We start from the raw sequence: 114754 nt of genomic DNA, 5'->3' as shown, positions 1-114754 counted from the left end.
ATCAGGATGCTTTTTTTTGTAGTCATAATATTCTATTTTAGTTATCTTCGTAAGATAATCAAAATCAACAATGGTGCTACCGAAGGTTTAGTTCAACCGCCGTTTGGCAATATGGCGGGTTTAGGCTTAATTTGAAGTTGGTTTTGTACTTGGAAAATTAGTCATTAACCGAAAGTTTAGGCTTCCTTAATCCGCCACATCGCCAAGCGGCCAAACGTTACCTGCAACCATAAATAACGACATTGCAAAAATTAAACAATATGAAACTAACAATAAAATGGGACAACTTTTTAAATCAACTTGATACTTTTGTAAGTGAGGGAAAGGTTTTATTGGAATTTGAAAATTCAATCCAAACAGAGCAAGAATTTGAAAAGACAAAAACTGAAATTAAAACTTGGAAAGAAAGCTGTTTTGAATTTCTGAAATCATCATTTGACAAAAATGAATTTGCAATTTCTTTTCATAATGCTAGACAAGAACGATTTCATATAGGAAACCAGAAAAAAGATTATCGTCAAATTAAAACAGAAACATTTCAAGACTTAAAAGAAAAAATCAATATGTTGGTTTACTTCAAACGAATTTTATCTATTTCGGACGCAATAATAAAACCAGAAATTGTTGAACTTATAGACAGAAATTTATATACCACAGAACAAACTTTAGAACTAATTCTTGATAAACTTTATGACCTTTATGACAACAGTTATCATTCTATTTCAACCATACTAGAAGGCAACGGAGTAACTCAAAAAAGACACGGAGAAGACAGAGAGTTATTAAAAATGCTTGAAGATAATGGTTATGTTTCTGCTATGCATATGCGAGACTCGGCAGGACAACTAACTTTAAGAGGTAAGTTATATGTTGAAGAGAAGAGAAAAGCTCACAAAGAGAATTACAACGACATTAACAAAAGTCAAGAAGAAATTAATGAAAGAGTTGATGAAATAATTGAGAAACTAACAAAACTTGGTTATGGTCAAGAAATAATATTTGACGAAATCCAAGAACTAAAAGAACTATATACAACTTTGAACAAGAAGAATTGGGGACAACTAGTTAAAGGAAAAGTTGTTGACCTCGCATTGTCAAAACTTGTAGAAAATGATACTTTAAGTTATATTTATGAAAAGTTGACAGACCATACTTTACGATTACCTTAACAACGAAATATCTAAATAGTAATGAAATCAAAACAAGTAGTAATAACAATTAACGGACAAGCAAACGCATTTTTTGTAGGTGCTGTTCCTGGACATAATCGAACAACAAACGAATCAGGTTTTTTGGCACATTGGTTCCCTGCTAAAGATGGAACGCCATCGGATATGAGTCAAGGCAAATCACTTGCAGACATTTTATTTGCCACAGAAGACAATGCAATTACAGAAGGAGAGAGAATTCTGAAAGCAAAAATTAAAGCCGACTTTGCAAGGGTGAAACAACAGAAAGCTGCAGAACAAAAGGCAAACAAAAGAAAAAAGTAAATGGCAGCAGGTAAAAGCCGTTTGGCAAGATTGCGAATTTTGTGGTAAATTCAATTTTACGTTCCGCAAGAAATTTTATCTTAGCCGAAAGAACTCGGTTACGAAGTTCGCAACCTCGCCAAGCGAAGGAACGTCAGGCTGTGAAAAAACCTCTTCAAATTTAGAAAGTATTCGGAGGGCTACCAAAGAAAAATCTCAAATATGCGATTCTCAAGAGGTTGATTTTAGTTTTTTCACAGACTGACGTTAGTGGCAATGCTAGTGACGACCCGATTAAAAACTTAATTGCAACAAACGAATGGACAAATGACAGGTGAAAAAGTAAAATATATTTGGTATGCAAGCTATGGTTCAAACATTCTTGAAGAACGATTTCTCTGTTATATTAAAGGTGGACAACCAAAAGGTTCAGCAAAAAATTATGGCGGTTGCTCAGATAAATCGTTGCCAATTGATAAAGTAGAAATTTATATAAATAGTGAACTGTATTTCGCAAAGAAGACGAAGTCTTGGAACAAGGGTGGTGTTGGTTTCATCAAGACTAGTTTCGACCCAAAACATCAGACACTTGCAAAAATGTATTTAATTACAAAAGAACAATTTATTGACATTGTTAAACAAGAAACTGACAATAATGGAGAACTAACAATCAACTTTGACAAGGCTATAATTGACGGTTCATTGGTTTTTAATGAAGGTTCCTGGTATGGCAATCTAATTTGTATTGAGACTCAATATGACTATCCAATATTTACTTTTACGAACCAAGAAAACTTAACAACAGTAACAAGACCAAATGAAAATTATTTAAAGACAATTATTAAAGGTATCCAGGAAACATACGACCATTTAAATAAAGAAGAGATTACTGAATATTTAATAACAAAACAAGGAATTGAAAATAATTACAGCCGAGAAAATTTGATTAAACTTTTTGACCTTTAAAATAACTTTAACTGAAGAATGACAGTTCAAATAAATACTGACAATTCTAGACCTGACAGAGGAACAGCAACTAACAGGCGTTTGGCAAAAAAGCGGGTTCAGTGCTTAAATGAAGTTTTGTGCTTCGTATCAAGTTCAGTGCTAGCCGACAGTTTAATGCTTTGAAATCCGCTTCTTCGCCGAGCACCAAACCGTTAGAAATTTGTCGAGACTTCTAAATTAAATTACACAAATGAGTGATAAAAAAAAAATCAATAGCTATTGTGCTAATTGCGACAATGAAAACAAACATTCTGTTTTATCAGAGAAGGATATAAATAGAAATAGCGACGATTATCATTACTTGATCAAATATATGATTCTCGAATGTGATGGTTGCGGAAGAATATCATTTAGAGATGAATTTGTAGATTTTGAAAACGCTTATCCGAATGACATTGGAGATTGGGAACCAGACATAACAATAACAACGTATCCGAAAAAAGAACGGGTAAAAAACTCATTAGAATATTCATTTGTTCTGCCAGAAAAGATAAGAACTGTTTATAATGAAGCAATAAACGCATTTAATGCAAATTGTTTACTTTTAACAGGAGTAGCTTTTAGAGCAGTAATAGAGGCCGTGTGCATAGAAAACAATATTACTGGTAAAGACTTAGCAAAGAAAATTGACAACTTGGTCAGACAGAAATTTATTACTGAAAAAGAAGCACAAAGAATGCACTCGATTAGATTTTTAGGGAATGATTCTGTTCATGAAATGAGCGTTCCGAGCGAAGAAAAACTATTACTTGTATTGTCAATTGTGGAACATCTGTTGAACAATTTATACATAATTGATTATAAATTACAAAATAAGCTAGAAACAATAATAGGTCAATTTGATGAGTTTGAAGTATTACTGAATTCTAAAATAAAAAAACTTGAAAAAGGAAACGAACTTCCACTTGCTAAATTTTTGGAGAAAAGCATAAGACGCTTAAATGGAAACATTTCCGATTTTGAAGAAAAACTAAAAGAAGAAATTGGCAATGGAAATTACAAAAAGTTGTCTATTGGCAAAATAGATACATTTGGAAATTCACCTATTAAAGTTCAACATTTTAAAATAATATAAACTGCTACCAACGGCTACTGCAACGGATTTGGGCAATTGGCTTAATAGAAAGTTGGTTTTGTATTTGAGATGATTTGGCTAAAGCGAAAAATAATGCTACTTTAGTACTAAAGCTCTTATAACAAGAAAACGTTCGCGACAATATTAAAAAAAAAGATGCATAAAACAACCTTTTTTGATAAATATGAAATAATAAGTTCTACAGAAAACTTCAAAGGAAAGTTTAATATTGCAATTGATAAGATTTGTAAATTCTGTCGAAAAACTTCAAAAGAAAATACTTTTAAAAATATACCTCACGTTATTCCAGAGCTTTTAGGCAAAAACAATTATACAAGCAACGATGAATGTGATAATTGCAATAAATTATTCGGTGAATACGAGACAGATTTGGCAAATTATATTAGTCCATATCAAACATTAATTGGACAAAAAACTAAAAACAAAATCCCTAATTTTCAAAGTCGAAAAGATATAAATGAAAAATCTACAACAATTAAATACATTAATGGAAATCCAAATATAAATTTTCATGACAATCTTTCGGATCTCCATCATGATTTCCTGAACAAACAAATAAGTATTAACTTAAAAAAGAAAAAGTTTATACCAATAAATGTTTATAAAAGTTTAGTGAAAATTGGTCTTTCATTATGTCCAACTAATGAATTAAAAGAATATACAAAAACTATAGAGTGGTTAGCTCAAAAAGATAATTACGAGGAGATTATCTATGACATTCCATTAAATTTGTTTAGGACAAGATTTACAAATAAACACTATGAAAAACCATTTGCAACTTTATATAAAAGAAAATTAGAAATAACTAATAATATTTATGAACCAAAACTTTGTTTGGTAGTTTGTTCAGGAGTTTTAGTTTTTCAATTATTTATACCATTTTGTTATGAAACAGAAAACATGAATCCAGAAAAATATAATTTAGTAAATGAAATTTACCCAGCTTTTTTACATAATTTAGATTTCAAAGGCAAAGAAAAAATTAATATTAAACCATCTGAATTACCAATCATAAAATATGATATGAAATATTATAAACAAGTTGAGGAAGATGAATTGATAAAATTTAGTTACGAAAAAATTGAGTAAACATAAAAACACTGTCGCTAACACACGTCTCTATCCATTTGCAAATTTAGTGGAATTACCGTTTTAATTCGTATTTTAGTTTAACCCCGACCTCGCAGATATCCCCAATGGTTAGCGCAGTTTTCTAAACTGTGCCCATCACAGTGAGGATTTTTTACCCTACAATCTGCAATAGATTTTTAATTTAATGATCAAAATCTAGTAAAATAGTACTGTCATAAAGTATTGTTTATGTTTTCTAACAGTGAGATTTAACGCTTTTTACGGTTCAATTTCTTTTAATAGGCAACAAATCACTTTTTCTCAAAAGAATTTCAATTGTAGTTCAAATCGCATATATTTACGTCTAAAATAAAGTTAGTTTGAAGGTTTTTAGACGAACTGAATTTAGAGGTAAAAACAAAAAAACTTATGGATACGATAATAAGATTAGGATTAGTAAGTGCATTAATCGGAATAATCGGCTTCTTTTTTCATGTTGAATGGAAAAGTAAAGCTTAGATAAAACTAGTTTTTACAATAATTTTCGTGATTTTATCTGCTTGGATAGTTTATCAAAATTCTAAAATTAATAAAATCGAAAGAGTTTCAAAATCAGCTCATTTATTAATTGAACAAAAATCAATGGAATTTACATCTGAAGGTTTCACTTTAGCAGCATTAAGCTTTTTAGAACAGAATAAGAATGATTTTCCTGATTCTTATGAAAGAGCTAATAAAATATTTGAAACTTATGACAAAAGCGAGGAGCGAAATTCGAATAGTGTATCTACTGCGTCAGAAATGGAAGGTCTTATTAAAGGTATTGGAATCCTTTCAACTGTTGATGATAAATAGTTACTACCGTTAATAGCTAGGGTTTTGTTGCGTGCTTAGCACGAACAATGAAAGCGTCTTGAACAAAACTAGGGGTAGTTTTAGAAGTGCTGTTTTTAAGCTTCGGGCTTTGAGGACCAGAACAGTAATACTTAGGAAAAAATACTGATGAGGTGACTTTTTTTGTTTTGCATATCATATCAAATATCACTAAAAGTGGGTATTGCTATATCAACTTAAAAAACTTTTATTTGCGAGCAAGATAAATAGCGCAATCGAGTTGGGATTTTATAAAGGATCATAATAATTTTGTTAGTTAGCAATGAATTAACTAGACAAAAAAAGAATGGCTATTTAAAAAATAAAATATTTTCACTGACAAAGTAATTGAAGCAACTCTAATTAATCCTATTTCCTTTAATTTAAATATTCGAATGAATAACAATTTGATTAACTGTCTGGGTTCTATGTGTCCCGAATAATGTTTTTAATTATTTTTTTGTTTTTACTGTGTTTAATTTTAATTTTTTATAATAATCTAAAATTATACACTAAAAAACTCTATAAATTTCGTTAATTTGTTCGGTATACATTTTTTATACAAAATAGAAATATCCAATCAATAGAGAATAAATATGTCGTTAGACTTAAATCATTTAGAGAATGAAATAATTGATCAATTTTTGTTTGATGATTCTAAAAGACCTTGGATTATAGGATTCAGTGGCGGAAAAGATAGTACAATGTTGTTACAAGTTGTCTGGCGATCACTTTTAAAAATAGATCCTATCTTAAGACAGACGAGAAGGATTTATGTAGTGTGTAATGATACGTTAGTAGAAAATCCCAGAATAGTAAAATTCATAAATGCCACTTTAGATAAAATACAAGAAGCTGCAATACAATATGAGCTACCAATAACGGTCCATCAGACTACTCCGCAATTAGAGGAAAGTTTTTGGGTTAAACTTATTGGCTTAGGTTATCCAGCGCCAAATAAATTTTATAGATGGTGTACCGAACGGTTGAAAATTAATCCAACTACTAAATTTATAACTGAAAAAATCAATGAAAATGGGGAAGCTATAATTCTTTTAGGAACTAGAAGTGCTGAAAGTGCCAATAGAGCCGCATCAATAAAAAAACACGAGATAAAAGGGCAACGTTTAAGAAAACATCAATTGCCTAATTCGTATGTATTTGCTCCAATAAAAGACGTAACAACGAATGAACTTTGGCAATACTTGAATCAAGTCTCACCGCCGTGGGGAGGTACGAATAAAGAGTTAATTACTCTTTACAGAAATGCTAATGCTGGCGATTGCCCTTTAGTAATAGATGAAACAACACCTAGCTGTGGGAACAGCCGATTTGGCTGCTGGACATGCACTGTTGTTAGTAAAGATAAGAGTATGGAAGGGTTAATTGAGAATGGTGAAGAGTGGATGACTCCATTGATGGACATAAGGAATTTTTTAGTAGTTACAAGGGATAATCCAGAAAAATACAGACAAAAAGAGAGAAGAAACAAAACTATAACAGAAAATTTATGGGGACCTTATACTTTTGATACTAGAGTGAAAATTTTAACTCGAATTTTAAGAGCGCAAAGAGACATTCAACGTGAAGAAGGTATAGAATTAATAACGCATCAAGAGTTAGTTATGATTCAATATTATTGGTTTAGAGATTGTTATTTTAAAACAAAAGTTTCGGATATTTATAACTCCATATATAAAACTAAAATCGATATGAGTAAGCAAGAAGAAAAATTCAAGCAAGAATCTGACTTGTTAAAGCAGTCTTGTAAAGACAATACTAATGATGTCGAATTAATCCATGATCTTTTGGCTCTTCAAAAAACAAAAACCTTAATGATTAGGAAAAGAGGATTACAAGCTGATATTGAAAATCGTCTTGACCAATATATTGATGCAGCTAAAAAAAGCAAATAATTACAGATGACAATTAAAGAAATAGAATTATATAATTTTAGAATTTACAAAAATTCTAATTACATTGATTTTTCAAACCAGGAAGATAAAAATATTTTTGTTGTTAGTGGTAGAAATGGTTTTGGGAAAACAACATTTTTAATGTCTCTTGTTTGGTGTTTGTATGGAAGACAAATGCAAGATGTAGATGATATTTACAAAAAAGAAATTGACGATCAAGGTGGTTATAGTAAATATATTGCAAACTCATTAAATAGACTATCAAAATCCGAAGGAGATTATAACTTTCATGTATCTATTACATTTCATAATCTTAATATTCCAGAAGTACCTTGCAAAGAAATAGTTATTAAAAGAAGTTATAATGCGAAAACAAGTACATCTGAGGAAGTAGAAGTTTTAATTGATGGACATCCAAGTGAATTAGCGAAAGAAGTTGGACAAGAAATATTCATTCGTGAATTTATTATGCCGATCGAAATTGCTAAATTTTTCTTCTTTGATGCCGAAAAAATAGTGAGCCTTGCAGAGGTAAATACTCCTGAACAAAAAAGAAGATTAAGCAAAGCTTATTCAGAAGTTTTAGGGATAAAAAAATATGAAGATATAAAAGGTGAACTCGAAGGTTTACAATTAAAAATAAGACAGGATTCTGCTAGCGCTTCTGAAAAAAGTCAGCTAAGACTATTAGAGGCTGAATTTGACAATTGTGATGATAAGATTAAAGACAATGAATCATTAATTCAAGATTTAAGAGAAAAGAGAAGTGAAAAAAACAAAGGGTCTAGAGATATTCAGGAAAAACTTATTAAATCAGGTAGTTTAATAACTGTTGAAGAACTTCAAATAATAAGAACACAAGAAGAAGATTTAACGAAAAAACTGTCAGATCTTCAAAATGAGTTGAAAGATTCTTATGATATTATTCCATTTGCTATTGCAGGTGAGAAATTTTTAGAAGTTAGCAATCAACTTGAAAATGAAGCTAATTTTAAAGCTGCAAAATTTAAAGACGAAAATGTAAAAGGTGTAACCAATAAAATATTAACGGATTTAATTAAAGAGCCAAAACCTTCAGATTTGGTAATTGACTATCAGATTGAAAAGCATTTTGCTGAAACATTTGAAAAATTAATTCGGAAACATTTCTTTTCAGATGCCCCAGAATTACCAGAAGATTTTAAGATGCTTCAAGAATTTTCTGATTCTGAGCAAAATGAACTTCTAGCTTTGTTTAATAACATTAGATACTCATTTAAAGAATCGTTTAAGCGAATTACTTCTGAATATAATTTAGCAAGAAATGAACTCAACTCTATAAGAAAGAAAATTAGAGATGCTGAGACCAATCAAGAAAGTCCAATGATTGCTGAGTTTAGAAAACAAAAAGAAGATTTAGATAAAGAAATTATTAGAATTGATGAAACAATAGATTCTTTAAATCGAGAAATTGGAGAGTTTATAAATGAAAAAACTCAAAAAGGGAAGCGTATAGAAGAACTTTCTAAAAAGCTTCATGTTTCTGAAAAAAATAAAGTTAAAGACGAAATTATAACTAGAAACATTGGGAATCTTAGGGACTTTATTGAAAAATTTAAGATTAAAAAGAAAGAGTCTTTAGAAGAACAAATCCTTGAAGGATTGGAAACATTGCTTCATAAAAAAGGTTTTGTGAAGAAAGTAGAAGTCGAAATTATAGGAGAAACTATTGATATAATTTTGAAAAATGTTCGCGGGGAAGAAATCAAAAAAGAATCATTAAGTAAAGGAGAACAGCAGATGTATGCTACTGCCTTACTTCGTGCTTTGGTAGAAGGAAGCGATATTCAATTTCCAGTGTTTATTGATTCGCCAATGCAAAAGTTTGACGAACAACATGCTGAAAATATTGTCAAATATTTCTATCCAAATATTTCAGATCAAGTTGTAATTTTTCCTTTAATTAATAAAGAGTTAACAGAAAGAGAATATAATATTTTGTCAAATAACATTGCTAAAACATTCTTGATTAACAATATTCACGAGGATAAAAGCGAATTCTTGCCACTAGAACCAAAAGATTTTATTTCAACATACAACAAAATGTATAACAATGCTGATTAATATTAGAACATCGGAGGCAAACAAACCTATTGTCCAAGAATTAACAAGACGTTTAAATTTAGGAGCCGAAAATGTCGTTTCAAGAATTGCATTTTCATTCTCATTATCAAAAAATATTAAACTTGACTTAGAAAAAGATTTGCTTGATAGTAAAGGTAAAGAGTATAAAGATGATATTTTATTTGGAAAATATCGTGATTATTATATTGCACTGATTTGCCAGCATTATGGTCTTTACAAAACAGATAAAGACATAGGTAAATATATAAAAATGCACATAGACCATGGTTTAACCATAATGAATAAAATATTTGAGGAAAATAAGAATTATTCTGGTCTTGACTTTCTTCTAGAAAATATTGAAACTGGTATTGAGAAACTTGAAGAAAATGAAGTTTCTAATGATCCAATAATCTATGATGAACATACAAGAAAAAATAGAATAGTTAATAAAAACTACTTTGCTGAAAGCATCAAATTATTGGTAGGTAAATCATTTGAAAATGAAGATATTTATTTTAAACTTAATGATACTTCAATTCACAATAATGCACATATTGCTGTTGCTGGGAATTCAGGAACCGGAAAAACTTTCTTTGCTAATAGTATCTTAAAACAAGTTGTTAAGGAAAGTAAAGGTCAAGTAAATTTTATCTTTTTAGATTTTAAAGGGATTACTGAAGAAGATGAAAAGAAAAATAGTGAGTTTTTTAATGCTACAAGTTGTGAATTAATCAAAGCCCCTTATAAGCCATTTCCTGTAAATCCACTTTCTTTTATTGATAATATCAATGAGAAAAACAAAATTATGGGTATCAATAAGTTTGTAGATATCATTACCAGTTATAGTAATATTGGTAAAAATCAACAACAAACTTTAAAAGACGCTACTAAAGATGTTTTTGCTGGAATGAAAGGCGGACAATATCCTTCGTTCAAGCAGATTTATGAAAAAGTATTAGAGTACGAAGGAGATAAAGCTAGCACTTTAAGAGAGATTTTAGAAAGCTTAAGTGAACTGGATTTATTTGAAACGACTGTTGATCTTAAAAATAATTTTTTGAATAGTAATTACTATTTAAGTCTGTCAGGGGATTTACCTAAGAGCGTTCGCTTTACATCGGTATTTTTAATAATTAACTATATTTATAATACATTTATGAATATGGATAATGCACCAATTGAAGGTGATTATCAAGGAATGCGTTATGTATTATTAATTGATGAAGCTCATACAATATTCAAAGAAAAAAAATCACAAGATTTATTAGAGAAAATACTTCGAGAAATTCGTTCTAAGGGTGTTTCAGTAATATTATTGTCTCAGGGAATAGAAGAATTTAATCAACCCTCTTTTGATTTTAGCAGTATGTGCGAAACGGCATTTTTGTTTGATATTAAAGATAAAACAAACTTAAAAATGATGCAAAAGTTCATGGGTATTGGTGAAAAAGAAGCAACAAAGCTGAAAACCAGTATGGAAAAAATTCAAAAATATCAATTAGTTTCTAATCTTAAAGAATTTAAGGTTGGTGAATTGTTTAAGGCTTAATTTGAAAAAATGAGAAATACAGGTTATAAAATTACGGAATGGGTTTTCTTTTTTGAAGAAAAGAACAAAGAAGATTTAAAAAAAATCTTACACGACAATAAAAACAAAGATCTTTTAAACGAGTTCGTTACTTGGAAATTAATCACGGTCTTTCTTCCATTAGTAACTTTTTTACTTGTTTTAGTATTAAATATAATTACGAACTTATATGAGACAGAAAAATATTTTTCATTCTTAAACAATGGTTCATTACCTATTATCTCTTTCGGTGTTTTAACATCAGGAATGCCATATCTGTTAGAGCAACTTGAAAGTTTTCCTGAATATCATGTTGTTAGAAGAAGGGTAATGTCTGTTGCTTTGTTTTTTCTTTTCTTAAGCGCCTCATTGTATATCTTACAAACATTATCTGTAATTTCAAATAATTTATCATGCTTAATGAATTTCATTTTATTGATACTTTCAATTTATGTGTTTTTCTTTTCAAGTTCTATTGGATACAAAATGTTTATTCTTCAAACCAAGAATATTAAAGACTTTGGGGTAAACATGGTAGACAAAGTTGAAGGATTACAGAACGCATTATCTGATCTATAGTAGAAATGGAGAATATAATTAAAACCAGAAAAGTTACTCAAAATAACCAAGAATTCCTTCTTGGAGTTTTTAAGATAAGCCAAGTTTTAAATTTTACAAAATATACAGAACGATTAATAGTTGGTTTTAAGGAAACTACTAGTAATGATGAAACATTTGAAGGGCAATCTCAAATAATGCCAGAATATAATCCACAAATCCAAAGAAAAACAAATAATGCTAAAGTAGAGAGAATTGCTGACTTTTTAATTTATGATCGAGCTTCGATGTTTCCAACTAATATTGTAGTCGCAATTCCTCAGGAAGTCATAGATCTTAAAGAATTAGATACAGAAGGAAATGAAAGTATAACTTTAAACAAGATTGTTAAAGAAGAACTTCAAAAAGATAATGGAGATGTATATCTCACAATAATAGATGGGCAACATAGAATTAAAGGCATAGAGCGAGCATTAGAAAGAACCTTTGATTCAATTGAGGACCCTAAGGAATTAGAAAATATAGAAATTCATAAAAAAACACTTGAAAGATTACTCAATCTTGAACTTGTAGTAACTTTTTTTATTGATCCAATTTTAGAGTATCAAGCCATGATTTTTTCTACAATTAATAAAACTCAAACTAAAGTACCTGAAAATCTTGTTTTTAGCTTATTTGGTTTAACTAATGATGACACACCTCAGAAAACATCACTAGAAGTTGTTTTAGCGCTTAATGGCCTGGAAAAATCACCTTTTTTTAATAGAATAAAACTTGTTGGAGGCAATTACAAAAGAGGAGAAAACATACCGCTTTCTCAAGCAACTATGGTTAAGTCAATTTTATTCAATATATGTAGGAATCAAAGAGAATCTGAAATTGAAAGAACTAAAGAAAGAAAAGAACTTACTTTAAATCCTTATAATTTAATTTTTAGAAATTATTATTCATCGAATAATGACAAAATGATTGTTAGGATTATGTACACGTTTTTTTCAGCAGTAAAGGAAATTTTTTTAAATACAGAAGGAGTGTCATACTGGAATTTAGAGAGTACTACTGAAACGAATGTATTGCAAACGAATGTAGGATATCAAGCATTAATGAAACTATTAGCCGATATTCTAAAAAATATTCCTGAAGAATTGAGAGATAAAAAAGACACCTATATAACTTACCTAGAAAAAGCGAAGGATATAAATTGGGAGGATAATGATACAGAAAAGAGATATCCGTTTACAAGCAAATCAATCAATGTTCTTTATCAAGACCTAAAAGAAAAGATACAGTTGTAGTGTAATATTATGAAGAAACGTACCATCCATGAAGCCGTCATTGAAACTCTAAAAAGAGTTGGGAAATCATTATCCGTTAGAGATATATATGATTACATAATTCTCAACGACCTATATAGATTTAATGCTGAGAGGCCTCAGGATATTGTAAAAGCGATTATAAGAAAGCATTGTATAGGTATAGATTTCCCAACAGCAAGAAAAGAAAAATATTTTCAAGCTTTAAAAGATGGAACTTACTGGATTAAAGATGTATCCATACCAGGTCAATCACAAATTGATTTGAAAGCTGAAATTATAGTCCGTAAAGACACTGAAAACTTAAAATCAAAAGTCAAAGAATTAAAAGATATACATTCAAAACATACTGAGGCTTTTAAACAACAAATTTTAAATCAATTGAAACAAATTGAACCAGTTTCTTTTGAAGTATTTGCAAAACATTTATTAGACATTTATGGGTTTAAAAAAATGACTGTAACTAATTATGTTAAAGATGGTGGTATTGATGGATTTGGACAATTAAAAGTAGGCATCACGCATCTTAATGTTGCTTTTCAATGTAAAAGATGGAAGAACAATTCAGTAAGTAGAGTTGAAATTGACAAATTTAGAGGAGCGATTCAAGGAGAGTTTGAACAAGGGATAATCTTCACGACATCAAAATTTACTAAAGAAGCTTTAGGGGCAACAAGAAAACCTGGCGCTGTTCCGATTATTCTTATCGATGGTAATTCCTTAGTTGATATAATGATCGAAAAGAAATTTGGTGTCGAGACAGAAAACATTCCAGTTTACATAAACGCTTTAGATAATGTTTTAAATGAAATGGAATAATTATGGATTATATTAAATCAAATCCTGAAATTTCATTTGAAGATTTTTTCAGACAATCAAAATTATTACTAAAATTTAAAAGTTTAAGAGGTCATGAATATGAAATAAAAAAGTGGAATGAAACTCAAATGATTTTCGAAAGACTAACTACTAATAAAATTTGGAAAATGGATTTGAAAGATGTTCACAGAGCTTTTTTAGAATTAAATACCTTTAAAACGTCACATTTTAACCTTATCTTAACCGAACTTAATCCCCTGTTTTGGGATTATTAATTACTTTAAAATTATTATCAAAAGAATGAACCGTCACTTAAATTTATTCCATTTTTACAACGAAAGTCCCTCTCTAGAATTTTTAGAAAACAATTTAAGTCGTGCTTTTTCATTAACATTGTTGAATTCATCTATATTTTTTAACGAGTTTGTAAAGTCAATAATTTCTGAGGATGATTATAATTATCTTTTCTCGACGTATTCAAAAGATAGCTCTTTTTTCGATATTGACCTTCAGATTGATACAGCTCAAATAGGAAATGAAAGTTATAAAAAAGTCTATGCAGTCGCACTAACTTCTAATAAAAGAATAGACTTATCTGATTTTTTCGAACAGAAATTATATTCAGGCAAAAACATAACAGATATCATTATTACAATAAAAGATATCGTTTTGATTATTGAAGTGAAAAAGAACGGTGAAGATTGTAAAAGACAGCTGTTTAATCAAGTTCACCCTTTTATTAAAAGAAAAAGTGAAGGTATTGATGTTGAACCTATCTGCATAACCTGGCATAAAATAGTAACTTTGATGGAGAAAGTTCACAATTTAGAGAAAGTTACTTCATTTGGCTCTTCATTTTTGCGAGACTTTTTAAAATTGGCCGAAATAAAACGACCAAATTGGTTTCAGCCAAAACCATTTAATTCACTAAGGTTTTCCACAAAATGGGGAAGTCCTGAGCATCATCACTTAATGCAAAGAATGAAACAAGCCCTGTCTAATTGTAAAGAATATTCATTATTAGATTATTCAGACAGATTAGGTCTTGCAGTTCCTTTTAATTGGGCAAGTGAAATCATCCCTTATTTTCATCATTATGAAAGAGAAGAGATTAAAGATTATATAGGATTTTACATTTGGCCTGGAAATACTAAAACTCAAGGATATCACATTTATAATAAGCCAATGGATTGGATGAATGAATCAACAATAAGCATTGATGAAAAGATATATGAGTTAGATATTTTATACAACATAAAAATATGTCATTTCAACAAATATTTGACTGGATTAAATTATGGTTTGACAGATTTAAATATAAATACTCATACAAAAGACAATTTTTATAATAAATCGGGAAAATGGAACATTAACTCTTGGCAAGATTTTGAGTTTTTTATGGATGAACATTTTAAACCTGAATATAACTGGAGAGAAAAATGCAGATGGAATGATTTTATAATAAATACTGACAGGACTTATTTCACTATGTCATTGGGTTTTGAAGTGTGTGCACTAATTCCCTACAAAGAATTTTGTGATATTGATAGAAAAGAAGATGATGTTATAAAAGTTGCAGATAAAATTGATCATATAGTGGCGGCCTTTAAAAAAATGATAATTTAATTTTAAAATACCATTGCTTTTAGATTTGCTACTACATCATTTATATTTTTAACAACAATGTCTAACTCGTCTTTAGTATTGTATTTTCCTAAGGAAATACGAATACTATTGAATGCTTTGTTTTCATCTAGTCCCATAGCAATTAAGACATGAGAAGGGTTAATACTAGCAGATGTACACGCGCTTCCATTGCTGACGGCAATTAACGGTAAGTTGTTTTCGTAATTGCTTAGTCCCATGATTACAGCTTCACTATCAGCTCCTACAAAACAAATATTAGTAACATTGTATAAACGCTTTGATGTATTCCCATTTACAAAAGTATCAGGTATAGCAAGTAATTGTAACTCTATATAATCTCTTAATGTTTTTATGTGATCAGAATTTTGCTTCATTTCTTTTAATGATAATTCGCATGCTTTTCCTAGAGCTACAATGCCGGGTACATTTAATGTCCCACTTCTTAGCCCTCTCTCATGTCCACCACCATGAAATAATGCAGGTATTTTTATTCTATTTTGGCGTTGTCTTACATAAAGTGCTCCAACTCCTTTTGGAGCATAAATTTTGTGACCACTAAAACAAAGTAAATCAATTTCTAAATCATCAACATTTACTCCAATTTTACCAACAGCTTGAGTGGCATCAGTCATAAAAAAAGCATCTACAGAATGAGATAAATTTGATATTTCTTTTATTGGTTGAATAACTCCTGTTTCATTATTTACAAACATTACAGAAACTAGAATTGTATCTTCTCTTAAAGCATCTTTTAGTTCGTTTAAATCAATTAAGCCATCAGATTTAACGTTTAGATAAGTTACCTCATAACCTTTTGTTTCAAGATGTTTGCAAGTGTCTAAAACTGCGCTATGTTCTGTAACTACAGTAATTATATGCTTCCCTTTATCTGAATAGTTTTCAGCAACTCCTTTTATAGCCAAATTTATGGCTTCGGTTGCGCCACTTGTAAAAATAATTTCATTAGTTTCAGCCCCAATTAATTCAGCTACTTGTTTTCGCGCCTCTTTGACTGCATTGTAAGCCCCAACTCCAAATTGATGAGTACTGTTTGCATTTGCAAAATTGGTGGTGAAAAATGGCATCATTGTATCTAGAACTCTTTGGTCAACCAGTGTAGTTGAATTGTTATCTAGGTAGATTAATCTTTTTTCAGTTTTCATATTGTATTTGAAGATTTTATAGAGAACACAAATTTAATCTATTTAGGGAGAAACTTATACTGTTTAAAAGTAATCAAAAATAAAATATTAAATAATTAAGCCTAATACTAAGGAGAGCCTTATTTTGGGCTACCTAATTATTCTTCGAGCTTATCTTAGGATTAGGATTTAAAAAGATTAAAAAGCGATAGCTTTGCTATTTACGGCAGCCAAACAAAGACAGTAAGTTTTTAATCACGCAAAGAAATTGTCTATTCAAGGAGTTTAAATAAAATTAAATTCTATAATCTTAGTTGTGGATCAACAGTTTGAAATTGTAGATTAGTTTTTCAACTATATTATAAAACTTCAAAAGGATATTTTTCCAGAATTGCCCGAAAATGAAAATGTAACTATGAAAAACCCGTTGTATAATATGTTCAGGACTAAGGCTTATATAAAAGGATTAATTTAATAACTTGTATCGTTATTTTAGGATGGTTCATATAGTTAAAAGTGGATTTTAAATCCCATTTTTTTTTTAGGTAAGAATATGTAAATAGGACAGTGTGTAATTCGCGAATTACACACTGTCCTATTTGCTTTTAAAAAAAAGATAAAGGATAGAGGGATCTTTGGATTTAAACTGGTTTAAGAGTGAATTTGGAGTATTCAATTCGCGAATTAAACACTGTCCTCGTTGCTTTTTACAAAAAAAGATAAGTGAAGTGAGAACTAGTGACGCACAGTGGTATAATACTGATTTTAAGTATTCAATTCCAGAATTGCACACTGTATTAGAGGAATTATAGTTTATTGTTTTCTAATAAAAGAAAAAGAGAATACTTAAAAAAATAATTGAGTTCCTGTTCAGAAAACCACTAATCAATTACAAAATCTGAAATATACAATAACCGTTTATGCACTAGTGCAAACTTTGCTTTTAACACGAACAATTTCTATTGATTTTTAGCTGAACTACAACCATTTTTGGATTAAATGCCCTAAAAAACTAAATGGAATTTTTACCCGATAGTGATCTTGTAATCCACGAATGAATAGCACTATGCTTTGAAGATATTTCACATTCTAATTTTACATTTTAGTTAAGTAACAATATAGAGCAGGGTGTGCAATTCGCGAATTGTACACCTTGCTATTTGCTTTTTAGAAAAAAAGATAAATGATTGTGAGAGCTTGGGATACGGATTGGTGCGCTGCTGATTTTTAAGTATTCAATTCCAGAATTGCACACTATACTCTTTGTTGCTGAGGCCTGCTACTAATAATTATCCATCTGATGATTTGTAAGAATAAAACAATATATTTGATTTTATGTAAAGTATGATTGTGGTCTGACCTATCGACCCAAAAATAGAGTGAAAGGTCTGATTTTGTCTAACTTATTTTCAAGTTGTATACATTGCTATTGAAGACTGTCCAAAATAAATTTTTTATACTAATCAAAAATGAAAACCAACTTTTCTTCCAACTTATATCTTTGGTTATTAGTAATAACTTTACCACTAACTGTATTTTCGCAATCGACTGATTTTACTATTCAAGATGTAAAGTTTAAAAGCCAGGGAATCATTCTTGCAGGCTCAATTTTAATGCCTAAAAATCCAATTGCTGCTGCTGTAATTGTTCATGGGTCAGATCCTGTAAAAAGAGAAATGGAGTTCGCTAAACGTCTAGCCAAGGAAGGTATTGCTGTTTTAACTTATGACAAACGTGGAGTTGGAGAATCTGCTGGTGTGTACATAGGGCCATCAGTTGGTACGAATAATATTGACACTGGTAATCTTAATTTATTATCAGATGATGCAAGCGCAGCAGTAAATACATTTCGAACCTATTTAACAGATAAAAAAACACCAATTGGATTAGTTGGCTTCAGTCAAGCAGGATGGATAATTCCAATTGCTGCAAGCAAAAATCCGCAAATAGAATTTATGGTTTTATTTAGTTGCCCTACCATTACTACCTTAGAACAGCTTCGATTTCAATTTTATACTAATGGGAATACTACTTTTTGGGAAAATCATTCAGAATCAGATGCTCGTGAGCATATAAAAAATGACCCGGATAGGTATCAATTTACAGCTACTGACCCTAAAATTTCCTTGAATACTCTTTTGATTCCTGGACTTTGGCTTTTTGGTGAGAAAGACATCCAAATTCCGGTTAAGTTGTGCATCGAGCAATTAAATACATTGAAAGCGCTAGGCAATCCTTTCGAATATACATTGTTTTCTAAATTAGGACACAATACATCTTCTGACAATGATAGAGAACCTGTGGACATTTCATTACAATGGATAAAACAGAAAGCTTTGAGCATTAAGAACTCTAAAAAATAAAAATAAAGCATTGCTTACAAAATGAGTTTTAGGGCAGGCGGGTTGAAGCGCTAAATTTAATGGCAGATTTTCAATTAAACTTTATTAGTGATATCAACTTTCTTGGTGCTTATGGTATCGAGGGGCTGATTAATTTGTTTGTTGAATCGGAGCGTTTGTAACGCATCTAATTACAAAAAATGGCCTTTTATAATTGGGCAGTTAGTGGTGTAAGGTACTTGTCTAACTGTAATCGGAAGCATTCGAAAGAGTTTGAATTATAGTTCAAAGTACATACCTTTACTATCTAGTTATTAAAATAAAGTTCGTTCAAGGCTTTTATCCTGATGATTGAAGTGAAATTAAGCTAGAGGTAGAATGCCCTTCAAACAAAAATATAAAATGGAAAAATACATACGTCAATTAATTACAATACAATTTGAAGACAAAAAAGAAAATTTTAGTGGTTTTCTTATTGATTGGACGGAAGATTGGATTTTACTGAAAAATAATCCGGTCGATTTTATAATTGATGGCTACACGATCTTGAAAAATAAAAATGTGAAGGCCATTATTCAGGACAAAGATCATGAATTCACAGAAAGGGTAATTAAATTGAAAGGGTTAAAAACAAGTGCCGAAGAAATAATTCCGCTACAGGATTTGTCCTCCATCATCCACTTTTTAGCCAGTAAGTATACTATTTTTCAAATTGCGACTAAGTCTGACAAAGCGGTTTATTTAGGTAAACTCATAGAGCTAAATGAAGAAGAACTTGTCATCGATTTTTTAGGAACAGAAGGACAGTTTGACGGTGAAATGAGTTTCAAGCCCAAGAAAATTAGAGTGATTGAATTTGATACGGATTACATCAATTCGTTGAAACTAATTGTTGACGAAGACAAGTAAAAGTGAGTACTTGTGACTTACGTATTACTTTCATTGAACTTTAGGCAAAAAAATAGTTCAGGGGAGTTATGCAGCTGCGAAGTAAATAGGGGAGGCCAGCTTTTTTTGATAATAGCAGAGACCCGAAGAACGTACATTATTTATCTAATTCTATTTTGTAGTCTCGAAAAATCTATAGTACCTCAGCAATTAAATCTGACGAGTAGGATATAGCAAAAAAAGGAGGCCTTTTAAAGGGCCTCCGATTGTAGATTTTGATTCACCATTTATCAAATCATGCCGTTAAGTATGAAATAACTATTTGAATAAGCTTCTCTTCTCAGATGGTTTTACTCAAGTGATCAATCAAAACCACACTCAAAGATATAACTAATAAAACAACAATAAATTGATAATAAGTATTTTAACTTTTATTTAGACTATTGTTTTTGATGGGTAGAGACTTTAAATTTTTGACTTTACCTTTTGGATTTATTATGGGTTTCCTATTCGAAAATTATCAATACCGGGCTAATAGGTCCCTATCGTCAGCGTATATTATGATTAAACTTTGCCCTTAGCGTTGAGAAAAATAGTGATTGATTTTTTTAGCCTACAAGCTGCAATCGATTTTTACCTTGGTGGATGAAAATCTAGTAAAACAGTATGTGGAGAAGTTTGGCTTGTCATTTGGTAGCTCTAAAAGCGGTTTTTAACGCATTTCAGTAATTGCCTTTTTTTTAAGAGCCATTAACCAATTTTTTACAAAGAATTTTAATTGTAAGTTTAAATCCCATATATTTACTCGTTGCTTAACGGTAAATGGGAAGTTTGAACGCTTTTATACCAACACTGTGGGAGCAACAAATAGCAAATTTTAAAAACAAGAAGTAAAAAAATAGCCTATCCAATTAGGGTTGCTACCTTATACAAAATGAAGATTTATCCTTTGCAATTCCGACGAATAGGTTAGAAAAGAATACTGTCTGTTAAAAACAAAATACTTTAGTTTTCAATAAAAGAATCTGTCTTTTACAAACAAACGATAAAAACGGAGTACTAACCTAGTAAGAGATTAAAGTAAAAAAATAAAATAATTTCAATAATAGGGTGACTTAAAACATCACTTACGCATTAAAAAATTAAAAAATGATGAGAATACTACAAACAGCCTTGTTCTTTCTGACCTTTTCCTGCTACAGTCAGTTTGTTGAAGACAATGAAATTAAAATGATTTCAGCTTATGATCATGCAGCATTTGGTTCAAAAGAATTTGTAATGGAGACTTTTCAAGGAATTGAAAAATTAAATATTAGTTTTTCAAATGCTACACAATTAAGGGATAAAAACTTCAAGATTATAATACGCAAGTATAAGAACGGGAAAATTGAAAAAGATAAAGTTGTGATTGATACTAGAGTGGAAGGACTTCCCAAAATTGGAAAAGAATTTAAATTTTCTATTATTACACAGCACATTTTGAATAAGGAGAAAATTGCCTTTTTCTTTTCAAATTTTTTTAACAAGCAGATTTTTGAAATAAACAAAAGTTTTGATGACGGTACATTTTTACTTCGTGAAGTAACTGGCGGTGACGGAAAAATTGATTTTCAGATTGGTAAAGAGACGCAGATTGGGTTAATAACACCACCAAATAATGATCCTGGAAAAGGTGATTTAGGATATTGCGAAGTTTCAAAAGGTACTATTGATGTGAAAGAATGGTATAAGACCTATAAAATTTCTGAATTTTTTTTAGTGTATCTATTAGTTGAAAATAAATAAGCTTTATGAATACGCGATTAGTTGCTTTTAAAGCTTGAAAATCAACAATAGTTTCCAGCATTACTGTTGTGGCTAGTAATTTTGATAAAGTAAAGAGATGATAGCAATGCTTAACGGAATCAAAGGCAACGTTTGTCAAGGTTTTTTAGTTGTAATAAGACCACCTCTCAGTTAACCCAACACGTACAATTGGAGATTTCCATCTTTTAAATAAATATGGAACGAAAGTTCAAATAGTTAAACATAATACACTTTCGTTATCAAAGATAAAAGACCAAAAAATACCATGAAATACTTATTTATCTGTTACTTATTATTGGGAATGATTAGTTTTACTAGCAAGGCTCAAACTATTAACCCTGATATTTCCGCTAGAGTTGATACTTCGAAAGTTGCTGTGAAAGCCGTATACCAACTGTACAAAAATTATTTGAATTCAAGGCCCGACAGTATTTACAAAAATCCAAATTGGAAAGAAGAGGAAACGGAACATTATTTAAAAAGTAAGATTTTAAGAGTTGATAGAGCAGCTAATCTAATGTTCAACTATTACAAGTCAAATCAATACTTGGGATATTACATTCCTAAAATACTGCAGATAGACAGTATTGCAGTAAACAGATACCAGATAAAAACAATTTTTGCAGTAGCCAATCCAGATCAGGAATATAAAAAATTTACACCGGATTGCATTACAAAATTGTATGCAGTCAGAAACTCACAAGGTGAATTTAAATTAGAAAATGTAATTTCGTATGACACTCGAAACTGGAAAAAATACCGTCATAAATTTATAAATTACATTGTGCATCCAGACTGTAATTTTAATAAAAAAGAAGCGGAAAAAGCCATTGCTTTCTGTGAAAAAATTGCAAAACAATTTAAGATTAAAATACAGCCATTTACTTATTATTTAGTACCAAATTCTGACGAGATGGGTAGACTTTATAATTTTGAGTATTGGATGTCATACATGGGAGGGCAGACCATGACGCCTTTAAATGAAATTTTCACCTCTTACGGTTCTGAAAATTTTCCGCATGAATTTGTACACATGTTGTTCCCGTATCAAAAAGATCCGCGCCTTTATTGTCCTATGATTATAAATGAGGGGCTGGCTACCTGGCTTGCCGGTCCTAGTGCAAATGAAACTTTTGAGGAAGCTTTACAAAGTGTATCTAAATCATTTCAAAAGAAAGAAAGAATTACTTTTGAAGATATAATGACGTTTCAATTTAAAAATGAGTTTGATAATAGTATCTTATATGTTACTGGAGGGGTAATTTGTAAATTTGTGTTTGAAAAACACGGTCAAAAAGGAATATGGGAACTATACAATTGCAACAAAGATAATTTTCAATCAGTCGTAGAAAGAGTCTTTGGAATGAGTTACAACGAGGTGGAGAGATTAATTATAGCTTACATCAAAAATTATTCCCGAGTGTAACTTTTAAATTGTCATAGAAAGCATATCAATTGAATCTTTTCACTTTTGCATAATTGAATTGTAAAGGATTTGGTCGGTTTTCTAAAAAGTCAGTTGAAAATTAAATAACGCTATCTTTTAAAACGATTATTCATTACGGTACGGTATTTAATATTGCAACGATAATCAAAGCTACTTTTATAATTACTTGAAATAGTTGAAAAGTAATGGAACAGTGTTTGGGAATTTTGCTCCAAATCATACTTTCACTATCGGCCTAAAAAAGCCCGCTAGAAAAATCCAGAGGGCTAATAATTAAATAAAAGTTTATTTTTTTGATTCTTCTATAGAAACCTTTCTAAACTCTTTTAATAGTTTTTCCAGCTCCAAAGTCGATTTACGAGCTCTCGCTCCAGCTGCTTTCACACCTTTTTCAGTCAGTGATTCAGATTCTGTTTTGAACGTTTCGAATTCAGCATTGATTTTTGCAACTAAATCTTTCATAATAGTATCGTATTAAATTAGGGCGTAAAAATAAAATTTTGGTTTTTATACCGGCATGTTTTCATGTTAAACTTACTACTTTACAATCTAAATTTTTCGCTAAGGGGCAAAAAACACATTTTATACTTGATGCTTAATAAATTACGTATTACCTTTCTTTAGCTGTTCAATAAAAAAGGACGTAGGCATACCTGTTTTTGTCAAGAAAGCATTTGCAAATCTTTGGGTACTGCTAAATCCTGCTTCTTCAGCCAGAGCTTTATTGGTATAGTTTCGTATTCTTTTGTCCTCTTGTAACAAATTTATCAAATAATCAATTTTAAGGGCATTAATATACTCCACAAATCCTTTTTCCTTATAATGTGCGATAATTTTGGACAGGTATTTATTGTTAGAATTAAAGGCAGCTGCTAATTTTACGAGTGTTATGTCTTTTTCTAAGAACTTCTTTTCGCGTTCGAATTTATCCAATTGTTTTAAAACATTGTTCACTGTATCCGCATTGATATCTAGTATTTCAGATTTGTCATTTTTAAGTTTTGTTTTGTTTCTGTTTTCATCCTTAATTTGAACCATTAGCTCATTAAATTTTTGCTTGTATACCGCACGATTCTTAAAATGCCGGTACGTCATGAATAGTAACCCTGCAAAAAATACTACAATGATGCTGATAAAAATAGTGTCGTTATACTTTTGACTGAGTAGCTCTGCCTTCATTTTGTCTTTTTCTGTCACTATAACTTTCGTGTCATATTCCTTATGAACTTTGCCTATCAAATACTTGTTGGTTTCTTTTAAGGTTTTAACCGCTGCGAGTAATTGGTCAATGTAAAACAATTGCGCTTTCAGATTATCCTTTGTTTTGTAATAGGCAATCAATAATTGATATACTTCCAGTAGGTCTGGTCTAATATATCCTTTATCCTGGAAAGTTCTGTCTACCTTTTTGAAATACGATACTGCTTTATCTGATTTTTCTAGTTGCCAAAAGCTCTTTCCAATGTAAAAATTTCCTACTGCCACATTCGCATAATCTTTCTTTTGGTTTATTTCTATCAGCGACGATTCAATCTTTTTGATGGCTACATCATAATTTTTCATGAAATATTCATTGATGCCATCCGAATGAATGAAATAGGGAGTCATTTCGAGTGTTTTTAATCTTTTGCTTTCAGAAATACCAATTTTATTGGTTTCTGTGCATAAGCCATAATTTCCTATTTTATTGTAACAAAGACCTAAAGAATGTAGTGAATTTAAGTAAGGTCTTGGGTTTTCATTTTTATAATACGCGACACATTCTGTTAACAAAGAAATTGCTTCATCATAAAATCCTAAGTAATATTTGACTTGACCCATATTGTACTTCACTTTGTGAATCAGGTAGGCATCATTAGTTTTAGCGATATAATTGTTGGCAATAATGTAATTATCTAGTGCATTACTTAGTTTTTTCTGGCTGTAAAATACAATACCTTTTGAAAGGTAAGCTGATCCAATAAGGGCTGCATCTTTCCTTTTTTTTGCAGCATAAATCATACTATCTGCATATTGTAACCTAATATTATTAGGAGATTGATGCAGTGCATTCTGGTATCCATTTACCAATTCTTTCCAGTTTTCCTCGTTCTTCGCTTTCTTTATGTAAATATTTATATAAAAAAAAGCTTTAGCAGTATCTTTTGTTAGCGAGTAGCTCCTGTCTTCCAAGTAAACATAGCTTTTGTTTTCAAGCGAATCTGGTATTTTGAATACCTTTTTTTGACTAGTAACGCAATGTGCTGTAAGTAGCAATGTCAGTAATACATAATTTTGTTTCATAGTACGTAGTAGGTTAGGGATAAATTACTGTGTTCTATAATGAATATAATAGGTGTGATGATAAATAGTACAAATCAGTACTTATTATCGGGTGTTTCAAAAATAAGATAAACAATTGTTAAATAGGTGTTTATTTGATAAAAATATGGTGTGGATTTCCATGAAATCAATACGCTAATTCGTGGAAACCCATAGGGATTGTGTTGCAGGGAAGTTGATGAGCGAATAGATTTGCTTCGAATTCAAAAGCAAAAAGTTTAGCAAAGTGCTAAATAAAAGTTCTGCTTACCCGGGTGAAATGAACTGAGAAGAAATTCTCGGTCCCATTTTAAAAACATTAATCATGAAAAATTATCTATTATGCGCTATTTTATCAATCGCTACTATTTCCTGTTCCACTGAAGCTGAAGTTGATCCTTCTGTAACTTCCGATTCTAATCCAAGTATATTACACACTAATTCACAGGTGCCGCACAATAATGCGAATCCTTTTGAGGGAAGAGGTAAGGAGTATTTTGATTTGCTTACTACTTATTTGGACACTAACAAAGTTCCAAATTCAGCTACTGAAATGACAGCGCAAATACAGTTTATGATACAAAATTACAATACTAAACGGTATGCGAGTCGAAGTACAGCATCATTGACCTCTAAACACGTTACGATGGTGCTTAGTGAACCCGAAAAACAATTGATAGCTATTCTTGAAAGTTGCTCTTCAAGTTCGGAGGTCAAAGAGGAGTTGATCCATTTTGTACAAGCTTTACTAGCACAACAAGATAGTGAATACGTGGAGCAGTACAACTATATTGTTTCCTATGAAACTAAGATTTTAGAAAATACAACTTTGAGTGCGGATGAAAAAGAAACTATTCTTTCTGTAGCATCGGTTTCTAGGTATGCTCTTTATGCCAATTCTAAACATAGAGATAGAGATTGGGAGATTTCTGTAGCCAATCGTAAAGCGCAGCCAGCTTTCAATTCGTATCAAGCTACTCTTATCTCTGTTATCCTATTATCAAAATAGCTTTTACAAAACTGTAATTCGATTGCAAACAATCCATTTACGAGAATGAAATTAAAAATCATTTTTTACTACACATTGGTTCTTTTAAACCTTGTTAGCCTCTATTTCATCATCGTTCTTTTTAGCTATGATGAAATGGTTGGTTATCTTATAGGTGGCGTTAAACAAGTTGATAGTCCAAGGAAATTTGCCTATATATTTTTTATAACATCACTGTCCAATCTCTATTTTGTGGTTTTAGGTTTACTGGAATATTTTTTCAATAATCAAAAATAATGCACCTCGACTATACCTATCGAACATGTAAACTGTCACCAGCATGATAAATGAATTAATAAATAGTGAATTAAATGAAAGTCCTTACCATGGACTGCAACTCTGCATCATCAAAAAGTATGTGATAAAAACGGCTTCCCATGAGTCTTTTATTGTCAATAATTTTTGCATTTTACTAATAAAATCTGGTGCTTTTAAAATTCAGTTAAAAGATACCGTTCATGGTTTATCAGCCCAAGATCTAATTGTGATTCCAAAAAATACGTTTTTAACTTTATTGGATGCAGAAGACAAACTGAAGTTATATCTAGTAGCATTTACCGATGACTTTGCCACTCAGAATTGTTTCAAGAAAGAGTTAGTTGATGCGTTTTATTTTTTTATCGCAAGGCCTTCCCTGAAAATTACATTGGATCAAAAAGATTTTTTAGTTCTTTCACTCATATACAAACTTATTTATTTTGTAAGGAAGGAGAGTAAACTTAACAGCATAGAAGCGGAATTGCAACGCATTAGTTTTAATTTACTGTTGTACGAATTGCGATCAATTCACGCTAAATATACTTCACAAGCCGCCTTGAATTTCAACAGAAAAGAAAGGATATTGATACAATTTTTTACCATCTTATCCATTCACTGTAAAAAACAGCATAGCGTTAAATTTTATGCCGGATCGTTGTTTATTACTGCTGGATATTTGAGTAAAATTGTAAAACAGATCACCGGAAAACCGGTTAAAATTTTAATAGCAGAATCTATTATTGCAGAGGCGAAAAATTTACTGGAAGATTCCCAGTTATCAGTAGCCGATATAGCTGAAGAGCTATCTTTCAGTAATTCTTCCACTTTTTGTGTTTTTTTTAAAAGACATACATCCATTGCACCATCGAGATATCGCACAAATGCTATCGAAAGGTTGAAGAACCAGTAGTTTTCGTTGCATTTAAATGTAAATTAAAACAATAGCATAATGATAAAAACCCACCCATTAGAATGGTTAGATTCTTTGATTTTGCAAACCTTTGACCCAAAGAATACAACTAGCAGTTCAATATCAGAAAGTACTTTGTCGTTAACGTCCGAAAATATTGCCAAAGAATCTCAAAAGATTCAGATCCAACTCAAGAATGAAGTGTTTTCCTTAAGGAAGAAAAGGCAAATTCGACTTTTAATTCGAAAATATCATTCTACACTTATCTTTTTGCTGGATAATGTTATTGAAAATCGAAAAAATATAATTTTTAATGCACCAAATTTATCAACTAGCATCGACACTATAATCAGTGCTTTAGAGGAACTACTATCTTATATAGAAATCCGTTTTGCTACTTATCTGAGTTTGGACGAACGCGTACCGATCACTTATCTTATTGTTTCCAGAAATGAATTGCATTTAAAACTGGAGAAGCTTCAAAGAAAAAAATGGCAGAATGAAATTCATCAAAATATCATGGAGTCTGTCATCTCCGTTCTTTACCAACTAATCCAATCTAACAGAGGTTATAAAATTACATACAGACAGATTCTCTATCAAAAAGAACTCTTTAAAAGTATCGATGATTTCGATGAATCTGAAAAAAGTGTAGACATTTATACCTCTTTGGATGAATTGCTTATTCGTTTGAATTTTAATGCTCAAGTTTACATCACTTGTTTGATTAATAGAATTGTCAGCAATTTAGATATGCAAACTACTTTAACTGATAGGATGAGTAAGCTACTTTTTATTTTTAAGGAATTTCGTCAGTTATATTCTAACGAGAGCATTATGTTTGAGCCCAGCCAGCAAAATATTAAAAGTGTTTTACATAATTGGTTCAAGCATGAAGTAGCCTATTTAGAGAGAGAAATCGAATTAAACGCAAGTTCGAGAATTGGTGTGCAAACCAAGCACATTGATGCAACGGTAGCTTTAGATAATAAAATTGAGTGCATATTATCGACCGATCAAATGGGATTAATTCTGAGAGCTACCGATGAATCCCGGATTTTGAAAGCCAGATCGATGAGCCAAATATTTAAAACCATCGTACCATATCTTTCTACCCCTTTTAAAAAGGATTTATCCTATCAATCCGTTAGAAGCAAGTCTTATAATGCAGAAGAAAGAGACAAAGAGATTGCTATTCAGACTTTAGAAAAAATCATAAAAAAGATAAAGTCGTATTAGCAATACTACTACTAAATCCTAGACCACACAAGACTTAATATTATTGCTAACTACTTTAATTAAAGGGTACAGAAGGGTACAGATTAAAGTTGTACTTGTAGTATCGACTTTCAAATTGTTCCTTTGAAATATAAAATAAATCATTGCCTAGGGTTAATGTTTTTATTACTATCAAGGAAGTTAAACATTTAATAAAGAACGTATGTTAACAAACATTTCATGGGTCAATTATTTACTTGTAATTGTCCTGCTTACAGCAAGCTGGTACTTATTTGTAGGCTTTCGATTTTATTTTACAGAACTGAAAGATCTAATAACGGGGAAAAAAAAGTTTTCAATTCGAAGTTTTCCTCAAGTTCAATCAAAGGTAGGTTATCTGGAATCTCCGAATGGTATTCCTTCAGCAATCAATGAAACTCAGACCGACCAAACATTTCAAGATGTAGAGGATTTGGTAGAAAAATTGAAAAATCTTGTTGCAGATGCATTGCAAAGAAAACTCCCCAAAAAGGAATTTATGTATTATCTGAGTTTGGTTCTCCATGAATTTCCGACTGTAAAGAACTCGCCCTTTCGATCTTCAATCTGCGAATTAGTAGCGTCTGAATGTGATAAACTCGAGATGATTCATGTAACGCAACAGGAAGTGCATGTGTTATGGGATGCATAAATTAAAATTCTATTGCGGAGGAATTATCCCTGTTTGCTCTTATGCGGTATGGCTTAATGTGACAGGAAAAAGAGTGTAGTAACAGCGGTATTCCTCTGCTTTTTAGTACTTAAAACAAAACTTTAAAAATGATGTATTATGAAAAATCGCGGGAGGGAATTACAGAAGTTTACAGTAACAAAAATTCGATTTGTTTTAGCTGTGCTGCTATTATTTGTTGGCTATGTCACGGCTCATGCGCAAGACGGGGTTGCTGGAATTAACGAAGCCAATCAAAAGGTAAGAAGCTATTTTGATGCAGGTACAGAGCTTATGTATGCCGTAGGTGCAATACTGGGTTTGATTGGAGCTGTAAAGGTTTATCAAAAATGGAATGCTGGTGATCCTGATACCGGAAAAGTAGCGGCGGCTTGGTTTGGCAGTTGCGTTTTTTTAGTGGTGGTCGCTACGGTGATCAAATCTTTCTTTGGGGTTTAAATGTGTTACAGGTCACAGTTTTTAATATTTAAAGTAACAATAGTATCCATGGCAAATAGTGTATATCAAATCAATAATGGTATTAATCAGAGTATTGAATTTAAAGGTCTTAAAGCACAATATATCTGGTATTTAGGTGGTGGCGTTATAGTTCTTCTATTCCTGTTTTCAGCACTGTATATCATTGGTTTGCCATCACTGGTTTGCGTTGGAGTGGTCGGTGGATCAGGAACTATTTTAGTTGTAAAAGTATATAAGATGAGTCGTAAATATGGGGAACATGGCATGATGAAAGCTTTAGCGAAAAGACAAGTTCCTGAAGCCATAAGAATTCACAGCCGTCAGATTTTCAAAATGGAAAAATAGCAATCTCCAAAAATTATAAACAGGTAAAAGCGATGAAGATGGAAAAGATGATAGATGATATTTTACCGATTATGGATGTGGAGCATGATTGTATTCTCTCGAAACAAGGTGATGTGACTGTAGTATTCAAGGCAGAATTGCCGGAAATATTTACGTTGTCAGACCAAGAGTATGAAGCATTCCACCAAGCCTGGCTCAAGGCTATAAAATTACTACCAAAGTTTAGCGTGTTTCACAAACAAGATTGGTTTATTGACAGCAAGTTTGAAGCGGATTTCAGAAATGAGGATACCAGTTTCCTAACGCGCAGCAGTGAACGGTTTTTTAACGAGCGTCCTTTTTTGGATCATTCCTGCTACATTTTATTAACCAAAAAACCAGGCGGCAGGAAAAAATCAAGTTCCTTGTTTTCCAATTTACTTCGAAGTTCAATAGTTCCAGAAGAAACATTACAAGCACAACTGCGTCAGGAATTTATAGACAGTACGGGTCAGTTCAGACGAATTTTGGAAGATAGCGGTTTTGTAAAATTAACGCGCTTAACAAATGATGAACTGAGAAGTCAAAGCCGAAAGATAGGAATTATAGAGCGTTACTGTTCCCTTTCTGAAAAGGAAGAATCTATTGTGTATCAAGATATTGGATTCAGTGATGGATTGCAGGTGGGCGATAAACACTGTCAAATTTACACGCTGGGCGATGCAGCGGATCTTCCCGCTCTTTGCGGTTCCAGAATAAATTTTGATCGATACTCCACTGATAAGACCAAATTCAGCATCGGATTCGCCTCTACGTTAGGACAACTCCTTTCTTGCAATCACATTTACAACCAATATATTTTCATTGAAGATCCCCAAAAAACACTGCAAAAGCTGGAGAGTAAAAGATTGCGCTTGCAGTCCTTATCGGCGTACAGCAGGGAGAATTTAATTGCCCGTGATGCTACCAATGATTTTCTAAATGAAGCAATTGGTCAGCAACGCTTACCCGTTAAGGCTCACTTTAATGTTTTGGCATGGGCAACGGATAAAGAAGAGCTGAAGACTATAAAAAATAAGGTTTCATCAGCGTTGGCGCAAATGGACGCAGCCGCAAAGCAGGAAACCGTTGGAGCCGCTCAAATATATTGGGCAGGAATTCCCGGTAATGCAGCTGATTTCCCCATGAATGACACTTTTGATACGTTTGCGGAACAGGCGGTGTGCTTCCTGAATATGGAAACCGGATACCGTTCCTCTCTTAGCCCTACTGGAATACGTTTGGGCGATCGTTTGACTGGGAAGCCAGTGCATGTTGACATCAGTGATGAACCCATACAAATGGGAATCTGCACCAATCGGAACAAATTTATATTAGGACCTTCGGGAAGTGGAAAATCATTTTTCACCAACCATATGGTGAGAAGCTATTACGAACAAGGAACGCATATTGTGATAGTGGATGTCGGGCACAGTTATAAAGGGTTGTGTGACATGGTGGGTGGGTATTATTTTACTTATGATGAAAAGAATCCAATCCGCTTTAATCCTTTTTACATCAGTGAAGGAGATACATTGGATACAGAGAAAAAGGAAAGTATTAAAACCTTATTGCTGGCCTTGTGGAAAAAAGACAACGAAACCTTCAATCGAAGTGAGTACGTAGCATTATCCAATGCGTTACAATTATACTATGAAAAATTGGAGGCAAATAAATCGTTGTTTCCTTGTTTTGATAGTTTTTACGAATTCTTAAAAACTGATTTTGTCCAGGTGCTTGAAGGAGATAAGGTAAAGGAAAAGGATTTTGATGTAACTAATTTTCTCTACGTGTTGCGCCCGTATTACGAAGGCGGAGAATTTGACTATTTGCTCAATGCAACTGAAAATTTGGAGCTCATGAAAGAGCGTTTTATTGTGTTCGAATTAGATAACATTAAGGATCATCCGATACTTTTTCCAGTGGTTACCATAATTATCATGGAGGTATTTATTAGTAAAATGCGCAAGCTTAAGGGTATTCGAAAAATGATATTAATTGAAGAAGCTTGGAAAGCTATTGCTAAGGAAGGTATGGCTGAATATATCAAGTATTTATTTAAGACTGTTCGAAAATTTTACGGAGAAGCTATAGTGGTTACACAGGAAGTAGAGGACATTATATCATCGCCAGTTGTCAAGCAGGCAATCATCAATAATAGCGATTGTAAAATATTGCTGGACCAAAGTAAATACCAGAATAAATTCGACCAAATTCAGGAATTGCTAGGTCTAACGGAAAAGGAAAAAGCATTGGTGCTATCGGTTAATAAATCAAATGATCCAGATAAAAAATACAAAGAAGTTTTTATTTCATTGGGAGGCATGCTCTCTAAAGTCTATCGCACAGAAGTATCCCTTGAAGAGTATTTAGCGTATACAACTGAAGAAACAGAAAAAATGAAAGTAGAGGCTTACGCCAAGAAATTCGATGGTGATATTAAAAAAGGGATTGCGGCACTTGCGAATGATTTGCGTCAAAAATAATGACAGTAAAAAAGAAGTTGCAGTTTTAAATACTTGATAAACAAAAAATTACTACTTATGAAAGCAAAGAAAAACATGATGGTGGGTCTACTTTGTCTATTACTGCTCAGTATCCCTGCCAGACCAGCAACAACAGTGGCAGCTGTTCCTCTAATTGGGTTAATAAAAGATGCCGTTGCTGCGGTCATAAAAGCAATTGATCTTCGCATCCAGCGCTTGCAAAATAAAACGATTTGGTTGCAGAATGCCCAAAAGAAATTGGAAAATGTCTTGTCCAAAGTGAAACTAGATGAGATATCCAACTGGACGCAAAAACAAAAAGAGTTGTATAAAGGATACTATGATGAACTCGCAAAGGTCAAATCCATTATAACTTATTATCAGCGAATAAGGGATATCACCCAAAAGCAAGTTCGGCTTGTTGCTGAATATGAAAGAGCTTGGAAACTGTTTCAGCGGGACGACCATTTTAAGGCCGATGAATTGGCATACATGCAAAAAGTGTATTCAGGGATATTAAATGAAAGTATGAATAATATTGATCAGATATTTTCAGTCGTAGAATCCTTTACCATGCAAATGAGTGATGCTAAACGGCTTGAAATTATCAATACTGCAGCCGATCAAATTGATGCTACTTATGATGATCTTTCTCAGTTTAACAGGCAAAACATACAATTGAGCCTTCAAAGAGCAAAATCAAATAACGATGTGAATGCCATAAAGAAATTCTACGGTATTCCCAATTAAAAAACTAAAGTCATGAAAAAGATAGCAGTTTTGATACTCCTTATAGGACTTTTCAATGTAAACATGCGCGCACAGGCAAAACAAAGAGAAGAACTCTTAAAGCAAATTGCAGCTTTTCAAGTGTATATCGGATATGCTCAAAAAGGATATTCCTTCGCAAAGAAAGGGCTTAGCGTGATAGGTGATTTTAAACGAGGGGAATTGGATCTTCATCTTGATTATTTCAACTCTCTGATCAATATTAATCCAAAGATAAAAAACTATTCCAGAGTTGCTCAGATCATTGCACTTCAAGTAAAGATTCTGAAGAGTTATAGTCGCACCATGCGCTATGTGAAGCAAAACGATTTATTTCATGGTGACGAAGTGGCTTATGTTAAAAGGGTTTTGGATCGACTGCTTAAAGATTGTGATGGAACAGTAGATGAACTTACTGCAGTACTGACAAAAGGGAAGTTGGAGCTCAAAGATGATGAACGATTAGAAAAAATTGATGCACTCTATCAAAATATGCTGGAGAGTGAAAGTTTTTGTGAGGATTTTAGCAATCAAACCAGAATGATGGGTTTCTCCAGGAGCGCTGAATCCAAAGATGTACAAACCAGCCATGCGTTGCAGGGCTTAAAAGACCGTATACCATGAAACGACTACTGATTGTACTTATCATGCTGGTGGGACTATTGTTTCCTAGTCAAGCTGCTGCTCAATCTCAAGAAATGCAGCAGCTAATTCTGAATATCGAAAAGCTAGCTCAATTCAAACAGATTCTGACTGATATGAAAAAAGGCTATCAAATTCTCAACGGAGGCTACAATGTTGTTAAAGATCTGTCCAAAGGAAATTTTAGTCTGCATGAAACATTTCTTGATGCGCTGATGCAGGTCAGTCCAACTGTTAGAAAGTATAAGCGAGTGGGTGAAATCATCCACTATCAAGTACTTTTAGTAAAAGAATACAAAGCTGCATTTAATCGATTCAGGAACAGTGGCAATTTCAATCCAGAGGAAATTGCTTATCTCGAAAAGGTCTATTCTAAGCTATTTAAAGAGAGCATAAGAAATCTGGATGAGTTGACCTCGGTCATTTCTGCCAATACCCTGCGAATGTCAGATGATGAAAGACTTGCCGCCATTGACAAGGTATACGCTGACATGCAGGACAAGCTCTCTTTTCTTCGGAATTTTAACAACAATACTTCCGTATTAGGCATTCAACGAACTAAAGAACGCAATGACATCAATGCAATGCGTAGCATCTACCAAGTAAATAATTAAATACAAATTGCTATGATGAAAAGGAGTAAGGCTATAGTATCTATTGCCGCAGGGATGTTGTTGCCTGTAACTAGCCATGCCCAAGGAATGGCGAATGACATGAATAGCTTACATAGCGTACTGGACCAATTGTATGACGAAATGATGCCTCTGTGCAGCAACCTTATCGGAGTTGGGCAGGGAATCGCGGGATTTGGAGCCATCTGGTACATCGCCTCTCGGGTTTGGAGGCATATTGCAAGTGCTGAACCCATCGATTTTTATCCGCTGTTCCGTCCATTTGTAATCGGATTCTGCATTATGATTTTTCCTTCGGTGCTGGATTTAATTAATGGAGTGATGAAACCCACGGTTACAGCAACCGCATCAATGGTGGAAGGCTCTAATAAGGCTATTGGACTGCTGCTTAGAAAAAAAGAAGAGGCGATCAAAGAAACGGATTCCTGGAAGATGTATGTGGGAGCAGATGGCAGTGGCGATCGAGACAAATGGTATAAATACACCCATGATGATGCCAATCCATCTGAAGAAGGAATTATGGAAGGAATCGGAAATGATGTGAAATTTGCAATGTCTAAGGCCTCATTCAATTTTCGTAATTCAGTAAAAGAATGGATGAGTGAAGTATTGATGGTACTATTTGAAGCTGCTTCACTTTGCATTGATACCCTTAGGACCTTTCAGCTTGTCGTACTCTCTATTTTGGGACCGCTAGTTTTTGGTATATCCGTTTTTGATGGTTTTCAGCACACACTGACGGTCTGGCTCGCGCGGTATATAAATATCTATTTGTGGCTTCCCGTAGCGAATATTTTTGGCAGTATCATAGGAAAAATTCAAGAAAAGATGCTTCAACTGGACATCGCACAAGCGAGCGAATACGGAGATACCTTTTTTAGTAAAACAGATATGGCCTATTTGGTGTTTATGATTATTGGCATCATCGGGTATTTCACCGTTCCCTCCGTCGCTAATTATATAGTTCATGCAGGTGGTGCAGGGGCGTTGGGTCAAAAAGTGACCAGTATGTTCAACAACTCGGCAAATTCTGCGGTCAACAGCGCATCTTCAGGTGCGGGAATGGTGGTGGATGCTATGGGCAATGCTGCTGGACGAATGTCTCAAAGTCTATCTGGATCTAGTGGCTCCTCGCCGTATTTCAAAGATAAAGACAGTTATATGGGCGATAAATTAAAAGGCAATTCCTAACCTCTAAAAAACGGATTATGTTTAGCAAAATGAAAAATATTGATACCGCCTTTCGGCATGTTCGAAGCTTTACAACTGTGGTTGTTGTCGGAAGTATTATACTGAGCTGTTTTGCTATGTACAAAAGTTTTGCTTTGGTAGCGCAGATGCAGGATAAAGTTTACATACTGGCTAATGGTAAAGCATTAGAAGCGTATGCTTCAGACAGAAAAGACAATATCCCGGTAGAGGCAAGAGACCATGTTATGACTTTTCATAAATTATTTTTCACTCTCGATCCCGATGATAAGGTTATAAAAACCAATATTACGAAGGCATTATACCTCGCAGATGACAGTGCAAAACGTATTTACGATGACTTAAAAGAGAATGGGTATTATTCCGGTATTATTTCCGGTAATATCAGTCAGACGCTAGAAGTGGATAGTGTAGCTATTGATATCAATAAATATCCATATCATTTCCGGTGCTATGCCACTCAGAATATCATCAGAACGACCAGCATTGCGCACCGGAGCCTCATAACAGAAGGGAATCTTCGTAATGTTTCCAGAAGTGATAATAACCCGCATGGCTTTTTAGTCGAGCGATGGAATACAGTAGAGAATCGAGATTTGAGTACTGAGAACCGTAAATAAAAACACTACTGCTATGCGCTACAAATTTAAAAATGGCATCACGCAAGACTCTGCAGGAAAAGATCGCATTAAAAGCAAACTATTGCAACAGTTTGAAGAAGCTAACCTTCGGTTGCAATACAAATGTGCACATTGGCTGGAACGCAAGACGGCACATTGGTCCCGTGGAAGTTGGACATTAATTTTAATCGTTTTTACGCTTGGGACTAGCGCCTATAGCATTTATGTGATGGTAAATAGCTTTTCTGAACCTGGAGTCAGTTCCATACCGATTACACCAATTGTAAAGACAACGAATGCTATTCAAATCTCTAAAGCAATGAATCATTTAAAAGTAGCAGTCAGTAAAGGGGAATATGAAAAAACGGTCCGATTTCGCAGGTATATTGACAGTTTAGGGCGCAGTCCGACGGGAAAAAAAATAAAGGACAGTATTAATCAAAACCGCTCAAGATTACTGGACAGCCTGACAATAGTGGAAAAGTATTACCATTCACAATTTAAAAAATAATATCATGGAAGCAAAATCGAAATCACCAAAAATGTTAAGACAGCGCAAAATACTTTTAGTCATGCCGTTACTAGTACTGCCTTTTCTCACTATTATATTTTGGGTTTTGGGAGGCGGCAAAATGGATGCTGCGAACTCCTCACTCACCGAGAAAAAAGGGTTTAATAGCACGCTTCCGGATGCAAATTTGAAAGAAGGGCTGGATTTAGATAAAATGCATTATTACGATCAGGCAGCACTTGATTCCTCAAAGCTAGAAGAGCTTATTAGCAAAGATCCCAATTACCTCAGTAGAAATTTTCTTGAAGATTCCACAAAAACCGGTCGCACATCTCATTATCAAATACCTTCCGGAAATAGCTCACGAGCACTAAATGCTTTAAAGTACCGAGACCCAAACGAAGCAAAAGTGCATGAAAAGTTGGAGGCACTTCAAAGAGTTATTAATACGCCAGTTGCTCCAACATCAAGGCGAAACGATCTCCATTATGCAGAAAGTAGCGAAAGCGCGCTGCATTCCGAAGACGTTAACAAGTTGGAAGAAATGATGCAGTCGATGAATACTCAAAATAATGAACCGGACCCTGAATTGAAACAACTTAGTAGCATGCTGGAAAGTATACTGGATATACAACATCCTGACAGAGTTCAGCAAAAATTAAGGAAGGTTTCTGAATCCCAAAGAGGACAAGTATTTTCAATTGCCAGCTCGGAAGGGGACACTAGTATTTCTTCGCTGCAAGTTACCCCACCTGGCAGTACCACATTTAATGGGAGGAATAAAGAGAACGCATTTTATTCTTTGGATGAACCAGTAGTTGTGGAGACCCTTCAAAATGCAGTAGCAGCGGTAATTCATGAAACACAAACTATAGTAAATGGTTCCACAATAAAGTTAAGGCTGAGTACTGCTGTCTTTGTTAATGGAGTAGAAATTCCAAAGAATAATTTCCTGTTCGGAATAGCCTCTTTACAAGGAGAAAGGCTTATCATAAAAATTAATAGTATTCGGTATAAGAATGCTTTGTTTCCAGTTGAACTTACTGTCTACGATTTGGATGGACTTCACGGCATTTACATGCCTGGTGCAATCAATAGAGAAGTAGCTAAAGCATCAGCAGACCGCTCTGTTCAGACTCTTGGTGTTCCATCTCTTGACGATTCATGGGGAGCACAAGCAGCTGGTGTTGGTATTGAGGCGGCGAAAACCCTATTCAGTAAAAAAGCCAAGCTTGTCAAAGTAGTAGTGAAGGCAGGCTATCAGGTTTTATTACGAGACGAAAAGCAAAAACAAAACGAATCCAATTAAAAACTAAAAATCAGTAATTATGAAAAAGATCAATGTAATGCTAATGGTGTGTGCAGTACTCATTACCATCGGTGCTTTTGCCCAGCAAAGCAGTAAAAACAGTCTATCGGAGATTACGCCCGATTCTTTGTCCATTGGGTATTCCAAAACGACCAATATTGTATTCCCTTACGCCATTAAAAGTGTCGATCGTGGTAGCGCGGATATCTTGGTTCAAAAAGCCAAAGGCCTTGAAAATATAATACAGATTAAGGCTGCTAAGATGGACTTTATCCCAACCAATCTAACGGTAGTGACAGCTGATGGGAAATTGTATTCTTTCCTTCTACGATATGATGAACAAAATGCCAATTTAAATCTCTCTATGAATACGACTGAACCGTTCGAACAGAACGTTTTATTTTCTGTAGGGATTGGCAACGAACAGGAATTACAGCTTTATTCCAAGCTGGCCTTGTATGACAAAAGTAAGATTGAAGGTGGTAAAGAGAGCAGATATGGTTTGAAATTACACCTCAATGGAATTTTTATCCAAAATGATATAATGTATTACAGGATAGTAGTGGCGAACCACTCCAAAATAAAGTATGATGTTGACCAGTTTCGATTTTTTATTCGAGATAGTAAAAAAGTAAAACGAACCTCCTCTCAGGAAATCGAAATTTCACCACTTTATATTCTTAACAACTATGAAACAATTGACGAAGAATCTGAAAATACATTTGTATTTGCGGTGACAAAATTCACTATTCCGGAGAAGAAATATTTAGTGCTACAGCTGATGGAAAAGAATGGTGGCAGACATTTGGTAATTCAGGTAAAAAACAAAAAATTGGTACAGGTTTCTGTACTGCCTAAACTGTAACTAATTATTAATCATTTAAATTAAAAAGTCATGAACGATAAAAATTTTGAATACCTACGCGATCAGTTAAAGTACACCGGTTTCGGTGAAGGATTAGAAAGTGAGTTAAAGGAAAAAATGCAACAGCAAAAACCAAGCTTTACTTTGACACACAATTCTCAATATGGCAACGATAGTGCGACAGCAACATTGAATTTTAAGAAGTCGGATCAGAGTGATATGTATTTCTTTAACTCCTATAAAGTGGATTTGCAAAAAGAAAATTCTAAAGAAGCATTAGAACAGACTTTTTATATCAATAAGGGCAGCAATATTACCATGAAGGAAGCCTACAACCTCATGGAAGGAAGAGCAGTGAATAAAGATTTAACCAGTAAAGAAGGTCAGGTCTATAACACATGGGTACAAATGGATTTTAAGGAATCTGACAGTGCGGGCAATTTCAAACTGAATCAATATCATCAAAATTATGGGTATGATTTAGAGGCAGCGCTGTCCAAACATCCAATCAAGGAACTGGATACTGCTAAGTTTAAAGAAGATTTAATGGATTCCCTGAAAAAAGGAAACTTACAATCGGCCACTTTCTTGAAAGACGGTAAAGAAGTCAAGCATTATATTGAAGCTAATCCACAGTTTAAAACTATCAATGCCTACGATGGAAATCTTAAACGCATTGACAACCGCCAGACGAAAGAGGAAAAGCAATCAGAAGGACAAAATACCTCACAGAAGCAGGATAATAAAAAACAGAGTCAAAATACTAATGACGATGGACCTGCTGCTCCCCAGGAAGCCAAAAAGAGAAAAAGAAAACAGTCTAATTCAATGTAGATTTTGATGGAAGTACTAAAGCCCTTATCCGATTTCTTTAAAGCAATAGAGAATGATTACCGTATTAGCATTACGCATATTGGTATTTATGTCGCACTCTTGCAGTTTAGAGCGGGTAAGGGTTTTGGTAATCCAATACAAGCGTACCGATATGAAATTATGGATTTAGCGAAGATTGCTTCACCAAAAACATATTATAAATGCATGCGGGAACTCAACGAGTATGGTTATATTATTTACAAATCCACCCGCAAGCGAAATCAAGGGAGTACTATCTTTTTCGTCGATCAGTAACTTATATATCGTATTCCTTTATACTCTAAATAGTAGTATTATGAAACAGTTTACTTTTGATGACTTGCCAAATATTATTGGAAAATTGTTTGTCAAGCTTGACAAGATAGAAAAGCTTCTCAAAGAAAGGAAAATACATGATTCAGATAAAAATGAAGAGCTGTTAACAATTGAAGGTGCTGCTGAACTGTTGAAGTTATCAGTAGCCACTATCTATACTAAGGTTTGCAAAAATGAAATCCCCGTCAATAAGCAAGGTAAAAGACTTTATTTTTATAGAGGAGAACTATTGGATTGGATTAAATCAGGAAGAATTAAAACTACCGTAGAAATTCAACAAGAAGTGGAATTGAAATTCAATTCCACTAAATATAAGTAACATCCTTTTTTCTAAACGCTAAGTCTTTTTAAACTTATCTTAGCAGTTGTTTCCCTCTTTTTTGAATCAATAACTTTCGCGTAAATTTGGGTTGTTTTAACATTTTTATGTCCTAGCATTTTTGAAATAGTATAAATATCTGTTCCGAATGATAACTGAAGGGTAGCATAAGTATGTCTAAAGCAATGAAAAGTTATGTGCTTCGTTATACCAGACCTTGCAATCCAAACTGGTAATATCCTGTCTACATCCCATTTCTTCAGACCTGCAAAAACTTTATCATTTTCATTTACTTTAGGTCTCAAAAGTTCAAAAGCTTCATGAGGTATTGGAAGTGTTTCCATTCCTCCAGTTTTCTTTTGCTTAAATCGGATGTAATAACCATCATTTTCGATGTATTCTATTTCTGACCACAAAAGTTTTGCAATATCAGAATATCGAACACCTGTTAAAATTGAAAACATGGAAATTTGATATACTAAGTCATTAGAGCAAGGAGTATCAAATAGTTTTTTTGCCTCTTCAAGAGTAAGGAAGTTGCGGTGAGCTTCTTGTTCTTTAATAGAATCTATACCAGCATTAATATCAGTTTTGAGTTTGCCTTCTTTGTATGCTTTTTTCAATGTGGTTCTGAGTTTGTTTTGATATGATAAGCCTGTGTTACTGGATAACTTTTTCCCTGTATCTCTTAAACTCTTTGCATTTAGCAAGTATTCTTTGTAATCTTCCATTAAAGAAATAGAAATATCCTTAAAACAAATATCTTTTCCTTCCAAGAAAGACTCAAAATGTGTAATTGCAGATTTCCAAATACTTCGATTATTGCCGATTTTCTTCTGTGCCAGTTTATTAAAATATTCGAGAAATGACTCGCGACCAGTAGCCTGAATATGTAATTGGTCTTTTTCAAATGAAGTATATATGTTTTTTTTACTTATCTCATTTTGTCGTTTCATCTGAATTAATTCTGCTATATGACGGTTTTCAATATTTGAATTTTTTTGAAGTTGATTTTTTGGCTTTTTGAAAAGATATATTTTCAAAAACTCGCGTCTAGTATACCTGTTATTGTTATTCAAGATTGGGGGATAAAAATCCAAATAAAGGGATATTCTTTCGTTTGAAATATCTTTTTGCCTCAACGTTACATTACTCTTTTCCATGGCTTTTTGTATTAAATATTATATCTATATCATTCTTGGCTACATAATTATATTTGCCTACTGCATACTTTACTATACCTTGTCTTTGAATAAGCATGTACAATGCAGCAGCAGAAATTCCATACTTTTGCTGTATTTGCGTTATTGTATAGCAATTCTCCAAACCAGGAAATTCTTGAGTTGGGCGAAGAACAGATTGATCCAGCGGAAGGGAAAAAAATGAATCAACATCGCACCTTCTAATGACTGTTCTGGTACCAAATTTTGCTACATCAAGTTCTCCTCTAGAAATAATTCTGTAGAATGTTCTTCGACTAATTCCAAATAAAATGCTCGCTTGGCTTATGCTAAGGAAATCTTTAACTCGTATTTTCTCAAGTTCAGGATTTTTGGCAATCTCTGTCTGCTTATTACTTTGGTTGATTTTCGACTGCCTTATGATCGATTTGTAACCTTTGCTATTGCAGCCTAATGAGCAGTAGCGCGTTCTTGTTGTGCGTGCCGTAAATTCATTTTTGCAGAATTCACAGATGCGCGTAATCTTAATGTTAGTTCTCATAGAAATGTGACTTTAGGTGTCCCACTGTGACTATGTGTGTCTCTGTGTGCCATAAATTGGCCAAAAAAAAAATTTTTTTGTACCTCAGATTTTGAGGTACAAATAAGGTACAAATCTAATCAAAATAAAACATAATATATAAAAGATAATATAAATAAAAACGAGTTAAAATATTGTTTATCAATACTTTAACTCGTTTATTTGTTGTTGTTTTGTGATTCTTTGTTCTGTTACTTTCCGATACAGAAAATAACTTTCCTTACTTTAATAGGGTTTTAAACTTAGATGGTACAATTATGGTACAATTTAAAGCAAACTATCGCAAAACAAAACAAAGTATCCTTAATCAAGATAACATAACTCATGGGAGTTGTTTATGCAAAAATAGTTATAAACTTTGAATGTTGATTATATCACTAACATAAAAAAGTTAAGTCTTGTATGATGGGAATACTTCGAGATTAGGGGTAAAAAGTAAGGAGGTCAAAAATCTAGTATTAACCCTAGATTTTTGACCTCTTTTCAATATCATTTTTGATTTCTAAATAAGTTTTTACACGACCGGACTTAATCCATTTCATTAACTCATGTCTATAAAAATAAATGCGTTTACCTTGTTTATTGACGGGGATTTCCCTTTTACATACTTTACTATAGATTGTTGATACCGATAGATTTAAAAGTTTTGATGCTTCTTGAATGTTTAGAATTTCGTTCTCATTTTCCTCTACAATAGAGATTCTTAGAATAAGTTTTTCCAAATGCTCCAATTTATCATGAATTTTGTTCATCATTACAGGTATTTGGTCAAAAGTAAATGGCTTCATGGTGATCGGTTATTTAAATCTCATGTAAAAGTATTTATTACCGACTTTGGAGATGAAAGATGTCCTTAAAAGGGAGAGTTTGGCTTTTAATTTCTAATTATTGTCGTTTATAAGACATAAGAATCCATTGAGGATAAATGTTGGTTAGAACTGTCGGTCTAGTAACCCTGTCCGAACAGAAAATCCCAAGAGAAAAATATCAAAGGGCTAGAAGGGATTGATTGTCAATCCCTAGATGTGATGAAACGGGTGCAAGATACGAAGACTTAAATATTTTAGGTGTGCTAGTAATTTTCTAATTGGATAATTGGTAGTAAGGAAGAGTGTAAAAAATCAAAGGGCATGACAAAATGTTCCTTGTTGAAAAACCTAAACTCGTTCTCTTCGAAGAAAAGACACTGATTACTAATACAGGAAAACCTGTCTTAGTAATGTTATAAGGCGTCAGGTGCTTATCTCACGCTATTTTAAAAATGTACGATTCCATAAAGATGATGAAGCCAAACTAACTTCTCCTTTGACGGGTGACACAAGACAATTGCGAATACAATCGGCATTCAATCTTAGAGGTGAATTTGCTAATAAACCGATTTTAGAAAATAAATGGGAGCAGGAAACGGCTATTTTGATTTTTCTTTTATCCTTTTACACTTAAGAATTGGGTTTTTATACAAAGTTGGGAAGGTTTTAGTAATGGTTTGCTTTATTTTTTCGTACTATATTTTCATGCACAGCTCAATCGCGTTTTTCTGCTTCCAATTTTATAAAAAAAAATATCAACCGGTTTTATATATAATTTTAGCTGTTGGGTTAATAGCATTGTTTATGGTCTTTTTTATATGAAATTTCAACCGAGTTTATTTATAAAAATTGCTTTTTATACATATCATTCCATCAAGAAATGTATCAGTTTCAGTTTGCTACCTTGTCTGGAAGGTTTGTTTGTAAATTGGGAACCATACAGATTTTAGAACACTACCGAGCACAAAAAAAAGAAGCCAACAAAGTATTGTTGATCAATCAGGTTCACATACTAGGACAAATCAGATTTTTGCTGATTTGTCCCTATTTTTTACTATATAAATCCTTGTATAGCATTACCGTCTTAAAGATAAAATTTCAATTAGTATATAATTAACGATTAATTTCGTACACATACTTAATATAAATATGCCCTTAATCGGCAGATTAATACATTTCGTCTAAAAAAATGTAATTACCAGAAAATCAGGTGTTTGTGATTAAAAAAAACCAAAAAAAAAACTAATTTTGAATCATAAAACAATTAAGTATTAACCTATATTTTATAACACTTAATTGTTGCATCAATACCTCCAAATCTTTATATAATCAATTTGTATTTATAACCAATTAAATATATTTATTATGAAAAGAATACTTTTTTCAATCGCATTAGTAGTCTTAGTAGCTACTGTAGGTTCAAGTCAAATTCAAGATCAAGATCAGGATCGTAATCAGGACCGAATCATGCTCGTAGATGGTGATGTATTACAAATAAGAGACCGAGATCAGGTACGTCTAAAAGATAAGGTAACGCTTACTGATGGTACAACTATAAATCCAAATGGCAGTTATCAAACAAGTGATGGGAAAAAATTGCGTCTTCGAGATGGAGAATGTCTGGATATGAACGGAGTAAAATACACCAATGAATACCAATACAGACAAAGAATACAAAATGAAAACAAAAACCTTTCGGAAGCACAAATACGAGAAAAAAATCAGAACAGAACTCAATTTATGCTCTTAAACGGAACTGTATTTCAAGTACGAAATGAATCTCAAAATAGAATTCAAGAAAAACTTAATTTGGGTAACGGTGTAGTTATAAAGCCTGACGGAAGTTACCAAACTCGTAGCCAAAATAAATTACGTCTCAAAGAAGGGGAATGTTTAAATATGGATGGGCAAAAATTTCAAAATGCATACACGCATCGAAAAATGACTATTCAAAAACAAATGGATGCAAACAAAGTTAGGATGAACAAAAAAATCCAAAGTAAACCAAACATCCAAAAAAGAGGTAGAGTACAATAAATAACAAAAGCAACTTTGGTTTTAAAAATCAAAGTTGCTTTAATTTTTTAATTCACAAATCTATTAAAATGAAAAACTTACCACTCTTATTTTATTTGCTTTTAGTAGCACTCCCAATTTCATTAATGGGACAAAACCTAAAAAACAAAGATAAAAATTCCTACGTCTTATTTAGTTTAAACTATGAAAGCGATGCCGTATTTATGGGAAGAAACGATTCTGTCCGTGCGCCATACTTAGTACCTTCATTAGGATTTTATGACAGATCGGGTTTTTTTGCAGATGCGTCATTATCCTATTTAACTAAATCGGAAGAAAGCAGAATAGACCTGTTTTTATTAACTGCAGGATACCAATTTAATTCTAAAAAATTAAGTGGCTTACTCTCAGGCACAAAATATTTTTTTAGTAAAGACAGTTACAGCATACAATCGGAAATTGAAGGTGATCTTACAGCCACTCTTGGTTATGACTTAAGCCTTTTTAAAATTTCATTAACTGCAAGCAGCTATTTCAGCAGTAATAGTTCTACTGATTTCTTCGGAGGAATACAATTAGATAAATCAATATACGCATTAGATGATAATTTTGAAATAACTCCAACATTTAATATTTTTGGAGGATCACAATACTTTTATCAGGAGTACTACACATACAATCGTTTGGGAAACCGAAAAGGGAAGAGTAATCTGCAAAATCCATCCATTAACAATTCTATTGCTATAAAGGAAGTAAACCAATTTAATGTTTTAAATCTTGAAATTAGTTTACCCATTCAATTTCAAAGTAATTCATTTCTATTTTCAATTACTCCTCATTGGGCATTTCCCCATAGCAATGCAACCATTACTACTAATGAAATAATATTAAAAGAAGACCTCAAAAATATATTTTACTGGTCAGGGGGCATTAGTTATTGGCTCAATACCAAAAAAAGGAAATAAACAATAATTGTATAACAAAAATAGCTTTTAGACTTACCCAGTTGCGACTAATATTACTTACTGATTGCAAAATAGATTTGACCAAATTTTGAAAAAATTAAATGATTCACCATGTCAAAAATTGTAATATTTGGAGCAGGAATTGCCGGTCAAACCGCAGCAGCTCATTTGAGACAAAAACTTTCAAAAAATCACGATGTTCTCGTAGTTTCTCCTAATAGAAATTACCAATGGGTTCCTTCTAACATTTGGGTAGGCATCAGACGTATGTGAGTCAAAGAGGTTATTTTCCCTTTAGAGCCTTTGTACAAAAAAATGACATCGGCTACAAAAAAGCACAAGTCATTTCGTTTCATCCCGAAGGCGATCCTTCCGAAGCCAAACCATATGTGCTCGTCGAATATGTTTTTGCAGAACGAAAAGGCATTCGAGAAAAATTACCCTTTGATTTCCTCATCAATGAAACGGGTCTAAAATTAGCGTTTTACATGACCGAAGGTTTGATTACTGGAACTAATATAACCTTCTCTGCTTGTACTTATTACCATGCTTCACACGCATCAACAGGACCACATGATTTAATTAGAGAAATAAAAACAACTAATTAATCTCAAGCATCTTTAAAATCATTTAAAGATGCTTTTTTTATTTTATCGGACGAGTGTGACATTAGTTACTGTTTACGTATTTTCTGATATTTACCTTTACTGCATTAATTTAGAAAAAACCATTATGAAGCAAATAAACACATTACTACTCTTTGGAATTCTTTCCTTTTCTGCTGTAGGATTCAGTCAGGATACCTTGACTATTTCTAAAAAAGAAATTTGGCAAAAGGCTTCCGATAAAAACCTGCAAATCAAAATCCTTAATCAGGACTTCAAATCGGCACAAGCAGATTACAGACAATCTAATTCGTTATTCTTACCCAGTATTTCGGCATCACATACAGCGATTTCAACAACAAATCCTTTGATGGCTTTTGGTTCCAAATTGAATCAGGAAATTTTAACGCAATCTGATTTTAATCCCGCTCTATTAAACAATCCTGCAAGAACGAAAAATTTTGCTACTAAAATTGAGGTTTTACAACCCTTAATCAATGTAGATGGATTGTACGGAAGACAAGCTGCCAAAGCAAAAATGCAAGCTTTTCAATTGCAAACAGAGCGTACCAAAGAATATCTTGAACTAGAAGTCAATAAAGCTTTCATGGAATTGCAATTGGGTTACAAAGCGGTAAAAGTTTTGGAAAAAGCCAACACAACTGCTGCAGCGAATTTGAAATTGATAGAAAATTATTTTAAACAAGGGATTCTTCAAAAAACCGATTTGCTTTCGGTACAGGTTCGTGTAAATGAAATTAAAAATCAGTTGCAATATGCAAAAAGCAATGTACAAAATGCTTCCGATTATTTGGGATTTCTTTTAAATGAAGATACTGGCACTAAAGTATATAAACCTATCGAGGAATTGGAAAATGCGATAGCTATTCAAACCATCAACACGACGCTTTCCAGCAATAGGAAAGACATTCAAGCAATGGATAAATCATCTGAAGCCTACGCAAAAATGGTACAATCGAGCAAAATGAATTTCTTGCCGAGATTGAATGCTTTTGGAAGTTATGAACTTTATGATGATAAACTTTTTGGAACCAATGCCAAAGGATATTTAATTGGTGCACAAGTATCATGGAATGTTTTTGACGGTTATAAATCTATTGGAAAAATGGAAAAAGCCAAAGCAGATTTCCAAAAGTCAGAAATGGAAAACCAGCAATATAAATCCAAAAGTCAATTGGAATTAAACAAAACCAACCGTCAGTTAAAAGATGCTGAGAACAAGGTTAATCTTTCCAAATTAGCATTAGAACAATCACAAGAAGCCTACAGAATCCGTAGTAATCGTTTTACGCAGGGATTGGAAAAAACAACTGATTTATTACAAGCAGAAACCCAAATGTCTCAAAAAGAACTGGAATTCCTGCAAGCCGTTTTCGAATATAATTTTACTCAAGAATATTTACAATTTTTGACCAAGTAAGAGTTAAGAAATAGAAGAAAAAACAAAGAAGAAAGACATAAAATAATCAATAAAAAAATCATGAAAAAAATAATAGCAATCCTTTCAATAGCTGCAGTTTTCTTAACCTCATGCGGAGGCGACAAAAAAGAACCAATTAAGACAGAACCAGCAATTGCAGTGAAAGTAAGCGGAATTTCAGCTGATGGCAACAGTCCGTTTGTAACGGCCAGCGGTAAAATTGAAGCAGAAAACAGCGCCAACCTCAGCACGAGAATGATGGGTTATGTCACTAAACTTCATGTACAAGTAGGCCAAAAAGTAGGTGCCGGACAATTATTGGTCAGCATTAATAACACTGATTTGCAAGCCAAAAAAGCACAGGTCGATGCCAGTATTCTTCAAGCGACTGCGGGTTACAACAATGCTAAAAAAGATTACGATCGTTTTGTGAATTTATTCAAACAACAAAGTGCTTCGCAAAAAGAATTAGATGATATGACGGCGCGTTACGAAATGGCAAAAGCAGGATTGGAAGGAGCTAGACAAATGCGAAACGAAATTTTAGCTCAATTTTCCTATTCGAATATTAGGGCTCCGTTTTCAGGAACAGTGACTAATACTTTCGTAAAAGAAGGTGATATGGCAAATCCCGGAATGCCTTTGGTAAGTATTGAAGGTGCTTCAAGATTACAAGTAACGGCCATGGTGTCTGAAAATGATATTGCAGAAATCAAAAAAGGAATGCCTGTACATGTTTTGGTAAAATCATCAAATGCAAAACTAACTGGAAAAGTAAGCGAAGTGAGTATTTCGGCTACGAATACCGGAGGACAATATTTGGTAAAGGTAAATTTAGATAAAACCGATAATTCCGTATTATCAGGAATGTTTGTAAATGTGCAATTTCCTGTTGCAAACAAAACGCAAACTGTTGCGTCTGATCGAATTTTAATTCCCGAAAGTGCTTTGGTAAAACAAGGACAATTAAGCGGAATCTATACGATTGGAACTGGAAATATTGCCATTCTGAGATGGTTACGAATAGGGAAAACGTTTGGGAATCAAGTAGAAGTGTTATCTGGTTTATCAGCGAACGAGCAATATATCGTTTCGGCAGATGGGAAGTTGTATAACGGAGCTTTGGTTCATATTCAGTAAAAAAAGTTGAAAGTTTAAGGTTTAAAGTAGAAAACGGAAGACCAAAAACTGAAAATGTATAAAATAAATGTCATTGTTAATTCCGCGTGAGGGATTGAGGCGGCATCATTTTGTGAAGCGTAGCGGAACAAAAGATACTGCTGAAAGTCCCGCCCGACCTTTTTGAGAGGGTCACGCCCAAAAAAATAAAAGAAAATGCAAGAAGGTATTTCAGGTAAAATAGCCCAATTTTTCATCAACTCAAAACTGACTATTTTGCTTATGGTGGGTTTGATGATTATTGGAGTTTATAGTTCGTTTCTGATTCCTAGGGAAGAAGAACCGCAAATTAATGTTCCAATGGCCGACGTGATGGTGGGTTATCCGGGAGCAAGTCCTACAGAAGTAGAAAGTCGTGTGGCAAAACCATTGGAGAAAATAATCTCGAATATCAAAGGGGTTGAACATGTGCATACGATGGCGATGAACGGTCAGGCGATGCTGATTGTACAGTTTTATGTAGGTCAGGATGTGGAGCGTTCGTATGTAAAATTGTACGACGAATTAGCAAAACACGAAGATATGTTTCCAAAAGGCGTGTATAAACCGATGGTAAAAACACGTTCTATTGATGATGTTCCTATGTTGGGGATTACGCTTTGGAGTGATAAACAAGATAGTTTTCAGTTGCGACAAGTTACCGAAGAAGTAACATCGGAAATTGAAAAAATAAAAGATGTAGCGATAACCAAAGAAATAGGTGGAAGCAATCGCGAACTGAAAGTGATTCTCGACAAAGATAAAATGGCCGAAAATGGCGTGGATGCTTTGGGAATTATGCAAATGATTCAAGCCAATAACGGAAGTTCACAATCGGGGAGTTTTGTACAAAATGACCAAGAATATTTGATTACAACAGGGCAGTTTTTATCGAATGCCGATGATGTCGAAAACTTGGTAGTTGGCGTGAATAAAAATATGCCCGTGTATTTGAAGCAAGTAGCGAAAGTACAAGATGGACCGGCTACACCCAGAAGTTATGTGGCTTTTGGTTATGGCAAAGCCAATGAAAAATTTAAAACCGCAAAATCGGAATATCCTGCCGTAACCATATCTGTTGGTAAAGTGAAAGGTGCCGATGCGATGAAAATTTCGGAAAAAATTATTGCTAAAGTAGAGCAACTAAAGAAAAATATAATTCCAAATGATGTTCACGTCGAAGTAACGAGAAACTACGGTGAAACGGCATCCGACAAAGTAGGTGAATTATTGTTACACTTAGGTGTCGCAATAGTTGCGGTGACTATTTTAGTGATGTTAGCCATGGGATGGCGTGGTGGATTGGTTGTATTTTTCTCGGTTCCGTTGACATTTGCACTGACCTTATTCGCTTACTATTTATTGGATTATACGTTGAATAGGATTACACTTTTTGCTTTGGTTTTTGTGGTGGGAATTGTTGTGGATGACAGTATAATTATTGCCGAAAACATGCATAGGCATTTTAAGATGAAGCGACTGCCCTTTAAACAAGCGGCTATTTATGCGATAAACGAAGTAGGAAATCCAACAATTTTGGCAACATTTACAGTTATTGCGGCTATTTTGCCAATGGCTTTCGTATCTGGAATGATGGGGCCTTATATGAGTCCAATGCCGATTGGCGCTTCGATTGCGATGATTTTGTCTCTATTTGTGGCTTTGACAGTGACCCCTTATTTGGGATATCATTTGCTTCAGGAAAAAGACGATCAAAAACATAAAGAAGCTGAAGGATTAGAAACTAGTCGTATTTACAAAATATACAACAAACTGGAACGACCGTTCTTAGAAAGCAGTATAAAAAGAAGAGTGCTACTTGCCGTAACTGTTGTGTTATTATTTGGTTCTGTTTTGATGTTTTTCACGAAATCAGTAGTAGTAAAAATGCTGCCTTTCGATAACAAAAATGAGTTTCAAGTGGTAATTGATATGCCCGAAGGTACAACACTCGAACGAACTGCAGCGGTTACCAAAGAAATTGCCCAGTATTTATCAAATAAACCAGAAGTGGTCAATTATCAAAATTATATAGGAACATCTGCTCCCATTACTTTCAACGGATTGGTACGTCATTACGATATGCGTGGCGGAAGCAACATGGCAGACATTCAGGTGAATCTATTGCACAAAGAAGACCGAGATATACAAAGTCATGCTATTGCCAGAGCGATGCGTCCCGATATTCAGAAGATTGCCAAGAAATATGGGGCAAACGTAAAATTAATTGAAGTACCGCCAGGACCGCCAGTTTTGTCAACCTTGGTCGCTGAGATTTATGGACCCAATTATAAAGACCAAATAAAAGTAGCCCAACAGGTGAAAACTATTTTGGAAACAACTTCCGATGTTGTGGATATCGATTGGATGGTAGAAGACAATCAAACGGAATACAAACTGGAAGTAGATAAAGAGAAAGCCATGCTGAACGGAATTGCACCGCAACAAGTAGTTGGGAATTTGACTTATTTACTCAAAGAATACCCAGTTTCTAATTTGTATGATGAAAATTCAAATGATAACGTGGCAATTGTCCTTTCGCTTGACGATAAAGACAAAACCAGTTTGCAAGACATTCAAAACCTAAAAATCAAAGGAAGTCAGGGAAATATGATTCCGGTGAGTGATTTGGTAAAAGTAAAAACAGATACATTACAAAAAACCATTTACAGAAAAGACCAGAAACGTGTGGTTTATGTAACGGCTGATATGGCTGGAGCATTAGAAAGTCCGGTTTATGCAATCTTAGGAATGAGTGAAAAACTGACTGAAATGAAAGTCCCAAAAGGGTACAAAGTCAATGAATTGTATATGGAGCAACCCACAGATGAAAGTGATTTTACCGTAAAATGGGATGGTGAATGGCAAATTACTTTGGAAGTATTCCGTGATTTAGGTGTTGCCTTTATGGTCGCAATTGTAATCATTTATATGTTGATCGTGGGATGGTTCCAGAACTTTAAAACCCCGATTGTGATGATGCTTGCTATACCGCTTTCCTTAATCGGGATTGTGTTTGGCCACTGGTTATTGGGCGCTTATTTTACAGCAACTTCTTTCATCGGAATGATTGCATTGGCTGGAGTCATGGTGAGAAACTCGGTTCTGCTGATTGACTTTATAGAAATCCGATTGAATGATGGCATTCCACTAAAACAAGCGATTATCGAGGCAGGTGCAGTGAGAACCTCTCCTATTTTATTGACAACTGGTGCTGTGGTTATTGGAGCTTCTATTATACTGTTTGATCCTTTGTTTCAAGGATTAGCTATTTCATTGGTATTTGGAGCAATAGTTTCTACTATTCTAACATTGATTGTAGTGCCACTGATTTATTACATAACGGAGAGAAAGAAATGGGAAAAATAAAAAAATGGTGTAAAGTTTAAGGTTTTGAAACCAGAATCTTAAACTTGGAACTTTAAACAACAAAACAAAAATGAAACTACTGATTATAACTGCAGTCATAGCATTTGAAAAAGACATCAAACAAATGCTGAAACAGGCCAATGTAAAAACCTTCACGTATAAAGAGGTTAAAGGCTTTAATGATATTTCTGAAGAAGCTATAGAAAGCAATTGGTTTTCGGCAGAATTAAATGAAACCGAATCGATATTATTTTATGCTTTTGTAAAAAAAGATAACGTAGACAAACTATTTGATTTGATTACCGAATTTAATGAAAAGCAAGAAACGTTATCAAAAATACATGTTGCTGTTCTAAATATCGAAAAATCAATTTAAAAATAAAGAATAATGAAAAACAGAATTGTAAGAGCCGTAGCCGGGAGTTATATATTAATCAGTTTACTTTTGGCAATCTATGTCAACCAGAACTGGTTGTGGTTTGCCACTTTTGTAGGAGCCAATTTATTGCAGTCTTCTATCAGCAAATGGTGTTTGATGGATACTATATTAGAAAAACTAGGAGTAAAAGATTAATAAGCAATTCAATCACTGTATAAAATGGAATGCTAATATGAAGGAAACCTAAAGTCTGGAAAAATTTGCAATTAATTTAAACAAAATGAGCTCGATATTGCATCGGGCTCATTTTGTTTATAATTGGACGGGTTCAAAGATAATGGATGTGATTTTTCAATTATTACAAATTTATTTTTGATTACTTTACCGCCGTACCGTCTTTCATTTCTTCTGAAGCTACTTTTACCAGTATCGAATTTTCAGGAATATTTCCAAAAATTTCAACGCGTTTTTCCAATTCTCGGCCTTTCTGAACGGCTGTTCTTTTCATTTTATTATTCTCTACTATAAATACATAGACACCATCACTGGAAGTCACCACAGCTGATTTGGGTACTACATAATTGTTGTCTTTTGATTGTAAGGGCATGAGTACTTCGGCGACCATTCCTGGCAACAGTTTTTTAGAGGTATTCACAACATCCAGTTCCACACGTTCGGATCGAAGCCTGCTGTCTAAAGCGCCGGACATACGAGCTATTTTGGCACGAAAGGTCTCGTTGTTGATTGATTTTACGCTAAAAATTAGTTCGTCATCAACTGTCAGATACCCGGTATACATCTCAGGTACAAAGACCGACAAACGCAATTTACTTTGTTGCTGAAGCTTAAACAAAGGGGATTCCGATCCTTTTCCGGAAGATCCAACAAAGGTACCCGGATTTACATTCCTGGCCGAGATGACTCCGTCAAAAGGCGCGCGGATTAACAGATAGCTTTTCATAATCGCAATTTCTTTATAAGCGGCTTGGGTTGCCTGATATTGGGCATAATCTGAATTTTTGCGGGCTGCAGCCTGTTCCAGATCATTTTTGGAAATCGTTCCTTCTATTTTGCTGGTTTCAAAAAGCCTGTCGAAAGTGCTTTTGCTTGCCGTATAAATGGCTTTTTGCGAAAGTTGTCTGGATTGAGCTGCCGCCAATTGTGAACTAATTTCAGGCGCTTCTAAAATTAGTAATAACTGCCCTTTCTTAACCTGCGAGCCAATATCAACTTTCAGTTCTTTGACAAAACTGCTCACTTTGGCATAAATATCCACTTGTTGGAAACCGGTCAGTTCTGCCGGAATGCGGAGTTCGGTAGCTAATTTTTCTCTACTGATGGTAAAGGTTTCGATAACCGGAGCGGTTTCTACAGCGGCAATTTCTTTCTTTTCAGAAGTATTGCAGGCAGTTAAAACAGTGGTCAGGACTACAAACAGAAACGATATTTTAAATAAATTATTTTTCATTTTGAGGGTGTAAAGATGAGATATAATGTTGGCTTTCCTTGTCTTCTGGATCTAAGGATAAAGAGTGTACCGGAGTTTTACCCATTGCCCAGGCGAAAATGAGCGGTAAAATAAGAAGTACTGTAAAGGTGGAAAATACCAATCCGCCAATCACGGCTCTTCCTAGCGGGGAAATCTGATCGCCGCCTTCACCGTGTCCAATGGCCATCGGGAGCATTCCGGCAATCATGGCAATACTGGTCATGATAATGGGACGGAGCCTTAACGAAGCAGCTTCACGTGCCGATTGTAACGCATTGCCATTGTGTTTTCGCAGCTGTTCTGCATTGGTGATGATTAGAACGGCATTGGCAATAGAAACACCCACCGACATAATAATTCCCATGTACGATTGTAAATTCAAAGTAGAACCTGTAATCACAAGTAGCAACAAAGAACCTAAAACAACGGCAGGAACCGTAGTTAAGATGACCAATGAAATTTTGAAAGACTGAAAATTTGCAGCAAGCATCAGGAAAATTACCATAATGGCAATCAATAAACCAGTCTGCAGACTGCTCATGGTTTCCTTTAAAACCGTGCTTAAACCAATTTGCTCTATGAACAATCCTCTGGGAAGTTCCCCAAGTGATTCAATGCTTTGCTGAACAGCTTTGGAAGCGGTTCCCAAATCAACATGATCCATATTTGCGGTCACTGAAATATAAGGCATGGCACCAATATTGTCGTTTTCCCCATATGTAAAAGAGGGGGTAATCGTGGCTACATCACTTAAAACCGGACGGGATTCATTTTTAAGCAACGGAATTTCTTTCAGATCATTTTCACTTTTCATTTTGTTTAAAGGTACCTGAACCTGAACGTTATAGGAGAACCCAGCTTTTTCATCTACCCAGATATTCTTTTCGGTATATTGGGACGAAGAAGTGGAAGCAATCAGGGAACGCGAAATGTCGTTCATGTCAATTCCTAATTGAGCGGCACGAGTTCTGTCAATAGTAATGTCCAGCGCTGGATATTTGATGGGTTGGGCAATCTGAATGTCTCTCAAATAGTCAATTTTATTCAGTTTTGCGATGAGTTTCTTGGCATAGGCTTCATTTCGCTTTTTATTTTTTCCAGCTATCCTGATTTCAATTGGAGTAGGGGAACCCTGGCTCAGCACTTTGTCCGTCAGTTCGATAGGTTCGAAAGAAATTTTGACATCGGGTAATATTTTTTTAATGCGCTGACGGAATTCATCTTTGAAAACATCCATATCCACATGATAGTCTTTCAAACCAATTTGGAAAACCGCCTCGTGAGGTCCGGCAGTAAACAAATAGATCGGTGAAACGGAAAATATGGCGGGATGTTGACCCACATAAACCGAGGATATCGCGACGTGTTCTTTGCCAATCATTTTTTCCAACTCGTTGAGCACCATTATGGCTTTATCTTCGGTACTTTCCAAACGGGTTCCATCCGGCGCCCGCAGTCTCAATTGGAATTGACTTGAATTGACTTTAGGAAACACATCCTGGCCGATAGTGTTCAACAGCAGTAACACTAAACCGGCCGATAGGAAAAGATATACCAGTGTAACCGGTTTTTTATAGTCAAAAAGCCGATTGATGAATCGCATGTATCGGTTTCTGAATCGTTCAAAAAAATTGATTTTGCCATCATTGTTAAAATCGGCTCTTTGAACAAGGATTTTTTTCTGGTCAAAAGTGTCTTTTTCGGATTCTATCGTCAGTCCTGACGCATTAAACTCCGCTTCATCATCTGTAATATTCGACGGATGCTCTTTTTTTGGATGTGCTTTCATCAGCCAGTTGGCCATCACCGGAACAAAGGTTTGCGAAAGTAAAAAAGACACAATCATCGAAAATCCAATCGCTAATGCCAATGGCAGAAACAACGCACCGGGAATTCCGGTCATCGTAAATGCAGGTGCAAAGACGGCCAAAATACACAGCAGGATTAACAACTTGGGCAAAGCTATTTCTTTACAGGCATCCCAAATAGCCAAGGCTTTGGGTTTGCCCATATCCAAATGTTGATGGATATTCTCGATGGTTACCGTACTTTCATCGACGAGGATTCCAATCGCAAGAGCCAGGCCGCTTAAGGACATCAGATTGATTGTTTGCCCGAATAGTTTTAAGAATAACACACCCGAAATAATCGCAATGGGTATAGTAAGTATGACAATCAATGCTGCTCTTCGATCTCCAAGGAACAATAAAACCATCAGCCCTGTAAGAACGGCACCAATTATTCCTTCGATAATTAAACTTTTCAGGGAATTAATCACATGAACCGACTGGTCAAATTCATACGATAGTGTGACATCATCAGGTAATGTACTCTGGATTTTTGGGAGTTGTGATTTTAATTTTTGAACAACATCCCAAGTCGATGCATCACCGGCTTTGGCAATACTGATATAAACGGAACGCTTTCCATTGACCAAAGCGTATCCTGCAGTAATATCGGCGCCATCTTTTACCTGAGCCACATCGCCAAGATATAAATTCTGGACACCGCCTTTGAACAACGGTATTTTTTCAAAATCCTTGACTTCTTTAATGGTATTGTTTGTAGGGATAATGTAGTTGATATCTCCAATTCTCAGGTTTCCCGAAGGAGCCGTTTGATTGTTGGTACGGATGGCTTCCACAATTTGGTCTGCTGTTAATTGATGCGAACGGAGCAAATCGGGGTCTACATTAATTTCAATAGTTCTGGGGCTTCCGCCAAAAGGTGGAGGGGACAACAATCCCGGAATAGCCGTGAACGAAGCCCTAACATACACGTTTGCCAAATCCTGAAGTTCATTATTAGAACGGGTTTTACTGCTCAAAACCAATTGACCGATGGGCAAGGAAGATGCATCAAACCGAATAATAAACGGAGGCTGGGAACCGGGAGGAAATCTGGACTGTATTCTGTTGGACAGCGCACTGATTTCAGAAGCGGCCTGAGCCATATTTGTGCCTTCATAATAAGTCACTTTCATCAGTGTGAGTCCCTGAATATTCTTGGTCTCGATATCTTTTACACCATTGGCTAAAATCATTACATTGACATAATTTTTGGCGAAATAGGATTCCATCTGATTGGGCGTGTAGCCCGCAAACGAGTGGGCCAAATAGATAACAGGAAGATTCATTTCGGGCAGAATATCCACTTTAATATCACGGACGGCACCAATTCCGAAAAAGAATAATCCGGCAACTAGCACCATTATTGAAATGGGTTTGCGAAGGGCAAAACGTATTAAATTCATTGTTTTAAATAATTAAAATTCATTCATAAATAAGTCAAAATCTCCGTTGGCTGCCGCTTTCATCAAAAGTGATTGCCAGACATTGGTATAAATAATATCACGGTCAGTTTCTGCGCGGTTCAATGTGTATAAAGTCTGTGTAACATCGAGGAGATTGGTCATTCCGTTTTTATACAAAGTAGTTTTCTGCAAATAGGCCTGTTGTGCTGCCTGAACCTGTTTTGGAGCTTCAACATAATTTTCCAAAGCATATTGCATTTTGGCATCAGCCGCATCCGACTGAATTTTTAATTGGTGGTCGATTACTTTGTATTCTTCTTGTAAACCTTCGGAAATCAATTTCTGGGCACTTACTTTTTTGCTCACCCGAGCAATAGTGGTCAGGTTCCAAGTAACACCAACTCCGAACAGATAATTTTGTCTTGAAGGATTAATGCCGTCTACATAATTTTGGGAAAAAGAATTCTGATTTGCGGCATAATCGGAGTTAAAACCGGAAGCCCGGGCCTGATATATCCCAAATAAACTGAAGGTGGGATAGTATTCCTTTTTAAAAAGACGAAGCTGTTGTTCGCTGAAAGCTACCCTACTTTTATGATATTCCAATATCGGATTCAAACTTTCTTTTGTGGTTTCCTGCGACAGTATTACTTTTGGTATTGTTGTGACAAAAGTAGTGTCGAGCACAAAATCCTGAATGGAAACGCCCATCAGTGCGATGAGTTTGTTGTTTTGTTCTTTAACCTGGTCTTTCACCTGATTCAGTGTGATTTTGGATCGGGAAACTTCGGCGGAAGCCAGTGTAGAATCTACGCCGGCCAAGAGTCCGTTTTTTACTCTGACTGCTGCGATATTCTGAAAGACCAGGGCGCGTTCCAGATTTTTTCTTTGGGAAATTAACAATCGCTGACTCGCCAATAAGTTGAGGTAAGCGGCTGCAATTTTAATTTTATGCTGGAATTTTTCCTGATCAAGATCTGTTTGAAAACGATGGGAATCCGCTTTGGACAGATTGATTTTTTGTTTCATTCTTCCAAAAGTGAAAAAATCCCAATTGACATTGACCAGATACAAGGCACCAAACGCTGCATTCCAATTTTGCTTTTCCAACGGAAGTCCTGAGGAAGCCACTCCGAGTCCGCCAAAACCATAAAGTGGTCCGTTTTGTCCGTTAACGGTTCCGTAATCCTGCTGTCCCGAGAGCGTAACATTGGGCAGATAGTCTCTGCGAACCTGTTTAATAGTTTCTTTGGAAGCATCGGCATAATTGCTTTTTGCTTTTATTGTTCCGAAATTGGAAATTCCGGTTTCCAAAGCTTCTTTTAACGGAAGCGTCTGAGAAAAACCCTGAGAAAAGAAAATCACAAATAGAAAAAGGGTTAGTTTTTTTGTTTTCATTATTAAATTAGGAATAAATTTGAATTGCAAAACTAGCCGGAGTACTTCTTTTTGTGCGGTTATAAATGACGAACACTTTTTATAAATGACGAATTGAATTGGTCACTCAATCGGTGCCTATTCAAATTATATGTCGTTCCTTTGATACTTTAATTAAAGAGTAATGAAATGGAGATTTAAGCCAATTTTAGAAAATAAATGGGAACAGGAAACAGCTATTTTAGTTTTTTCTTTTATCCTTTTTACACTCAACGACTGGGTTTTTATACAAAGTTGGAAAGGTTTTAGTAACGGTTTACTTTATTTTTTCGTGCTGTATTTCCACGCTCAGCTAAATCGTGTTTTTCTGCTTCCTGTTTTATTAAAAAAACACCAACCGGTTTTATATATAATTCTTACCGTTGGGTTAATAGCATTATTTACGGTCTTTTTATATCAAGTTTCAACCGATTTTATTTATAAAAATTGCTTTTTATATAAATCATCCCATCAAAAAACGTATCAGTTTCAGTTTGCCACCTTGTCTGGAACGCTGGTTTGTATTTTGGGAACCATGCAGATTTTAGAACATTATAGAGCACAAAAAAAGGAAGCTAACAAAGTATTGTTGTCCAATCAGGTGCAGCTTAATGCACTGAAGAACCAGTTTAATCCCCATTTTTTGTTCAATACGATGAATACACTTTACGGAATTAGCCTTCGATATCCGGAACGCACTTCGGAAATGATTATGGAAGTTTCGCAACTAATGCGGTATCAGGTGGAGCAGGGTAACAAAGAATTCGTTACATTAGAAAATGAAATTGCCTTTATTTCCAGTTACATACAATTGGAAAAAGAAAGAGTAGGTTACCGCTGCCGTATTGATTTTGATTACGAATGCCATCAGGAAGGACGGTATGAAATTGCACCGATGGTACTAATAACTTTTATTGAAAATGCTTTTAAGCATGGGACCGCTACCATCGAAAAGTGTTTTGTAAACATTGATATAAAGGTCATCAAAGGCAAATTGCATCTGAAGGTATCTAATTCAGTTCCTCAGCATAAAAAAGAAGTGGTTTCTACCAAAATTGGTCTGAAAAATACGAGAGAAAGATTGGAAATTGTATATCCGAAAAAACACCAACTTGAAATTACTCATAGCGACCAAGAGTATAACGTTAATTTAGTAATTGAACTCCGCCAAACATGACCGTAAGAAAATGTATTATTGTTGATGATGAACCTGCTGCGCATTATGTGTTGGTGAACTATATCAGCCAAAACCCGCAGTTGGAGCTGGTGCAGCAGTGTTACAACAGTATTGAAGCTTTAAATTATCTTCGGTCGAATCCAGTTAATCTGATGTTTTTGGATATTGATATGCCTGAGATTAGCGGACTGGAACTTTTACGAACCTTGACTGATCCACCCAAAACAATTTTGACCACAGCATATTCAGAATTTGCATTAGAGAGTTATGAATTCGGCGTGTTTGATTACCTGTTAAAGCCTATTTATTTCCCGCGTTTTTTAAAATCGATGGAACGCTTCTTTTCCTCTTTCAATGATGAAAAAACCGAAATAATGAACCCAATTATTTCAGTGAAAATTGACGGATTCTTATTTGATTTGAATGTAAATGACATTCTTTTTGCCCAAAGTTGCGGTAATTATGTCAAAATTTTCACCTTAAAAAAAGTGTATCTTGCCTCAATGACTACTAATGAACTGGAAAATAGTCTTTCTTCGGAACTTTTCATGCGAGTTCATAAATCCTACATAGTAGCCATTGCTAAAATTAAGGATTGGGAGCGGAATATGGTCATCATCAATAACGAGAAAATCCCGGTGGGTATTACTTATAGAAGGGCATTGACGGAGCGATTAAATCTAAAATAGTCTACAGACTAGAAATTGAAATTGAGTATGAAATTGATATTACTCATATTTGTTTTATTGAAAATATAATTTTTATTCCCGTAAGTTTCTCCCACATTGAACTTGTGTACATACAATAATTGCGCATCAAACCCTTTTAGAATTCCTTGAAATTGGTAGCGAACATCAGCATTAGTCTGCACATAAGAAGGTAATCCGTATTTATTCATTGCTACGTTTTTTACATCAGGTAAATCAAAATAACCTACCGCCAGATGCGATTTGAATGTCTTTTTAGGATTCGTATATTGTATTTTGGTCATTACCGCATGTACATCTCCAAAACCTTCATTTCGTTCTCTGGCCATAAAGGTATAAAACGGGTCTCGTCCCCATTCTCGGGGCATTAAATACCTTCCCTTAGCCGTTATTCGGTTGTAATTTAAAGTAATTTCTATTTTTTTATTTTGCCATCCTAATCTTCCTCCAAAAGTTTGAGAATTTGCGTTTTTTTCAAAATAGGTTTTGCTTGGATCTTCATTACCTCCAAAATTCAGGGCATTTTGGTAGACTGTTTGAAAACCGAAAAGTAACTTTGAGTTTGTATTTAAATCGTATCTATAGTCCATTTGGAACAATGCCGAATTGAATATATTTTCTGCGTACTGATTCCATAAAAGTGTTTTTAAATTTTTTATCGATTCATTTTGTATCCCAACAATGTAAATTCCATCACTGTCTAAATTTCCTGCATAACCGGATTTTGTTCCATCAGGATTCACACCAGTTGGATAAATCCCTATGGATTCACCAACTCTGAAGTATTTCATGGTGCTTCGTGGCGAAATTCCGTAGAGGTAACCCACATTAATTTTAGTTTTTTTTATTTCATTATAATCGATCCAAATTCCATCCACTTCTGTCGGCCGCATTCTGCCATCCTGTAGGTTTATGAAAGAAGTATTCAATAACTGTTTTCCCAGGGTTACATTAGAATTTTTGTAGTTGTATTTTAAATACAATTCTTCTAACCTGCTTAAATTACCTTTACTTGACGCGTTTTGAAAATCAAACAGCGCCACTTCGTATCTGTTGGATAAATTGGTTACGGGGTCTTTTTTAGAAAAATCAGAGGAACCGATATCATAAATGTAATAGCCGCTGACACCAAATTGAAAATTATGAAATTTGGCCGTTTCAAACTTCACACCGCCACCAAGGGCATTGGCATAATAATCAGATAAGCCACTTTCATTGTTAGTCGCCATGAAAAAATAGCGAAAATGACCACTGAAGTTTCCGTTTTTGAAAGCATTTAGAATCGATGTGGAATCAATTTTTTCATCACTTTTTTCTTTCCAAACAGTTGGTTTATCGGAAATTTCTTGATGTTGTGCCGAGGATTGGATGCTTACTAAAAGTAAAAAAGATGAAATTAATATAGAGAAAAAATATTTCATTTGTAAGTCTTTAATTTTTGTCAAAAGTAAACCCAACTGTGATAAATAAATGTAACATTTATCACAGTTGGGCAAATTATATAAAAACTAAATGGTCAGAATACTATCTGAAGGTATAATTAACACCAGTAACTTGAGTTAATAGGGTTTCAGGAGCATCCAGAATTATCGCATTTTTTTGCGGAGTAGGGGTAACGGGAGAGTTTTGTTTTAAATATTCTTTCATTACCGAATGCAAGGTTGCATTTGTGTTTTTGGCATCCATAACACCTTTCATTCTGCAGAGCATGTCCAAAGGGTCGCCGTCACGTTCACAGGCCATTATGGAATACATTTTTTCAGGATCTATTGGCGTGTTTTTTACAGTAATACTTTGCACTCTTTTCCCCATTTCGGCAAAAGCATTAAATTGCACCTCCATTCCCTTGAACTTCACTACCCAACCACCAAAACGTTTAGATGCGTCTTCGGCAAAAACATTGTTTAATTCTTTTTCTAACCAGTTTTTCAATTGTTTTCCGGTTACTTTTGCTGTTCTTACCGTGCTATCCACGGGCAACATATCAAAAATAAATCCGTTTGTGATGGGGATATTTCCGGTTCGATCCGGAGTTGTTTTGGGCGGACAAAAACGAAATCCATTAGAAAGATTAATATCAATTTCCGGAAATTTCCAGTTCAAGGCATTGAGAATCATTGTGTCAATAGGATTTTCCACCACAAAATAGCGGTACAAAGGAATTGTGCTGTATCCAATAACCTGATTGATTTGTTCTTGATAAACAGACTCTTTTTCTATTAATAATTTTTCAATTGCAGCATCTGGTTTTATTTTTGGTGAATCAACTTCGAGTAGTTCATAGCTATCATCAATTACTTTTCCGTTTACAACGGTCAAATCTAATTTTCCAATAAATGAACCAAATGCTCCTGGTTCTACTACTTTTGAATATTTACAAACTATAGGTTTGCGGACTCTTTCGTGTGTATCACCTCCTAAAATATAATTGACACCCTCACATTCAGGGTGGTTTGCTAATGCTATTTGTTGCGATAAACCAAGGTGTGCAATCATAATTACATAGCTGCATTGTTCCTGATTTTTAAGGACATCCACGTAATGAGCCAGATTTTCTTCGGGATTGGTATAGATGATTCCTTTGCTGTAATTTGGGCTCTGTCTCAAGGGTACCAAAGGATCTGTGTAGCCTAAAAAACCAATTTTTGCTCCAGCTATATTCCAAATCGTATAGGGTTGAAAAATAAGTTCGCCTCGTTTTCCGTCGCCTAAATCGTGGTACATATTGGTACAAATTTTTGGTGCATCCAGAGAACCCAAAAGGGTTTGCATTCTTTTTTTGCCGTAAATTACTTCCCAGTTTCCGGGTAAGTACAAATCGTAATCTAACGCATTTAAAATAGGTACAAAAGCCTCACCTGTTGTTTCTACACTTAATTCGCTGCCCTGAAACATATCACCAGTATCGATGATGTAGGTATTTGGGTTATTCTTTTTTAACTTTTTAAGCATCGTTGCCATATAAGCATAACCCCCCGTTTTTCTAAAAACAGCTTTTCCATTTTCCCAAAACAATTCGTCGTGCGGATGAATTTGGCAATGGACATCGGTAGTTTGAAGAATAGAAATTGTTTGAGGTTTGCTTTGGTCGATTGCTGCATCCAGTTTTATTCCCTCGGTTTCATTTGTATTTGCAATAGCAGAAAGGGGCGAAATAATCGCCGCTCCCAGACTTAATGTTCCTACTGATTTCAGGAAATTTCTTCTGTTGTTATTTGATTCCATTTTAGGTGTTTAAAATGATTATTATTTAAAACTATATTTTGTATGAAATGCCTAACATTAGCATACTTGTGTCCATCTTATAAGAAACTTTACTGTTAGGAACTGTGCCTAACGAATCAGTTTGCCCAGCTAACATTGGGTTGTAAATAGGGCCTTCGGTACTGCCGTCACTTTTGGCATTGTGATATACCGCATTTAAGATTAATTTTTCAGAAAATTCATACCCGAAACCAAATTGATAGGCATTTTGAATTACTGCGGTCGCAGAAGTTGAGAAAAATGCTAATTCCGGTTTAATAGGATTGGTATTGTAGGTATAACCTACTCTTAAAGGTAATTTTTTGATTCCTTTATATTGTGCTCCTAAAGATAAAACTTGCATGTCTTTCCAACCAAATCCTTTTACAGCACCTGTTGCAGACCATCCATAGTCTTCAAAACCTTCTGTTTTTGAGTATTCTACTTGTCTGAAATCAAATGCTAAATCTACTTTACTGTTTGAATATCCAACTCCTAATGAATAAACTGCGGGGAAATTCATTTTAAAAGAGTTTTCTGAACTGGAATTGTCTAAATAGGTATTTTCAAATTCAAAATTAGAGAACTGTTGTTCTGTTTTGTAACTTGCTCCTAATTTAAAACCTTCTTCATTTTGGTAAAAAATACCGATTTGTCCTCCAAATCCTGTTGCCATAGCATTATTAGTTGTTGGATAACCAGCCATTGTCGGACTAGAGGTAGGATTTGGTTTTAATTCTAATGTAGCAATATTGAAGTTTGGACTTACGCCAATGGAAACCGATTTAGACAGTTTATAAGCGTAACTTAAACCAGTTTGAAGCATCATATAATTGGAAGTTAAATTTCCAAAACCGCCCATAGATTGAGGCATATTTAACGGGTTTGTCGTGCTTTCAGGAAAATCAACACCGAAACCACTTACTCCAAATGCAAATGCACCAAAGGTATGTTTACTATCTTTTTTTCCATACACAAAACCAAAGGAAGGCATGATTGAATTGCTTTTTACATCCGTAGAGGTACCGCTCATAGGTCCATTAGGTGTAGGTATAGTCGACGAAAGCTCCGGATTCGCCATAAATAAACCTACATTTAAGGAAATAGTGCTGCCTTCAAATACGGATATTGCTGCGGGATTCCATTTTAAAGCACCGCTAATATCAATTGGTTGGGCTGTTGAAGCACCGCCCATAGACATATTCACGGCTCCAACTCCCTGCATCAAATGTCCGGATTGTGCAAAAAGGTTTGTAATAAATAAAAGCGAAATGATGGTTAGTCTGTTTTTCATTGTTTTTTTGGTTTGTTTGGGGTGGTTAATAGGTTTGTTTTTTTATATTTTATATACTTTATTGGTTTAAAGTTAAAGGACGCTTAAAACTTAAACTAACAGCGCCTTATGCTGATTTATACTATTATGATTACCAATTGAATCCATCCATTATAGTGCTTATTTTCTTTTACTATTTACGCAATCGATTTAGTAATTTTGACGCAATTTCCCTATATATTTTCCGGACACTCTTGAAAAAAAAGCCTATTGAACTCTCTGTAATTTACTGGAAATGAGAAAATGTCGCGTAGCAGTTGTCATGTAAATTAGTATACACATTTAAAATAAAAGATAAACTTTGAATACGCTGATATACCTGACAACTGCTAAGCGAAATTGAATTTGTAGATGTATAATGGGAATTAATTAAAATCCTCCTATGATATAACTCCAACCTTGTTCCTGTTTTTCAACAATTTCGGCAATTCCGGCGGGTACATATTCTACTTCTGGGATTAATTGCTCTTTGGTTATTTTTCGATTTTTCATAGTGTTTTCGCAAACTACAAAACGGACTCCTTTTGCATAAAGTGCTTTAATTGCTGCTATATGCTTTGATTTTGTAGCCATAACAAATTCTAATCCCATGTTGTAAACCACTACTTCATATTTTGCTTTAGGCCAATGGTCCGTTAAATTTTTCAGTTGGTTAGCAAATGCTTTTTGTTGTAAAGTATCGATAGCATTTGTAAACTGAAAAACTATTTTATGATTGTTCGGCCTTTTTTGGGCAAAGGCACTAACTGTAAATAATCCAAGAAGAATGAGAGCTGTTAGTTTTAAATTTTTCATTTGTTTTATGTCTTAGATTTCAATTTTCCCTCAGCTTCTTCCATTTTCTTTTTTTCCATTTTTATGGGTTTAAATGGCCCATATTTATGTTGTGTTTCGGTGTATTTATCGGAATAAGGCCCAAATGGATGATCTACTGGTTTTTTGGAAATATTGGGCCAATCCTGACTTAAATCTTTCGATGGTCTGTCCAGACTTTCCACATATGCCGCAATATCCCAGGATTCTTCATCTGATAATTGAGGGTTTTCGTACGTTACACCCAGCGGCATATTGTATTTTATGTACCCTGCGAACCGACTAATTCTAAACAATCCCGCACCGCTATTGTAGGAGTTTTTGCCCCAAAGTGGCGGGTAGGTGTATTCTTTTTTATCCGCTGCCAGAATCCCTTCACCATTTATTTGATGGCAACTGGCACATTTGGCATTATATAATGCTTTGCCTTTTACAGGATCAGCAGCGCGATCTAAATATTCCAAATCATAGATTCCAGCCGCATTTGCTTCTTTTCCTTTGGGAACATTGCTGCCAATGTATTCAATATATGCAATCATGGCTTTCATTTCTTTATCGTCTTCTTTGAGAGGCTGACCGTTTAAGCTTCTTTCCATACAATCGTTAACTCTTTTGTATAAGTTTTCCACTTGCCCGCTTCTGGCTCTCATTTTTGGATACATCGAATAAACGGAACCATAATTGTTTCCCCAAGGTTTTGTGCCGGCATCCAGATGGCAATTGTTGCAATTCATCCCGTTGGTGATTTGTTTCACACTGCCATTTGGACCCAAATATTTTGCCGTATGCGCAATTAAATCTTTGCCATATTCTACTTCTTGTTTTAAAGTGGCATCTGTAATCAAATTGATATCAGCTGGCTTCCAGAATTTTGCCGTTTCATTTTGCACCATCACTTTTTTCTTAGCATCGATATAAAGAGAATCGAGGTTTGAATCACTATTTTGAAACCAATAAGTGATGGATGAATTGAAAAACACTAGCAAGAACAACCCCATGACTAAGAAAATAATAGTCATAAAGAGATAAATCAGTCTTTTTACAAGCGATTTAAATTGGACGATATTTTGTTTTTCTGGAATCATAAATGTATTAATGAGGCAGTTTATCTCTAAAATATCCATAAACCCAAGTTCCTACTATTGCAAAAAATAGGGTTACAATCATCACGGTTGCACCCGTTCCAATTTGTGCAAACAACGGTCCAGGACAAGCTCCGGTTACTGCCCAGCCCAATCCAAAGATGAGTCCACCATAAATCTGACCTTTGTTAAAGGTTTTGTCGTGGAACTCAATTTTTTCTCCATAAATGGTTTTAATATTGAATTTTTTTATCAGGAAAACGGAAATTATTCCCACAACAACGGCGCTTCCAATTACTCCGTACATGTGGAAAGATTGAAAACGAAACATTTCCTGAATGCGATACCAACTGATAATTTCTGCTTTTATGAAAACAATACCGAATAAAATACCAATGACTAAGTATTTTAAATTGTGGTACCATTTATGTTCCAATTGACTCTCGTTGATACAAACCGTATCCAAGGAACGCGTTTCGAAATCTGTATTTTGATCTTTAATGTTCATAATTCGTAATTTAAAGTGAAAGAATAAATGGTAAAATAATGTTTGCCATAATCAATCCACCTATGAAGAAGCAACATGTTGCAATCAGTGACGGCAATTGTAAATTAGACAAACCGGAAATCGCATGACCACTAGTACAACCTCCCGCATAACGAGAACCAAAACCAATGAAAAAGCCACCAACGACCATCATAAAAAATCCTTTGAGTGTAAACAAACTTTCCCAAGAGAATAATTGTTCTGGCAACATTCCGTAAATTTCAGTTATGCCGTAGCCTGCCAATTCGGTTTGTAGATTTCCATCAATGATAATCGGATTAGGATTTGACAAAAAGCTATATGCAATTACACCACCCAATAAAATACCGAAAACGAAAAACATATTCCAGATTTCTTTTTTCCAATCGTATTTAAAAAACTTAATGTTTGCCGGTAAGCACATGGCGCAAGTATGACGCAATGATGCACTAATACCAAATGCTTTGTTTCCAATGATTAACAAAGCCGGAACTGTGAGTCCAACTAATGGGCCTGCAATGTACCAAGGCCAAGGTTCTCTGATTAATTCTAAAATTTCCATATGTTTTTTTTATTCTTGTAAAATTCACTTTTAAAAAAGATAATTTGTGTAACTTATGTCACACAAGAAAAAAAAAATTGTAAAAAATGACATATATAAGAGAAATTATCCTATTTCATTTTTACTTAAATAGTTATTAATCTTGATGTATTAATATAAATAAGTGTTTTATTGAAATGGTGTCAAATAAAAAAGTGCTTGATTTCTCAAACACTTTTTAACAAATTAAAACTAGAATTTATGATTTTTTTTCGGCTTTTTTAGATGAACAACATCCATCTTTTTTACCTTTACCTTGCTCTTTTGTATCACTACCACAAGACTTCTTTTCTTCAGTAGAACATGATTTTTCTGTTCTTACTTTTTTCTTTTGTTTAGGTTCTTGCTCTTGAGCATTTATATTCATTGTAAATAATACTGTTGCTATTACTAATGATGAAACTATTTTTTTCATTTTATTATGTTTTATTTATTGAATTTGTAAAATTTTATTTTTTGTAAGTAAGAGTTAATCTCCGGAGGCTGCCAAATAGTATTAATGTAATTTGAAATTAGTTCTTTTTCGAAAAATAATTTTTGTTCACTTACAACCTCAAAATTATAGTTTTTTTTAAATATAAATTCTATTTGATTGATTATGAATTGCCCTATGTTAAAATTTAAAATACATCTCTCTTTTTGACAGCCATATGGCATACTGTTATTTTCAGCATTATTCTTTTGACAAGCCGATTCAGATTTTAGAGCATAATACATTTTCACAAGTTTAACAGTTGGCAACACTGTCAGCATTATGATATAAAAGCACAATGTAGTTATCAAAAATTTCATCGTTATAAAAAGTTATAAAATATTTTTTTGTACTATTTTTTGAAATGATTTAAAATTTATATCGGCTTGTCTTCGGGTTTAAGCAGCTTTTCTATTCTGATTAATTATTTCCGCAGCCACCACTTGGAGTATTTATGATACTATTATATTCTTCTAAAGAAATAAATTGTGGTTCATAGCTTACCTCATTATTGCTCAGTTCAGTTGTAAAAGAACGAATGTGATTTTTTGAGCCACAGGTTAGATTATTATATACAGTTAATAAATCTGATTTTGAAGTATTTATTATAAAGTCATCAATATCATTTATATCTAAATCTTCAATAGTTGCACCAACTTTTAATGCTTCAATCAATGAAATATTAGATTGTGAAATTAAATTATTATATAACACTTGCAAATCCTGATTTACAAAAATGCCCATTTGAACAGAGGAAGGATCTGGAATTCTATATTTATTTAATAATGATAAAACACTATTCATGTGTGTTTGTTCACTTTGAGAAATGCTGTTAAAAATAGCCAATTTGTATTTATTGTAGGAATAAATATAAACATCACGAGCTAGTTTTTCTTCCTCTCTTAAAAATTTAAGATCGTATATTTCATTTTGTGTCAATGTAACTTCAGTATCGGTGTTAACATTGTCATTCGTACAGTTGCTAAACAGTAATCCTGTTATAAAAGCAACAAATATTTTCATTTTCATAATTATATTTTTTGAATTAATATGAAGTAAATTTATTAAAAGAACTCTTTTTTAAATGTAACAATAGTCACTTAAAGAATTTAAAAAAGAGTCTTAAGTAAATATTAATTTTAATCACTTTTGATTAGCAGCAAACCTATTGTAAAATAATTAGGAGAGGAAGAGAACTTTCTTTCCCTTTTTTGCTTTTAAAAGAATTAACTGTGCCATGATTAGATGGAAAAATAATATTTAAAGATGCTTGATAGTTTTTTATAAAGTCTTAAGAAAATTGATTAAGTCGATTTTATCTGTTTCTTTCATTACATACACCACGCCAGTATTTGCATGAGTATCATCGCTCTTGGTTTCGCTATCAATAAAGCGTTTAATCAAATCATCATTATAAACGGGAGTATAAATGGAAGTGTTTGTCAAGTCATAGTAGGTAATTGAGCCTGTTTGTTTGTCTCCGCCACCTCTAAATTTACCTTTACCGTTATCTCCATGACAATTTGCACATCCATGTACTTTTTTTATTTCAGATTGCGAAATATCTTGTAAAACAGCACCATGTATATTTACTCCTGTTCTAAAAATTGTTTCTCCATTAGTAGCGTACGTTTCATTATCATTTGAACAAGAGGTAAAACCTATAAGTGTAAATAATGCTATTATATATTTGAAATTTTTCATTTTTGTGTTTTTATATTAAAGAGGAATTAATTTACTAGTACTTTTTGTGAAACATAAAATTTGTGATCGAAAATAAATGTAAGTAGTACCATTTGCGTATTTGCATTTTCTAAACTAAAGTTCATGGTATTATTCCCAATTTTTACTCCTTCAATTTCACCGTCATCCAATATTTTTCCGTCTAGCGATGAAATGAAATAATCTAAAGTGGCTAGGTAAGGTAGATTAAATTGAATTTTAACGATTTTATTAGCGGTAGGATTTGGTGAAACAGTAAAAGTAAAGGGGTTTTTTCCGTCGATTGTAACTACGCTCAAGTTCGTATTCTTAATTAGCTTAACTTCATAAATAGTGGGGTCAGCAGAAGTAACAGTAGTTTCATTATCCGTAAAAGCGCTAATAGTCGGACTTTGAATTCCCCCATAGATATGACCAATTACAAATTCATCATCCGATATTTCACTCAACTTAATTACCTCATTTTCATAATGTGGTAGATTGGTGTTTGGAATAAATTCTGCGCCTGCACCTTTAAGATTAGGCATTTCTATCGGTAGATTGTGTTCTGTTAAAGTACCATCTGCAAGTCGGGTAACTCTACTGATTGTTTTTACAAATGGGACATTATTATCTTGGATTAAAGTTGTTCCATTATAATAATATTGGCTAATTCCTCCAAAAAAAACAGTATGCATTTGGTTTTCTGTTTGGTCGTATAAACCTACTTTTCCGGAGTGATAGTTGCTTAAATATTGGTTAAATTGTGTTTGTGGAAAATAGCCGCTACTTTTAATGTCTACAGGATAGAGAAAAGGTAAATCAGCATTGATTTGAAAAACCCCTGAAGAAATAGTGTAGCCTTCTTCTCCGTTTGGAAAGACTTGAGGAACTAAGTTATAATCTCTTCGATGCAAGTTAACAGCATCAGTAACCGATGAATAATTATCATAACTTAATTGTTTTCCAGAATTGTCAATGGTAAATTTTTGAATTTGACTTAAATAGGATTGTACAAAAGAACCTCCATTATTTGGGTTATATCTACCTGTAAAAACCTGTCCACCTACTAAATAAAAATCAGTGCCGATTTTACCTAATTGTCCACCAGTATTCTGAAAAATCGGATCAGAAATTTGTTTAAAATAGGGTGTAATTGGAGTTCCTGCAATTACTGCTGTAATTAGGTTAGGAACATCGACTGAAGTTAGTTTGTCAAATGTAATATGATCATTTGCAGTTGCTGAAAAAGCATAACCACCAATAATATACAATGTATTTCCATCTTGGTGAAAATTCATATTGGTAGACTGTAATTGTTCTGCAATTCCAGCTGTTAGTGAATTTAAAGAAGCTGACCACAATTGTTTTGTATTTACATCAATCACATAAATATCGGTATTGTTTTGTGTTTGAGCAAATGCATTGAAAGGTTGTCTGGCATGAATGCCATCTTTTCGTCCTCCAATTACAAGCCATTTACCATTATGTTGTGCAAAAACATAAGAATGTAATCCAGGTAGATTAGCTATAGCAATGGGGGTAAGTTGCACATCATAAGAAAACGAATTTTGTGCTACTGTTGCTTTGAAGGAAAGCAGCAGTATGACTATAAAAATGTATTTTTTCATTTTACTTGCGTTTTTAAATTATCCGTATTTTGAACATCGTTCAAATTAGTTTTTTCGATGTTGACTTGTTTGGTTTGAGTTTGAGTTTTTGAAACCTGAATTGATTTTTCTTTAAAATTTTCAGAATAATCTTGTATACTAATTCTGGTACTATCTTGAACAATCGGATTCTCGTTTTGACAATCGTGACACTTTGCGCAACTCACCATTGCTTGTGAAAAATAGGATTTGTGCTTTTTTAAATCAAAATTTTTGTTTGTATTTTTTATGATACTCTTATAATTTTGACTGTTGTCTATAAGTTGAAAGCTTGAAAAAGCAAATAATGCTATCATGCTTGTAATTATTATTTTAGTTTTCATTTAGGTATATATTATAGTATTACCTCATAACTAGCAAACTGTTATGGGCTTTGTTCTTTCTTATTTAGAGGGGTATTAAACTAAAGAAATAATCTTTGGCGGTTGCCAAATGGAGTTGAAATATTGGGAGATAAAAATCTTTTCGTAATTGGATTTTTCTTTTTTTATCGTTTCAAATAAAGGTGTAACTGAAATAAATGGTATGAATTGCTCCTTAATGCATTGTGTGGGACTAAAGTTTAAATTCATTATAAAATTTCCCTTTTCACAACTTGATTGGGAATTATCAACTGTATTAGTTGTAGAACATGCGGATTGATTTCTTTCAATAAATTGCATCTTTAATACTCTAACAGATGGGAGTGCAGTTAGAGTAGTTAAATAAAAACATAATATATACGCAAAAAATTTCATGGTATAAATTTATTGTTCTAAACAATTAAATCAATTTTTTTTATAAAAAATCAACTAAAAATCATAAAGAGTGCCATTAAAATCATAACTAGATCTTCAATAATAGTTATGGTACTCATAGGCAAATTAAATACGGAACCCAAACAAGCACATTTTATTTTTCGTTTATTTAGATTACTTTCTATAACACCTATTATGCTAATAGTTAATACAATTAAAGTAATGGTATTGATTATTTTTGGGTTGTAGTTGATGAGATAGGCGAGTCCTAAACCCAATTCAATAAATGGGTAAATAAATCCATAAACAGGAATTTTCTTAGCCAAAATATCATACATAGCATAACTACTGGCAAAACCTTTCAAGTTTAATAATTTGAAAAATGAAAAAACAATAAAAAAACCAGCCATAAAACTATTCATAAATGACATCCATTTTATAGTTTCATTTTGATATGAAGTGATAAGTGAAATTCCACTGATAAATGCTACAATGAGCAGTAATGGAAAATAAGTAGCTAACCAAGATTTTTTAATTTCAGGGTTTTCCATTAGTGGAACTATAGTTTCTTTCTTTAAAATTGTAAATTTTGGTTTTTGAGCTAAGGCTCTTACTAATTCATCCAATTTTATTTCATTATTGGAATGTATCGTTGCTGTTTCAGTTTCTAAAATTACAATTGCTTGTGAAACCCCTTCCACTTTGGAAAGTATTTCCTCGACAGTAGTTCTGCAGCCATTGCAAGTCATTCCATTTATAGTAAATTCTGTAGTCATTCTTGTTTTATAATTCATTCAATTCCTCCGAAAAGTTAATTTACATTGAAATTCAATCATTCTGTTTTATTAGTTTAATGTTTTTTTACTTGTTAATTTTTAATTTTTTTTCAGCAAACTATCTAATTTTTTTCTAAACAAATCACTATTCCAATCAGCAGCACCAATTTTTGCTAAAACTAAATTGTTTTGTTTATCAATAAGATAAGTAGCGGGTATCGTTGACGAGTCCATTTCGGAAGGAGGGTCTGATAAAGATTGATATACCGGAAGGTTTAAACTTTCTTTGATTAAAAAAGTATTTGCTTTTTCGAAGGAATCAGTCGTGACGAACAAAAAAACAATCTTGTCTTGGTAGTCCGCATATAACTTCTGCATGCTTGGCATTTCGGCAATACATGGAGGACACCATGTGGCCCAAAAATTGATAAAAATTATTTTTCCTTTAAAATCTTCTAACGATACATTTTTTCCCTCGGCATCAATTAATTTCCATTGGTAATTTGAAAGTTTTTTTTGATCAGTTTCAGTAATCGTTGAAGGCGAAAAAGCAAATATACGATTTAGTTGTACTTTTATTATGGTGCCAAGAGGACTGAATAGTAGTAGCGCTAAAAATGCTATTAAAGCAATATTTTGAAGTGTTGATTTTTTTTGTACTTTCCCGTTCATTTCTTTCTTTATAAATTGCTGAATCTTTATTGAGTATCTTTTTATTAATTATTTCTTATTTTTTTAACCCAAATATTATAGACTTACTGCCAACTAATGTTTTTAGTATTTCTTGAGTAAAAAAGGGAACATTTTTTTTAATTATTATTTTTATAAATATTTATAAGGTTAAAAAAAAATGGGATAGAATTACTTATAATATTCTAGATGGTAATCTCCAATATGTTTTTTATTTTCTGAAATTGATATTTTATGTTTGAAATAGTTGATTGTTCCAAATACAAAAATCACAAAAGAAGTGATAAAAAGTAAAATCTCTATAATTAGACTATTTTCAATTTTCAATAAATTTCTCAAACTCAAACCTGCTATCAAGAAGTACATTGATGTTCTTAAAAATGCCAAGAAAGTAGATTGATTAGCTAAAATAGTTCGTTGTAATGCTAACCTTTCCCTTAAGATTAAATCTTTATTAAGTGCGTTAGCGGTTTTCATTTTTTTCGTGTATTTATTCCAAATGGCAAATACAAAGGGCAAAAACTGGCAAACGATGTTAGAATGAAAATACCCGCAAAAGCGCCAAGTACAATTGCTAATGTGCCATTAATTACTCCAGTATAGTATAGTACTCCAACAAGAATAGCACATGCAGAACGAATTATTTTATCAACAGTACCCATATTTTTTTTCATAGTAATCTATTTTAGATTTATAAAAATAGTTTTTAAAAATAAAAAGCTATGTAACAAAAGTCACATCGTTTCAAATAATAACAATAATAATTTTTGTTATTACATTATGAAGTGATCTCCAATAATTTCAGATAAGGGCATGCCCTTATGTAATTTTTTGATAATCGGTATTTATCCTTTATTAATCGTTAATCGTCAACGAATGGTATTCTTTCAAGGAAAAGATAGACATCCAAGTTTATAAAAATAATTTTTAATTCAGCTTCTAAAGTACTTCCATTCTGAAACCCAATTTATTTTTTATAGATGCGTTTTATTCCTTAAGTATTGTTTTTGCCACAGATTTGAGTTAATAAAAGAAACAGTTGTTGATTAATATATTTTTCAAATAAATTGTAACCCGACTAAAACCAATATAATTTGTATCAAAAATATAATTAATCCAAAAAATAATCCCTTTTTACCGGATTGAATTAGTGATTTAATGCTAACATTAAGTCCAATTGCAGTCATAGCTATTGTTAAAACAATCTTTACCATCGTATTCATAATATCAAGTAAAGATTTATCAAAGTCTACTAACGAAACTAAAATGGTAATTGCTAAAAAGCTCCATAAATACCATGGCAATTGTAAGTGTTGCTTCCAATTTTTTGTTGTTTTGTGTTCTGATATATAATTGAAAAGTATCAATGCAGGCGATAATAATGCAATTCTTGCTAATTTTATGGTTATTGCATCTTCACCTATTAGTTGTGACATTGAGAAACCGGCACCAGCTACGTTGCCCACAGAATGAAGCGTTCCTCCTATAAGGATGCTACTATCAAATGAGGTAATATTAAAAGTTGTTAAAACAAATGGTAAAAGTAACATACCTACTGTTCCATATAAATTAACTACTGCCAAAGCAATACCTACATCTTCTTTATTTTTTTGTAGGGAGGGCGATAATGCAGCAATTGCACTTGATCCACAAATTGCAGTTCCAAAACCTACTAACAAACCTGCTGAACTAGGACATTTTATTTTTTTAGAGAGATAAATGGTAAGTAATAATACAAGTAAAACCACAACAGTTATTAAAATAAAACTTTGCAAACCTAATTTTGCAATATGTGTATAATTGATACCAAATGCTAAAAAAATAACTGAATATTCTAACATTTTTGAACTTGTAAGGTTTATTCCTGAATGAAATTCTGATGGAATTTTAATAAAATTTCCAATTGCCATCCCAACTAATAAACCCAAAAGAATACTATTAAAAAAAGTAAAATAATTAGAAACTACTAATACAAATAGTCCTAAACCTACAGAAAAAATTATTCCTAGGGGATTTGTTTTTATTTTTTTCATAATTTTTTTTAGATGATACTATTTTTAGTTTTTTGTATTTTTAAAGCTTTTACGGTCATATTTAACAATAGAAATTCTGTTAATCCAGTATTTAAAGTTGAATTAACAGTTTTTGTGTAGAGAATAAGTTGTAGGAATACAGTCTATATCTAGTTAGAATACATATGTGAAATAATTTTGATTACTATTTCAATTTCAGTAATGATGACTACTATTTATATTATTTAATTACTTTTTTCTAAAATGACATTTATTATTTCATCGGTTGATAAAACACCGGATTGTCTCCACAATTGTTTTCCATTTTGAAATAGTAGTAATGTAGGAACGCCACGAACTTTATATTTTGCTGCTATTTTAACATTTTTATCAACATCTATTTTGATTATGGTAACGCGTTTTCCCAGACGGTCTTTCACTTGCTGTAAAACAGGAGTTAACATTTGGCAAGGACCACACCAGGTGGCAAAGAAATCAACTAGAACTGGGTTTTCTGAATGAATAGTATCTTTAAAATTACTCTTTTCCATAGCCCTGTTTTTTTGATTTTGAAATAGCACAACCATTGCTTCCACAACATCCTGTGTTGAAAAGGGCCATGCCTGTAAATAAAACACCCGGGATGACTAATAAATAATTTTTGGTAAATATAGCTTGAGAGATTACTATTATACCCAGAATCAGTCGAATGGCTCTAATGAAACTCCAATTGGTGAACATTGTATTTAGCATACTTTTGAATTAAATAAATTTTTTGATATTTATCATAAAACCAAGGTGAATTGCCTCATGATAATTGTTGAAACTTATCGCTTCTTCTATTGAAGACAAATGAAAACCTATTGATGTCACATACTCCTTAAAGTTTAGAAATTTTCCGTCCTCATAATCGTCTCTTGTTTGTTGAATATGAGATAGTAACAGACTTTTTATTTCATCTATTTCTTCTTGTGTTGCTGGTTTTGTAGGGAATGTTCCAATTTTATATTTGTTATGAAATTCTTTTGAAATTGTTACAGGTAAACCGGATAATCTGTAAACTAAACCTTGTTGAGTAGCTATAATATGTCCAATGTTCCAGATAAGATTATTTGTGAAACCAGTGGGGGTTTTATTGAGTTGTTCTAATGAAAATTGTTCTAAAAATTCGATATGTAGTTTTCTGTTAGTTTCCCAAATTTTGAATGTTGATTTCATACATCGTTGTATTTAATAAAAATAGTCCAATTAAAAAAACAGGCATTAATCTGTTTCAAACTGAACTATTTTCGCGTGGTATTTGCTATTTATTTGTTTATAATTGCATTTACATCTTGCCAGGTACCACCATTGGTAATATTAGTAAAACCATTTTGCTCTAAAATTGCTTTAGCCTGAGTACTACGATTACCAGTTCTACAGAAAACAACGATGTTTTTTTTACCTTTAAACTTTGATAATTGGTTTTGTATTTGATCCAAAGGAATATTAACTGCACCTTTTACAGTGCCTTGAGCAAATTCTTCAGGAGTTCGAACGTCTACTAAGAAAGGTCTTTTTTTCAACACTCTCTTTAGTTCTGTTGTTTTTGCTTTTTGGGATAAAGTTTGAGTTAATACATTTGGAGTATTTTGTGCAGCTATAAAATTGCTTATAAAAATTATTATAAAAAATAATATTCCTTTTTTTACTAAATTCATCTTTTATTTATTAGGTTGTTAACATCTTGCCAAGTGCCACCATTGGTAATATTATTAAAGCCATTTTGTTCTAAAATAGCTTTAGCTTGAGCACTACGGTTTCCACTTCTACAAAAAACAATAATATATTTTTTCCCTTTAAATCGGTCAATTTTATTTGCTACTTGATCTAAAGGAATATTTATGGAACCTTTTACATTCCCTTCAGCAAACTCTGCTGGTGTGCGAACATCTACAAGTAAGGCACCTTCTTTAATCAAGTTTTCCATTTGAGAGTTATCTGATTTTGAAAACATTTTTTTTAATATTCTGAACATAATGATTGTAAGGTGTGTTTGTTTTTATTATTTTAAAACTTTGCTTTGGCAAACGAAATCGGTTTTAGGAATATTTGTTTTAGATATGGCCCCAAAACCACCCTCAATTTCAGAAAAATTCCTGTACCCTCTAGCTTGTAATATTGACGCAGCCATCATGCTTCGGTATCCACCGGCACAATGCATGTAGAAATGTTCTTTTGGGTTAATATCTTTTATCCATTCGTTTATGGATGCTAATGGACGACTATAAGCTTCATTGACGTGTTCTGCTTCGTATTCACTTTTTTTGCGTACATCTATGACTTTACTTTCTCCAATTTTCACTTCTTTTTCAAATTTTTCTGCAGTTATTCTGTTGATGCTATCAACTTCATAACCTGATTGTTTCCATGCTTGAAATCCATATTTTAAGTGGCCAAGTAAGTTGTCAAAACCTACACGGCTTAAACGTGTAACTGTTTCTTCTTCAAAACCTATTTCAGTAACTAAGACAATCGGTTGTTTTACATCGGCAATTAAAGAACCTACCCAAGGAGCAAAATCACCATTAATACCGATGTTTATCGATTGTGGTACATATCCTTTTGCAAAATCACTATTGTCTCTTGTGTCTAAAATTAAAGCTCCGGTTTTTTCAACTACACTTTCAAATTCTATTGCATTAATACCTCTCATACCATTATTGAATACTTCTTCAAAACTTTCAATCCCCGTTTTATTCATAGCTACATTCATACCAAAATAGGCAGGGGGAGGTAACAAACCTTCAGTAACTTCTTGTACAAATTCGGTTTCCGTCATATTAGCGCGTAAAGCATAATTTGTAGCTTTTTGTTCGCCAATTGTTGAAACAGTTTCTTTACTCATGTTTTTTCCACAGGCAGAACCGGCACCGTGAGCTGGATATACAATTACATCATCAGCTAGCGTCATTACTTTATCTCGTAAGGAATGGAATAAGACTGCAGCTAATTCTTCTTGCGTCATGTGTGCCACTTTTTGAGCTAAATCAGGACGGCCTACATCACCAATAAATAAAGTATCGCCAGAGAAAATAGCGTGGTCTTTTCCATTTTCATCAATCAGTAAGTAGGTCGTACTCTCCATAGTGTGACCTGGGGTGTGCAATACTTTTATTTTGATAGTACCAATTGTAAATTCCTGATTGTCTTTGGCCGAAATGAATTCAAATTCTGGCTTTGCATTGGGACCATATACAATTTTCGCACCTGTTTTTTTACTCAAATCTAAATGTCCAGAAACAAAATCCGCATGAAAATGGGTTTCAAAAATGTACTTTAATTTTACTCCGTCTTTTTCTAACCTTTCCATATAAGGTTCTGTTTCACGTAGCGGATCTATAATTGCTGCTTCACCATTTGAGGTAATATAATACGCTCCTTGTGCTAAGCACCCTGTATATATTTGTTCTATTTTCATCTTATTTCTAATTTGAATGTACTGCTATTAATTATGCTATTACCGGATTGCCTTCATTCACCCATTCATTCATTCCTGGGGAATAATTTAAAACATTCGTATACCCATTTTTTATTAATAGGGAATAACCAATTGAAGCTCTATCACCGCCTTGGCAATGGATTACAACTTTTTTGTCTTTGCTTATTTTATCTAAATTATTTACCATAGTCCCTACAAAAACATTGTCTGCTCCTTCTATATGACCGGCATTAAATTCAGCAGCACCACGAAGGTCTACGATCTGAACATTTGGATCCCCTTTTAATGCTTTTAGTTCTTCAAGAGAAATGAAATGGGATTGATCCAAATTCCCGGTATAAGTCTCGGTAGAAGGGATGTAGCCATAAATGTTATCAAGGCCAATTCGCATTAATTTTCTGGTGAGATCATCTAATTGGGACTCAGGAGCAAGTATCATAAAAGGTTCCTCGTAAGTTAAAAACCATCCTGCCCAAGTGGCAAAAGAATTATTACCTTGAATGTTGATGCTTCCCGGTATAAATCCTTTTGAAAATTCAGATTTGTCTCTGGCGTCAATCAATTTGATTCCTTTTGCTAATGCTTCTGTTAATTCTATTTGATTTAACTTTCTTAATTTAGGAACCGCTGTCAAAAGTGGACGATCAACTTTATTTAAGTGCTTCATCATCGCAAAATATTTTGGTGGTTCGGGCTGATCCGTCAATAAATATTTTACAAAACCTTTTTCATCATGCTTGTATTGAAATGCCCAATTTCTCACTTTCTCGTATCCCACTGTTGTGCTTGGAACTGATCCTAAAGATTTGCCACAAGCAGAGCCCGCACCGTGCCCAGGCCATACTTGAATGAAATCTGGAAGTTTATTAAATTTTTGTACAGATTGGTACATTTGTAAAGCACCAGCATCAGCTGTACCAACAACACCAGCAGCTTTCTCTAGTAAATCTGGTCTTCCAATATCACCCACAAATACAAAATCCCCTGTGAAAAGCATTACTGGCTCATCGCTCGCAGGAGTATCTGTAAGAAGGAAACTGATACTTTCAGGAGTATGTCCCGGTGTATGTACAACTTCTAATATAAGATTTCCAAGTTTTATTTTTTGACCATCTTTTAATCCAATATGAGGGAATTCATATTCCCAACCTTCTCCACCTTCATCTGAAAGATACATATCTGCTCCAGTTAAAGCGGCTAATTCTCTTGATCCTGCAAGAAAATCTGCATGAATGTGTGTTTCAAGAATGTGAGTAATTTTCATGTTATTTTGCTTTGCAATTTCGAGGTAGGTATCTACATCTCTTTTTGCATCAATTACAGCTGCTACTCCTGCTTTTTGACAGCCAATAAAATAACTGGCTTGTGCTAAACTTTTATCGTAAACGTGTTGAAAAAACATATCTTTTATTTTTAGATTAATTACTAATTAGGAATCAAAATTACGTATTGCATTTATTAAAAACTGTGACATAAGTTACACAAGCTTTTTATAACTATAATTGTACTATTTTACCAGTATGAACATCGTAGCGCATGGATACAATTTTTGGATGCTTCTCTTTTACAATAGGATTTTGTTTGATTAAATTTGTTGAATGTGCAATGTTAGCATTTATTGAGCCTAATAAATTTTTATCCTTCGGCATTTTTTTTTCTTCTTCTTGTTCTTCTTGTTCCTGAGCAAGAGTTTCTACAATATCATCAATGTGACTTAAATGTTTTTTATATAAATTATCTTTATCAGCTATATAGGCTTTAATGGCACCACATTCTGTATGTCCCAAAACAACAATTAATTTTACATCAAGATGTTCTACGGCATACTCAATACTTCCCATGTCAATATCTGAAATTAAGTTTCCTGCATTTCTAATGACAAACAAATCACCTAATCCTTGGTCAAATAATACTTCAGGAGAAACCCTGCTGTCAGAACAAGTAAGTACTACAGCAAAAGGATGTTGTTCATTTTGGTTTTTTAGCACTGTTTTTTTGTCTTGATGCGGATGAATAGATTTTTCGTTTATAAAACGTTGATTTCCAGAAATTAGTTGCTCTATTGGTTCTTGATTTTCAGCAATCGGGTTTGCTATTTCTTCTTTCTTGCAACCTATTGTAATACTTAAAATTGCAATTGCTAGGATTGTTTTTCTCATTTTACTTTCTAATATTTCTTCAAAAGTAGCTTGTGAATTTTGTATTTATTGTAACTTATATCACATAGCAAAAAAAGAGATTGCCTTTTTTAGACAATCTCTCGATAATAAAAAACAATGAATTATTTACAACAGCGTTGTTGGACAAACATAGTCTGATTTTAAAAGATTGGTATTTTTGATTTCGGCAAATCCACCAATAACGTCAACAAAGTTATCCCATCCGCGTTGTTTTAAAATTGAGGCAGCAATCATACTACGATATCCACCGGCACAATGCAAAATAAATTTTTTCTCTTTTGGAAATTCTGCCAAGTGATTGTTGATTTCGTTTAAGGGAACATTAATTGCTCCGATAAGATGTTCCGATAAAAATTCGCTTTTCTTTCTGACATCAAAAATTAGTGTTGCATCAAAATCAATAGTGTCTTCAAGTTGTTTGGCCGTAATTCTGTTTACGGTATCCAATTCAAAACCTGCCTTTTTCCAAGCAGTAATTCCACCGTTCAAGTAGCCAATAGTATGATCGTACCCAATACGCGAAAGGCGTACCATACTTTCTTCTTCCTTACCAATTTCACTAACTAATAAGATTTCTTGTTTGATATCAGCAATCATTTCTCCCACCCACATCGCAAAACTTCCGTCTAAACCAATGTTAATACTGTTCGGAATAAATCCTTTAGCAAATTCAGATGCGTCACGTGTATCTAATACTAAAGCTCTGGTTTCATTGGCCACAACTTCAAATTCGGTTGGATTTAATGGTGTTTTAGCTTTTTTTAGTATCGCATCTAAACTATCATAACCATTTATATTCAGCAACACATTGGCAGGGAAGTAGGCAGGAGGATTCGTTAATCCGGTCAATACAGCGGTAACAAACTCATCTTCGGTCATTTTTGGATTTAGGGCATAATTGGTTTTCTTTTGGTTGCCCAAAGTATCCGTAGTTTCTTTGCTCATCATTTTCCCGCAAGCTGAACCCGCACCGTGGTTAGGATAAACGATTAAATCATCTGATAAAGGCATTATTTTAGTTCGCAACGAATGATATAAATGACGTGCTAATTTATCTTGTGTTAGATCAGCAACAACATGTTGCGCTAAATCCGGGCGCCCTACATCCCCAATAAACAGCGTATCTCCGGTTATGATTCCGTGTTCTTTTCCGTTTTCATCAATCAATAGAAAAGTAGTACTTTCCATGGTGTGTCCCGGTGTATGAATCACTTTTACTTTGTAATTTCCAATTTCAAAAATCTGTCCATCTACAGCAGAAATAATTTCATACGCTGGTTTAGCCGTTGGTCCGTATACGATTTTCGCATTCGTTTTGTTCGCTAAATCCAAATGCCCTGAAACGAAATCAGCGTGAAAATGAGTCAAAAATACATATTTGATTTTGGCGTTGTCTTTAAATGCTCTATCAATATACGGTTGCACTTCGCGTAAAGGATCAAAAATGGCGGCTTCTCCATTATTTTCAATATAATAAGCTGCGTGTGCAATACATCCGGTATAAATTTGTTCGATTTTCATAATCAAGGTTTTTGAATTAATAATAGTTTCAGATCAATAAGATTGTGGCAAATTTAGAAGACACTTTTAATTTCCAAAGTGATAATTATCATACTAAAATAACTATTTTATCAGTAAATATAGTATGTGACAAAAGTCACAGAAGGAAATACAACTGCTGTTTTTTATTTATTACGAATAAAAAAACCATCACAAGGATGGTTTTAATTAATGAAAGATTAGAGTTATTTAAAGTGATTTTTTGGCTAAATACCAGTCCACCATTTCTAGATTACTTTTCTTTCTTTCTGCTAAAGCTTCCACAGTTTTAGGCGCTGGGATAATTACTTTATCGCCCGGTTGCCAATCAAGAGGCATGGCCACTTTATGCTCATCTGAAGTTTGTAAAGCCAGTAGAGAGCGTTTAATCTCTGCCATATTTCTACCTACATTTAATGGGTAGTACATGATCAAACGTACCTTTCCTTCTGGATCCATAATGAAAACTGCTCTAACAGCGGCAGTTTCACTTTCTCCTGGTTGTAGCATTCCGTATAATTTTGAAACCTCCATACTAATATCGGCAACTATCGGGAATTCAAATAAAACGCCTGTTTTTTCATGAACTGCATTTACCCAAGCAATATGCGAGTGGATACTGTCAATACTAAGACCCATCAGTTTGGTATTATGTGCTGCAAAAAAATCTTTTTCTAAAGCAAAACCACTCATTTCTGTTGTACAAACTGGTGTAAAATCCGCAGGATGAGAGAAAAATACAACCCAACTACCTTTATTGTATTCTGAAAATTTTAACTTTCCTGTTGTTGTTACCGCTTCAAAATCTGGGGCCATGTCGCCAATTCTTGGCATTAAAAATACTTTTTCTTCCATGATACTATTATTTTTGATTATTAATTTACTGATGCAAATATAATTTAGATAAATGTTACTAAAGGTGACATTAGTCACATTAAATAGGAAAAAATTATTATATTTTTATTAATGATAGATTTTTATTATTCGTTAATTTTTTAAATTTATGGAAGTTTTAAATGGAGCATTAGAAATGCAAGTGTGATCCGCTAAATACTATTTAAAAATAATATTCAATCAATAATAAATTGTATTAGGTAATTTAGGGTTTAAAAAATAAAATTCTAAATTTGGTTGTTTATAGCAAGTTTAGGTTTTGAATCTAATGTAATTTAGAATTAAAAAAAACATTTTTTAGAAATATAAAAATATTTTAAAATGAAAGTCAGGTATTTTATTCTAGTTATATTGATCAGTTTTTCAAGTATACTAAAAGCTCAAACGGATACATTGTATGTTTATGGCCCTGGAGGACCAGCAGCTGCAATAGAGGAATGTGCAAAAATATTTTCAAGTAAAACCTCTATCCCTGTAAAAGTAAAAGCAGGCCCCGAAGTAGAATGGATTCAAGGTGCTAAACAGAATGCAGATTTAATTTTTGGAGGTTCAGAGTATATGCTTACACAATTTACCATGCAGCATGAAGGTTTAATTGATACCGCTACACGAACGGAATTATATAAAAGAGGCGCAGCAATTTTAGTACGTCCAAATAATCCTAAAAATATTACTTCCTTAAAAGACTTGACTAAAGGAGGTATTCGAATTTTAGATGTGAATGGTGCAGGGCAATTAGGTATGTGGGAAGATTTAGCGGGCAGACAAAATCTGATAGGAGGAATTCAAAAAAATATTTACAAATCTTTCCCTAATACAGCAATGGCTATTAAAGCATGGAAAGAAGATAATACCTATGATGCATTTATTAGTTATACATCATGGTATTTTAGATTAAAAGATGTCTCAACGTTAGTTACGATTCCTACCAGAAATACGGTTTATAGAGGTACTCCTATTGCAATAACTACTGTTACTATACAAAATTCAGAGGCACAGTTATTTATTGAGTTTATGCTTTCAAAGGAAGGGCATGCTATATTTAAAAAATGGGGATGGGAATAATTAGCTAGAATTATAAAAGAATTGACAACTCTTTATCTACTGTTCACCTAACTATTTGGCAAGTTCTGATAGGTATGTTAAATAATAACTTAATTGAACCGCTTTCTTTTTATGAGTTTTCCCATAAATTTTATGCATTTGTTTTAGAAGCTGAAATTAAGTTTTATTTTTTAACTTCCTTTGATGGGTAGGTTAGCATGCCCAGTTTATAAACTAAAATAATTTTGGAGTACCATTAGCAATAATTTTTAGTGGAGCAGAAAAAAAAAGTACTATTTTTTAGCGTAAATCTTAATTTAAATTAATCATATTGAATGATAGAATTAGTTGCAAGTAAGCAAAGCAAATAAATTCAGTGATTAGATAATTTTAAATAATTTTTAGCCAATTTTATTCCGTTTTAAGGCGGTTATTCCAATAAAACATAAGTAGCATCGTAACAATTACTGAAGATGCTATACCTTCAATAAGTGTACAAATTATACAGACATTTATGGATGAATTTCCACCTAACCAAAAATTTTTGGGTAATGCTTCCATATAAGCATCGCCTCCTTTTATATAGCTGTAGATTACTAATCCTATTACGCTTAAGAGCACTCCTATTAATCCTGTACTTAATGCTGAAATGGAATCAGATGCAAAATTTATTTTGCCTTCTGCCAGTTTCATTTTTAGAGTTCTATTAATTCCGTAAAAAATAAAAAATACATTAAAGTACCGTAAATACATTATATCAGAAAAACCAAATATATTAATTAGTAAAAAATATACTCCTATTCCAATGAAAATAATAATTCCATTTAATAATTCTTTTGAGAGTTTCATTTATTTAATTTTTAAATTAATATTTGTTATTGACTTGATAATCAAAATAATAATAATTAAAATTACAAAATAAAATTATGTTTTACTAATGATTGATAATTAATTCAAGTTATAGCTTTTATCATATTATTTGAGTTAATCATAGAATTAAAACTAATTATTTTTTTGAAGGAATTATTTCTACGATATCGTTACCAATTTCCTGTTTTGTAAGAGGTTCTTAATTTTTTTTAATAAAAAGGGTAAGCAGGTTGAATTTTTTTTTGTTTTTTAATTTAAAAAGGTAGAGTAGCTCATTTTGAGAGCGACTCTACCTTTTAGGATTTTACTTTTCTAAAGTATTCAGCGCATAAAGGTCCGTTTTAGGCGTTGGATTTTGCTAAAACGTATAATTCACAAAAACGGTAAAATTTCTTCCTATTTCGGTTATTGGAGTTCTTGAAAATCCAGTTTGGCCGTTGAAAGCATAACTTAAATGATTGTTGTACTGCTTGTCAAAAAGATTCAAAATTCCCATTCCTAGATTTAGGTCTTTTATAGGAGTAACACCCGCTTTTATGTCCATGATTTCATATCCTGAAGTTGGAATTTCATCATAGGATTTTGATATTTTATTTTGCTCAGCAGTCAATGTATAATGAATTGCTGCCCAAAAAATGTCCTTTTCAAAACCAAGTTTCAATCGGGTTACCAAAGGCGGTGTAAGGGGTAAACTCTCCTTATAATCTTTATTCTCTGTGTAAACATAAGCGACTTCCGTCAGGAAATTAAAATGCGTTGCAAATTTTATATCTCCAAAGATTTCGAATCCTGTTTTGAAAGCATTTTCAATATTTCTAAAAACTTTTGGATGGATAGGTGGAGTAGTAGGGTTGTATTTTCTAATTAAGGTTTCATCAACCACTCCCATAATGTAATTTTCATAGATTGAATAGTAAATGGAACTTCCGAATTTTATTTGTTCAAAAAAACCGGAAATAGTTTCTTTTCCTGTCAAACCTAATTCAAACTGATTATTGGTTTCCGCTTTTAGATTTGGATTTCCAATGTATTCGTAAGGGTCACGACCGATATTGAAATAGGAAATATAACGCTCCTCAATATTGGCAGCACGAGTTCCTCTCCCGTAGGCAATTTCCAAAGTATAATCTGGAGAAAGTAATCTTTTATACGAAATGGTTCCGCTGAAGTTAGCCTCATTTCTTTGTTCTAAATTTGGATACAATGCAGCAAAATTAGGATCTAGATCCCTTGCTTCAGAAGTAACAAAATCTATTCTTGCCCCTATATTGAAAATTGATTTTTCAGAAGCAAACCACTTAGCTTCCGCAAAGGTTCCAAAAGTATTATTGTAACTGTCTTGCCACACTTTGTCATAATAAGCCATTGGAGTTGGTAATACCATGCCCGCCATATTTCTTTTGACCAGTCGATCTCGTCCGCCTTCACGAGAAATGTTAACCATATCAAGACCAGTGAAAAGTTTCCAACGTTCAGTAAAATTCCATTCTGCTTCCAGTTTTCCTCCATAAGTCGTGGCATTTACTGCAGAAGACGCTTCGGTACTGGCATAAGCAGCTCTTCTTGTATTACTCATCAAGTGATCTACAAAAGAATAATAGACTTTAGCAGATAATCCTTTGAATGTTTTACTGTCGCTTATCCATTTGTAATCTAAACTTCCAATGGAGCTGTCATCAATGTCAGTATCCATAGACAATCCGGCATGAAGAACATCTCTTCCAAAATTCTGACGAAAATTGGCTTGTAATCTTTGATTATCAGTAAAATTATAGCCTACTTTTAGTCCATAGCTGGTACTTTTAAAAGAAGAGGGGATTTCAGTACCGTCACCATCTTTATAATTCCCATAATCTCGATAACTCAGATTTCCTGATATATCAAATTTGCCAAAGTTTCCGGCTAAATGTAGCATGTTTACTAATGAATTGCCATTGCTTTCATAACCAGAAGATAAGGAACCGGATACTTTTTTATCACTATCCTTAGCGTTTCTAGTCACTAGATTTACAACTCCTCCAAAAGTATTTCCATAGCGAACCGAAAAGGGACCTTTGATAATTTCTATTTTGCTGACTTCCTCAGGATTTACTAATGTGGTAATCGGATCCATTCGGTTGGGGCAGGCGTGCGATGCTTTGGTTCCACCATCGAACTGGACATTTAACTGTTCGTACTGACTTGCTCTAAAAGCGGGATCTACGGCATAGCTTCCTCTTTTAATCAAAGAAAAACCGTTGATATCACTGAATAATTCCCCTGCATTTTTTGGTTGGACTACTTTTTCCTTGTAATCTTGTTTTACGATAGTAAGTGTTGGGTCCGTTTTTGTGTTTCCGGTAACGATAACCTCATTTAATAATATCGTTTTTTTGTTTACTGTATCTTGCTTGTTTGTAGTTTCTTTGGTTTGTCCAAAAGATACAACAGAACACCATAGCAAAGCCACAATGAATGTATTTTTCATTTTAAAGTTTTAAAATTGATAGGATTTTTTTAATTTACGAAAATGAAAAAAAGTTTTGTGGAGGGTGAAAATTATTTCCAAAACTATTGAAATTATGCAGCTTACATTTTGTTTGGATGTTATTTTTTATTGCAATAAACAATTTGAATTCAATAATTTCGATGGGTTGAAAAAAGAGTACTATTTCTTTTTCAATACTAATATCTTTATCAGGATTTTGGTTTTCAGTTGCTTTCGCTATTTTTGCCAAAGCACACTTTCCATTACATTTCAAGATTGGTTTATCCTTGTTTTCGCAATATTTTTCGGTAAAGTCAGTATTATTTAATGAAAAATCAAGAATAGAATAAGTCATTCTTAAATTATAAAATAAAATAGATATTAAAAATACCGTTAAAAATATATATTTCAGTACTGTTTTCAAAAGAGAAGTGAGTTAACAAGAGATTTTTGTAATCTTGAACAAATTTAAAGTATAATTTTTGTGTGTAAGGTGATAAAAGTCACGTTCAGTTATTATTGGTTCTTTATTTTTTGGTTCCAACAAATCGAATGATATCGGCTTTGCCCTTATGAAATTCACCTTCATTTAATGCTACACTTTGTATTTCGCTGATATCACAATTTAATTCTTCAAAATCTTCAAGTATCATTTCTTTTGTGTAAAGCATCGCCAAATCTTTAGGTCCACCAGAGTTATTTTGCAATTGATTCGGATTAAAGGCTTCTATTATAATTTTGCCGCCGGGCTTCAACCAAGTGATTGCTTTTTGGTGTATTTTTTTTCGAATTGACGCAGGGAAATGCGCATAGACAAAAGCAACTGCATCAATAGTATTTTTTTCATAAGTTACCGTGACAGCATCTTCAATAGTATAATTTATGGAAACCTCTTTACGAGTAGCTAATTGAATTGCTTTTGATTTTCCTATTATACTGGTATCAAAAGCATGTACTTCCCATCCATTGGCGGCAGCATAAACGGCATTTCTTCCTTCGCCTTCACAGGGTAGAATGATTTTTCCGGGAGCTAACTGTTGGAGTTGTTCAGCGAAAAAAACATTAGGTTTTTCTCCATAAACATATTCTCTTTCGCTGTATCGTTCATTCCAAAAATTTTTCATATTTGTGTATTCTTTATTTTTTTACGGATTAAAATAAAATGCTATTTCGAATTAATAACTTGTATCATCTAGTTTCACTTTTCCGTTGAATGTGCGGTATAAAAAGATAAAATAAGCTGCAAGGAGGGGTGTGCCAATCACCACAATAGTCAACATGATTCCTAATGATTTTTGTGACGATGCGGCATTGTAAATGGTTACGCTATACTTTGGATCGATAGTAGAAATTAATAATGTTGGATACAATTGTAAAGCAACCAAAACAAGCAAAAACGCCATTGTCAGAGAGGAAAAAACCAGTGCGAGCATATATCTTTTTTTTGATGCTAAACGCGGAACATTGGCTACAGCCAAGAAAGAAATTAACGGAACAACGAAATAAAGTGGATTTGCTCTGAAATTTGCGGTAACTTCCGGTATAAAAACTAAAGTGTAAAGTGTGGTAATACCGAAGCTTATAATGAAAAATATCATTCCTTTTTTCAATAAGAAAGTAAGTCTTGCATGAAGTCTTCCTTCTGTTTTTAGTAATAAATAAATAGCGCCTTGGGTCATAAATAGCGATAAAGTGGTCAACCCAACCATTATTGCGTAAGGACTTAAGAAAGAGAAAAACATATCGCCTTTGTATGCGAAATTGGGTCCCAGTGCAAAGCCTTGTAAAATATTACCTAAAACTACACCAAGCAAAAATGAAATCATAATACTGGAAATACTGTATACGTAATCCCAAGTCTTTCTCCACCAAAGCATTTCTTCGTCACTTCTGAATTTGATAGCTACTGCACGAAGTACATTAAACATTAGAAAGAGCATAAAGGGAACATACATTGCCGATAACATTGTGGCGTACATTACCGGAAACCCAGCAAATAAAGCACCACCACCAATAACGAGCCATACTTGATTAGCATCCCAAACAGGAGCAATTGCATTGATAGCAATTCTGCGACTTAAATCTTTTTTTAAAAATAGATGCCAGGCACCGGCTCCAAAATCAAACCCTTCTAAAATGGCGTAACCTGAAAATAAAAGCCCTATGACTAAATACCATAAAGTAGGATAATCAACTCCTAAAAAATATTCCATAATTGATAATTTTTAAGTTTTTTAAATGGTTGTGAAATTTACCGGTTTCTGAGCTTCTTCATAAGGTCCGTGTTTGATTTTTTTGTTGACCATATAGATGAATAAAACAAAAAGGATCGTATAAACCACTAAAAATAAGATTAAAGAAAAGAGGATGTGACTAGAAGTAACTTCTTGTGAAAAAGCTTTATCGGTTCGTAACAGACCATAAACTACCCAAGGTTGTCTTCCCATTTCGGCTGCAAACCATCCTACTTGGTTGGCTATTTGTGGTAAAATTACAGCGAACGAAAAAATCCACAACAGCCATTTAGTTTCAAATAATTTTCCACGCCACCACATAAAACAAGCAAACAATGATAATCCAATTAAAGCCATCCCAATAGCAATCATAATATGATAAAACTGAAAAACAGCATTAATCTGGCTTGGTCGGTCTTCCACCGGAAAACTATTCAACCCCGTAATCGGCGCTTTAAAATCTTGGTGCACTAAAAACGATAGCCCGCCAGGAATACCAATCCCGGTAACTTTTTGTTTTTCTTTATCAACCCAACCCAAAAGATACAAGTCCGCTGGTGCTGATTTTTCGAAATGCCCTTCCATTGCCGCTAATTTTGCGGGTTGGTTTACTGCAACGCCATCTGCTGAACTGTGTCCAGACACTAACTGTCCTAAAGAAAAGATAGTTGCTACAACAAGCGCTATTTTAAATGCTTTTTTAGAAATTTCGACAAAACGACCTTTTCTGATATAATAAGCATGTACACTTAAGACCAAAAATGCTCCCGCCAAAATCGCTCCTTGCCAAGTATGGATGATTCGGTCTACGCTTGAGGGATTGAACACCATGGCCCAAAAATCAGTTACTTCGGCACGTGCCATTAATCCTTCACCCACGATGTGGAATCCTGCGGGTGTTTGTTGCCACGAATTAGCGACTACAATCCAAACTGCCGAAAACATCGAACCTAAAAAAACACCTAATGTAGAGACAAAATGAACCCAAGGCTTTACTCTGTTCCATCCAAAAAGCAAGACACCAAGAAAGGTGCTTTCTAAACCAAAAGCAAATAAACCCTCGGCGGCTAAAGCACTACCAAAAATATCACCTACAAATCTTGAATATACGGCCCAGTTGGTACCAAATTCAAATTCCATGATAATGCCGGTAGCCACACCAATACCAAATGTTAAGGCAAATATTTTAATCCAAAAGCGCGTTAAAATTTCATATTCTTTATTTCCGGTTTTAAGGTAAAGTCCTTCCATAAGAACCATAATCAAACCGATTCCAATGCTTAAAGGGGGATAGATATAATGAAAAGCAATGGTGAAAGCAAACTGAATTCGAGCAAGAATCTCTACGTCCATAAGTAATTATTTTTTAGTATTATTGGGGTGAAATTTATCATCACCATGAAAAAACATTGTCAACCACAACACTCTTGATAAACGCATTAACCACGGTTGAAGTGCGATAAGCAGTATTACATTTAGAGGAAACCACAACAGCACTTCTTTATTTTTGAAGCCGTAACCTGTAGCAGCAATCCATGCGATAAAAGTTACTATTGATATGCCAACTGTTAATCCATAACTGACATAGCCGGTGCCTTGATAAAACCCAGGTTCTAATTCAGTGCGCTGACTGCAGAGGGAACATTTTTCGACCATTTTATTGCCATCGGTGATATTATACCATTTGTTTATGAACAAGTTTCCTTTATGGCATCGGGGACATTTGAATGAAAATATATTTTTTAAGAATTGAAGCATATTTAATATTTTAATCAAAAATAGTTTTTAAAGACAAGGTAGTGTGTGATAATTGTTACTTAACAAGAACTTGTTTGTTTTAAATTTGGTAGAACTGACTTGTATTTATAAATTTCCGTTTGAATGCATCAGGGGTTATGTTTTCATACTTCTTGAAGAAGCGACCAAAATAGGAATTGTCTTCAAAGCCTAATTCATAAGCAATTTCAGCAACTGTTTTTTGTTCGTGGATAAGTAAGCGCTTGGCTTCTAGCAGGATTCTATTTCTAATTAATTCCCCGGCTGCTATATTTACAACATCGTTGCAAACGGAATTGAGGTAATTGGGACGAATATACATTATGGAAGCATACTCTTTTACAAAGTGTTTTTGTTTATAATGTTTGTCTATCAGTTCTTCAAAATGATGAACAAGTTGCAAGGATTGACTGAATTCAGTGTTTTTAGGTATAGGTTCAAACAATCGGTTTAAATCTATTAATAATAAATTAAGCAGGGAACGTAAACTTTTCTCATAATCAGCTTCATTGTTTTTATATTCATTTAACATCCATATTGCAATAGATTTTAAGCGTTCAAATTTTTCTACAGCAATTTTTAAATAGGGCTGCTTATGACGATAGGTGAGAAATGAAAATTCACTTAATTGGTAGTTTTGATATCGAAGTGCAAAAAAATCACTTTCGAATACTAATATATACCCCTCAATTTTATCAAAATCCAGCCATTGGTGAATTTGTCCATTATACATGCATGTTACAGATAGCGGTTCAATGGGAGATTCTTTAAAATCAATCAATTGTGATCCTGTATTTTTTTCATTAAGCAAAATCATGTAATAATTATGGCGGTGCGGAATATTTAATTTTTGCATAAAAGGTAAAAAATCCGAAGTATGGTACACCGCAAACTTTAGTTCATTTTGTGTTACTTCACTACATTTGATATTTTTAATTTCATTCATAAATTAATTATCCTAAAGAAGTTATTATATAATAAATTGCCCAAGCAACAAAAACAATTATAGCAGCCCACAACCAAGACGGTACATTTTTAGGCGTCTCGCTTCCGAAAATTAAAAATTGTTTTTGATTTCCTTTTCCATAGGCATTAATCATCATAGGTAAAATTCCATCAACAACATCATTGTCTTTTAATCCATCTAGGGTTATAGCGGGACCGTTTCGAACGGTAAAAGGAATTATTCTGATGCCTTCTTTACCAGATGGATCCTTACTAATTATTTTTAGTTGATGTAAGCCATCAGTCAGTTTTCGAGTATCTAACTCAAAATTTACAGGGGCATCAAATTCTCCGATGGGTTGAATTTCATCATCTACAAATATAATTATTTTGCTTTTACTGTCCATTTTATTCGAAATTTATAACGGTTCTTTTTATATGATTTACATCGGTTTCTTTTGGTTTTACCAAATATTTTATGGCAAAAAATAAGGTAACAAAAACGGTAGCCACCATAGTCCATACAATAACATAGTCCAAGTTACTTTCGGGACCTGCACCATGTGCTATACCTCTTAAAATTTTGGGCTGTTGCTTTTCACACATCGGACAGGCATAAGTTGCTATTGATAGTATTGAAAACAGAATAGAAAATAGTGACTTTTTCATCTTACTTATTGTTTAGGTGCACTTAATTTTGCGAGATCCATTAATTTTTGTACTTGTTCCGGTGTTACCTTTTTAGCTGTGTTTCCCCAACTTGTTTTCTCATGGTTCATTATGGCTGCAACTTCTTCCGCTTTTAAATTTCCGTTAGTTCCTACTGCGGGCATTACTCCATAATCTTCTCTTGCGTCGTAACCATTCATAATGATACCTACCATAATTTCAGGATTGTCATCTAATACTATTTTACTTCCTTTTAAAGGAGGAAAAGCACCTTTTAGACCTTCACCATTTTGTTGATGACAACTCATACATTGGGCAGCATATAATTCGGCACCATCTAATTCCTTTGCACCAGCACCTGTCGTATCATCTGTTTCTTTTTTCTTTTTTTTATAAAGAAAATCTGGATTAGGTGTGCCATCTGGTAATTTTACTTGTTTTAATGATTGAAGATACGCTACTAAATTTAATGCCTCTTCAGTAGCTACTACATCTCCAATTTTACCATGCATAAATTCACTAGGTACATTCACTTTTATATCCCCTTTTTCTGCTTTTGATTTAATTTCAAATAACCAGGGATAAGGTGCCATAATGGATTGAGGCATGACAGTCCTGGGGTTATATAAGTGAACCAAATGCCAATCCTGGCTCGGTTGCCTTACACCAATATTGGTTAAATCCGGACCGGTTCGTTCTGTACCCATTAAAGTTCCAGCATTTTGCCAGATACTTTTTCGCGTACTTAGAGCATAGTCAGCCGCTATTCCGGGTCTGTCACCCCAAGTTTTATCCATATCTACATTTCGAACTTGTTGCGAGTGACACCCGACACATCCCTCTCGAATGTAAATTTGTCGTCCGGCTTCTTGCTCCTTGGTAAGTGGAATACTTCCATATAATGGGGCATTATTTTCTTGATTGTACTGTGATGGAAGAACGGCAACAAAAAGCGTTAGTGTCCCAAAAAGAATTGTAGCAAGTGAAAAGAGTTTCTTATGTTCGTGAAATAGACTCATCGTTATTTATATTTTAGTTTCAACTGCATTCGTGTCAATATTTTGATTGATCAATTCAAATGCTTTTTCTTTTATATCAATCTCAATTGTAGGTTTCATCATTTTATACATATTGTAAGCTAAAACAATATGAGAAAGCCACATTAACGTTCCTCCAATAGCTCTCCACAACCAATACGGGCCCATCATTACCACACTATCAATAAATGGTTTTCCTTCTGCCCACATCAATCCTTTGAGTGTGCCACCAATCATAAGTGGTATGGTGTAAAATTGTAAGCCTATTAAAGCCAACCAAAAATGAGCACCAACACCCAGCTGTGGTGGTTCTTTGCCAGTAAGTCTTGGCACAATGGCATAAATACTTCCAAACAATAAAAAGGTAATGATACCATACATGGTTATATGAGAGTGGGCAATAGTAAAATCAGTAAAATGCCATATTAGATTAGTAGATCTGAAGGCTTCCGCAGTACCTTGGAAAGAACCTGTAAAATAATAGATAACACCTACAAAGAAGAATGGAAGGGAATAACTATTACTTATTTTCCCCCAAGAACCTCTAAATGTCATTAGATAATTTATGGTACCAGCGGTAACTGGAATAAGCATACCAACGCTTCCAACAATAGCAACAGTTTGCAGCCACCAAGGTAACGCACTAAAAACAAAATGATGAGTTCCAATTACAGTATAAAAAAGAATTTGTGACCAAAAGGCTAGCACTCCTAAACTGTAGGAATAGATAGGTTTGTTAAGTTGTTGTGGCAGCAGGTAATATAAGACCCCAAGCATAGAAAACATAAACCACATTCCAACGGCCTGATGCATATAATATCCTTGCACTATGGTTTCACCAATACCATCTTGCCCCATTGGGATATATGCAATTATAGCAACAATAAGGATGAAAATGTACGAAGCAATAATGAACCAGTTAGAGATGTATATTTCATGTGTGGTTCTTTTTGCTACAGTTTTAATAAAGTTAATCACGGTAAGCATCAAACCATAAGCCCATACTGCCATTATTGGCCAAATAATTTCACGATATTCACCACCACCATTATTAATTCCAGCCATTAAAGATATGCCACCAACCAACATCGCTACATTCACACATATCAAAGCCGTCCAGCCATTTTTTATACTGTGCAAAGGGGCATTACTCACCATTGGAACGATATAATAACCCAGTCCCATGATTCCGATAGTTGCCCAAGCCCAAAAAACTAAATTGGTATGAACTGCTCTAAGTCTTCCTATGCTCAACCAACTGAAGGTATCTGCATCCGGTGCAATAAATTTAATACCTACATATTCACCAACACTACTTCCTATAAACAACCAAAATACAGCTGTGCCCAAAAACCATAAAATCAATTTAGTCAGTTGTGGATCAATTTTAGGGCGTTTTATTGGGGGACGTTTTACAGCAAAATAACGATAGTTTGTTTCTGAACTAATGCTTTTCAGTAATCCTTTTTTGTCTTCAGCTATTTCAGTGCCGGATAATTCAGTTGATGATAGGCTATAATCTAGTTTTTGTTTCAGTTCTTCTAATTTTTCAATTGGAGGAATGTTTTCTGGACTAGAAAGATATGCTGCTAATTCTTCAGCTTCTTTTATTTTTTGTGAGTTGAAGAACTGATTAAATCCCTTGTTTACTTTTATCGCTAAATATAAAAGAGCGAAAAATAAAGGAATAAAGACCAAAACTAAAGTAATGATAACTCCCGGTTCAGAAAATAAATGTGCTCTATTTGCAGGTGCAGTTTGTGCAAAAGTTATTTGCGGCAGCAGTGAAATAACACCGATAATCAGAATCGATATGATTTTATTGGATTGCTTTTGTTTCTTTTTTAAAATTTCAATTTCAGAAGTACTTAAGTTATTGAAGTATTTTTTAAATTTATCTTTTTTAGTCAAATTTTTATCATTGAGAAAATGAGCAGTAACGGTATTTAGTTTTAGGACTAAAAGGAAAACCAGCCCCACAATTATTATAATTAAGCTTGTCATTAATCCTAAAAAACCTATTGATTTATTTGGAAAAAAACTTACTCCATTATCCGTTTGAGCACTTGTTGCAAATGGTAGAAGGAAAGTCAATGCTACAAAAAGGATCTGCTTTGAAAAGGCATGTTTCATTTGAAAAGCCATAATTATTTGTTTTAAATTATATTGTAGAATTCTTTTAAAGATAATTAAAAAAAGAGTTAATAGTGGTGCTTTATATTTTTAAAAAGATATCTATTACGCTGTTCCTTTCAATATTTTATTCCAATATAGCCAGGGTAAAACTTTTGTTTTTAAGATCCACATTGACCATCTTGGTTTTGCTTGATCAATAGGAAAAGACATTTTTGGAGTATTGCTGTAATCAAACTCAGCCAACATTAATTTTCCATATTGAGTAGGAATTGGGCAAGCTGCATAACCATCGTATTTTGCTGTAGGTTGTTTATTGTCTAGTATCGAAAGTATATTTGCAACAACTACAGGAGCTTGTTTGCGTATGGCTGCACCTGATTTTCCACAAGGGGCGCTTGAGCTGTCTCCCAATGAAAATACATTTAAAAACTTATTGTGTTGCATTGTATATTTGTCAACATCAACATATCCTAATGGGATTGTCAGATTCGTGAGTGGGCTTTTTTTAATAAAGTCTGGTGCTGATTGTGGTGGTACAGCATGGCATAAATCAAATGGAATTGATTTTCGTTCTACTTGACCGCTACTAGTTTCCTGTTCGTAAAACGCAATTTTTTTATCCCCGTCAATTTCAGTAACATCAACTTTAAAATGAGTTTTTATATTTCCTCTTTTTACTACTTCATCCAAAGTTTTCGCGTATTCTTTTATTCCAAAAATGATACTTCCACCAGAAAGGTAATGAACATCACATTTATCGAGGATTCCTTTTTTACGCCAATAATCGACAGCTAAATACATAACTTTATGCGGTGCTCCACCACATTTTATAGCGCCCTTCGGATTGGTAAAAATTGCGGTTCCTCCTTCGAAGTTTTTTATGAACTCCCATGTTTTCGGTGCAAATTCAAAAGAATAATTACTGCTTACATTATTTTTTCCTAACGTTTCTTTCAGACCTTTAATTTTTCCCCAATCTAATTGTATGCCTGGACATACAATTAAAAAATCATAACTAATTTTTTTGCCATTAGTACAAACGACTGTATTCAGTTGCGGTTCAAATTTAGTTACTGCTTCTTTTATCCAAGTAGTTCCTTTTGGTATAAAATCCTTTTCCTTCTTTACTGTTTTATTGATATCATAAACTCCTGCACCCACTAAAGTCCAAGCTGGCTGATAATAATGTTTCTCGGAAGGTTCAATAATTGCAATATCTAAATTGCTTCTTTTTCGAAGTAATTGCGAAGCTACTGAAAGACCAGCATTTCCTCCACCTATGATTACTATTTGATAATGACTTGACATTTTGTTATAAATTTTAATTATACAAATTAAATCAAATTCAAGAATTGGTGTGTGGTGCTTTAATGGGTTTTAATGGTACTTTTTACTTTAAATAAAAAACACTGATAAATGTCATTGTTTACAAAATAATTCCATCGGCCATTTCAATAATTTTATCACTGGCTTTTGCAAAATCATTGTCGTGGGTCACTGCAAGTACCGTTTGGTTGAATTCGGTCGTCAGATGTTTGAACAAATCAAAAACAATTGCTGCATTTTTACTGTCTAAATTTCCCGTTGGTTCGTCGCCCATAATGATTTTTGGATCGTTTATTAAGGCTCTGGCAATGGCAACGCGCTGTTGTTGTCCACCCGAAAGTTTGGAAGCCGATTTTAATGCTTGGTCTTTCAAATCTAATTTTTCTAAAATGGAATACGCTCTCGATTCAATTTCTTCTTTGGAATATTTTCCTAATTTGAGTGCTGGTATCATTACGTTTTTTAAACTCGAAAATTCAGGTAATAAATAATGGAACTGAAAAACAAAACCTATTTTTTCATTGCGAATAGCTGCTAACTGTTCTTTTGTTTTTTGGGTTAAATTTTCACCGTCCAAAATAATATTTCCTTCATAATCCGTATCCATTGTTGAGAGAAGGTATAACAAAGTCGATTTTCCCGAACCTGATTTCCCTACCATAGTTACAAATTCTCCTTTGTGAATGTCAAAAGAAATATCATTCAATACCTTAAATTTTTCGGGTTCGTAAAAATATTTACTAACTCCTTTTGCTTGTAATAATAGTTCTGATTGTATCATTTTCTAAAAATTGTTATAGGATCTAATTTCGCTGCTTTTCTGGCCGGAATATAACCCGCCAATGTGGTTACAATTAACCCGAATCCGATTCCTAAAGCAAAGAATTTTGGGAAAAACCGAATCGGGAAAAAACCAATATCGCCGCCAACCCACATATTACCCATTACTTTCACTAGAATCATCGCTAACACCAAACCAAATGCAATCCCGATTAATCCAATAACAATAGCTTCTTTTACAAAAATTCGGATGACATCTTTGCCTGAAAATCCAATGGCTTTGAGAATCGCAATATCATTCAGTTTTTCCATGATAGTCATATTCAAAATATTGTAAATGCCAAAAGCCGCTACCAGCATTATCGAAAATGAAATAGACATGGCCATCATTTTTCTGATTTTATTCGCTGCCGCTGCTGAAGCATTGGCTGTTTCCCAATCTTCAACTTCATATCCACTTAACTGTTTGAATTTTGGAATTAGCTTTTTAGCCGTTTCATAATCATTGATATTCACATAAATATCGGTTATGAAACTTGCGCCCTGTTTGTTGAGTTGTTGCGCTGCGGAAATGTTGGTATACGATAGTGTTTTGTCGGTATTTGTAACTCCTGTTTTCAATAGCGCGACCACTTTCATGACTTTAGAAACGCCATAAGCTGTAGTCACCGAAATATTATCAGCCAACCGAACATTCAGTTTTTCAGCAATTCCAACCCCTAAAATGATTCCGTTTTGATTGGCTTTTAAGTCGGAATATTTACCTTCAACAATGTATTGTTCCAATTGAAACATCGTGTTTTGCTCCTCGATATTCACTCCGGATGTTCTTCCTGTAACTTGTGCTTCTCCATTATTGTAAAACACATTTGCCGAAACATTTGGCGTTACGCCAATTACCTCAGGTTGTTTTTTTAGCGCTTCGATGAGTAAATTCGGATTGATTAATTTTTTGCTTTCTTTGGTAATTTTAGGATTAGTAAGCAAAGCTAAATCGGTTTTGCTGGTTTTAATTAAGGGCTGACTGATGTGTTCTTCTTTATAAATGCGTAAATGTGGCGTCGATTTAAATAAACTTTCAACAGAATATACTTCAAAACCATACATCAGCGAATTCATAAAAATAAAAATGGCAATCCCAACCGTAACTCCTAATGCAGCGACCATCGTCTGTTTCTTTTTGGAAATCAAATGGATAAAAGCAATTTCAGAATTGATATTGTGTTTGTAATTTTTCATCAGTACAATTCTTTTAATACGATTTGATTTTCTTTTAAACCCGCTAGTATTTCAACATAATCAGAGGAAACAATCCCTGTTTTTACTGATATTGATTTTCTGTCTTCATCCAAAACTTTGTTGCCATAACCCAAAAAACTTCTTGGAATGACTAAAGCATTTTGCTTTTTATTCACAAAAATGTTTGCTTCTAATTGAGTTCCAGAAATAGCAAAATCCATAGGTTCTGTAAAAATGGCTTTTATGATAAAAGATTGCGACTGCTCATCAAAAGTGGGCAGTATTTCTGAAATAACGCCTTGGTAGGTTTTGTCACTGTTTACGTTCAGTTTTACCACGATTTGCTGGTTCAATTTTATCTTTCCCATATTGCTTTCGTCGATATTCAAATTGGCGTAGATTTTCTGGTTATTGGCAATCACCGCAATAATATCACCCTTGCGGACATAGTCGCCCACTTGCTTTTTCTGTTTGTAAATTTTTCCGTTTACCAATGCTTTTACTTCATTAAAATCCTGAAGTACCAGACTGTTTTCCAGTTGTTGGTTTTGAACAATCACTTGCTGATTGGCTTGAACCAAAAGATTTTGATATTGTTGTTCCAATGCCGAAACTGAAGCTCTCGAATTGCTCACGGCAATCAATATATTTTCGTACTCAACCTTAGCAATGCTGTTACTTTCAACGAGTTTTTTATATCGAACAGCTAATAATTCATCTTGTTGAAGTTTTGATTTTGCTGCGTTCAGATTGGCTTTTGATTGTTGTAAAAGTGGTGCATTGGAGCCGGTATTTGCTTTTGCGATTTGCAACAATTTGGAACCACTTTTAGTATTGATACTACTTTGCGGATTGTCGATTACGGCCAAAATTTTTCCAACAGCCACTTCATCGCCTTCATTAAAATTGATTTTGGTGATGTATCCTTCGGTTTGTGCCATCAAATTGTATTCGTCATCGGCTTTTAAAGTTCCCGATGCAAAGACCATTTCAGTGATGTTTTTGCGTTCTACTTTGCTTTCTTCCGTTTTTTTACCACAGGAAAAAAGCAGTGCAAGTGATGCTAAAATTAGTGTACTTTTTATTATTGTTTTCATTATTGAATGGTGTTGTTGAGATTTATTTTAGTGGTCAAATAGGAAATATTGGTGGCTATCACTTGTAAGTTGAGTTCTGCGTTTAATTTATCATTAAAAGAGATCATTAAATTATCAAGCGAAATCAAATCCTGATGGTATATTTCTAAATTTTTAGTGTAAGTGTCAATTTTCAGTGCAGCAATTTTTTGGTTAATCACATAACTGTCAACTGCTTTCTGATACTCTAATTTCAACTGTTGGTTTTGATTGTTTTCCTGAAGCAAATTGTGTTTTGCATTTTCTTTGGCAATCGCAGCACTTGTTTTTAAATTTCTTTTTTGCAGATATTTAGAAGCGTCGGGCAGTGCATAATTCAATCGAAGTCCTACATAAGAGGCTTGAAACGTATTTGAATTTGGATTAAAAAATCCGGCATTACTATTGTCTTGATAGATCCAGTTTCCCACTAATGAAAGTGTCGGAAAAAAGGAAGAATTAAAACTTTTCAACTCTTGATTGGAAACCTCTTGGAGCAACTTGCTCTGTTGACTCAATAAAGTATTGGTAACATCCAAAACAGTATTTTCCGTTGCATTTTCTTGTGTATCACTTATTTCTAAAACAGTTATAATTGGAATATCGCATGCTGTTTTCAAAATGTTATTCTGTTGTAGTAGGACATTAGCCAGTTGAGTTTCTTTATCTTCAATCTGCAATACATTTGCAGTCGCTTGATTCAAATCTTGTTGTCTGGCCAGACCTTCTTTTTGTTTGTTGGAAACAATCTTCTCAATCTTTTTAGTATTTGAATAATTGGCATGCAGTATTTCAATTTGTTTTTGAATGGAAACGATGTTGTAATAGGCGGTTGCTATAGTTTCAAAAAGATTTTTATTGACTAATAAAGTCGTTGTGACGGCATAGTTTTCATTGATTTTGGACGTTTTTATTTTCTGCCAAGCGGGAATATTTATCAGATCAATTTGCGGAGTAATAGCAATGGTACTGACGTATTGTTGTCCAAATTGTGTTTCTTTGAAAGTACCGGGAACCCCGCCAAAGATTTGTGCCGGCAAATAATTTGTTGGCAGTTGTAAATTATCAGTAGCCGAGGCTGTAGTATTTACTCGTGGATTAAACGCATTTATTTTTGAAATTAAAGTTTGGTACTTTGACAATGCCACTTGTTCGTTAGAAATTTTAAGTATTGCCGCATTTTTTTCGGCATAATGTAAAACTTGATCAATGGAGTTAAATGAAACCACATCTTGGGCTTTTGATTGAAAACCAAGCAAAATGAGTAGTAGTAGTTGAAATATATTTTTCATTATAATTTATTTAATGAGTAGTAAATTGCTGTCCATTTTTGCGTTTATCCAATGTTTTACATTTGCTTCAATAATTATATAGTCACCTGTGAGGAGTATTTCTTTTTTATGATTTTCATTCTCAAAAATTACATTCCCATCAATACATACTAATAATGCTGGTGTTTTTGTACTATGTTCTTTGAGTTGCTCATTCTTTAAAATTTTAAGCGCAATAACATTTCCTTCCATTGCTTTAAATAATTGCAATGTTGAAACAGCTTTGTCACTAATATGTAGATTGTTTAGTTTCATTTTAATTTTATTTTATATGGATTAAAGTAAGTATAGATTGTATCATCTTATTTCCTTCGATTTCAATATCAAATTGGAATTCTGCCATGCGCCATTTGTACATTTGGAGTCGAAAAGTTCCCATTACGATATGCGTTAAATCATCAGCAGAAATGGCAGTGGTGAAAACACCTGAGTACTGCCCTTCAATCAGCAGTGGTTTTAGATGTTTGATTTTGACACTCATTATTTTATAAATCATTTCGTTGATGCGTTGGCTTTCTTTCATTAAGCCATCAGAAAAAACGGCTACAACAAAGTGTGGATTTTGTTTAAAAAATGAATATTGATTTTGAAATAATTTTACAAACTGCTCTTTTTGATTTTCATTTATAGAATGCGATGCTGTTAATCTTTCATCCATATTTGTAGCTAAAAAATCAAGTAAGGCAATGATGATTTCCTCTTTGCTTTCGAAATGTCTGTAAATAGCACTTTCAGAAAATTGCATTTCTTTGGCAAGCTCTTTTATGGTCAAACCACTAACGCCCGATGCAGTTAGAATTCTTCCGGCCGCCTTAATTATCTCCAGTTGTTTTGCTGAAATTTCCATTTTAAATTGATTTAGAAACAAGTAAGTGAATGTTCACTCTGTAAATTTCCGAATATTAATTCCTTTGTAGTGTGATAATTGTCACATACGCCAAAAAAATCCCTTTCAATTTTACTCAAAAGGGATAACAAACAAAAAAATAAATGGGTAATAATTATTATGCAGTTCCTTTTAAAATTTTATTCCAATATAACCAAGGTAATACTTTTGTTTTAAGGATCCACATGGCCCAATTTGGTTTTGCCTGATTTATAGGAAAAGTCATTTTTGGCGTATTAGTATAGTCAAATTCGGCTAACATTAATTTTCCGTATTGAGTAGGAATAGGGCAGGCGCTATAGCCATCGTATTGTGCTGTCATTTTTTGATTATCCATAATTGCCAAAAGATTTTCTACCACAACCGGAGCTTGTTTTCTAATTGCCGCACCCGTTTTACTACACGGCGCATTGGTGCAATCTCCAAGAGCAAATACATTTGAAAAACGAGTATGCTGCATTGTGTTCTTGTCAATTTCCACATATCCTAATGGATTTGCGGAGTCGCGCAATGGACTGTTTTTTATAAAATCAGGAGCTGATTGTGGTGGAACTGTATGGCATAAATCGAAATTCAATGTTACTTTTTTAAGTTCTTTATCAGCGCTATTTTCTATTATACCGTAGCAGCCGGCATTTTTAGAAGATAATTTCTGGTTTAGGTTTTCATCAATTTCTTTAGTTTCAAATTCAACTGTTTTCTTTTCACCATCTATCGCCGTAACATTAGCACCATAATGAACGTGAATATTATATTTAGCCACAACTTTTTTTAATGTATCGGCATATTCTTTGACACCAAATATTACGCCTGCTCCAGAAATATAATGAACATCACATTTGTCCAAAATTCCTTTTTTACGCCAATAATCGCAAGCCAAATACATAATTTTGTGAGGTGCTCCACCACATTTGATAGGTGTTGTTGGGTTTGTGAAAACTGCCGTACCGCCTTTAAAATTTTCAATCATTTCCCATGTGTAAGGTGCGTGTTGAAAGGAGTAGTTGCTGCTGACATTATTTTTTCCAAGCGTTTCCTTAAGTCCTTTTATTTTATTCCAATCCAATTGAATCCCGGGACAAACCACTAAGTAATCATAAGTGAATTCATCACCTGTAAGGCATTTTACTCTGTTTTCATCAGGCATAAATTCAGCTACAGCCTCTTTGATCCAAGTTGTATTCTTTGGAATTACATCTTTTTCATTACGAACGGTTTTATTAATATCAAATATACCGGCACCAACCAATGTCCATGCAGGTTGATAATAATGTTTTTCAGATGGATCAATGATTCCGATGTTTAGATTACTTCTTTTGATAAGTAATTGGGAAGCGACAGAAAGTCCTGCATTTCCTCCACCGATGATTAGTATTTGATAATGATTAGCCATTTTTTTTGATTTTTTTATTGTGAATATAAACGTAAAGAATTTACAAACAGACTATTGTGACTTTTGTCACATACGTGTGTTATTTTAGGAATAACTCTTTGGTGATGATATAAATACCCATTACCAAAACAAACCAACCAAAAGCAGGTTTTAGTTTTGCACCATCAATCTTTTTGGATAATGCAGTTCCAATAAAAATTCCAACAATTGCAAAACCTGAAATGGTAAATAAGAACTGCCAATCAATAATACTTTCTCCACCTTCTCCAAAAAAGCCTATTAATGATTTGGCTGCAATAATTACAAGCGATGTTCCAACCGCTTCTTTCATGGGTAATTTACTCAGAATAACTAACGCGGGAATTATTAAAAATCCTCCACCTGCACCAACTAAACCTGTAATAATTCCAACAATTGCTCCTTCAATAAGTATCAATGGATAATTGAATTTTTGTTCTCCGGCTTCTTCTATTGTATTTTTTTTATCTTTTTTAATCATTGTGTAAGATGCAATAACCATGATTACAGCAAAAAGTAACATTAAAAAAAGATCTTTAGTCAATGTGAAACTTCCTGTCGAAAAGATCTCTTTAGGTATAGCGGGAACGATAAAAGCTCTTGTAGTAAAAACGGCAATTATGGATGGGATACCAAAAACAATGGCTGTTTTTATGTTTACCAACCCTTTTTTGAAATAACCAACAGTTCCTACTGCACTGGTTAGACCAACAATAAACAACGAATAAGCAGTTGCTAGTACCGGTTCAACTGCAAATAAATAAACTAAAACGGGTACAGTAAGAATGGAGCCACCGCCACCTATCAGTCCTAAAGCAACGCCAATCAGAATTGACGCAAAATAACCTATATATTCCATAATTATAAATTTTATACTGCAAATATTGCTAGTTAAAATTTTATAATCTGTAACATTTATCACATAGGAAGATTTATTTTAAAAGTTCAATATTATTGCGATGCATTTTTAGTACCCCTCGTTGCTCTAGTTTTTTGAGTAATCGAGATATAACTTCTCTAGAAGTATTCAATTCACTTGCAATTTCTTGATGCGACAATTTTAAATCATCACAATCACAAGCATCTCTATGCCTTTTTAAGTAAAATTCCAAGCGTTCGTCCATTGCTCTAAAAGCAATACTGTCAATCACATCAAGGACTTCTTCAAACCTACTTCGATACGTATCAATTACAAATTCATACCAACTGCGATGTTGCATCATCCATTTATCCATCAATTGCAATGGTACCATAATTAATTCAACATCCTCAACTACTTTTGCCATAATTTGGCTTTTTTGATTTTTTGTTGCGCATATCATTGAAATAGCACAGGCTTGACCTGGCTGTAAATAATACATGAAAAATTCGCTGCCTTCTTCATCTTCTCGATAGATTTTTATTTTACCACTCAAAACGAGCACTGTATTTTTTATGTACTGACCTGTTCGCATAATCACATCTCCAGCAGCAAAAGATTGCTGTAGAGCATTTGTATTAATGTCTATTAGAAGAGCATTTGAGAAGGATGGGAATTTTTTTTTAAGGATATCGTTCATTTATTTGTTTTTTGAAAGTTCATAAAAGTAGTCAAAAATAGATTTTAGAATTTATTTTTTTTAAATAGTTTAATTATTTTAGCTAATACATTTATTTTAATAACTTCAGTTTAGTAGTATAGTAGGCGTGTTGTAAACGCTTCGACTTGTTTTTATAAGGTAAGTATGCACTCATTTCAAACGAGAACCAGTTAGCTAGGATGCCGAAATGTAAAACTATTACCGCAAACATCAAGGCAAGAACGTAAAGAACGTCATTATTAAAATAGCCCATAAATTGGCACGAAGAATACTTTCGATGATTAAAACCGAAACACCCTATAAAATTAATAGAAATTTAGTGTTAGAAAAATAAAAATAACATTCTTAAAAAACTCAACCATATCAGAGAATAGAGTGCAAAACAGCTAGGGTGGTTCTTTAAAAGAAGCCGCATTTTGTAGTAGGCAGCTATTTTTATTCTTACAATCAAACCGATGCTGGTGGTCTCGTTCTCATAACGAGAACCACATATAGGAGTGTGAGCTTTAAGATTATAAAAAGAAATAATATGAAGTAAAAGAGAAATGAATTCTTGGCATCATTGAAAAAGTTAGAATAACTTTTTCAGTCCAAAGCTTTCAGCGGACAAAAAGTTGTTTCCGACTTTTCCAACAAGCCGCTGGAACGGAATTCCATACTCGAAAAACACCCTACATATCACCCTCTTAAAAGTTGTTAATAACTTAATGATGCTTTACATAGGAATGGCTGTTAGACACTGGCTTTTCTTGTGGGTTTTATTAAAATTAGGTAGAAATCGGTTAAATTCCGCATTGTTAAAAGCATAATATGTAAAATTAAAAACACTAAAATTGAGAATCCAGCATATTTAATATTTGCATCTATTTTAATATTGTCAATAATTAAAGGATAGATTAAACAGACAATTATAAGTGCAACTTCAATTATTACAGAATAAGTAAAATTTATAAGTAAAAGTCTAAATAATGTTATTGTATCATTGCTGATTTTTATTGTAGTTTTTGTCTTTTTAATTTCATCTAAATTTTGGCCTTGACCTGTTGTAAGTATAGTAATAACTGTTATTGAAAAACCAACCAAAATCCCTAAAAGATTTATTGCATTATCTTTAAAAATAACAGTTGCGGAAGTTGATGAACCAAATAATAAAAGTAAAAAAATTCCAATCCCAATAATTAACGGAAATAACCATTCAAAATAGAAAATTCTTCTTGAAACGGTTCTGAAATAATCAGCGATTAATAATAAAAATTCTAAATACATTTTTAGTTAAAGTTGCTTAAAACTGTTTCCATTTCTTCAAAAAGGTCTTCTGTACTAATTTCGCCTGTCACTTCATTTCTTCTCGGTTTTACATATTCTTGTCTTTCAATAAAATCAGTATTTATTTTAACCACGTTGTTGTCAGTATTTCGACCTACAACTCTTAATCTTTGTATTTCATTATGCCCACCATTCAATTTAGCATATACATCTCGTGTAAAATCAAAGATATTATCTTTGTTTTTAGCTTTTACTGAAATTATTACTTCGTGCTTTACTGTATTTGTTCTTTCTGAAAAATCAAGTACTTCACTACCCAATAATTGTTTATCAACGTATACATCAGCACTTATAATTCTTGACATACTTTCTATTTCTTCTAAAAAATTATCTTTGGCAATAGCTTCAAAATCAAATCTAACTGGAACATCGGAATCTACAGAAAAAGCAAAACTATTTAAATAATGTTTTACCTGTTGAATAGTTAAGCCTGCTTGGTGTTTTTCTAAGATTACTATAACATCTCCGTTAATAGCTTTTGTAATCAAATGGGTTTTTTGAGTTTCTCCTTCTTCCATACTTTTTGGACTTTCACGTTCTATAATTGTATTTCGATGAATTAATGGAGGTCTAAAACTATGAGAAGCACTTTTAAGAATAATTTTATGTATTGTATTTTGAGTATTTGAATTTATGCTTTCTAAAAAAACCAAATTTTGGATTTTTGATTGTTATATTTCTTTCAAGTTTAGGAAGACTATTAATATGATTTAATGTTTCGTTGAAGGCATTTTCTACATTGTTATCTCCTGAAACTAATGTTAAGTAGTAAAATCCTATTCTTCTTGGTTTTGATGTCATTATATGTTGTTTTTCTTACTGTTTTTTTTTAAGATTGTGCCTAACGTCAGTCTGTGAAAAAACGTCCGTTGTATTATGATCAAATATAACAAAAATACTTGTGTAAAAAGAAGATTTTTCGTATTTTTAAAGATACAACATTTCACAGGTATTTCCCGTCAGCAAATGCGTTTTTCAAGTTTAGAAGATACTATAAGTCCCGATAATCAGGTGCGATTTATAGATTCTTTTGTAGAGTTTACTGACCTCTCTAAGCTCGATTTTGCTGTAAAAGCGCTCAAGATTGAAGGTCGCCCAAGTTTCAAAAATAAAGTATTTCTAAAGATCTATTTATACGGTTACCTCAATGGGTCTGAAGTGGTCGAGATTTACAAAAGGAATCTTTGAGAAACGTGGCAATACAACGGTTTTTAGAAGATATTCGTCCCAATTACGAAAGCATTACAGATTTCAGAAAGAATAACCCAATCGCATCAAAGAACACTTTCAAACTATTTGTTTCGTTATTGAAAGATGCTGATTTGATAAGTGGCGAAACCATATCTACCGATGGTTTTTTAGAGGAAGCCAAAACACAATTTCCTGTGAAAACTAATTTTATGGGTAAGGAAACTTGTGTGCAAAAGTGATGGAAAATACGAAACTAAACCCAAAATGCTTCTCAAAAAAAGAGGACACTAAATCCTCTTGAAATTCTCTCTCAAAACTTTACGATAACTCTATAGTTCCTGCCAGTGACCGGTTCCGTTCAACCGGAGTTTCATTGTTCGTGCTGCGCACGCAACGAATCTCTAGCTGTTGGCAGATAGAGCATTTTTCACTTAATATATTCGTCAATGTTTATACTTCTATTTTCATTATTCGCTTCTTCCATTGCTTTCAGAATAGTTGCGATTTGAACTTTATCAATCATATTTTTGTCAAAGAAAACATATTCAATTGTTTTTGTGTTTTTCAAATCCTCTAATGGGTTTTTTGAAAGTAGCACTAAATCTGAATTATATCCAACTTTTATTTTTCCAGTATTTCTTTTCATCCAATTGCTCGGCTCTACTGTTGCGGAATAAAGTGTTTGTGAGTTTGTCAATCCTAATTTTGATAAAGATTGTAACTCATCGTGAAGTGAAAATCCCGGAACAACTGTTGCTACATTGGCATCTGTTCCAGCCATAATTGTAACTTTATTATCAACCAATGCTTTTGTCATAATATGAATTGCTTCTGCATAAGTTTTCCAGTAAATTAATGATATTTTTTTTGTGTCTAGATTATCTTCTCCATCATATTCATACCCATTTTTAGTTGGTAACCAACCTAATTTGTAAATTGGTGTTCCTTCAATAATTTTTGGATTGACATATTTTAGTTCTATTTCTTTAAGTTTCAATTTTAAGTCAAATCTTTGATTTAAAAAACTCTCACATAACCAAACAGTTGAAGTTACGCTAATATTATTTTTTTTTAGTTTTTTTGCAATTTGGACTGAACGTATTTTTAAATAGGCTAGAAATTCTTTTGAATTTTTAGAAATTGATTTTCCAAAATCATCAATAGTTTTTACCGTTAATTCTTCAACGTGAGCAACCTCTTTTTGACCTGAAGTATAAAACACATCTAAATTAACTAAAGGAATATGTCCAATAACAGGAATATTATATTTTTGGGAAATGTCGATTGTAGTTTTAAACATTTCAGGATTAACAAAACCGTACATTTTAACTGCATCATAACCTTGTTCTTTAATCTTTTTTATTTCTTTTTCAGCATCATCTTTTGTCGAATAATTAATTGATTGTCTAGTCCAACTATAGTAATACCCTGTTAATCCACTTTCACTACTGAATATTACAGGCGATGCGACAAACATTCGTGGTCCAAACCCATTTTTTTGTATTGCTTTTCTCCATTCTAAAGTAATTGGTCTTCCAGCCATTTCTCTAATAGAAGTTACTCCATTAACTAAATATAAAAATAAATCGTTTTTGCTTTCTTTTAAATGAACGTGAGAATCAATAAGACCTGGAATTAAATATTTATCTGTTCCATCAATTATTAAAGCATTATTTTCGACAGGTTGATTTTCTCCTAAACGAATTATTTTGCCATTTTTAATAATTACATCTTGATTTTTAATGAAGTGGCTACAATCGTCTGAAAGTACGTTTGTATTTTTTATTTGAATTATTTCGGTTGGTTTAACAATTGAAGAAATATCAATAACTTTTGTCGATTTACCTAAAACCTTATTTAATTCATTATCCGACCACAAAAATACACAAACAGAAATGCTTAATAGTCCCATAACAACGTATAGCAATTTCCTAAATCTCATTTTTTTCATAAATTATTATTTTAATTATGTTGTAAAAATAAGGTTGTGAAGATATGATTTCTACCGTGAATAGTTATTAGGTATGAAATACGCTATTTTAGGTATGAAAATTATAAAGACAATAATTGTTCTTTATAATTTTTAGAAACTGGTAATTCAATTTGAGTCAGAAAAACGGTTTCTTGATTTTTCCAAGATTTAAAATGGATTGGATTTATTAAATGGGAGCGATGGATTTGAATTAAAAAGTCGAAATCTTTATGGATTTTTTTAAGTGAACTTCGAATTAGTTTTGCTTTTAATTGATTTCCCTCCAAAAAGAAAATTTCGACATAATTTTGCGAATTAGAAACGCATACCAAGTCACTTTTTTTTATTTTTAAAACATCTAACTTATTTTCTCCTCTAATAACAATATTTTCGTCTTGTATTGGAATTAACTTAACAGAATATATCCTTGCTAAAACTATAATTGGTGTTGAAATCAAAGCAGACTTGAGAATTATTACTTGCAAAAATTCTAAAAAACCAAATCCTCCATTTAAAATAGGAGATTTATAATAAAAATATGTCATTACTAAAAAAAGCAAATGGAAAAGTAAAAGGATATTTATTTCATAAAGAATATTCCATTTTAATACTTTTTGATAAAAACTTTTTTGAATTACTGCAATTAAGCCATAACATAGAAACGCAATAAGACTAAATCCAGTACTTATCAGTATCCATTGTTTTGAACTTATTGTTCCATCATCAAATGGTTTGATAAAATAAGCAAAAATGAAAAACCAAAAACAGATAAAAATTCCGATTAGTAAATGATGCTTTATCGATGGATTTATTTTTATCATTTTTAAAAAAGTGGCAATTAAATATTTGGTAGTTGTTAGTTTTTTCGTGTTTTTTGGTTGCATTTCTGCCAACGTCTTGCTAGTAGGCGATGGTCGGGCTAAATAAAGCAATTATTTTCGGATTGTCACTAGTTTTCCAAACACAAAACAATCTTCCCATTAAGCCTGATTCCCGACTATTGCTTACTAGCTGTAACCAGCAGTATTTTCTATTCAGCAAGCAATTCCTGTATCATTTTACCAATGTAAGATACTTCTAATTTTAAAGATGAATTACTAGCACCATGCATTGCTTCACCTGATGAATAAATAGCATCCATTAAACCTGCGCCAAGCAAATCTCCACCTTCTTCCATTCCCATATTTTTCCATTTTTCATTTATAAATCTTTTTAAATCGCCTAAATATGTTAATTCGATACTTCTTGACGCACGAAGGAAATTTTCATATTCTATTTTTTCTTCAATAAAACATTGAAAAAGTTTTCCAATATATTTAGCTTTCTCATGATCTTCACATTTGTCAATTATATAAAGTAATTTTTCTCCAACTTTGGTTTTGTATTCAGGATCTTTCTCAATTTTCTCAATTTGTTTCTTTCTACTTTCGTTAGATGTCTTTTTTAATTGAAGAAGAAATACCATTAACTTTTTGGTGAAAAGTTTATCTTGAACTGTCAATGTAGTTTTTGCTATTCCAACTACCCCAATGATAGGAATATCTTTTAAAGCTCCATCTTTTAATAAAGTATCTAGAGTAGTTTCAGATAAATCAACAATTACATCTTGAAATTTATCATCTTTAATTGTTTCGGTTAATGTTTCGGAAATGTTTGTCATTTGTGGTTTAATATTGCTGGTAACGTCAGTCTGTGAAAAAACCTCCGTTGTATTATCATCAAATATAACAAAATACTAATATAAAAAGAAGATTTTTCGTATTTTTAAGAATGCAACACATCACAGGTGTTTCCCGTCAACAAATGCGTTTTTCAAGTTTAGAAGATACTATAAGTCCCGATAACCAGGTGCGATTTATAGATGCCTTTGTTGAGTATGTTGATCTCTCTAAACTCGATTTCGCTGTAAAAGCGCTCAAGACTGAAGGTCGTCCGAGTTTCAATAGTAAATTATTTCTAAAGATCTATTTATACGGTTATCTCAACGGAATCAGAAGTGGTAGAGATCTAGAAAAGGAATGTTTAAGAAACATTGAAATGCAATGGCTCTTAGAGGATAATCGTCCTAATTACCAAAGCATTACAGATTTCAGAAAAAATAACCCGATCGCATCAAAGTGGAAAAACCAGTCAAATTGACCATCCTATTCCAGTGCAAATTGACCACCAGTTTCGGAGCAAACTGACCACCACTTTCCAGTTCAAATTGACCACCTA

The 114754-nt window shown here is 33.3% G+C and carries 116 protein-coding genes; 52 read left to right on the top strand and 64 right to left on the bottom strand.

Annotated elements, in window-relative coordinates; translation table 11 throughout:
* Nucleotides 1-260: 260 nt before the first annotated feature.
* The 14 genes from DR980_RS13625 to DR980_RS13560 all read left to right on the top strand — a co-directional run bounded on the left by DR980_RS13625 (nt 261) and on the right by DR980_RS13560 (nt 15425).
* Entirely contained in the window at nt 261-1169 is a 909-nt protein-coding gene (locus DR980_RS13625; RefSeq protein ID WP_113637066.1) for a hypothetical protein, read from the top strand.
* Between the two features lie 21 nt (nt 1170-1190).
* On the top strand, nt 1191-1493 hold the full coding sequence (locus tag DR980_RS13620) for a hypothetical protein (protein ID WP_113637063.1): 303 nt from the start codon (nt 1191-1193) through the stop codon (nt 1491-1493).
* Between the two features lie 306 nt (nt 1494-1799).
* A complete protein-coding gene (locus DR980_RS13615; RefSeq protein ID WP_113637061.1) occupies nt 1800-2438 on the top strand; it encodes a hypothetical protein in 639 nt (212 codons plus the stop codon).
* Nucleotides 2439-2670: 232 nt separating this feature from the next.
* On the top strand, nt 2671-3555 hold the full coding sequence (locus tag DR980_RS13610; protein ID WP_113637059.1) for a DUF4145 domain-containing protein: 885 nt from the start codon (nt 2671-2673) through the stop codon (nt 3553-3555).
* Between the two features lie 156 nt (nt 3556-3711).
* Nucleotides 3712-4665 (top strand): HNH endonuclease, encoded by a 954-nt coding sequence (locus DR980_RS13605; protein WP_113637056.1) that lies wholly within the window; start codon nt 3712-3714, stop codon nt 4663-4665.
* 624 nt (nt 4666-5289) lie between these two features.
* Nucleotides 5290-5502: a hypothetical protein gene (locus DR980_RS13600; RefSeq protein ID WP_146779246.1), complete on the top strand. Its 213-nt coding sequence runs from the start codon at nt 5290-5292 to the stop codon at nt 5500-5502.
* A 614-nt stretch (nt 5503-6116) separates the two neighbouring features.
* The gene (gene dndC, locus DR980_RS13595; protein WP_113637051.1) at nt 6117-7436 is read left to right on the top strand and encodes a DNA phosphorothioation system sulfurtransferase DndC; all 1320 of its coding nucleotides are present in this window, start codon (nt 6117-6119) and stop codon (nt 7434-7436) included.
* A 6-nt stretch (nt 7437-7442) separates the two neighbouring features.
* Nucleotides 7443-9539, top strand: coding sequence for a DNA sulfur modification protein DndD (dndD, locus tag DR980_RS13590; protein ID WP_113637049.1), 2097 nt, complete (start codon nt 7443-7445; stop codon nt 9537-9539).
* Nucleotides 9529-11091, top strand: a complete 1563-nt coding sequence (locus DR980_RS13585; protein WP_113637047.1) for a helicase HerA-like domain-containing protein — start codon at nt 9529-9531, stop codon at nt 11089-11091. Before dndD ends, DR980_RS13585 begins: the two co-directional genes overlap by 11 nt.
* Nucleotides 11092-11100: 9 nt before the next feature.
* Nucleotides 11101-11688: a hypothetical protein gene (locus DR980_RS13580; protein ID WP_113637045.1), complete on the top strand. Its 588-nt coding sequence runs from the start codon at nt 11101-11103 to the stop codon at nt 11686-11688.
* A 5-nt stretch (nt 11689-11693) separates the two neighbouring features.
* Nucleotides 11694-12962: a DGQHR domain-containing protein gene (locus tag DR980_RS13575; protein WP_113637043.1), complete on the top strand. Its 1269-nt coding sequence runs from the start codon at nt 11694-11696 to the stop codon at nt 12960-12962.
* Between the two features lie 9 nt (nt 12963-12971).
* Nucleotides 12972-13799, top strand: coding sequence for a restriction endonuclease (locus tag DR980_RS13570; protein ID WP_113637041.1), 828 nt, complete (start codon nt 12972-12974; stop codon nt 13797-13799).
* Between the two features lie 2 nt (nt 13800-13801).
* Complete coding sequence (locus DR980_RS13565; protein ID WP_113637039.1) at nt 13802-14074, top strand: hypothetical protein; 273 nt, start codon at nt 13802-13804, stop codon at nt 14072-14074.
* Between the two features lie 25 nt (nt 14075-14099).
* Nucleotides 14100-15425, top strand: a complete 1326-nt coding sequence (locus DR980_RS13560) for a hypothetical protein (RefSeq protein WP_113637037.1) — start codon at nt 14100-14102, stop codon at nt 15423-15425.
* A gap of 2 nt (nt 15426-15427) precedes the next feature.
* Here the strand turns inward: DR980_RS13560 and DR980_RS13555 are convergent, their stop codons facing one another.
* Entirely contained in the window at nt 15428-16609 is a 1182-nt protein-coding gene (locus tag DR980_RS13555) for a cysteine desulfurase family protein (RefSeq protein ID WP_113637034.1), read from the bottom strand.
* Nucleotides 16610-18057: 1448 nt separating this feature from the next.
* On the opposite strand from DR980_RS13555, the gene DR980_RS13550 reads away from it, so the two are divergent.
* The 4 genes from DR980_RS13550 (at nt 18058) to DR980_RS13535 (ending at nt 23050) form a co-directional block, all read left to right on the top strand.
* Nucleotides 18058-18951: an alpha/beta hydrolase family protein gene (locus DR980_RS13550; protein ID WP_113637033.1), complete on the top strand. Its 894-nt coding sequence runs from the start codon at nt 18058-18060 to the stop codon at nt 18949-18951.
* 381 nt (nt 18952-19332) lie between these two features.
* Entirely contained in the window at nt 19333-19839 is a 507-nt protein-coding gene (locus DR980_RS13545) for a hypothetical protein (protein ID WP_113637077.1), read from the top strand.
* A 1128-nt stretch (nt 19840-20967) separates the two neighbouring features.
* Entirely contained in the window at nt 20968-21603 is a 636-nt protein-coding gene (locus DR980_RS13540) for a hypothetical protein (RefSeq protein WP_146779245.1), read from the top strand.
* A 286-nt stretch (nt 21604-21889) separates the two neighbouring features.
* A complete protein-coding gene (locus DR980_RS13535; RefSeq protein ID WP_146779244.1) occupies nt 21890-23050 on the top strand; it encodes a hypothetical protein in 1161 nt (386 codons plus the stop codon).
* 306 nt (nt 23051-23356) lie between these two features.
* Here the strand turns inward: DR980_RS13535 and DR980_RS13530 are convergent, their stop codons facing one another.
* Both DR980_RS13530 and DR980_RS13525 read right to left on the bottom strand, forming a co-directional pair.
* Complete coding sequence (locus DR980_RS13530; protein WP_113637024.1) at nt 23357-23533, bottom strand: histone H1; 177 nt, start codon at nt 23531-23533, stop codon at nt 23357-23359.
* A gap of 141 nt (nt 23534-23674) precedes the next feature.
* On the bottom strand, nt 23675-25354 hold the full coding sequence (locus tag DR980_RS13525) for an AraC family transcriptional regulator (RefSeq protein ID WP_113637022.1): 1680 nt from the start codon (nt 25352-25354) through the stop codon (nt 23675-23677).
* Between the two features lie 343 nt (nt 25355-25697).
* Between DR980_RS13525 and DR980_RS13520 the strand changes: the two genes are divergently transcribed.
* The 18 genes from DR980_RS13520 to DR980_RS13435 all read left to right on the top strand — a co-directional run bounded on the left by DR980_RS13520 (nt 25698) and on the right by DR980_RS13435 (nt 40907).
* Complete coding sequence (locus tag DR980_RS13520) at nt 25698-26381, top strand: hypothetical protein (RefSeq protein ID WP_113637020.1); 684 nt, start codon at nt 25698-25700, stop codon at nt 26379-26381.
* Nucleotides 26382-26700: 319 nt separating this feature from the next.
* Nucleotides 26701-27588 (top strand): AraC family transcriptional regulator, encoded by an 888-nt coding sequence (locus DR980_RS13515; RefSeq protein WP_113637018.1) that lies wholly within the window; start codon nt 26701-26703, stop codon nt 27586-27588.
* Between the two features lie 39 nt (nt 27589-27627).
* Nucleotides 27628-28827, top strand: a complete 1200-nt coding sequence (locus tag DR980_RS13510) for a hypothetical protein (RefSeq protein ID WP_113637015.1) — start codon at nt 27628-27630, stop codon at nt 28825-28827.
* Nucleotides 28828-29029: 202 nt separating this feature from the next.
* Nucleotides 29030-29497 carry a hypothetical protein gene (locus DR980_RS13505; RefSeq protein ID WP_113637013.1) on the top strand — a complete coding sequence of 156 codons (468 nt, stop codon included), beginning with the start codon at nt 29030-29032 and terminating at the stop codon, nt 29495-29497.
* A gap of 138 nt (nt 29498-29635) precedes the next feature.
* Nucleotides 29636-29974 carry a DUF4134 domain-containing protein gene (locus DR980_RS13500; protein WP_113637010.1) on the top strand — a complete coding sequence of 113 codons (339 nt, stop codon included), beginning with the start codon at nt 29636-29638 and terminating at the stop codon, nt 29972-29974.
* A gap of 48 nt (nt 29975-30022) precedes the next feature.
* The gene (locus tag DR980_RS13495; RefSeq protein ID WP_113637075.1) at nt 30023-30340 is read left to right on the top strand and encodes a DUF4133 domain-containing protein; all 318 of its coding nucleotides are present in this window, start codon (nt 30023-30025) and stop codon (nt 30338-30340) included.
* A gap of 38 nt (nt 30341-30378) precedes the next feature.
* Nucleotides 30379-32844, top strand: a complete 2466-nt coding sequence (locus DR980_RS13490; protein ID WP_113637008.1) for a TraG family conjugative transposon ATPase — start codon at nt 30379-30381, stop codon at nt 32842-32844.
* Between the two features lie 57 nt (nt 32845-32901).
* A complete protein-coding gene (locus tag DR980_RS13485; protein ID WP_113637005.1) occupies nt 32902-33594 on the top strand; it encodes a conjugal transfer protein TraI in 693 nt (230 codons plus the stop codon).
* Between the two features lie 12 nt (nt 33595-33606).
* A complete protein-coding gene (locus tag DR980_RS13480) occupies nt 33607-34236 on the top strand; it encodes a hypothetical protein (protein ID WP_113637003.1) in 630 nt (209 codons plus the stop codon).
* Nucleotides 34233-34868, top strand: coding sequence for a TerB family tellurite resistance protein (locus tag DR980_RS13475; RefSeq protein WP_113637000.1), 636 nt, complete (start codon nt 34233-34235; stop codon nt 34866-34868). Before DR980_RS13480 ends, DR980_RS13475 begins: the two co-directional genes overlap by 4 nt.
* A 12-nt stretch (nt 34869-34880) precedes the next feature.
* Nucleotides 34881-36077, top strand: a complete 1197-nt coding sequence (traJ, locus tag DR980_RS13470) for a conjugative transposon protein TraJ (RefSeq protein ID WP_113636998.1) — start codon at nt 34881-34883, stop codon at nt 36075-36077.
* A gap of 17 nt (nt 36078-36094) precedes the next feature.
* Nucleotides 36095-36715, top strand: coding sequence for a conjugative transposon protein TraK (gene traK / locus DR980_RS13465; protein WP_113636995.1), 621 nt, complete (start codon nt 36095-36097; stop codon nt 36713-36715).
* A 13-nt stretch (nt 36716-36728) separates the two neighbouring features.
* On the top strand, nt 36729-37226 hold the full coding sequence (locus DR980_RS13460; RefSeq protein ID WP_113636992.1) for a hypothetical protein: 498 nt from the start codon (nt 36729-36731) through the stop codon (nt 37224-37226).
* A gap of 4 nt (nt 37227-37230) precedes the next feature.
* Entirely contained in the window at nt 37231-38535 is a 1305-nt protein-coding gene (gene traM, locus DR980_RS13455; RefSeq protein ID WP_113636990.1) for a conjugative transposon protein TraM, read from the top strand.
* A 19-nt stretch (nt 38536-38554) separates the two neighbouring features.
* Nucleotides 38555-39400, top strand: a complete 846-nt coding sequence (gene traN / locus DR980_RS13450) for a conjugative transposon protein TraN (RefSeq protein ID WP_113636987.1) — start codon at nt 38555-38557, stop codon at nt 39398-39400.
* A 30-nt stretch (nt 39401-39430) separates the two neighbouring features.
* Nucleotides 39431-40234 carry a hypothetical protein gene (locus tag DR980_RS13445; RefSeq protein ID WP_113636984.1) on the top strand — a complete coding sequence of 268 codons (804 nt, stop codon included), beginning with the start codon at nt 39431-39433 and terminating at the stop codon, nt 40232-40234.
* 6 nt (nt 40235-40240) lie between these two features.
* Nucleotides 40241-40528: a hypothetical protein gene (locus DR980_RS13440; protein ID WP_113636981.1), complete on the top strand. Its 288-nt coding sequence runs from the start codon at nt 40241-40243 to the stop codon at nt 40526-40528.
* A 40-nt stretch (nt 40529-40568) separates the two neighbouring features.
* Nucleotides 40569-40907, top strand: a complete 339-nt coding sequence (locus DR980_RS13435) for a helix-turn-helix domain-containing protein (RefSeq protein WP_113636978.1) — start codon at nt 40569-40571, stop codon at nt 40905-40907.
* Nucleotides 40908-40918: 11 nt separating this feature from the next.
* On the opposite strand, the gene DR980_RS13430 is transcribed toward DR980_RS13435, so the two are convergent.
* The 3 genes from DR980_RS13430 to DR980_RS13420 all read right to left on the bottom strand — a co-directional run bounded on the left by DR980_RS13430 (nt 40919) and on the right by DR980_RS13420 (nt 43456).
* Nucleotides 40919-42070, bottom strand: coding sequence for a tyrosine-type recombinase/integrase (locus DR980_RS13430; protein ID WP_113636975.1), 1152 nt, complete (start codon nt 42068-42070; stop codon nt 40919-40921).
* A complete protein-coding gene (locus DR980_RS13425) occupies nt 42057-42629 on the bottom strand; it encodes a helix-turn-helix domain-containing protein (protein ID WP_113636973.1) in 573 nt (190 codons plus the stop codon). Before DR980_RS13425 ends, DR980_RS13430 begins: the two co-directional genes overlap by 14 nt.
* Nucleotides 42630-43132: 503 nt before the next feature.
* A complete protein-coding gene (locus DR980_RS13420) occupies nt 43133-43456 on the bottom strand; it encodes a helix-turn-helix domain-containing protein (RefSeq protein ID WP_072944222.1) in 324 nt (107 codons plus the stop codon).
* A gap of 448 nt (nt 43457-43904) precedes the next feature.
* Here DR980_RS13420 and DR980_RS16270 point away from each other — a divergent pair, with 448 nt between their 5' ends.
* From DR980_RS16270 to DR980_RS13375, 10 genes are all read left to right on the top strand, one after another.
* Entirely contained in the window at nt 43905-44111 is a 207-nt protein-coding gene (locus DR980_RS16270) for a hypothetical protein (RefSeq protein WP_146779243.1), read from the top strand.
* A gap of 731 nt (nt 44112-44842) precedes the next feature.
* Complete coding sequence (locus tag DR980_RS13410; protein WP_113636969.1) at nt 44843-45514, top strand: DUF6799 domain-containing protein; 672 nt, start codon at nt 44843-44845, stop codon at nt 45512-45514.
* A 68-nt stretch (nt 45515-45582) separates the two neighbouring features.
* Entirely contained in the window at nt 45583-46458 is an 876-nt protein-coding gene (locus DR980_RS13405) for a hypothetical protein (protein ID WP_146779242.1), read from the top strand.
* A 111-nt stretch (nt 46459-46569) separates the two neighbouring features.
* Complete coding sequence (locus DR980_RS16535; RefSeq protein ID WP_244199311.1) at nt 46570-46731, top strand: tryptophan 7-halogenase; 162 nt, start codon at nt 46570-46572, stop codon at nt 46729-46731.
* Entirely contained in the window at nt 46728-47066 is a 339-nt protein-coding gene (locus tag DR980_RS13400) for a hypothetical protein (RefSeq protein WP_244199310.1), read from the top strand. Before DR980_RS16535 ends, DR980_RS13400 begins: the two co-directional genes overlap by 4 nt.
* Before the next feature lie 124 nt (nt 47067-47190).
* A complete protein-coding gene (locus DR980_RS13395) occupies nt 47191-48504 on the top strand; it encodes a TolC family protein (protein ID WP_113636962.1) in 1314 nt (437 codons plus the stop codon).
* A 60-nt stretch (nt 48505-48564) separates the two neighbouring features.
* Nucleotides 48565-49644, top strand: coding sequence for an efflux RND transporter periplasmic adaptor subunit (locus tag DR980_RS13390; RefSeq protein WP_113636960.1), 1080 nt, complete (start codon nt 48565-48567; stop codon nt 49642-49644).
* A 195-nt stretch (nt 49645-49839) separates the two neighbouring features.
* A complete protein-coding gene (locus DR980_RS13385; protein WP_113636958.1) occupies nt 49840-53031 on the top strand; it encodes an efflux RND transporter permease subunit in 3192 nt (1063 codons plus the stop codon).
* Nucleotides 53032-53101: 70 nt separating this feature from the next.
* Entirely contained in the window at nt 53102-53407 is a 306-nt protein-coding gene (locus tag DR980_RS13380) for a P-II family nitrogen regulator (RefSeq protein ID WP_072944205.1), read from the top strand.
* A 12-nt stretch (nt 53408-53419) separates the two neighbouring features.
* Nucleotides 53420-53605 (top strand): YgaP family membrane protein, encoded by a 186-nt coding sequence (locus tag DR980_RS13375; protein ID WP_113636955.1) that lies wholly within the window; start codon nt 53420-53422, stop codon nt 53603-53605.
* A gap of 181 nt (nt 53606-53786) precedes the next feature.
* On the opposite strand, the gene DR980_RS13370 is transcribed toward DR980_RS13375, so the two are convergent.
* The 3 genes from DR980_RS13370 to DR980_RS13360 are packed head-to-tail and all read right to left on the bottom strand — an operon-like array spanning nt 53787 to nt 59550.
* The gene (locus tag DR980_RS13370; protein ID WP_113636952.1) at nt 53787-54878 is read right to left on the bottom strand and encodes an efflux RND transporter periplasmic adaptor subunit; all 1092 of its coding nucleotides are present in this window, start codon (nt 54876-54878) and stop codon (nt 53787-53789) included.
* Complete coding sequence (locus tag DR980_RS13365; protein ID WP_449404196.1) at nt 54868-58110, bottom strand: efflux RND transporter permease subunit; 3243 nt, start codon at nt 58108-58110, stop codon at nt 54868-54870. The genes DR980_RS13370 and DR980_RS13365 overlap by 11 nt, the downstream gene beginning before the upstream one ends.
* Nucleotides 58111-58164: 54 nt before the next feature.
* The gene (locus DR980_RS13360; protein ID WP_113636947.1) at nt 58165-59550 is read right to left on the bottom strand and encodes a TolC family protein; all 1386 of its coding nucleotides are present in this window, start codon (nt 59548-59550) and stop codon (nt 58165-58167) included.
* 163 nt (nt 59551-59713) lie between these two features.
* Here DR980_RS13360 and DR980_RS13355 point away from each other — a divergent pair, with 163 nt between their 5' ends.
* Nucleotides 59714-60745 (top strand): sensor histidine kinase, encoded by a 1032-nt coding sequence (locus DR980_RS13355; protein WP_113636944.1) that lies wholly within the window; start codon nt 59714-59716, stop codon nt 60743-60745.
* Complete coding sequence (locus DR980_RS13350) at nt 60742-61434, top strand: LytR/AlgR family response regulator transcription factor (protein ID WP_113636942.1); 693 nt, start codon at nt 60742-60744, stop codon at nt 61432-61434. Before DR980_RS13355 ends, DR980_RS13350 begins: the two co-directional genes overlap by 4 nt.
* Nucleotides 61435-61442: 8 nt before the next feature.
* On the opposite strand, the gene DR980_RS13345 is transcribed toward DR980_RS13350, so the two are convergent.
* From DR980_RS13345 to DR980_RS13205, 27 genes are all read right to left on the bottom strand, one after another.
* Nucleotides 61443-62873, bottom strand: a complete 1431-nt coding sequence (locus DR980_RS13345) for an OprD family outer membrane porin (protein WP_146779241.1) — start codon at nt 62871-62873, stop codon at nt 61443-61445.
* A gap of 103 nt (nt 62874-62976) precedes the next feature.
* On the bottom strand, nt 62977-64677 hold the full coding sequence (locus tag DR980_RS13340) for a bifunctional metallophosphatase/5'-nucleotidase (RefSeq protein ID WP_113636937.1): 1701 nt from the start codon (nt 64675-64677) through the stop codon (nt 62977-62979).
* Between the two features lie 31 nt (nt 64678-64708).
* Nucleotides 64709-65989, bottom strand: a complete 1281-nt coding sequence (locus DR980_RS13335; protein ID WP_113636935.1) for an OmpP1/FadL family transporter — start codon at nt 65987-65989, stop codon at nt 64709-64711.
* A 408-nt stretch (nt 65990-66397) separates the two neighbouring features.
* The gene (locus DR980_RS13330; RefSeq protein ID WP_113636933.1) at nt 66398-66823 is read right to left on the bottom strand and encodes a DsrE family protein; all 426 of its coding nucleotides are present in this window, start codon (nt 66821-66823) and stop codon (nt 66398-66400) included.
* A gap of 5 nt (nt 66824-66828) precedes the next feature.
* The gene (locus DR980_RS13325; protein ID WP_113637073.1) at nt 66829-67860 is read right to left on the bottom strand and encodes a c-type cytochrome; all 1032 of its coding nucleotides are present in this window, start codon (nt 67858-67860) and stop codon (nt 66829-66831) included.
* A 73-nt stretch (nt 67861-67933) separates the two neighbouring features.
* The gene (locus DR980_RS13320) at nt 67934-68431 is read right to left on the bottom strand and encodes a DUF6691 family protein (protein ID WP_072944174.1); all 498 of its coding nucleotides are present in this window, start codon (nt 68429-68431) and stop codon (nt 67934-67936) included.
* Between the two features lie 10 nt (nt 68432-68441).
* Complete coding sequence (locus DR980_RS13315; RefSeq protein ID WP_394335942.1) at nt 68442-69011, bottom strand: YeeE/YedE family protein; 570 nt, start codon at nt 69009-69011, stop codon at nt 68442-68444.
* Nucleotides 69012-69249: 238 nt separating this feature from the next.
* Nucleotides 69250-69465, bottom strand: coding sequence for a hypothetical protein (locus DR980_RS13310; RefSeq protein WP_072944172.1), 216 nt, complete (start codon nt 69463-69465; stop codon nt 69250-69252).
* Between the two features lie 477 nt (nt 69466-69942).
* On the bottom strand, nt 69943-70551 hold the full coding sequence (locus DR980_RS13300; protein ID WP_113636927.1) for a DUF2202 domain-containing protein: 609 nt from the start codon (nt 70549-70551) through the stop codon (nt 69943-69945).
* 252 nt (nt 70552-70803) lie between these two features.
* Entirely contained in the window at nt 70804-71226 is a 423-nt protein-coding gene (locus DR980_RS13295) for a c-type cytochrome (protein ID WP_113636925.1), read from the bottom strand.
* Between the two features lie 26 nt (nt 71227-71252).
* On the bottom strand, nt 71253-72854 hold the full coding sequence (locus tag DR980_RS13290) for a hypothetical protein (protein ID WP_113636923.1): 1602 nt from the start codon (nt 72852-72854) through the stop codon (nt 71253-71255).
* On the bottom strand, nt 72851-73216 hold the full coding sequence (locus DR980_RS13285) for a hypothetical protein (RefSeq protein ID WP_113636920.1): 366 nt from the start codon (nt 73214-73216) through the stop codon (nt 72851-72853). The genes DR980_RS13290 and DR980_RS13285 overlap by 4 nt, the downstream gene beginning before the upstream one ends.
* Before the next feature lie 464 nt (nt 73217-73680).
* On the bottom strand, nt 73681-74406 hold the full coding sequence (locus DR980_RS13275) for a heavy-metal-associated domain-containing protein (protein WP_113637072.1): 726 nt from the start codon (nt 74404-74406) through the stop codon (nt 73681-73683).
* 99 nt (nt 74407-74505) lie between these two features.
* Complete coding sequence (locus tag DR980_RS13270) at nt 74506-75078, bottom strand: TlpA family protein disulfide reductase (RefSeq protein ID WP_113636916.1); 573 nt, start codon at nt 75076-75078, stop codon at nt 74506-74508.
* Nucleotides 75079-75267: 189 nt separating this feature from the next.
* A complete protein-coding gene (locus tag DR980_RS13265; RefSeq protein ID WP_113636914.1) occupies nt 75268-75573 on the bottom strand; it encodes a DUF202 domain-containing protein in 306 nt (101 codons plus the stop codon).
* A complete protein-coding gene (locus DR980_RS13260; RefSeq protein ID WP_113636912.1) occupies nt 75570-75770 on the bottom strand; it encodes a YgaP family membrane protein in 201 nt (66 codons plus the stop codon). Before DR980_RS13260 ends, DR980_RS13265 begins: the two co-directional genes overlap by 4 nt.
* A gap of 384 nt (nt 75771-76154) precedes the next feature.
* Nucleotides 76155-77129, bottom strand: a complete 975-nt coding sequence (locus tag DR980_RS13255) for a YeiH family protein (RefSeq protein WP_113636910.1) — start codon at nt 77127-77129, stop codon at nt 76155-76157.
* Nucleotides 77130-77353: 224 nt separating this feature from the next.
* The gene (trxA, locus tag DR980_RS13250; RefSeq protein ID WP_113636908.1) at nt 77354-77659 is read right to left on the bottom strand and encodes a thioredoxin; all 306 of its coding nucleotides are present in this window, start codon (nt 77657-77659) and stop codon (nt 77354-77356) included.
* Nucleotides 77646-77861 (bottom strand): hypothetical protein, encoded by a 216-nt coding sequence (locus DR980_RS13245; RefSeq protein WP_113636906.1) that lies wholly within the window; start codon nt 77859-77861, stop codon nt 77646-77648. The genes trxA and DR980_RS13245 overlap by 14 nt, the downstream gene beginning before the upstream one ends.
* Before the next feature lie 9 nt (nt 77862-77870).
* Nucleotides 77871-78326: a DinB family protein gene (locus tag DR980_RS13240; RefSeq protein WP_113636903.1), complete on the bottom strand. Its 456-nt coding sequence runs from the start codon at nt 78324-78326 to the stop codon at nt 77871-77873.
* 89 nt (nt 78327-78415) lie between these two features.
* Nucleotides 78416-78808 (bottom strand): rhodanese-like domain-containing protein, encoded by a 393-nt coding sequence (locus tag DR980_RS13235; RefSeq protein ID WP_084089520.1) that lies wholly within the window; start codon nt 78806-78808, stop codon nt 78416-78418.
* Nucleotides 78805-79104, bottom strand: coding sequence for a rhodanese-like domain-containing protein (locus DR980_RS13230; RefSeq protein WP_244199309.1), 300 nt, complete (start codon nt 79102-79104; stop codon nt 78805-78807). Before DR980_RS13230 ends, DR980_RS13235 begins: the two co-directional genes overlap by 4 nt.
* A 48-nt stretch (nt 79105-79152) precedes the next feature.
* Nucleotides 79153-80568, bottom strand: coding sequence for an MBL fold metallo-hydrolase (locus tag DR980_RS13225; RefSeq protein ID WP_113636899.1), 1416 nt, complete (start codon nt 80566-80568; stop codon nt 79153-79155).
* Between the two features lie 31 nt (nt 80569-80599).
* Nucleotides 80600-81991, bottom strand: coding sequence for an MBL fold metallo-hydrolase (locus DR980_RS13220; RefSeq protein WP_113636896.1), 1392 nt, complete (start codon nt 81989-81991; stop codon nt 80600-80602).
* A 94-nt stretch (nt 81992-82085) separates the two neighbouring features.
* Nucleotides 82086-82748 (bottom strand): carbonic anhydrase, encoded by a 663-nt coding sequence (locus DR980_RS13215; protein ID WP_084089503.1) that lies wholly within the window; start codon nt 82746-82748, stop codon nt 82086-82088.
* Between the two features lie 126 nt (nt 82749-82874).
* Nucleotides 82875-84290, bottom strand: a complete 1416-nt coding sequence (locus DR980_RS13210) for an MBL fold metallo-hydrolase (protein WP_113636893.1) — start codon at nt 84288-84290, stop codon at nt 82875-82877.
* Nucleotides 84291-84518: 228 nt separating this feature from the next.
* Complete coding sequence (locus DR980_RS13205; RefSeq protein ID WP_113636890.1) at nt 84519-85163, bottom strand: peroxiredoxin; 645 nt, start codon at nt 85161-85163, stop codon at nt 84519-84521.
* A gap of 360 nt (nt 85164-85523) precedes the next feature.
* Between DR980_RS13205 and DR980_RS13200 the strand changes: the two genes are divergently transcribed.
* A complete protein-coding gene (locus DR980_RS13200) occupies nt 85524-86267 on the top strand; it encodes a substrate-binding domain-containing protein (protein WP_113636888.1) in 744 nt (247 codons plus the stop codon).
* 390 nt (nt 86268-86657) lie between these two features.
* On the opposite strand, the gene DR980_RS13195 is transcribed toward DR980_RS13200, so the two are convergent.
* The 25 genes from DR980_RS13195 to DR980_RS13070 all read right to left on the bottom strand — a co-directional run bounded on the left by DR980_RS13195 (nt 86658) and on the right by DR980_RS13070 (nt 110175).
* Entirely contained in the window at nt 86658-87095 is a 438-nt protein-coding gene (locus tag DR980_RS13195; RefSeq protein WP_072944127.1) for a hypothetical protein, read from the bottom strand.
* Nucleotides 87096-87474: 379 nt separating this feature from the next.
* The gene (locus DR980_RS13190) at nt 87475-89583 is read right to left on the bottom strand and encodes a TonB-dependent receptor domain-containing protein (protein ID WP_113636885.1); all 2109 of its coding nucleotides are present in this window, start codon (nt 89581-89583) and stop codon (nt 87475-87477) included.
* Between the two features lie 34 nt (nt 89584-89617).
* Nucleotides 89618-89938 (bottom strand): hypothetical protein, encoded by a 321-nt coding sequence (locus tag DR980_RS13185; protein ID WP_113636882.1) that lies wholly within the window; start codon nt 89936-89938, stop codon nt 89618-89620.
* 172 nt (nt 89939-90110) lie between these two features.
* A complete protein-coding gene (locus DR980_RS13180; protein ID WP_113636879.1) occupies nt 90111-90707 on the bottom strand; it encodes a class I SAM-dependent methyltransferase in 597 nt (198 codons plus the stop codon).
* Between the two features lie 51 nt (nt 90708-90758).
* Nucleotides 90759-91796 (bottom strand): cytochrome d ubiquinol oxidase subunit II, encoded by a 1038-nt coding sequence (gene cydB, locus DR980_RS13175; RefSeq protein WP_072944119.1) that lies wholly within the window; start codon nt 91794-91796, stop codon nt 90759-90761.
* Between the two features lie 21 nt (nt 91797-91817).
* Nucleotides 91818-93170 (bottom strand): cytochrome ubiquinol oxidase subunit I, encoded by a 1353-nt coding sequence (locus tag DR980_RS13170; RefSeq protein ID WP_113636878.1) that lies wholly within the window; start codon nt 93168-93170, stop codon nt 91818-91820.
* Between the two features lie 6 nt (nt 93171-93176).
* A complete protein-coding gene (locus DR980_RS13165) occupies nt 93177-93575 on the bottom strand; it encodes a DUF983 domain-containing protein (RefSeq protein WP_242497116.1) in 399 nt (132 codons plus the stop codon).
* 79 nt (nt 93576-93654) lie between these two features.
* The gene (locus DR980_RS13160; protein ID WP_113636874.1) at nt 93655-94539 is read right to left on the bottom strand and encodes a helix-turn-helix domain-containing protein; all 885 of its coding nucleotides are present in this window, start codon (nt 94537-94539) and stop codon (nt 93655-93657) included.
* A 7-nt stretch (nt 94540-94546) separates the two neighbouring features.
* Nucleotides 94547-94945 (bottom strand): cytochrome C, encoded by a 399-nt coding sequence (locus DR980_RS13155; protein WP_113636872.1) that lies wholly within the window; start codon nt 94943-94945, stop codon nt 94547-94549.
* Nucleotide 94946: 1 nt separating this feature from the next.
* The gene (locus tag DR980_RS13150) at nt 94947-95207 is read right to left on the bottom strand and encodes a hypothetical protein (protein ID WP_113636869.1); all 261 of its coding nucleotides are present in this window, start codon (nt 95205-95207) and stop codon (nt 94947-94949) included.
* Nucleotides 95208-95212: 5 nt separating this feature from the next.
* The gene (locus DR980_RS13145; RefSeq protein WP_113636867.1) at nt 95213-96226 is read right to left on the bottom strand and encodes a cytochrome c; all 1014 of its coding nucleotides are present in this window, start codon (nt 96224-96226) and stop codon (nt 95213-95215) included.
* Between the two features lie 6 nt (nt 96227-96232).
* A complete protein-coding gene (locus tag DR980_RS13140; protein WP_113636865.1) occupies nt 96233-98389 on the bottom strand; it encodes a cbb3-type cytochrome c oxidase subunit I in 2157 nt (718 codons plus the stop codon).
* A 93-nt stretch (nt 98390-98482) separates the two neighbouring features.
* A complete protein-coding gene (locus tag DR980_RS13135; RefSeq protein WP_113636862.1) occupies nt 98483-99688 on the bottom strand; it encodes an NAD(P)/FAD-dependent oxidoreductase in 1206 nt (401 codons plus the stop codon).
* 118 nt (nt 99689-99806) lie between these two features.
* Nucleotides 99807-100487, bottom strand: a complete 681-nt coding sequence (locus DR980_RS13130; protein WP_113636860.1) for an ABC transporter ATP-binding protein — start codon at nt 100485-100487, stop codon at nt 99807-99809.
* Entirely contained in the window at nt 100484-101725 is a 1242-nt protein-coding gene (locus DR980_RS13125) for an ABC transporter permease (RefSeq protein WP_244199308.1), read from the bottom strand. The genes DR980_RS13130 and DR980_RS13125 overlap by 4 nt, the downstream gene beginning before the upstream one ends.
* Nucleotides 101725-102822, bottom strand: a complete 1098-nt coding sequence (locus DR980_RS13120) for an efflux RND transporter periplasmic adaptor subunit (RefSeq protein WP_113636856.1) — start codon at nt 102820-102822, stop codon at nt 101725-101727. Before DR980_RS13120 ends, DR980_RS13125 begins: the two co-directional genes overlap by 1 nt.
* A complete protein-coding gene (locus DR980_RS13115; RefSeq protein WP_113636854.1) occupies nt 102822-104132 on the bottom strand; it encodes a TolC family protein in 1311 nt (436 codons plus the stop codon). Before DR980_RS13115 ends, DR980_RS13120 begins: the two co-directional genes overlap by 1 nt.
* Nucleotides 104133-104138: 6 nt before the next feature.
* The gene (locus DR980_RS13110) at nt 104139-104426 is read right to left on the bottom strand and encodes a cupin domain-containing protein (RefSeq protein ID WP_072944091.1); all 288 of its coding nucleotides are present in this window, start codon (nt 104424-104426) and stop codon (nt 104139-104141) included.
* 7 nt (nt 104427-104433) lie between these two features.
* Nucleotides 104434-105018 carry a TetR/AcrR family transcriptional regulator gene (locus tag DR980_RS13105; protein WP_113636852.1) on the bottom strand — a complete coding sequence of 195 codons (585 nt, stop codon included), beginning with the start codon at nt 105016-105018 and terminating at the stop codon, nt 104434-104436.
* Nucleotides 105019-105175: 157 nt separating this feature from the next.
* The gene (locus DR980_RS13100; RefSeq protein WP_113636849.1) at nt 105176-106450 is read right to left on the bottom strand and encodes an NAD(P)/FAD-dependent oxidoreductase; all 1275 of its coding nucleotides are present in this window, start codon (nt 106448-106450) and stop codon (nt 105176-105178) included.
* Between the two features lie 79 nt (nt 106451-106529).
* The gene (locus tag DR980_RS13095; protein WP_113636846.1) at nt 106530-107327 is read right to left on the bottom strand and encodes a sulfite exporter TauE/SafE family protein; all 798 of its coding nucleotides are present in this window, start codon (nt 107325-107327) and stop codon (nt 106530-106532) included.
* Nucleotides 107328-107400: 73 nt separating this feature from the next.
* Entirely contained in the window at nt 107401-108027 is a 627-nt protein-coding gene (locus DR980_RS13090) for a Crp/Fnr family transcriptional regulator (RefSeq protein ID WP_113636843.1), read from the bottom strand.
* A 753-nt stretch (nt 108028-108780) separates the two neighbouring features.
* A complete protein-coding gene (locus DR980_RS13080) occupies nt 108781-109314 on the bottom strand; it encodes a hypothetical protein (RefSeq protein ID WP_113636840.1) in 534 nt (177 codons plus the stop codon).
* Nucleotides 109315-109316: 2 nt separating this feature from the next.
* The gene (locus DR980_RS13075) at nt 109317-109892 is read right to left on the bottom strand and encodes a hypothetical protein (RefSeq protein ID WP_113636838.1); all 576 of its coding nucleotides are present in this window, start codon (nt 109890-109892) and stop codon (nt 109317-109319) included.
* 85 nt (nt 109893-109977) lie between these two features.
* Entirely contained in the window at nt 109978-110175 is a 198-nt protein-coding gene (locus tag DR980_RS13070; protein WP_113636835.1) for a hypothetical protein, read from the bottom strand.
* Nucleotides 110176-110250: 75 nt separating this feature from the next.
* Here DR980_RS13070 and DR980_RS13065 point away from each other — a divergent pair, with 75 nt between their 5' ends.
* Both DR980_RS13065 and DR980_RS13060 read left to right on the top strand, forming a co-directional pair.
* The gene (locus DR980_RS13065; RefSeq protein ID WP_113636832.1) at nt 110251-110562 is read left to right on the top strand and encodes a hypothetical protein; all 312 of its coding nucleotides are present in this window, start codon (nt 110251-110253) and stop codon (nt 110560-110562) included.
* Entirely contained in the window at nt 110559-110804 is a 246-nt protein-coding gene (locus tag DR980_RS13060; RefSeq protein WP_113636829.1) for a hypothetical protein, read from the top strand. The genes DR980_RS13065 and DR980_RS13060 overlap by 4 nt, the downstream gene beginning before the upstream one ends.
* Nucleotides 110805-110992: 188 nt before the next feature.
* Here the strand turns inward: DR980_RS13060 and DR980_RS13055 are convergent, their stop codons facing one another.
* The 3 genes from DR980_RS13055 to DR980_RS13045 all read right to left on the bottom strand — a co-directional run bounded on the left by DR980_RS13055 (nt 110993) and on the right by DR980_RS13045 (nt 114197).
* The gene (locus tag DR980_RS13055) at nt 110993-112516 is read right to left on the bottom strand and encodes an amidohydrolase family protein (protein WP_113636827.1); all 1524 of its coding nucleotides are present in this window, start codon (nt 112514-112516) and stop codon (nt 110993-110995) included.
* Nucleotides 112517-112617: 101 nt separating this feature from the next.
* The gene (locus DR980_RS13050) at nt 112618-113358 is read right to left on the bottom strand and encodes a LytTR family DNA-binding domain-containing protein (protein WP_113637069.1); all 741 of its coding nucleotides are present in this window, start codon (nt 113356-113358) and stop codon (nt 112618-112620) included.
* Nucleotides 113359-113567: 209 nt separating this feature from the next.
* Complete coding sequence (locus tag DR980_RS13045) at nt 113568-114197, bottom strand: hypothetical protein (protein WP_113636825.1); 630 nt, start codon at nt 114195-114197, stop codon at nt 113568-113570.
* Between the two features lie 110 nt (nt 114198-114307).
* Between DR980_RS13045 and DR980_RS13040 the strand changes: the two genes are divergently transcribed.
* Nucleotides 114308-114676 carry a transposase gene (locus DR980_RS13040; RefSeq protein ID WP_244199307.1) on the top strand — a complete coding sequence of 123 codons (369 nt, stop codon included), beginning with the start codon at nt 114308-114310 and terminating at the stop codon, nt 114674-114676.
* The last annotated feature ends 78 nt before the right edge of the window (nt 114677-114754 follow it).

The sequence above is a fragment of the Flavobacterium psychrolimnae genome, assembly GCF_003312425.1.
Classification (GTDB): Bacteria; Bacteroidota; Bacteroidia; order Flavobacteriales; family Flavobacteriaceae; genus Flavobacterium; species Flavobacterium psychrolimnae.
Note: the sequence above shows the minus strand (reverse complement) of the source record. Positions and strands in the feature narration are given on the sequence as shown.

Bases quoted from the DNA above. Each gene is read 5' to 3' on its own strand.
- DR980_RS13625 (WP_113637066.1), top strand. From the start codon at position 261: ATGAAACTAACAATAAAATGGGACAACTTTTTAAATCAACTTGATACT.
- DR980_RS13620 (WP_113637063.1), top strand. From the start codon at position 1,191: ATGAAATCAAAACAAGTAGTAATAACAATTAACGGACAAGCAAACGCA.
- DR980_RS13615 (WP_113637061.1), top strand. From the start codon at position 1,800: ATGACAGGTGAAAAAGTAAAATATATTTGGTATGCAAGCTATGGTTCA.
- DR980_RS13610 (WP_113637059.1), top strand. From the start codon at position 2,671: ATGAGTGATAAAAAAAAAATCAATAGCTATTGTGCTAATTGCGACAAT.
- DR980_RS13605 (WP_113637056.1), top strand. From the start codon at position 3,712: ATGCATAAAACAACCTTTTTTGATAAATATGAAATAATAAGTTCTACA.
- DR980_RS13600 (WP_146779246.1), top strand. From the start codon at position 5,290: ATGGAATTTACATCTGAAGGTTTCACTTTAGCAGCATTAAGCTTTTTA.
- dndC (WP_113637051.1), top strand. From the start codon at position 6,117: ATGTCGTTAGACTTAAATCATTTAGAGAATGAAATAATTGATCAATTT.
- dndD (WP_113637049.1), top strand. From the start codon at position 7,443: ATGACAATTAAAGAAATAGAATTATATAATTTTAGAATTTACAAAAAT.
- DR980_RS13585 (WP_113637047.1), top strand. From the start codon at position 9,529: ATGCTGATTAATATTAGAACATCGGAGGCAAACAAACCTATTGTCCAA.
- DR980_RS13580 (WP_113637045.1), top strand. From the start codon at position 11,101: ATGAGAAATACAGGTTATAAAATTACGGAATGGGTTTTCTTTTTTGAA.
- DR980_RS13575 (WP_113637043.1), top strand. From the start codon at position 11,694: ATGGAGAATATAATTAAAACCAGAAAAGTTACTCAAAATAACCAAGAA.
- DR980_RS13570 (WP_113637041.1), top strand. From the start codon at position 12,972: ATGAAGAAACGTACCATCCATGAAGCCGTCATTGAAACTCTAAAAAGA.
- DR980_RS13565 (WP_113637039.1), top strand. From the start codon at position 13,802: ATGGATTATATTAAATCAAATCCTGAAATTTCATTTGAAGATTTTTTC.
- DR980_RS13560 (WP_113637037.1), top strand. From the start codon at position 14,100: ATGAACCGTCACTTAAATTTATTCCATTTTTACAACGAAAGTCCCTCT.
- DR980_RS13555 (WP_113637034.1), bottom strand. From the start codon at position 16,609: ATGAAAACTGAAAAAAGATTAATCTACCTAGATAACAATTCAACTACA.
- DR980_RS13550 (WP_113637033.1), top strand. From the start codon at position 18,058: ATGAAAACCAACTTTTCTTCCAACTTATATCTTTGGTTATTAGTAATA.
- DR980_RS13545 (WP_113637077.1), top strand. From the start codon at position 19,333: ATGGAAAAATACATACGTCAATTAATTACAATACAATTTGAAGACAAA.
- DR980_RS13540 (WP_146779245.1), top strand. From the start codon at position 20,968: ATGATGAGAATACTACAAACAGCCTTGTTCTTTCTGACCTTTTCCTGC.
- DR980_RS13535 (WP_146779244.1), top strand. From the start codon at position 21,890: ATGAAATACTTATTTATCTGTTACTTATTATTGGGAATGATTAGTTTT.
- DR980_RS13530 (WP_113637024.1), bottom strand. From the start codon at position 23,533: ATGAAAGATTTAGTTGCAAAAATCAATGCTGAATTCGAAACGTTCAAA.
- DR980_RS13525 (WP_113637022.1), bottom strand. From the start codon at position 25,354: ATGAAACAAAATTATGTATTACTGACATTGCTACTTACAGCACATTGC.
- DR980_RS13520 (WP_113637020.1), top strand. From the start codon at position 25,698: ATGAAAAATTATCTATTATGCGCTATTTTATCAATCGCTACTATTTCC.
- DR980_RS13515 (WP_113637018.1), top strand. From the start codon at position 26,701: ATGATAAATGAATTAATAAATAGTGAATTAAATGAAAGTCCTTACCAT.
- DR980_RS13510 (WP_113637015.1), top strand. From the start codon at position 27,628: ATGATAAAAACCCACCCATTAGAATGGTTAGATTCTTTGATTTTGCAA.
- DR980_RS13505 (WP_113637013.1), top strand. From the start codon at position 29,030: ATGTTAACAAACATTTCATGGGTCAATTATTTACTTGTAATTGTCCTG.
- DR980_RS13500 (WP_113637010.1), top strand. From the start codon at position 29,636: ATGAAAAATCGCGGGAGGGAATTACAGAAGTTTACAGTAACAAAAATT.
- DR980_RS13495 (WP_113637075.1), top strand. From the start codon at position 30,023: ATGGCAAATAGTGTATATCAAATCAATAATGGTATTAATCAGAGTATT.
- DR980_RS13490 (WP_113637008.1), top strand. From the start codon at position 30,379: ATGGAAAAGATGATAGATGATATTTTACCGATTATGGATGTGGAGCAT.
- DR980_RS13485 (WP_113637005.1), top strand. From the start codon at position 32,902: ATGAAAGCAAAGAAAAACATGATGGTGGGTCTACTTTGTCTATTACTG.
- DR980_RS13480 (WP_113637003.1), top strand. From the start codon at position 33,607: ATGAAAAAGATAGCAGTTTTGATACTCCTTATAGGACTTTTCAATGTA.
- DR980_RS13475 (WP_113637000.1), top strand. From the start codon at position 34,233: ATGAAACGACTACTGATTGTACTTATCATGCTGGTGGGACTATTGTTT.
- traJ (WP_113636998.1), top strand. From the start codon at position 34,881: ATGATGAAAAGGAGTAAGGCTATAGTATCTATTGCCGCAGGGATGTTG.
- traK (WP_113636995.1), top strand. From the start codon at position 36,095: ATGTTTAGCAAAATGAAAAATATTGATACCGCCTTTCGGCATGTTCGA.
- DR980_RS13460 (WP_113636992.1), top strand. From the start codon at position 36,729: ATGCGCTACAAATTTAAAAATGGCATCACGCAAGACTCTGCAGGAAAA.
- traM (WP_113636990.1), top strand. From the start codon at position 37,231: ATGGAAGCAAAATCGAAATCACCAAAAATGTTAAGACAGCGCAAAATA.
- traN (WP_113636987.1), top strand. From the start codon at position 38,555: ATGAAAAAGATCAATGTAATGCTAATGGTGTGTGCAGTACTCATTACC.
- DR980_RS13445 (WP_113636984.1), top strand. From the start codon at position 39,431: ATGAACGATAAAAATTTTGAATACCTACGCGATCAGTTAAAGTACACC.
- DR980_RS13440 (WP_113636981.1), top strand. From the start codon at position 40,241: ATGGAAGTACTAAAGCCCTTATCCGATTTCTTTAAAGCAATAGAGAAT.
- DR980_RS13435 (WP_113636978.1), top strand. From the start codon at position 40,569: ATGAAACAGTTTACTTTTGATGACTTGCCAAATATTATTGGAAAATTG.
- DR980_RS13430 (WP_113636975.1), bottom strand. From the start codon at position 42,070: ATGGAAAAGAGTAATGTAACGTTGAGGCAAAAAGATATTTCAAACGAA.
- DR980_RS13425 (WP_113636973.1), bottom strand. From the start codon at position 42,629: ATGAGAACTAACATTAAGATTACGCGCATCTGTGAATTCTGCAAAAAT.
- DR980_RS13420 (WP_072944222.1), bottom strand. From the start codon at position 43,456: ATGAAGCCATTTACTTTTGACCAAATACCTGTAATGATGAACAAAATT.
- DR980_RS13410 (WP_113636969.1), top strand. From the start codon at position 44,843: ATGAAAAGAATACTTTTTTCAATCGCATTAGTAGTCTTAGTAGCTACT.
- DR980_RS13405 (WP_146779242.1), top strand. From the start codon at position 45,583: ATGAAAAACTTACCACTCTTATTTTATTTGCTTTTAGTAGCACTCCCA.
- DR980_RS16535 (WP_244199311.1), top strand. From the start codon at position 46,570: ATGTCAAAAATTGTAATATTTGGAGCAGGAATTGCCGGTCAAACCGCA.
- DR980_RS13395 (WP_113636962.1), top strand. From the start codon at position 47,191: ATGAAGCAAATAAACACATTACTACTCTTTGGAATTCTTTCCTTTTCT.
- DR980_RS13390 (WP_113636960.1), top strand. From the start codon at position 48,565: ATGAAAAAAATAATAGCAATCCTTTCAATAGCTGCAGTTTTCTTAACC.
- DR980_RS13385 (WP_113636958.1), top strand. From the start codon at position 49,840: ATGCAAGAAGGTATTTCAGGTAAAATAGCCCAATTTTTCATCAACTCA.
- DR980_RS13380 (WP_072944205.1), top strand. From the start codon at position 53,102: ATGAAACTACTGATTATAACTGCAGTCATAGCATTTGAAAAAGACATC.
- DR980_RS13375 (WP_113636955.1), top strand. From the start codon at position 53,420: ATGAAAAACAGAATTGTAAGAGCCGTAGCCGGGAGTTATATATTAATC.
- DR980_RS13370 (WP_113636952.1), bottom strand. From the start codon at position 54,878: ATGAAAAATAATTTATTTAAAATATCGTTTCTGTTTGTAGTCCTGACC.
- DR980_RS13365 (WP_449404196.1), bottom strand. From the start codon at position 58,110: ATGGTGCTAGTTGCCGGATTATTCTTTTTCGGAATTGGTGCCGTCCGT.
- DR980_RS13360 (WP_113636947.1), bottom strand. From the start codon at position 59,550: ATGAAAACAAAAAAACTAACCCTTTTTCTATTTGTGATTTTCTTTTCT.
- DR980_RS13355 (WP_113636944.1), top strand. From the start codon at position 59,714: ATGAAATGGAGATTTAAGCCAATTTTAGAAAATAAATGGGAACAGGAA.
- DR980_RS13350 (WP_113636942.1), top strand. From the start codon at position 60,742: ATGACCGTAAGAAAATGTATTATTGTTGATGATGAACCTGCTGCGCAT.
- DR980_RS13345 (WP_146779241.1), bottom strand. From the start codon at position 62,873: ATGAAATATTTTTTCTCTATATTAATTTCATCTTTTTTACTTTTAGTA.
- DR980_RS13340 (WP_113636937.1), bottom strand. From the start codon at position 64,677: ATGGAATCAAATAACAACAGAAGAAATTTCCTGAAATCAGTAGGAACA.
- DR980_RS13335 (WP_113636935.1), bottom strand. From the start codon at position 65,989: ATGAAAAACAGACTAACCATCATTTCGCTTTTATTTATTACAAACCTT.
- DR980_RS13330 (WP_113636933.1), bottom strand. From the start codon at position 66,823: ATGAAAAATTTAAAACTAACAGCTCTCATTCTTCTTGGATTATTTACA.
- DR980_RS13325 (WP_113637073.1), bottom strand. From the start codon at position 67,860: ATGACTATTATTTTCTTAGTCATGGGGTTGTTCTTGCTAGTGTTTTTC.
- DR980_RS13320 (WP_072944174.1), bottom strand. From the start codon at position 68,431: ATGAACATTAAAGATCAAAATACAGATTTCGAAACGCGTTCCTTGGAT.
- DR980_RS13315 (WP_394335942.1), bottom strand. From the start codon at position 69,011: ATGGAAATTTTAGAATTAATCAGAGAACCTTGGCCTTGGTACATTGCA.
- DR980_RS13310 (WP_072944172.1), bottom strand. From the start codon at position 69,465: ATGAAAAAAATAGTTTCATCATTAGTAATAGCAACAGTATTATTTACA.
- DR980_RS13300 (WP_113636927.1), bottom strand. From the start codon at position 70,551: ATGAAAATGAAAATATTTGTTGCTTTTATAACAGGATTACTGTTTAGC.
- DR980_RS13295 (WP_113636925.1), bottom strand. From the start codon at position 71,226: ATGAAAAATTTCAAATATATAATAGCATTATTTACACTTATAGGTTTT.
- DR980_RS13290 (WP_113636923.1), bottom strand. From the start codon at position 72,854: ATGAAAAAATACATTTTTATAGTCATACTGCTGCTTTCCTTCAAAGCA.
- DR980_RS13285 (WP_113636920.1), bottom strand. From the start codon at position 73,216: ATGAAAACTAAAATAATAATTACAAGCATGATAGCATTATTTGCTTTT.
- DR980_RS13275 (WP_113637072.1), bottom strand. From the start codon at position 74,406: ATGACTACAGAATTTACTATAAATGGAATGACTTGCAATGGCTGCAGA.
- DR980_RS13270 (WP_113636916.1), bottom strand. From the start codon at position 75,078: ATGAACGGGAAAGTACAAAAAAAATCAACACTTCAAAATATTGCTTTA.
- DR980_RS13265 (WP_113636914.1), bottom strand. From the start codon at position 75,573: ATGAAAACCGCTAACGCACTTAATAAAGATTTAATCTTAAGGGAAAGG.
- DR980_RS13260 (WP_113636912.1), bottom strand. From the start codon at position 75,770: ATGAAAAAAAATATGGGTACTGTTGATAAAATAATTCGTTCTGCATGT.
- DR980_RS13255 (WP_113636910.1), bottom strand. From the start codon at position 77,129: ATGAAAAAAATAAAAACAAATCCCCTAGGAATAATTTTTTCTGTAGGT.
- trxA (WP_113636908.1), bottom strand. From the start codon at position 77,659: ATGGAAAAGAGTAATTTTAAAGATACTATTCATTCAGAAAACCCAGTT.
- DR980_RS13245 (WP_113636906.1), bottom strand. From the start codon at position 77,861: ATGCTAAATACAATGTTCACCAATTGGAGTTTCATTAGAGCCATTCGA.
- DR980_RS13240 (WP_113636903.1), bottom strand. From the start codon at position 78,326: ATGAAATCAACATTCAAAATTTGGGAAACTAACAGAAAACTACATATC.
- DR980_RS13235 (WP_084089520.1), bottom strand. From the start codon at position 78,808: ATGAATTTAGTAAAAAAAGGAATATTATTTTTTATAATAATTTTTATA.
- DR980_RS13230 (WP_244199309.1), bottom strand. From the start codon at position 79,104: ATGTTTTCAAAATCAGATAACTCTCAAATGGAAAACTTGATTAAAGAA.
- DR980_RS13225 (WP_113636899.1), bottom strand. From the start codon at position 80,568: ATGAAAATAGAACAAATATATACAGGGTGCTTAGCACAAGGAGCGTAT.
- DR980_RS13220 (WP_113636896.1), bottom strand. From the start codon at position 81,991: ATGTTTTTTCAACACGTTTACGATAAAAGTTTAGCACAAGCCAGTTAT.
- DR980_RS13215 (WP_084089503.1), bottom strand. From the start codon at position 82,748: ATGAGAAAAACAATCCTAGCAATTGCAATTTTAAGTATTACAATAGGT.
- DR980_RS13210 (WP_113636893.1), bottom strand. From the start codon at position 84,290: ATGAAAATCGAACAAATTTATACCGGATGTATTGCACACGCAGCTTAT.
- DR980_RS13205 (WP_113636890.1), bottom strand. From the start codon at position 85,163: ATGGAAGAAAAAGTATTTTTAATGCCAAGAATTGGCGACATGGCCCCA.
- DR980_RS13200 (WP_113636888.1), top strand. From the start codon at position 85,524: ATGAAAGTCAGGTATTTTATTCTAGTTATATTGATCAGTTTTTCAAGT.
- DR980_RS13195 (WP_072944127.1), bottom strand. From the start codon at position 87,095: ATGAAACTCTCAAAAGAATTATTAAATGGAATTATTATTTTCATTGGA.
- DR980_RS13190 (WP_113636885.1), bottom strand. From the start codon at position 89,583: ATGAAAAATACATTCATTGTGGCTTTGCTATGGTGTTCTGTTGTATCT.
- DR980_RS13185 (WP_113636882.1), bottom strand. From the start codon at position 89,938: ATGACTTATTCTATTCTTGATTTTTCATTAAATAATACTGACTTTACC.
- DR980_RS13180 (WP_113636879.1), bottom strand. From the start codon at position 90,707: ATGAAAAATTTTTGGAATGAACGATACAGCGAAAGAGAATATGTTTAT.
- cydB (WP_072944119.1), bottom strand. From the start codon at position 91,796: ATGGAATATTTTTTAGGAGTTGATTATCCTACTTTATGGTATTTAGTC.
- DR980_RS13170 (WP_113636878.1), bottom strand. From the start codon at position 93,170: ATGGACGTAGAGATTCTTGCTCGAATTCAGTTTGCTTTCACCATTGCT.
- DR980_RS13165 (WP_242497116.1), bottom strand. From the start codon at position 93,575: ATGCTTCAATTCTTAAAAAATATATTTTCATTCAAATGTCCCCGATGC.
- DR980_RS13160 (WP_113636874.1), bottom strand. From the start codon at position 94,539: ATGAATGAAATTAAAAATATCAAATGTAGTGAAGTAACACAAAATGAA.
- DR980_RS13155 (WP_113636872.1), bottom strand. From the start codon at position 94,945: ATGGACAGTAAAAGCAAAATAATTATATTTGTAGATGATGAAATTCAA.
- DR980_RS13150 (WP_113636869.1), bottom strand. From the start codon at position 95,207: ATGAAAAAGTCACTATTTTCTATTCTGTTTTCAATACTATCAATAGCA.
- DR980_RS13145 (WP_113636867.1), bottom strand. From the start codon at position 96,226: ATGAGTCTATTTCACGAACATAAGAAACTCTTTTCACTTGCTACAATT.
- DR980_RS13140 (WP_113636865.1), bottom strand. From the start codon at position 98,389: ATGGCTTTTCAAATGAAACATGCCTTTTCAAAGCAGATCCTTTTTGTA.
- DR980_RS13135 (WP_113636862.1), bottom strand. From the start codon at position 99,688: ATGTCAAGTCATTATCAAATAGTAATCATAGGTGGAGGAAATGCTGGT.
- DR980_RS13130 (WP_113636860.1), bottom strand. From the start codon at position 100,487: ATGATACAATCAGAACTATTATTACAAGCAAAAGGAGTTAGTAAATAT.
- DR980_RS13125 (WP_244199308.1), bottom strand. From the start codon at position 101,725: ATGAAAAATTACAAACACAATATCAATTCTGAAATTGCTTTTATCCAT.
- DR980_RS13120 (WP_113636856.1), bottom strand. From the start codon at position 102,822: ATGAAAACAATAATAAAAAGTACACTAATTTTAGCATCACTTGCACTG.
- DR980_RS13115 (WP_113636854.1), bottom strand. From the start codon at position 104,132: ATGAAAAATATATTTCAACTACTACTACTCATTTTGCTTGGTTTTCAA.
- DR980_RS13110 (WP_072944091.1), bottom strand. From the start codon at position 104,426: ATGAAACTAAACAATCTACATATTAGTGACAAAGCTGTTTCAACATTG.
- DR980_RS13105 (WP_113636852.1), bottom strand. From the start codon at position 105,018: ATGGAAATTTCAGCAAAACAACTGGAGATAATTAAGGCGGCCGGAAGA.
- DR980_RS13100 (WP_113636849.1), bottom strand. From the start codon at position 106,450: ATGGCTAATCATTATCAAATACTAATCATCGGTGGAGGAAATGCAGGA.
- DR980_RS13095 (WP_113636846.1), bottom strand. From the start codon at position 107,327: ATGGAATATATAGGTTATTTTGCGTCAATTCTGATTGGCGTTGCTTTA.
- DR980_RS13090 (WP_113636843.1), bottom strand. From the start codon at position 108,027: ATGAACGATATCCTTAAAAAAAAATTCCCATCCTTCTCAAATGCTCTT.
- DR980_RS13080 (WP_113636840.1), bottom strand. From the start codon at position 109,314: ATGTATTTAGAATTTTTATTATTAATCGCTGATTATTTCAGAACCGTT.
- DR980_RS13075 (WP_113636838.1), bottom strand. From the start codon at position 109,892: ATGGAAGAAGGAGAAACTCAAAAAACCCATTTGATTACAAAAGCTATT.
- DR980_RS13070 (WP_113636835.1), bottom strand. From the start codon at position 110,175: ATGACATCAAAACCAAGAAGAATAGGATTTTACTACTTAACATTAGTT.
- DR980_RS13065 (WP_113636832.1), top strand. From the start codon at position 110,251: ATGATCAAATATAACAAAAATACTTGTGTAAAAAGAAGATTTTTCGTA.
- DR980_RS13055 (WP_113636827.1), bottom strand. From the start codon at position 112,516: ATGAAAAAAATGAGATTTAGGAAATTGCTATACGTTGTTATGGGACTA.
- DR980_RS13050 (WP_113637069.1), bottom strand. From the start codon at position 113,358: ATGATAAAAATAAATCCATCGATAAAGCATCATTTACTAATCGGAATT.
- DR980_RS13045 (WP_113636825.1), bottom strand. From the start codon at position 114,197: ATGACAAACATTTCCGAAACATTAACCGAAACAATTAAAGATGATAAA.
- DR980_RS13040 (WP_244199307.1), top strand. From the start codon at position 114,308: ATGCAACACATCACAGGTGTTTCCCGTCAACAAATGCGTTTTTCAAGT.